This is a genomic window from Streptomyces sp. NPDC052040 (assembly GCF_044548405.1).
Lineage (GTDB): Bacteria > Actinomycetota > Actinomycetes > Streptomycetales > Streptomycetaceae > Streptomyces.
The window spans coordinates 230,687-346,029 of sequence record NZ_JBIUBV010000001.1; the positions used below are offsets into that span (position 1 = coordinate 230,687).

Sequence of the window (115,343 nt, forward strand, 5' to 3'; positions counted from 1 at the left end):
CGCGGCGGTGAACCGGGTGGCGTCCTGCACCATCACATGGGTGCGGAGCACGCCCATCTCCGCCGCCTCCTGCCGGTCGGTGAACCCGTCCTCGGCGTACGCGCTCGCCTCCGCCCGGCACACGGCGGCCACCAGCGCGGTGTCCGCCGCGGTGGTCAGCGGGGGAGTGATCCGGCCGTCGGCGTACGCGGCGAGCGAGACCGCGACCCGGCCGGTGGCTGCCGCGACGGCGATCACGATCAGGGCGGGCAGCGCCGCGTGGAGGCGCTCGGACACCGCGCCGGTGCCGAACAGCTGGCGCATGGCGTGGGCGGTGTGCGCCAGCAGGACGGCGGCCGACACACCGGTCAGCGCCTGGCAGCAAAGCAGCAGGAGTACGGCCCGGCGGTCGGCCTCCCATGCCATCCGCGCGGTGTGGCGCAGTACGGTCGGCAGTCGGCCGCACATGGAGGCGAAGGCCGCCCCGCCGAGCGGGTTTCTGCCGTGCAGTCCCTCGTAGCCGAACTCTGCCGGTGCCGGGTGCGGCGGCCGGGGCGCGGCCTCGGGCGGGGTCGGCTGGGGCGGTACCACGCCGGTGTGTGCACGCTCGGTGCGCTGTCCCCTCATGCGCCCCGCCTCGGTGCGGCGCTGTTCCCTCATGCGCCCCGCCTCGGCGCCGGGCGGGACGAGGCGGCGCGGCGGGCGGCCCGGGCAGGGACCCGGGCGTCAACTCCGTGCCGGGCGGCGGTGGGTCGCAGGGGCCGATTCTCGAACACCGGATGGTCGGCGGCAGGCGTGGGAACGGGGTTCATGATGCCTCCAGGGTGTGGTGCCGATACGGACAAGCGACCGAACAACCGCCCTGGCCATGAACGCGTAACGGGGAACCGGGGGCGAATTCTCGGACGAAAGTTCGAGAACTGCGCGCCCACTCAAGCCGCCGCGGGGGAATCGGTGCGTCTGGCTCTGTTCGATTCCCCCGTGGGGTGGGAGGTCCCCCGGACGGGGGGTTGTTCAGGCGGTGCTTGACGGGATGTCAGCCGTGGTCGGCTCCGTGAAGTCCTGCTCGGCCAGCAGGGTGTCGATCTTCGCCCGGTGGGCCTGCTCCCAGTCGTCGAGGGTTTCTCCCGCCTCCTTCGCCAGCTTCTGCCGGGCGGCGGCGAGGATTTCCTCGCGGCGGGCGGCCGGGACCACCACCACGCCCTCCTCGTCGGCCACCACGATGTCCCCGGGCCGTACCGCCACACCGCCGCACCGCACCTCCGTGTTCAGCGGCGCGACGGCGGCCTTGGTGCCCGGGATCGGGATGACTCCCCGGGCGAAGACGGGGAAGCGCAGCTCCCGCACCTCCGAGAGATCCCGGATGACCCCGTCGGCCACGAAGGCGGCAACGCCCCGGCGGTGGGCGACGGCGCAGACATTGCCGCCGGCCAGGGCGTAGTCCACGTCCCCGGACTCGACGACGATGACGGAGCCGGGCTCGGCGCGGTAGATGGCCGCGTGCAGCATCAGATTGTCGCCGGGAGGGCAGCGGACCGTGAACGCCGGACCGGCCACGCGCGGGGCCCCGGACCAGAGCGGGCGGATGCCGAAGTCCATGACCTGCTGACGGCCGAGCAGATCGGCGAGGGTGGTCGTCGGGACGTCCCGGAACGCGGCGCCGGATCCGAGGGTGTCACTCAGGGTGTCGCTCATGGGATTCCTCCGTTCGAGTGGATCACCGAATCTACCCCCGCCCGCTACGTGCCTTCCGGACGCGCGTGCACACCTCCGCCCAGGAGGTCGCGCAGGGCCTGTTCCTCCTCGGGGGCCAGTCCGGTCACGAACTGCTGGAGCGTGGCGATCCGGTCCGGGCCGCGGTCGAGGGCCTCGTGCATGGCCTCGGCCGTGAGCTGGGCGGCGTTCTTGGCGGGCCGGTACGCGCCGCGTCGGCCGTCCACATCGCGCAGCACCAGCCCCTTGTCGAACAGGCGCTTGAGAATGGTGTGCACGGTGTTGTAGGCGAGGCCGCCGCCGATCCCGGCCTGGATCTCGGCGGGCGTCAGCGCCTTCTCAGTGGCCCACAGCGTGGCGAGCACCTCGCTCTCCAGCTCGCCGGCGCTGCGCCGTTCCGCCCTGCCCTGGGGGCTCCTGCCAGCCATGCCCGCAACCTTACAGCGCGTAGGGAATCGGCCCCCGGTGGCGAGAAGGCGGTGAAAAGGCCGCGAGAAGGCGGCGAGAAGACGGCGCGGAGACTGCGAGGAGGCGGCGCGGAGACGGTGCGGACGGGGGCCGGGGGCGGGGCCCGGTTCCCCCGTTCGGCGGGGTGCGATCCGCGAGTGGCCGGTGTGGCGCGCCGTGTCCGCCCCGCAATACACCCCTGTTCCGGGTAACTTGTCCGTGTTGTGTGCTACAGCCCGTAGGGAAATGAGGGGTGGGCCGTGGCCGACAGCCCGAACATCACGCTCACGGCGGTCCGCAGGTTCTCCGGTCCGTCGGTCGCCGGTACGTCCTGGCGCGAGCGCGGCCAGGGCCTGATCGCCGCCGTGGCGGCCGCCTTCACCCTGGCGCAGATCTTCCTCGTACACCCCGGAATGGGCCTCGGCTGGGACGAGACGGTCTACGTCAGCCAGGTCAGCGCCCACGCACCCGCCGCCTACTTCAGCGCGCCGCGCGCCCGGGGCGTGTCCTTGCTGGTCGCGCCGGTCACCCTGTGGTCCTCGTCCACCACGCTGCTCCGGGTCACTCTGGCGGTCCTGTCCGGGCTCGCCCTGTTCCTCGCCCTGCGCGCCTGGCGGGGCGTCTTCCCGGTCCGGGTGCGGGCACTCGGCGGCGCGCTGTTCGCGAGCCTGTGGATCACCCTCTTCTACGGCCCGCAGGCCATGCCCAACTACTGGGTCGCGGTCGGCGCCCTGGCCGCCACCGGCTGCTTCCTGCGCGCCCGCGCCGACCGCACCGACCACTCTGCCCTGTGGGGGCTCGCCGCGAGCGCCGCGCTCATGGCCTGGATGCGCCCCACGGACGCCCTGTGGGCCACCGCGCCCCTGCTCGTCCTCGTGGTGTTCGTACGGCGGTGGCGGCGCCCCGCGGTGCTGATCGCACTCGTGGCCGGGCTGGCCGCCGGGGCCGCCGAGTGGATCACCGAGGCCTATGTCGCCGACTACGGAGGGCTCCTGGGGCGCCTGGCCGAGGGCTCCCGGATCCAGGGCGGCCTGGGCTGGGACCTCGCCGTCGCCGACCAGCTGCGCAGCCTCGCCGGGCGCGCCCTGTGCCGCCCGTGCACCGGCCCGCTGCCCAACCCCGCGGTGACCGCCTGGTGGTTCGCGCTGCCGCTGTTCGCCGTGCTCGCGGCGTTCGTCGCGGTCTGGCACGGCCGCCCGGCCCGCACCCTGGTGCCGCTGGTCTGCGCCGCGACCGCGGCCTTCCCCTACCTCTTCCTCATCGGCTACGCCGCGCCGCGCTTCCTGCTCCCCGCCTACGCTCTGCTCGCGATCCCGGTCGCCGACGCCCTCCTCCAACTGGTGACCGCGTCCGACGGCCGGTGGCGGCCGGTCGCCGCGATGCTGGTGGCGCTCGGGCTGGCCGGTCATCTGGCGGTGCAGTACACGGTCCTGCACCGCACGGTGGCCCGTACCGTCGCCGACCGCCGGGGCTGGTCCCGCACCGCGGCCGAGCTGCACCGGCTGGGTGTCCGGCCGCCCTGTGTGCTCACCGGGAACGAGTCCGTCCCCATCGCCTTCTACACCGGCTGCTCCTCGGCGGCCATCAGCGGCAGCAACGCCAACACCACCGCCGCCGCCCTCACCCGCACAGCTGTGCGGCAGCCCGTCGCGTATCTGGGCACCCCGTCGGGCCGCCCGCCGTCGTACGCCCATGGCTGGGCCGCCCACTCCTTCGGCGGGATCCGCCTCTATCTGTCGCCCCGGACCGTCCCCACGAAGGCCCCGGGCGGGCGCCGATGACACCGCGTACGACACCGACCGCCCCTACGACCCCGGCCAGTCCCACGAGGTCGGCCACTCCCACGACCCCGACCGCTCCTACGGCGCCGGGGCCGCCGACCACCGCGCAGGCGGCCCCCGTGGCCCCCGCGCCCACCGCCACCCCGAAGCCGACACCCGCCCCAAGGCCGACACCCGCCCCCACAGGGACGCGCCCCCCGTGGACACGCGCCCCCTGGGGAGCCGCGGTCACCCTGGTGGTGCTGTCGGGCACCGCGCTCCTCGTCGGGCGCCACTGGACCGCGGTCGAGGCGGGTGCCGCCCGGCTCGCGGGCGCCGACCCCGGCTGGCTGCTGTTCGGGGCGGCGGCCGCCATGTCCACCTGGGGCTGCTCGGCGATCGCCCAGCAGGGCGCGGTGGCCGATCCACTGCCCGGCGGACGGCTGGTGGCCGCGCAGTTCGCCGCCTCCGCCGCCAACCATGTGCTGCCCGCGGGTCTCGGCGCGGGCGCCGTCAATCTGCGCTTTCTGACCCGCTGCGGACTGTCCGTGCCCCGCTCGGCGACCGCGCTCGCGGTCAAGGCCACCGCCGGGGCCGTGACCCGCGGTGTGCTGATCGCCCTCCTCGCCCTCACCGGGCCCGGACTGCTGCGTCTGCCGCCGCTGTCCGGCGCCGTCGTGGTGGCGGCGCTGCTGGTGACCGCCGCGCTCCCGCTGCTCCTGCTGTCCGGGCGGTTGCGACGGGCCGTGCGGGCTGTGGCGGCGGACGTCGGTGCCGTGCACCGGCTGCCCGGCCGGGCAGCCGCCCTCTGGGGCGGATCCCTGGCCTTCGCCTCGCTGCACGCCCTGGTGGTCGTCGCGGTCAGCCGCTCCCTGGGGCTGCCCGTGCCCCCGGGGCGGGTGGCGCTGGCCTATCTCGTGGCGAGCAGCGCGGCCGTCCTGCTGCCCACGCCCGGCGGCATCGGTTCCCTGGACGCCGCGCTCGCCTTCGCGCTCACCCTCGCCGGGGTCCCGGGCAGCGCGGCGGCCTCCGTGGTCATCGGCTACCGGCTGCTGGCGGTGTGGCTGCCGCTGCTGCCCGGTCTGCTCGTACTCGCCGTGCTGCTGCGCCGCAAGGCCCTGTGAGCCGTGGCCCGTTCCCTCGTGCACGTCCCGGCGCCGTACGTCGTCGTCATCCCCGGACCCCCGCCTTCGCCGCCCGCCGCGACCGCAGCAGTTCCAGGGCGAGGGGGAGCACCGAGACCGCCACGACCAGCGCGATCACCGGCAGCAGATACCGGTCCACATTCGGCACCGACGAGCCGAGGGCGTATCCGGCGAGTGTCAGACCGAGGCTCCACAGCAGGCCGCCCGCCACCTGCCACACGGTGAAGGTCCGTACGGGCACGCGCAGCGCCCCGGCCATCGGATTCAGCACCGTGCGGACCACGGGGACGAAGCGGGCCAGGACGATCGCCTTCGCGTGTCCGTACCGCTCCAGCAGCTCTTCGGCGCGCTGTGCGCCCTCGTGCAGCCGGGCCGAGCGGCTGCGGGCGAGCAGCGCGCCGCCCGCCCTGCGCCCCAGCAGATAACCGCACTGGGACCCGGCGAGCGCCCCCGCGGCCGCCGCGACGAGCAGGGCGGGCAGCGACAGTTTCACCCCGTGCTGCCCGGACCCCGTGCACAGCAGGCCCGCCGTGAAGAGCAGGGAGTCGCCGGGCAGGAAGAAGCCGATCAGCAGGCCCGTCTCGGCGAACATCACCACACCCACCCCGAGGACGCCGAAGGCCGCCAGCAGGGACTGGGCGTCCAGCACATTCACCGCGAGCGTGCCCGGGGAGAGGGGAGTGGCCATCGTCGGGAGCCTTTCCGTGCGGGGAGCGGGCGGCGCGACGGGCGCCGCCCGGCAGTTGACGACAAGCGGGAGGGGGAGGGAGAGGCGGTCACAGGTGCCCAGGAGGCCGTGACCGCGAGGGAGACCATGACCGGGACGGAGACCGAGGCCGCCCCGGAGACCGTGGCCGCAACGGAGGCGGCGGGCCGCTCAGCGGGCGGCGGACGCACCCGAGATGACAGCCGCTCAGGCGACGGCGAGGGAGACCTCCGTCGACTTGATCAGGGCGACGACCGCGGAGCCGGGCAGCAGGCCGAGGTCCTCCGCGGCGTCCCGGGTGATCGCGGCCGTCAGGGTGCCGCCGGTGATCGCGACCTTCACCGCCGCCATCGCCGCACCCGGGGTGACGCCCTCGACGGTGCCCGGCAGCTGGTTGCGGATGGACACACCCGTCACCGCGGCCGTCGCGAGCGCCACTTCGGTGGACTTCACCAGGGCGTACACCGCGGCTCCCGGTACGAGCTCCAGCTCGTCGACGGCCTCCGCGGTGACCGCCGCCGTGATCTCCTGGCCTCCCGTCAGCCTCACCTTGACGGCCGCCATCACCTCGCCGGGGATCACGGACGTGACGGTGCCGGGAATCCGGTTGCGGATGCTCAGGTTCATGGGCGCGCCTCGCGGAACGTGGGGGGCACAGGGAACAGGGCGGTACGGGGCCCTGGGCTTCCCTTCCGACGGACCCACGGTAGCCGCAGTCGCGGGCGGTGCCCGTGCGGCGCGTCAGGCCGGATAGGCGTGCGTCTGCGCGGCCTTGACGGCCGCCCACACCGCGGCGCCCGGCCGGAGGCCGAGTTCGGCCGCGGCGGCGGTGGTCAGGTCGGCGGTCAGGGACAGTTCGCCGGTGAGGCCGACGCGGATCAGGGCGCCGTGCGTTTCGAGGCCCGCCACCTCGCAGCGCCACCGGTTCCGCGCACTGCTGCCGCCGGGCCGCTCCCCGTGCAGGGTGACGGCGTTCGGGGGGAACGCCACGAAGACGGGACCGGAGAGCACCTCCGTGACGGTGACCGCGGGGCCGGTGTCGAGCCGTACGGTGTGGCCCTCGGCCCGCCCCCGGTAGAGGTTCAGGCCCACCAGCTGCGCGATGTAGTCGGTGCGGGGGCGGCGGGCGATGTCGGCGGGGGTGCCCTCCTGCACGACCCGGCCCCGCTCGATCACCACCAGCCGGTCGGCGAGCACCATCGCGTCCAGTGGATCGTGGGTGACCAGTACCGCGACCGCCTCGAACTCGTCGAGATGGCGGCGGAGCTGGGCGCGTACATCGAGCCGGGTCCGGGCGTCGAGCGCGGCGAGCGGCTCGTCGAGGAGCAGCAGCCGGGGGCGGATGGCCAGGGCGCGGGCCAGGGCGACGCGCTGGGCCTGGCCGCCGGAGAGCGCCCGGGGCTTGGCAGCCGTGTGTTCGGCGAGGTCCAGTCGCTCCAGCCAGGCGGCGGCCTGACGGCGTGCCTCCGCGCGGGAGGCGCCCCGGCAGCGCGGGCCGAAGGCCACGTTGTCCAGCGCCGACAGATGCGGGAAGAGCAGATAGTCCTGGAAGACCACGCCGACCGGGCGGGACTCGGGCGGGGTGCGGTCCAGGGCCCTGCCGTCCAGCCGGAGATGGCCATCGGAGAGGGGGACCAGCCCGGCGAGCGCGCGCAGCGCGGTGGTCTTGCCCGCGCCGTTCGGGCCGAGCAGGGCGACGACGTCTCCGGGCGCGGCGGCCAGCGCGAGGTCCAGGCGGAAGGCACCGCGGTCGACCACGAGACGGGCGTCCAGGCCGTCCTCGCGTACGCCGTCCTCCCGGGCGGCCGTGCTGCCGTGGATGTCGGTCATCGGGGGCCCGTCCGCGTTCTGGGATGCGTGCTCGGATGCGTGCTCGGATGTGTTCCCGGGTCTCCTGGAAGGGGCTCCGCGGGTGTCGCCCCGGGCCCGCTCCAGGTCGTCGTACGGCCGCTCATGCCGCCGTCATCCAACGGTCCCGCAGCCCCGCCAGGACCGCGATCGACACGGCCAGCAGCACCAGGCTCAGGGCGATGGCGGCCGCCGGGTCGCTCTGGAGCGCCAGATAGACGGCCAGCGGCATGGTCTGGGTGCGGCCGGGGAAGTTGCCCGCGAAGGTGATGGTGGCGCCGAACTCGCCGAGCGCCCGCGCCCACGCCAGCACGGATCCGGCCGCGACACCCGGCGCGACCAGCGGCAGGGTGACCCGGCGGAAGGCGGTGAAACGGGAGGCGCCGAGCGTCGCGGCCGCCTCCTCGTAGCGCGGGTCGGCGGCCCGCAGCGTGCCCTCCACGCTGATGACCAGGAAGGGCATCGCCACAAACGCCTCCGCCACCACCACCCCGGCCGTGGTGAAGGGCAGCGTGATCCCGAACGACGCGTCCAGCCACTGGCCCACCACCCCGTTGCGTCCGAGCGCCAGCAGCAGCGCCACACCGCCCACCACCGGGGGCAGGACGAGCGGAAGGGCCACCAGGGCCCGCACCAGCCGCCGCCCCGGAAAGTCCGTACGGGCCAGCAGCCAGGCCAGCGGCACCCCGAGGACCAGGCTCACCGCGGTGGCCGCGGTCGCGCTCACCAGGGACAGCTGAAGGGCCTGCCACACCGCCGTACTGGTCAGCTGCGTCGGCAGGGAGCGCCAGGGGGCCCGTATCAGCAGCGCCGCCAGCGGCAGCAGCAGAAACGCCAGACCGGCCAGGGCGGGCAGCAGCAGCGGCAGCGGCACCCGTGTCCCGGGGACACGCCCGCGCCGCGGACGGCCCGCACGGGGGCCGTCCGCGGCGGCGGAGGTGCCGGTGCGGGTCACGGCTGGAGGAACCCGGCCTCGGTCAGCACGCTCCGGCCCGCGGGGGACTCCACCAGGGCGATGAACGCCTTGGCGGCCTCGGCGTTGGGCGCGTTCTTCAGCTGGACGATCGGGTAGTCGTTGACGGCCTTGGCCGACTCGGGGAACTCCACGCCCTGCACCTTGTCACCCGCGGCCTTCACATCGGTCTTGTAGACGACCGCCGCGTCGGCCTCCTTCAGCTCCACCTTCGTCAGGGCGCTCTTGACGTCCTGCTCGTACGACACCGGCGTGAGCTTCAGCTTGCTGGCGTCCAGCGCCTTCTGCGCGGCGGCACCGCACGGCACGGTCTTGTCGCACAGCACCACCTTCAGCTTCGAACCGGTGAGGTCCTTCAGCGAGGAGACCTTGCCCGGGTTGCCCGGCAGGGTGGCGATCTCCAACTGGTTGCGGACAAAGGTGACGGGCGTGCCGACCGCGTCCTTCTTGTCCGTCACGATGGCCATGGTCTTGGGGCTGGCCGCCGCGAAGACATCGGCGGGGGCTCCGCCGGTGATGCTCGCGGCGAGGGTGTCGCTGCCGCCGAAGTTGAAGGTGACGTGCGTGCCGGGGTGGTCCTTCTCGAACTCCTTGCCCAGGGCCGTGAAGCTCTCCTTCAGGGAGGCGGCGGCGAAGACGGTGACCGTGCCGGACAGCTTCGGCGACGAGGACGCCGAGGAGTCCCCCTTGGTGGCCGAACCGGAGCCGGAGTCCGAGTCGGACGAGGAGGAGCAGGCGCTGAGGGCCACCAGCGCGGCGACCGCCGTACCGGCCACCTGCACCATCCGGCGACTGCTGCGTGCGGAACGGGTCATCTCGGGTCCACTCCCTCTGGTCGTCGCGGAAGAGATCCCCCCGGGACCCTTCCAGTACGCCGATCATACTGACGCGGATACCAGCCCGAAGTCTGCTGTGGCATCGCATGAGCCGGGTGATCGCGGGCCGGGGTGCCGCATGTGCGTTGCTACGGAAACCGCCCCGGCCGGGCTCCCGGCCCGGACGGGGCGTCAGGCGCGGTCGATGTGCACATTGGTCGACTTCACCCGGGCCGTGGCCTCCATCCCGACCTCCAGGCCGAGTTCCTCCACCGCCTCCCGGGTCAGCAGCGAGACCATCCTGTGCGGGCCCGCCTGGATCTCCACCTGGGCGGCCACATCGCCCAGTTTCACGGCGGTGACGATCCCGGAGAAGGCGTTGCGGACGGAGGTGTACGAGGGGGCGCCCTCCTCGCCGGTGCCGCCGCGCGCCAGCTCCACCGAGAACGCGGCCAGGTCCCTGCCGTCGACGACCCGGCGGCCGTTCTCGTCCCGGTGGGTCGCCACCCGGCCCGCGTCCGCCCACCGGCGCGCGGTGTCCGGGCTCACCCCCAGCAGACGTGCGGCCTGCCCGATTGTGTAGAGCTGCATGGCCGCAACCCTAGGGCCTCTCGTTGGGATCAGGCCGGGCTCGCGGGCCCTGGCCCCGCGCCTGGCGGCGTTGTCGTCGGTTGCCATGGCTCCGCCATGTCGCCCTCCTCCGCCTTGCGATGCACGGCACCAGACCCCGCTCCCTGATTCGGCCCGATCCCAACGAAAGACCCTAGGCGCCCCGGTAGCCCGACCGGACCACGGCCCGTGAGGCCAGGCCGGTCGGATCCGCGGAAACCGGAGTGACCCTCTCCGCCCGCATGGCAGGATCCCACCCCATGGAGGCGTCCTGGGCGGTGCGGAGCGTGCGCGCGGCGGTGTTCGCCGTCGTGTGCGTGCTGCTCGCCGCCGGGGGCCACACCCTGGCCACCGGCGCGATGCCCGCGCCGCGGACGGACACCGCCGCCGTCCTGGCCGTGTTCGCGGGCAGCGCCCTGCTCGCGGGACGGGAGCGCTCGCTGCCCGGCATCGGCCTCGCCATGCTCCTCGTCCAGGGCGGACTGCACCTCGCCTTCGACGCCGGCCGACCGCCGGGCACCGGCACCAGCACCGGGCTGCCCATGTCGATGAACATGCCCGCGTCCGTGAACGTGCCCGCGCCCATGACCATGCCGGGGATGCCGCACGCCCTCCACCTGACCGCCGCCCCGCATGTGCCCGTCCCCTCGGCGGCCATGGCCTCCCACGCGGTCGCCGCGCATCTGGCCACCGCTCTGCTCGCCGCCTGGTATCTGCGGTGCGGCGAGGCCGCCCTGTGGTCGCTGCTGCGCAGGGCCGCGGCCCGTCTCCCGCGTCTCATCGCCCCGTGCCGCCCGGCCCCGTTGCCCGCTCGCGGCACCCCCCGGCGGCCGTACGCCCACCAGCGCCGCCCCCTCCGGCAGGCGCTGTTCCGCCATGCGCTGCCCCGGCGCGCACCGCCCAGATGGCCCCGTACCCGACCCGAACCCGCGAACCGCATCCCGCACGAGTACGGAGCACCACCACCCATGCCCACCCCGCGTACCATCCTGCGCCGCACCGGCACCGTCACCGCGCTGACCGCGGCCGGACTCCTCGCCGCGGCCGGTGCCGCCTCCGCGCATGTCACCGTCCACCCCGGCAGCTACGCCAAGGGCGCCACCGACGGCGTCCTGACCTTCCGCGTCCCCAACGAGGAGGACACCGCCGCCACCACCAAGGTGCAGGTCTTCCTGCCCGCCGACCACCCCGTCCTCGGTGTGCTGGTCACCCCCGAGCAGGGCTGGACCTCGCAGGTCACCACCACCAAGCTGAAGAAGCCGATCAAGACCGACGACGGCACCATCACGGACGCCGTCTCCGAGATCACCTGGACCGGCGGCCGTATCCGCCACGGCCAGTACCAGGACTTCCATGTCGCCTTCGGCCAACTGCCCGACGACACCGGCCAGCTGGCCTTCAAGACGCTCCAGACCTACTCCGACGGCAATGTCGTCCGCTGGATCGAGGAGACCCCCAAGGGCGGGGCGGAACCGGAGAACCCCGCGCCGGTCCTCGCGCTGACGGCCAAGGGGACGGCGGAGGGCACGGCGGACGGCGGTGCCCCCGCGGTGTCCGCCGGTGGCGGCGGCAGCACCGGAGAGCAGGCCGAGAGTGCCCCCAAGGCGGCCTCCGAGAAGGACTCCACCGCCCGTGGCCTCGCCGTCACGGGTCTGGTCGCCGCCGTTCTCGGACTGGCCGCCGCGGGCTTCGCACTCGCCCGGAACCGCGGGCGTGGCAACGAGAGCGCCGCAGCCGCCGAGTGACCCGGCCCCCGCCCCGCCGCCGACACTGGTCCTCGTCGGCGGCGGAACGGGGAACCCGCGCTCACCGAAGGCTCCTTGGCGGCGCCCCCCGTGCCGCCCCTCAGTGGCCCGGCACCGGCTCCCGGTCCAGGCGGATGTCCTGGCTCGACAGGGTCATCGGGGACGAGGAGAAGGCGCGCAGCCGGATGCGGACACCCGGCTTCGGGAGTACGAAGCTGCCGTCCGGCGCCTGGATCCGGTAGCTGGCCGTCGTATGCCCCGGGATGGTCGCGGGGCCTTCGAGCACCTTCCACCAGCGGCTCACGCCCTGCCCGGTGGTGAGGATGAAATGCGGATCGAGGGTAGCGTCACCGCCGTTGCGGACCTGCACCCTCAGCGTCCTGATCGTCAGGGGTGTACGGGAGTCGGCCGCCGCCCGCATGTGCAGGGGTGGCCGCCCGGTGGCCGCCACGGCCACGGCCACCAGTGACGGAGCCACCACGGCGGCTGCCAGCACCGCCCGGGCCGTCCGCCGCCCGTGCAGCAGCCGGGGCTGCCAGGCGGTGGTGAAGGCCGTGGGCGGCACGGTCACCGCGGCCGCCAGCCACAGCGGTGTCATCAGCAGGTAGTAGCCGTCCTGCGAGCGGGTCGAGAGGAAGAAGGCGCACCACGGCAGCACGGTCGCCGCCGGACCCAGCCGCCGCACGAACAGCACGAACAGCACCAGCAGGCCCGCCGCCAGCAGCATTCCGGCATGCGCGTACCAGCTCAGACGGTCGCTGCCGTCGGTGTAGTACAGCGAGATCCCGACCAGGCCCTGTCCGTGCAGCACCGCGCCCTGGGTGAGCGGCAGCACGATGCCCGAGATCCAGTTCCGCGGTTCGCTCACGATGAAGTAGGCGTTGATCAGCAGCCAGGTGCCGGCCGCGATGGCGACGATGCGTCCCACCGCCGCGGCCGCCCCCCGCGCCCCCAACTCCCCGCGGCGCAGCGCGTAGACACCGGCGAGCAGGAACGGCGCCAGGAACCAGGGGAGTTGCTGGGCGGCACAGGCCGCGCCCAGACATGCGGCCCGTGCCCAGTCCGCCGGACCGCCCGCCCCCATCCGCGTCCAGCGCACCACGACCGGGATCAGGAACGCGAGCGCCACCACGGCCGGATAGCCGAGCCGGGCGTACGCCGGGACCAGACCCAGGCCCAGACAGACCAGGGTGGCCGCGGAACGCCACGGCGTCGGCAGCATCTTCCACATGACGACCGCGCCGAGCACGATCGCGGTCGTGGTGACCAGGTTCTCCGGCAACGCGGCATGGCCGATCCACAGCAGGGGAGCGGTCAGCAGCGCCGTCAGCGGCGGATAGCCGTAGGTGAAGTCGTAACCGCCCGTCACCGTCGGGGTGTAGGCGATTCCGGGCCCCCACAGCCAGGGCCACGACTGCCCGTAGACCGGGTGGCCGTGCAGCAGTGCGCGGGCGGCCTGGGTGGTGAGGATCGACTCGTCGCTGAAGTCGTGCTTCACGGCCAGGGTGCAGTAGGCCAGTGTGACCGCCGTCACCAGGACGACGAGATCCAGCCGCGCCAGTGACCTGCTGCGCCGCACCACCAGGGTGAGGACACCGCTGACCAGGATCGACGCGTAGCACAGGGTGATGACCGCGGCGATGGCCAGCTGATGGCTGGCGGCCGATGTCCAGGTGTCACGGGTCCCGATGAACAGGCTGATGGTCGCAAGCAGCGTCAGGATGCGATGCCACTGCGCGGGATTCTGTTCCGGTTCGTCCGGCGCCACGAAGGGACGCAGACGCATCCATCGCCCGCTTGTCGTGGGCCTCACTTCTGCCAACTGCACGAGACGGAACATAGGCGGACCGGATGAACGCCGACCTCCCGGACGTGAAGAGTCCGGTGTGAGGGCAGTAAGAACTACCTGTACGGAGGTGTGCCGACTGGTGGCATACGCGCCATCGCGCCGACATCACTCGGGCCGTGATCCGTGTCGCTGTTGGGCCGAACGGGTGACCATGCGTAAGAATTGCCCGGTGCAGACGATGAGTGCGAGCCAGCGGGGAGGGCCGGTGAACAGCCACGATGTCACCGACGAACAGTGGGAAGGGCTCGCTCAGGTCGTTCCGTTGCGTGGCCGGGACGCCTGGCCGTCAGCCGTCGACCACCGGTCCATAGCGCCCGAGGCGCCGACCGAGACGCGCCGCCGCTTCGTCGTGCTGCGGGTCAATGTGTTCGCGGACGCCCGCGATGTCGCCGAGACCCTGATGGCGGGGATCCCCGTACTGCTCGACCTCACGGGCGCCGAGACCGAGGTCGCCAAGCGGGTGCTCGACTTCAGTACCGGTGTGGTCTTCGGCCTCGCCAGCGGGATGCACCGGGTCGACCGCAATGTCTTCCTGCTGACCCCGGCCGGAACCGAGGTGCGGGGTCTGATCGAGGGCGCGGAGGTCCCGGGCGTCTGAGGGCGGGGGCCGCTTACGGCCCCGGCCCGACGGCGTACGCCAGGTGGACGGAACCGTTGACGCACCCCGTTGACGTGCCGTGTCGACGTGCCGCGTCGATGTGCCGCCGCCCTCGTCGCCCGATCGTAGGAAGAGCCGGAGGGCGGAACGGTTCGCCCGGGGTGCGGGACCCTACGGTCCCGGTCATGACCGCCTCGCCAGTGCTGTTCGTGCCGGACCTGACCGGGGGCACCGATCCGCTCCCGGACCGGGTCGGCAGCGCAGAACCCAGCCCGAACCGCCCCCGCCTCACCGAACTGCGGCTGTCCGCGTTCGCCGGGCACCGGGGGGCCGCTTTCGGGCTCGGTCCGCTCACGCTCTTCACCGGGCCCAGCGGCTCCGGGAAATCCCGGGCGCTCCAGGCCTACGAGGCGCTGGCCCGGCTCGGCGGCGGCGCCGGTCTTGAGGAGGCGTTCCCGCACCCGTCGGCCTGTGTGCCCGAGCAGGCGCGGCCCGACGCCCAGCGGCGCCGCGGTTTCCGTATCGGCTGCACGGCCGACGGACCCGAAGGGCCCGTCCGGCTGGACCTCGCCGTACAGGCCGAGCCCGAACTGCGCATCGTCGGCGAGCGGTTGACCTCCGGTGGACTGGTCCTGCTGGAGACGGCCCTGCGTGATCCGGGCCGGACGGTGGTCCAGGCGGCCTGGCACACGGCCGGTTCGGCACCGGTCACCCGGGGGCCGCTCCCGGACGACCGGCTCGGCACCGCCCTGCTGCCGCTGCGCGTCGCGGGCACGACGGACGGCCAGCGCAGGGTGCTGGCCGCGGCCGAGCAGATGGTCGTGGCCCTGCGCTCGGTCTTCGTCTGCGACCCGCGCCCCGACCGGATGCGCACCCCCGTCGCTACGGCCGCCGGGCGGCTGCTCCCGGGCTGCGACAACCTCGCCGACGTCCTGTGGCGCACCCGGGCCGAGTGCGCCCGGCGGCACGCCCTGCTGGCGGCGGCGGTCGGGGCCGGTTGCGCGGGACGGGTCGTGGACCTGCTCGCCGAGCCGCTCGGCGACGGCCGGGTCAGGGCCCTGCTCGACCGGGGCGACGGCAGCCGGACGCCCCTGGAACTCCTGGGCGACGGCGAACTGCGCTACACGGCCCTGGCCCTGGTGCTCCTCACCGGTCCGGGTGTGCTCGACGTCGACCCGGCGGGCGAGGTGCCCGCGGCGATGCAGAACCTCACGGTGCTGGCGGACGGACTGGACCGGTGCCTGGACCCCCGGCAGGCACGGGAACTCCTGCGGCTGGCGGCGCGGATGTGCGCACGCGGCCATATCCGGCTGGTGGGTGCGGTGAGCGGGGCGCCGGGGGCGGCGGAGAGGGACGGGGTGACGGTGGTAGACCTGAGCCCGTGACACCAGAACCCGGTCCCGTACCAGAGAATCCCGATCCTGAAGCTCTCGATGTGCCGCGATTGCAGCGCCGCCTGGCCGACTTCGCCGCCGCGCGGGACTGGGAGCCCTACCACACCCCCAAGAACCTGGCGGCCGCCCTCAGCGTCGAGGCGTCCGAACTGCTGGAGATCTTCCAGTGGCTGACGCCGGAGCAGTCCGCCCGGGTGATGGACGATCCCGGGACGGCCCACCGGGTGACGGACGAGGTCGCCGATGTGCTCGCGTATCTGCTCCAACTGTGCGAGGTGCTCGGCGTCGACGCACTGGCGGCACTCGACGCGAAGATCGACCGCAACGAGAAGAGGTTCCCGGCACCGGGCTCCGACTGACCGGCTCCGGGCCTCCCTGTGTCTCCGTCCCGACCCTCGGCGATCACCTCGTTGTCACTCTCCGGAGTTATGAAGTTGTCCCGATCCCGCAGGTTGTCCACAGATTTCGGTCCAGCTCTGGCTTTTCGGCCCGTCAGCATTCACTCTGGGTAGTGGCAACGGAGTGCGGGCCAGACGCGTGGAAGCGCGTCGAGACAGAGCGGGGGCAGCGCATGGATGCAGTGCGGCTCATCGTGGCGAGCAGGCGCGCCCTGTCGGGGAGCGAAGAGGGACCGAGGATCATGGCGGAGGCGTGGCAGGCCTACGCCCTGGCGCAGGCGATCGGCAGTCGGCTCGCGGTGTCGGGGCCGCCCGAACTGCGCGGCGAGGCACTGGGGTTGACGGAGCTGGCGGGCCGGGGCTGCGGTGTCCTGGACACACCCTCCATCGACGTGACGGAACTGCGGGCGGCTCAGCTCACCGAACTCGGCGATGCGCGCAGGGCCCTCCTGGACCTCGGCACCCTCCTCGCGGAACTCGGCATGGCCCTGGTCGCGGTCGCGAGCGCGGCGGGCGACGAGGGCACCTACTGGCAGTGCATGGAGGCGATAGACGCGGCGGACGAATCCAGGGACCGGGTCAGAGAGATGCTGCGCAGACTGGCCGCCCGGGACGGCGAGATACGCGAGCGGTACCGGACGGCGGGCTGAACGCGCCCTCCGCCCGCTTCGGCCCGGCGCCCGGGCCCACGGCCGCGTCGGCGGCCGCGCGGATTTTCACCCGACCGGGTCCGCGGGGGACCGGCGGGAGCACCGGGGCCGCCCGGCGTCCGAGCGTGCAGGATGGAGGCATGGATCTCCGCATTTTCACCGAGCCCCAGCAGGGGGCGACCTACGACACCCTCCTCACCGTGGCCAAGGCCACCGAGGACCTTGGCTTCGACGCGTTCTTCCGTTCCGACCACTATCTCAAGATGGGCTCCGTGGACGGCCTGCCCGGCCCCACCGACGCCTGGATCACGCTCGCGGGACTGGCCCGTGAGACCAAGCGCATCCGCCTGGGCACGCTGATGACCGCCGCCACCTTCCGCCTCCCGGGCGTCCTCGCCATCCAGGTCGCCCAGATCGACCAGATGTCCGGCGGCCGGGTGGAACTGGGCCTGGGCGCGGGCTGGTTCGAGGAGGAGCACAAGGCGTACGGCATTCCGTTCCCGAAGGAGAAGTTCGCCCGCCTGGAGGAGCAGCTGGCGATCGTCACCGGACTGTGGGCGACGGAGGTGGGCAAGAGCTTCAGCTTCCACGGGACGTACTACGACCTGACCGAATCACCCGCGCTGCCGAAGCCCGCCCAGCCCAAGGTCCCGGTGCTCATCGGCGGTCACGGCGCGATCCGCACCCCGCGGCTGGCCGCGCAGTTCGCCGACGAGTTCAACATCCCGTTCGCGTCGATCGAGGACAGCGAGCGCCAGTTCGGACGGGTCCGGGCGGCCGCCGAGGAGGCCGGACGCGGCGCGGACGCGCTGACGTACTCGAACGCGCTGGTGGCTTGTGTCGGCAAGGACGACCAGGAGGTGGCCCGCCGTGCCGCCGCCATCGGCCGTGAGGTCGACGAGCTGAAGGCCAACGGCCTGGCGGGCACCCCCGCCGAGGTCGTCGAGAAGATCGGCCGGTACCAGGAGATCGGCTCCCGCCGTATCTACCTCCAGATCCTCGACCTCGACGACCTGGACCACCTGGAACTGATCTCCTCCCAGGTCCAGACCCAGCTGAGGTAGCCCGGCCGGTGCCGCGGTTCCGGGCCGGGGGAAACCCGGCCCGGAACGGTCGGCGCATCTGCGGGACAGGGCGGAGCGGGACGGAGAGACAGGCGCTCGCGCCCCCGAAAACTGGTGGTCAAGAGGCTTGGGTGCCGGAAGACTCGGTGCATGTTCCTGACGATCAGTACCACCGGCACGTCCGAGCGGCCGGCGACCGATCTGGGCTTCCTGCTGCACAAGCATCCCGGAAAGGCGCAGGCGTTCTCGACCTCCTACGGCACCGCGCACGTCCTCTACCCCGAGGCCGATGCCCAACGCTGCACCGCGGCGCTGCTGCTGGAGGTCGACCCGGTGGCACTGGTCCGGCGCGGCAAGGGCAAGGGCCGGGGCGGAGCACCCGATGCAGCCCTGTCCCAGTACGTCAACGACCGCCCGTACGCCGCCTCCTCCCTGCTCGCGGTGGCGCTGAGCGCCGTGTTCTCCAGCGCGATACGGGGCGTGTGCACGACCCTGCCCGAGCGCGTCGGGCAGCCGCTGCCGCTGCGCATCGAGATACCCGCGCTGCCCGCCCGGGGCGGCCCCGGACTCGTACGGCGCCTGTTCGCGCCGCTCGGCTGGGCGGTCACCGTCGAACCGGTGGCGCTGGACACCGAGTTCCCGGAGTGGGGCGACTCCCGCTGTGTACGCCTGACGGTGGAGTCGGAGACGCTGACGCTCGCCGAGGCCCTGCGTCATCTGTATGTCCTGCTTCCCGTCCTCGACGACGCCAAGCACTACTGGGTCTCGGACGACGAGGTGGACAAGCTGCTGCGGGCTGGCGAGGGCTGGCTGTCCGGCCATCCCGAGCAGAAGCTCATCACCAGCCGCTATCTCTCGCGCCGCTGGTCGCTGACCCGCCAGGCGCTGGAGAAGCTGGAGCTGGTGCGGCTCGCGGAGAGCGACGACAGCGCGGTCGAGGACATCGACAACGCGGTCGGGGCCGAGACCGAGACGGAGGAGCGGCCGACCCCGCTCGCGGCGCAGCGCCGGGACGCGATCGTCGCCGCGCTGCACGGGGCGGGGGCGGCCCGGGTCCTCGACCTGGGCTGCGGGCAGGGCCAGTTGGTGCAGGCGCTGCTGAAGGACGTGCGGTTCACGGAGATCGTGGGCATGGATGTGTCGGTGCGGGCGCTCGCCATCGCCGCCCGGCGGCTGAAGCTGGACCGCATGGGGGAGCGGCAGGCCTCGCGGGTGCGGCTCGTCCAGGGTTCGCTCGCGTACACCGACCGGCGGCTGAAGGGCTACGACGCCGCCGTACTGAGCGAGGTCGTCGAACATGTCGACCCGCCGCGGCTGCCCGCCGTGGAGTACGCCGTGTTCGGCGCCGCCCGTCCGCGGACGGTGCTGGTGACGACCCCGAACGCCGAGTACAACGTCCGCTGGGAGAGCCTGCCCGCCGGGTATGTCCGCCACAGCGACCACCGCTTCGAGTGGACCCGCGAGGAGTTCCGGGCCTGGGCGGAGAAGGTGGCCGGACGGCACGGCTACGGCGTCCGGTTCCTGCCCGTGGGTCCCGAGGACCCCGAGGTGGGCCCGCCCACCCAGATGGCCGAGTTCACGCTCACCCCGAAGGAACCGGCCCCGAAGGAACCCGCCGCGAAGGAACCCACCAAGAAGGAGGAGAAGGCCGCATGACCGGCACCCACGCCACCCCGACGGGTGACCGCCCCGAGGGGCGCGCCCTGCCCGTGACCGACCTCTCCCTGGTGGTCCTGGTCGGTGCCTCCGGTTCGGGCAAGTCCACGTTCGCCCGGCGGCACTTCAAGCCGACCGAGGTGATCTCCTCGGACTTCTGCCGCGGGCTGGTGGCCGACGACGAGAACGACCAGAGCGCGAGCCGTGACGCCTTCGACGTCCTGCACTACATCGCGGGCAAGCGCCTCGCGGCAGGCCGCCGCACGGTGGTCGACGCCACCAATGTGCAGGAGGACGGCCGCCGCCAGCTGATCGCACTGGCCCGGGAGCACGACGTACTGCCCGTCGCGATCGTGCTCGACATTCCGGAGGAGGTGTGCGCCGAGCGCAACGCGGCCCGCACCGACCGGGCGGACATGCCCCGCCGGGTCATCCGACGCCACATCCGCGAACTGCGCCGTTCCCTGCGCCAGTTGGAGCGCGAGGGCTTCCGTAAGGTGCATGTCCTGCGGGGCGTGGCGGAGGTGGAGGGCGCCACGGTCGTCACCGAGAAGCGCTTCAACGACCTGGCCCATCTCACCGGTCCCTTCGACATCATCGGTGACATCCACGGCTGCTCCGCCGAACTGGAGGCCCTGCTCGTGGCGTTGGGGTACGCCGACGGTGTGCACCCGGAGGGCCGGACCGCGGTCTTCGTCGGCGACCTGGTCGACCGGGGCCCGGACAGCCCGGGTGTGCTGCGCCGGGTGATGTCGATGGTGGCGTCCGGCAACGCGCTGTGCGTTCCGGGCAACCACGAGAACAAGCTCGGCCGCCATCTGCGCGGCCGCAATGTCCAGCACACCCACGGCCTGGCCGAGACCGTCGCACAGCTTCAGGGCGAGAGCGAGGAGTTCCGCCGGGCGGTGGGGGAGTTCATCGAGGGTCTGGTCAGCCACTACGTCCTCGATGGCGGACGGCTGGTGGTGTGCCACGCGGGGCTGCCGGAGAAGTACCACGGCCGCACCTCGGGCCGGGTCCGCTCGCATGCGCTGTACGGCGACACCACGGGGGAGACCGACGAGTTCGGCCTGCCCGTGCGCTACCCCTGGGCGGAGGACTACCGGGGCCGGGCGGCCGTGGTCTACGGGCACACCCCGGTCCCCGAGGCCACCTGGCTGAACAGCACGATCTGCCTGGACACCGGTGTGGTCTTCGGCGGCAAGCTCACCGCGCTGCGCTGGCCGGAACGGCAGCTGGTCGACGTACCGGCGGAGCAGGTCTGGTACGAGCCGGTCCGGCCGCTGCGCAGCGAGGCGCCCGGCGGCCAGGACGGACGGCCGCTGGACCTCTGCGATGTGCAGGGCCGCCGGGCCGTGGAGACGCAGTACGCGGGCCGGGTCGCGGTCCGCGAGGAGAACGCTGCGGCGGCGCTGGAGGTCATGACCCGCTTCGCGGTGGACCCGCGGCTGCTGCCGTATCTGCCGCCCACCATGGCGCCGACCGCGACCAGCCGCGTCGAGGGCTATCTCGAACACCCGGCCGAGGCGTTCGCGCAGTACCGGGAGGACGGGGTGGCGCGCGTCGTGTGCGAGGAGAAGCACATGGGCTCGCGGGCGGTGGCGCTGGTCTGCCGGGACGCCGCAACGGCACGGAAGCGCTTCGGGACCGGCGACGCGTCCGGCGGCGCGTCCGACGGTGGTGAGGGACCCACCGGAGCGCTGTACACCCGCACCGGACGCCCCTTCTTCGACGACGGCGCGGTCACCGAGGAGATCCTCGGCCGGCTGCGCGCGGCGGCCGGTGCGGCGGGTCTGTGGGAGGAGCTGGAGACGGACTGGCTGCTGCTGGACGCCGAGTTGATGCCGTGGTCGCTCAAGGCCTCCGGGCTGCTGCGTTCGCAGTACGCGGCGGTGGGCGCGGTGTCCGGGGCGGTGTTCCCGGGCGCGCTGGCCGCACTGGAGGCCGCGGCGGGACGGGGCGTGGAGGTGGGGGATCTGCTGGCGCGCCAGCAGGCCCGGGCGGCGGACGCGTCGGCGTTCACGGCGGCCTACCGCCGCTACTGCTGGCCCACCGAGGGCCTGCGGGGCGTCCGGCTGGCCCCCTTCCAGCTGCTGGCGGTCCAGGGCCGCAGCCTCGCGGCGCTGCCGCACGACGAACAACTGGCGCTGATCGACCGGCTGGTCGAGCACGACGGAAGCGGTCTGCTCGCCACGACCCGTCGGCTCCACGTCGACACCGGCGACCCCGAGTCGGTCCGGGCGGGCATCGACTGGTGGCTGGAGATGACCGGGCGCGGCGGTGAGGGCATGGTCGTCAAGCCGGTCCAGGCGGTGGTGCGCAGCGCGGAGGGCCGTCTGGTGCAGCCGGGCATCAAGTGCCGCGGCCGGGAGTACCTGCGGATCATCTACGGCCCCGAGTACACGCGCCCGGAGAACCTGGCCCGGCTGCGCGGCCGCTTCCTGAACCACAAGCGCTCCCTCGCGCTGCGCGAGTACGCCCTCGGCCTGGAGGCCCTGGACCGGCTCGCGGAGGGCGAGCCACTGTGGCGGGTCCACGAGGCGGTGTTCGGGGTCCTGGCACTGGAGTCGGAGCCGGTGGACCCTCGCCTCTGACGACCACCGCGGCGGCCCTCCAGTCCCGGAGGGCCGCCGCGGCCGTGCGTCCTGGGCGGCCGTGCCCCGGCCGTCACGGCCCCGTGCCGCGGGCGCCCCCGCTCCGGCCGTCATGGCCTTGTGTCGCGGGTGCTCCCGCACCGCCCGTCGCGGCTCTGTGCCCCCGGCGTCCCCGCCCCGCCCGTCATGGCCTTGTGCCCCGGACGCCCCCGCTCCGGCCGTCATGGCCCTGCGTCCCGGACGCTTCCGCCCCACCCATCACGCCCCCGCGCCCCGGACACCCCCGCCCCCGTTCCACCGGCCCCGTGCGGCCCCCGTCCCCCTGGCCGGAGGCCCGCCCCTCACCCCACCAGCCGCAGCCGCTCCCCGCACACCCCCACCCGTACCGTCTGTCCCCAGGTCAGTTCCAGGGCGTCGCTCTCCATGCCGTCCCCGAAGGCGGTCAGCCGGTCGGATTCCACGGTGATGCGGAGCCTGGCGGAGGCCGGGAGTTCGCCCGACACCAGGGAGGTGCCGGTGGTGGGGGACGGCCAGGCCTCGCGGACGAACCACAGCAGACGCGGTTCCGCGGGACCCGGCAGCACGAGGGTGCTGCCGCGTTCCTGCCACACCGAGCGCAGCCAGCCGGTGGCGCCGGTGCCCGTGCCCACCAGTACTCCGGAGGAGGCCTGGGCCTCGACGGCACCCCTGTCGTCGTCGAGACCCAGGCGGTAGCGGGCGGTCTGGTGGCCGGAGGCGCCCAGATAGATCTCGTTGAGCGCGACGAGCCGCTGGGTGTCGTCGGCGACGGCCTCGACCATGGTGAGTTCGTCGATGCCGCCGTCGCGGGTGAGGGCGGCCGCCAGCAGGGTGGCCGCGTCCCGCGCCCGGTGCCGTACCAGCACCCCCGGATTGCGCCCGGGTTCGGTGTCGATGCCCACCACGGGCTGGCCCGCCAGGTATTTGGCGGTGTTCGCCACCAGCCCGTCCTGTCCGACCACCACGACCACGTCCTCGGGCGCGAACAGGAAGCGGTCCAGATCGCCCCGCTCCACCCGGGCCTGACGCCAGGTCAGCGGTACCGCGGCCGCCACCTCGGCCAGCGCCTGCTGCGCCCGCCGGTGCCGGGCCGCCACCTCGTCGAGGGACCGCCCCCGGGACTCCAGGAAGAACGCGGCCTGCCCATGGGTGCCGTGCCGCGCCACCAACTCCTCGTACTCGGTGGCGCGATGCACCAGCACCGCCCGGGGCGCGAGGCTCACGCCCGCTCTCCCGAGGGTCCGCCCAGCCGGGACAGCAGCCCGGTGAGCACGTCCGGCGACACGGTCACACTGTCGATGCGCGGCAGGTTCTCGGCCAGCCGGGTGCCCGTCAGCGCGTGCAGTGTGGCGATGTCCACGTCCGCGTGCACCCGCAGCCAGGCCGCCTGCGCCTGGGCCCGCGCCTCACCGACCGCGCGGGCGCCCTCGGCCTCCGCGCGGGCGAGCCGTACGGACCGGGCGGCCTCCGCCTCGGCGAGCCGCTCGGTGCGCCGGGCCTCGGCGTCGGCCAGTTGCACCGTCCGCGCGGCCTCCGCCTGGGCGCGGACCGCGTCCGCCGCTGCCTGCTCCTCCGCCTCGCGCCGCGCGTTCGTACCGTGCTGTTCGACCAACTGCTCCTCGCGCCGGGCCAGTTCGATCTTGCTGGCCAGTTCGTTCTCGGCGATGGCGCGTTCCCGTTCGACGGCCACGGCGCGGCGCTCGTAGGTCGCCCGGTCGGCGTCCTGCTGGATGCGCTCCCGCGCCGGGGTGCGCAGCGCCCGCTCCACCTCGGGTTCCGGGCGCAGCGCCATCACCCGGACCGCGACGACCTCGATACCGGTCGCGGGCAGCCGGGGTTCGGCGGCGAGTCCGGCCGCGACCCTCTCCCGTACCGCGGCGACACCGTCGACGAGGGCCTCCGAGAGCGGTGTGCGGGCCAGCACGTCCAGCGCGTGCTGCTGGGCCGTCTCCGTCAGGAGTGTGGAGAGCTGCTCCAGCGGCGCGCCCCGCCAGACACCGGTGTCCGGGTCGATGGAGAAGTCCAGGCGCTCCGCGGCGACGGCCGGGTCGCTGATCCGGAAGGTGACCGTCGCCTGCACCGCGATGTCCTGGAAGTCGGCGGTGCGGGCGCGGAAGGTCATCGCCAGCTCGCGGTCCTCCACCGGTATCTCGGACAGCGCCGCGGTCAGTGAGCGGTACCAGAAGCTGAGCCCGGGTCCGTCGTGGACCAGTCGGCCCGCCCGGTGGTGCCGGATGTGGACGTTCGGCGCCCCGCGGAGATGACGCCAGCCGAAGCGGCGGGTGATGTCGGCCATGTGTGAGCCCCCTCGTTCAGGGCTCCTGGTGCCCCGAGTCGTCCACGGGCCGGGGCCCGCGGTCAGCCGTGTGATCCGTGTGATCCGTAGGCCCGTCGTCGGACGGACCTCGTTTCTCGTCATGCAGACGATAAGCGTGGACGCGTCTTATCGTCAAGGGGACGAAATCGGCTCGTGGTCTTCGGTGAAGGGGCTCGGGAGCCCCCGGCGCAGGGAAACGGCGCGGTTCTGGGGGAACGAAGGGTGAACACGCGCCCGAATGGTCAGGATGGAGGCATGGGATTCCATGTCGACTCCGAGGCCGGGAAGCTGCGCCGGGTGATACTCCACCGGCCGGATCTCGAACTGAAACGGCTCACGCCCAGCAACAAGGACGCGCTCCTCTTCGACGATGTGCTCTGGGTGCGCCGGGCCCGCGCCGAGCACGACGGTTTCGCCGATGTGCTGCGCGACCGCGGGGTCGAGGTCCATCTCTTCGGCGACCTGCTCACCGAGGTCCTGGAGTTCCCGGCGGCCAGGACCCTCGTCCTGGACCGGGTCTTCGACGAGAAGGAGTACGGGCCGCTCGCCACCGACCATCTGCGCGCCGCCTTCGAGGCCCTGCCCGCCGCGGAACTGGCCGAGGCCCTCGTCGGCGGCATGACCAAGCGGGAGTTCCTGGAGGTCCACCCGGAGCCGACCTCCGTGCGGTTCCATGTCATGGATCTCGACGACTTCCTGCTCCGCCCCCTCCCCAACCACCTCTTCACCCGCGACACCTCCGCCTGGATCTACGACGGTGTGTCCATCAACGCCATGCGCTGGCCCGCCCGGCAGCGCGAGACCATCCACTTCGAGGCGATCTACCGGCACCATCCGCTCTTCCGCGACGAGGACTTCCATGTCTGGTCGCGGGGGCAGGCGGACTACCCCTCCACCATCGAGGGCGGTGACGTCCTGGTCATCGGCAACGGCGCGGTGCTGATCGGGATGAGCGAGCGGACCACGCCCCAGGCCGTGGAGATGCTCGCCACCAAGCTCTTCGCCGCGGGCTCGGCACGCTCCATCGTCGCGCTCGACCTCCCCAAGCGGCGCGCCCTGATGCACCTCGACACCGTGATGAGCATGGTGGACGCGGATACCTTCACCCAGTACGCGGGCCTCGGCATGCTCCGCTCGTACACCATCGAGCCGGGCGCAGGCGACAAGGAGCTGAAGGTCACCGACCACCCGCCGGAGCACATGCACCGGGCGATCGCCGCCTCGCTGGGGCTGAGCGAGATCCGGGTGCTCACCGCCACCCAGGACGTGCACGCGGCCGAGCGGGAGCAGTGGGACGACGGATGCAATGTCCTCGCCGTCGAGCCGGGTGTCGTCATCGCCTATGAGCGCAACTCCACCACCAACACCCATCTGCGCAAACAGGGCATCGAGGTGATCGAGATCCCGGGCAGCGAGCTGGGCCGGGGCCGCGGTGGCCCCCGCTGTATGAGCTGCCCGGTGGAGAGGGACCGCATCTGAGGGAAGCTGTCCGGTGGAGGGGCGTGGCGTCCCGGGACCGGGGCGGAAGGGCGGGCCCGTATATAAATGTGGGGTATCGTATACACTTCCATTCGTCCCTCTGTTCGCCCTGCCCCTCGCACGTACCCCTGGAGCGCCCCCATGGCGACTGTCCCGACCGCCCTCGCCGGACGCCACTTCCTCAAGGAGCTGGACTTCACCCCCGAGGAGTTCCGCTTCCTGGTCGAGCTGGCGGCCGAGCTGAAGGCCGCCAAGCGGGCCGGGACCGAGACACGCCATCTGACCGGCCGGAACATCGCCCTGATCTTCGAGAAGACCTCGACCCGCACCCGCTGCGCCTTCGAGGTCGCCGCCGCCGACCAGGGCGCCCACACCACGTATCTCGACCCGGCCGGATCCCAGATCGGGCACAAGGAGTCCGTCAAGGACAGCGCCCGGGTGCTCGGCCGGATGTTCGACGCCATCGAGTATCGCGGGCACGGGCAGCAGGTGGTGGAGGAGCTGGCCGCGCACGCCGGGGTCCCGGTCTACAACGGCCTCACCGACGAGTGGCACCCCACCCAGATGCTCGCCGATGTGCTCACCATGACCGAGCACTGCGCCCGGCCGCTGACGGACATCGCCTACGCCTACCTCGGCGACGCCCGCTCCAACATGGGCAACTCCTATCTCGTCACCGGCGCCCTGCTCGGCATGGACGTCCGTATCGTCGCCCCCCGCCCGCTGTGGCCCGAGGAGGAGGTCGTCGCGGCGGCCCGGCGGCTGGCCGCCGCCTCCGGCGCCCGGATCACGCTGACCGAGGACGTGCAGGACGGCGTGCGCGGCGCCGACTTCGTCGCCACCGACGTCTGGGTGTCGATGGGCGAGCCCAAGGAGGTCTGGGACGAGCGCATCACGCTGCTCCGTCCCTACGCCGTCACCATGGACGTCCTGCGCGCCGCCGGCAACGACCAGGTGCGCTTCCTGCACTGCCTGCCCGCCTACCACGACCTCGGCACCGAGGTGGCCCGCGAGATCCACCGGCTCCACGGTCTGACCGAGCTGGAGGTCACCGACGAGGTCTTCGAGTCGGCGCACTCCCTGGTCTTCGACGAGGCGGAGAACCGGATGCACACGATCAAGGCCATTCTGGTCGCCACCCTCGCCTGACCGGCGTGCCGGCCGCCACAGCGGAACCCGGCGCCTTCCCGTACGATCCTCGACGGCCTCGGAACCACCCATTCCGCGGCCTCTCGCGCGACCCTCCCCGCACGTCCGGCACGCCTCGGCCCGCCGGGCGGGGGGAACATCCCCGGGTCGTCCCGCACCACGGAAAAGAGCACCGCCCTCATGCCCGGCAGCCCTGCCAACCGCTTCCGTATCAAATCGCCCCAGCAGCTCGTCGCCGAGGCCGGCGCCGATCTCGCGGGCCATGGCCTCAAGCGCCATATGGGACTGTTCCAGCTCGTCTGCTTCGGCGTCGGAGCGATCGTCGGCACCGGCATCTTCGTCGGACTGTCCGACTCGGTCGCCCAGGCCGGTCCCGCGGTGGTGGTCTCCTTTGTGCTCGCCGCCCTCACCTGCGTCTTCACCGCCTTCGCCTTCGCCGAGCTGGGCGGCGCCATCCCGGTCTCCGGGTCCTCGTACTCCTTCGCCTACGCGGGCCTCGGTGAGGGCACGGCCTTCCTCGTCGGCTGGTGCCTGCTCCTCGAGTACGGCGTCTCCGTGTCGGCCGTGGCGGTCGGCTGGAGCCAGTATGTGAACGAGCTGCTCTCCAGCCTCACCGGCTGGCAGCTGCCCGCGGTGCTCTCCGCCGGGCCCGGCGACGGCGGGGTGATCAACCTGCCCGCCGTGATCGTCATCGCCCTGGCCTCCGTACTCCTGGTGCGCGGTGTCCGCGAGAGCGCCCGGGCCACCGCCGCCATGGCCGTCCTCAAGCTGGCCATCCTCGTCGCCTTCTGCGCCATCGGCTTCACCGCCTTCAAGGACGGCAACCTCACCCCGTTCTCGCCCGCCGGACTCGGCGGCATCGGCGCGGGCACCACGGCCGCGTTCTTCTCGTACATCGGCTTCGACGCGATCACCACCGCCGGCGAGGAGGCCAAGAACCCCCGCCGGAACATCCCCGTCGCGATCCTGGTCTGCATCGGCCTGGTCACGGTGCTGTACTGCGCGGTCGCGCTCGCCGCGATCGGCGCCATCGGCGGCCCCGCGGTGGGCGGCCGCCCCGCCGCGCTGTCCTACGTCGTCAACCAGGTCACCGGCTCCACCATCGGCGGGGGTGTGATCGCCTTCGGCGCGGTCGTCGCCATCGCGTCCGTCGTGCTCGCCGTGATGTACGGCCAGACCCGCATCCTGATGTCGATGTCCCGCGACGGCCTCGTCCCGCGCGTCTTCGAACGGGTCTCGCCCAAGACCTCGACCCCGGTCACCGGCACCCTGATCGTGGCGGTCGTCTTCGCCGTCCCGGCCGCCTTCTCCTCGCTGGACGCGGTGGTCAACCTCTGCACCATCGGCACCCTCGCCACCATGGCCGTGGTCAATGTCGCGGTGATCACCCTGCGCCGCCGCGAGCCCGGCCTCGACCGCTCCTTCCGGGTGCCGCTCTACCCCGTGATGCCGGTGCTCGGCGTCGTCTTCTGCCTCTATCTGATGTACGAGACGGGCGCGAAGACCTGGGTGCAGTTCGCGGTCTTCCTGGTCGTCGGCGCCCTGGTCTACGCGCTCTACGGGCGTCGCCGCTCCCGGCTCGTGACCGCCTCCGTCAGCGAGGAGGACGCTGCCGCGGAACGGCAGACAGTCTGAACCACACCGCCTTGCCGGACGCGGTGGGGCGGTGACCGCAGGACGAGCTGAGGGTGCGGATCAGCAGCAGACCGCGCCCGTGCTCCTGCCAGGGATCCGTGTGCCCCGCGGCGGGCCGGGTCAGATCGCCGGGCGGCGCCGGGTCGGGGTCGTGCACCTCCACCGTGCAGCCGCCCGGCATCAGCTCCACGACCAGCTCGATCGGCCCCTCGCCCGCCGCGTGCTCCACCGCGTTCGCGACCAGCTCCGCGGTCAGCAGCTCCGCGGTGTCGCTGTCCGCCGTGTGCTCCAGCTCCGCCAGCGCCGTACGGACGAGTGCGCGGGCGACCGGCACGGCCGCGGCGGTGTGCGGCAGCGCGACGCGCCAGGAGGCGGGGGCGGGGTGTTCGTACACGGCGGATCCTTCAGGGCGCAGGCGGTCCTGCTGTCGACACGAGCATGCATGGTACGGCGCGCCCCGCGACGGACGGCCGCGGGGCATCGCCCGGGGTCTCGGCCCCCGGCGGGGGCACGACTACCCCGGATGACGGGCCGCCGCGCCCGCGGGTGCCCCTCGTTACCGGGCTGTCGACGAGGTGTGACGAGCCCGGTGACTGCCACGGCCGAGCCCCCGGCGCGGGGTCGCCCATGATGACCTATCGCGCACTCGTGACGACAGTCACGGATCAGTGATAACTTCATCACAGAGCAGCACTCTCCCCCGGAGAGCCAGTAGTGCAGACAGCCGCCCCCCCCCGACCGAGGAGGCCGCACGTCATGAGCCCCTTCACCGGCTCCGCCGCCCGCACCGCCGAGTGGCGCCACATCGGGTACACCGAGGCCGACGGCGTCGCCACGGTCACCCTGGCCCGCCCCGAGAAGCTCAACGCGCTCACCTTCGGCGCCTACGCCGACCTGCGCGATCTCCTCGCCCAGCTGTCCAGGGAGCGGTCCGTGCGCGCCCTCGTCCTGGCCGGCGAGGGACGCGGCTTCTGCTCGGGCGGCGACGTCGACGAGATCATCGGCGCCACCCTCGCCATGGACACCGCCCAGCTCCTCGACTTCAACCGCATGACCGGCCAGGTCGTCCGGGCCGTACGGGAATGCCCGTTCCCGGTGATCGCCGCCGTGCACGGGGTGGCCGCGGGCGCGGGCGCGGTCCTCGCCCTGGCCGCGGACTTCCGGGTGGCGGACCCCTCCGCCCGCTTCGCGTTCCTCTTCACCCGGGTCGGGCTGTCCGGCGGCGACATGGGCGCCGCCTATCTGCTGCCCAGGGTCGTCGGACTCGGCCATGCCACCCGGCTCCTCATGCTGGGCGAGCCGGTCCGCGCCCCCGAGGCCGAACGGATCGGACTGATCAGCGAGCTGACCGAGGAGGGCCACGCCGACGAGGCCGCCCAGGCGCTCGCCCGCCGCCTCGCCGACGGCCCCGCACTGGCGCACGCCCAGACCAAGGCGCTCCTCACCGCCGAGCTGGACATGCCGCTCGCCGCCTCCGTCGAACTCGACGCCTCCACCCAGGCCCTGCTGATGAACGGCGAGGACTACGCCGAGTTCCACGCCGCCTTCACCGAGAAGCGGCCCCCCAAATGGCAGGGGAGGTAGCCATGGAAGCGGCATCCCGGCCCCTGCGCGTCGCCGTCGTCGGCGGCGGACCCGGCGGGCTGTACGCCGCCGCCCTGCTCAAGCGCCTCGACCCGGCCCGGGAGGTCACCGTCTGGGAGCGCAACGCCCCCGACGACACCTTCGGCTTCGGGGTCGTCCTCTCCGACGAGACCCTCGGCGGCATCGAGCACGCCGACCCCGTGGTGCACGCGGCCCTGAAGGACGAGTTCGTCCGCTGGGACGACATCGACATCGTGCACCGGGGAGTGCGCCACACCTCCGGCGGCCACGGCTTCGCCGCACTCGGCCGACGGCGGCTGCTCCAGATCCTGCACGAGCGCTGCCGCTCCCTCGGCGTGGAGCTGCGCTTCCGGACAACGGCCCCGCACCCGGCCCGGCTCACCGAGGCCTACGACCTGGTGGTCGCGGCCGACGGCGTGCACAGCACCACCCGGGAGGCCTGCGCCGACGTCTTCGGGCCGTCCGTCGAGGAGCACCGCTGCCGCTACATCTGGCTCGCCGCCGACTTCGCCTTCGACGCCTTCCGCTTCGAGATCGCCGAGACCGAGCACGGCGTGATGCAACTGCACGGCTACCCCTACTCCCGCCCCGCGACCGGATCGTCCCAGGCGTCCGACGCGGGAGCCTCCACCGTCATCGTGGAGATGCGCGACGAGGTGTGGCGGGCGGCCGGATTCGCCGAACTGGACCCGGCCGAGTCGGTCGAGCGCTGCGCCAAGATCTTCGCGGACGCCCTCGGCGGCCGCCCCCTGCGCTCCAACAACTCCACCTGGACCACCTTCCGTACCGTGGTCAACGAGCGCTGGTCGCACGGCAATCTGGTGCTCCTCGGCGACGCCGCGCACACCGCCCACTTCTCGATCGGCTCCGGCACCAAACTCGCCGTGGAGGACGCGCTCGCGCTGGCCGCCTGTCTGGAGGAGCACCCCGCGCTGGGGGACGCCCTCGTCGCCTACGAGGAGGAGCGGCGCCCGGTCGTCGCCTCCACCCAGCGCGCGGCCCGGGCCAGCCTGGAGTGGTTCGAGAACCTGCGGCTCTATCTCGACCAGCCCGCCCGGCAGTTCGCGTTCAACCTGCTCACCCGCAGCCGCCGGGTCACCCATGACAATCTGCGGCTGCGCGACGCCGCCTTCACCGAGCAGGTGGAGCGCGAGTTCGGCTGCCCGCCGGGCACCCCGCCCATGTTCACCCCCTTCCGGATGCGCGGACTGACCCTGCGCAACCGGGTGGTGGTCTCGCCGATGGACATGTACTCGGCCGTGGACGGCGTCCCGGGCGACTTCCACCTCGTCCATCTGGGCGCCCGGGCGCTCGGCGGGGCCGGGCTGGTCATGACGGAGATGGTGTGCGTGAGCGCCGAGGGGCGCATCACCCCCGGCTGCACCGGGCTCTACACAGGCCGCCAGGCCGAGGCATGGCGCCGGATCACCGACTTCGTGCACACCCGGGCCCCGGGCACCGCCATCGGAGTGCAGCTCGGACACAGCGGCCGCAAGGGCTCCACCCGGCTGATGTGGGAGGGCATGGACGAGCCGCTGCCGGAGGGCAACTGGCGCCCGGTGGCCGCCTCCCCGATCCCCTACAAGCCCCGGAACCAGACCCCCCGCGAGCTGACCCGCGCCCAACTCACCGACATCCGCGAACAGTTCGCCTCCTCCGCCTGGCGCGCCGCCCGCAGCGGCTTCGACCTGCTCGAACTGCACTGCGCCCACGGCTATCTGCTCTCGGGCTTCCTCTCGCCCCTGACCAACCGGCGCACCGACGCCTACGGCGGCACCCTCGCCCGGCGGCTCCGCTTCCCGCTGGAGGTCTTCGACGCCGTCCGGGCGGTGTGGCCAGAGGAACGGCCCATGACGGTACGGATCTCCGCGACCGACTGGGCCGAGGGCGGCACCACGGCCGAGGAGGCGGTGGAGATCGCCCGCGCCTTCGCCGCGCACGGCGCCGACGCGATCGATGTGTCGACCGGACAGGTGGTGGCCGAGGAGCAGCCGGAGTTCGGCCGCTCCTACCAGACGCCCTACGCCGACCGGATCCGGAACGACACGGGCATCCCGGTGATCGCGGTGGGCGCGATCTCCTCCTGGGACGACGTCAACTCACTGATCCTGGCCGGGCGCACCGATCTGTGCGCCCTGGCCCGGCCGCATCTGTACGACCCGCACTGGACGCTGCACGCGGCGGCCGAGCAGGGCTACGAGGGGCCGGGCGTCGAGTGGCCCGCGCCCTACCGGGCCGGCAGCCGCCGTCCGCGCACCGGCCGCACGGACGGGCCCAAACCCCGCCTCACCTTCAGCAGTTGAGGAAGTCGTCGTCGCAAGGGCCGTCCCCGGGGCGCAGTCCCGCGAAGCGGGCCCCCGTGTCCCGCAGCCGTTCGTGCAGGGCGCGGAAGACCGCGGCGGAACGGGTGCCCGGCCAGTCGCCGGGGAGCAGTTCGGCGGGCAGCCCCGGGTCGACGTAGGGCAGATGGCGCCAGGAGTCCAGGGCGAGCAGATAGTCCCGGTAGGCGTCCTCGGGCGGGGTGTCCCCGCGCGCCTCCCAGGAGCGCAGCACCTCCGCGTGGCGGTCGAGGAACGCCCGGTGCTGCCCGGCGATCGCGGCCAGGTCCCACCAGCGTCCCACCGCCCGCCGGGTCGGCGCGAAACCGAGGTGCTCCCCGCGGAAGAGGTCCACATAGCCGTCGAGGTGCAGCCGCTGGAGGGTGTGCCGGGTCTCCTCGTACAGCCGGGCCGGGGCGATCCACACCCCGGGGGCGGCGCTGCCGAAGCCCAGTCCGGCCAGCCGGGAGCGCAGCAGATGCCGCTTCTGCCGTTCCGACTCGGGCACCGAGAACACCGCGAGCACCCAGCCCTCGTCCCGCGGCGGCGCCGTCGCGTACACCCGCCGGTCGCCGTCGCCGAGCAGTTGCAGGGCGTCCGGGGACAGCGAGTACCCGGCGGCGCCGGTGGCCGTGCGCGCCGGGACCAGCAGTCCGCGCCGCTTCAGCCGGGACACCGCCGAGCGCACCGAGGGCGCGTCCACACCGACCGCGGCGAGCAGTCTGATCAGCTCGGCCACCGGCACCGGACCGGGGGCGAAACGGCCGTAGGCGCCGTAGAACGTGACGATGAGGGACCGGGGAGCGTGCTGATCGGACACGCCGTTCACTCTAGAACGTCGCCGTCACCCATGATCACCACGTGGGGGTGCCGGGCGCGGGTCCGACCGCAGCCGGAAGCGCTGGAGCTTGCCCGTCGCCGTGCGGGGGAGCGCGTCCGCGAAGACGAACTCGCGCGGGCACTTGTACGGCGCCAGCTCCGAGGTGAGGAAGGCGCGCAGCGCCTCCGGGTCGCGGGCCGCGCCCGGTCTGAGGACCGTGTACGCCACCACCACCTGCCCGCGCGCCTCGTCCGGACGGCCGACCACCGCCGTCTCGACCACGTCGGGGTGGCGCAGCAGCGCGTCCTCGACCTCCGGTCCGGCGATGTTGTACCCCGCCGAGATGATCATGTCGTCGGCGCGGGCCACATAGCGGAAGTAGCCGTCGGGGTCCCGGACATAGGTGTCGCCGGTGATGTTCCAGCCGTCCCGTACGTACTCCCGCTGCCGGGGGTCGGAGAGATAGCGGCAGCCGACCGGACCCCGCACCGCGAGCAGCCCGGGTTCCCCGTCGGGCACGGGAGCGCCGCTCGCGTCCTGTATCCGCGCCTGCCAGCCGGGCACCGGAACTCCCGTGGTGCCCGGGCGTATCGCGTCGTCGGCGGCGGAGATGAAGATGTGCAGCAGCTCGGTCGCGCCGATGCCGTTGATGATCCGCAGCCCGGTCCGCTCCCGCCAGGCCCGCCAGGTCGCGGCGGGCAGGTTCTCCCCGGCCGACACGCACCGCCGCAGCGAGCCGATGGCCGGGCCGCCGCCCGTCCCGTCCGCGCCCAGCTCCTCCAGCATCGTCCGGTACGCGGTCGGCGCCGTGAACAGCACGGACACCCGGTGCTCGGCGATCGCGGGCAACAGCTGCCGGGGGCCCGCCTGTTCGAGCAGCAGGGCGCTCGCGCCCGCCCGCAGCGGGAAGACGACCAGCCCGCCGAGCCCGAAGGTGAAGCCGAGCGGCGGGCTGCCCGCGAAGACGTCGTCGGGGCGGGGCCGCAGCACCTGCCGGGAGAAGGTGTCCGCGACGGCGAGCAGATCGCGGTGGAAGTGCATGCATCCCTTGGGACGGCCGGTGGTGCCCGAGGTGAAGGCGATCAGCGCCACGTCGTCGGCCGCGGTGTCCACCGCCGGGTACGGCTCCTCGGGCGCGGGCAGGCGCAGCAGGTCCTCGGGGGAGTCGCCGCCGTAGGGCGTGACGCGCAGTCCGGGCACCCCGGCCTTCACCAGGTCCCCGACGGAGCGGGCGTCGCACAGGGCGTGCCCGACCCGGGCGATCGAACAGAGGGTGCGCAGCTCGTGCGGCCGCTGCTGGGCGAGCACGGTCACGGCGATCGCGCCCGCCTTGAGCACCGCGAGCCAGCAGGCGACGAGCCAGGGGGTGGTGGGCCCGCGCAGCAGGACGCGGTTGCCCGGGACGACGCCGAGGCGGCCGGTCAGGCTGTGCGCGATGCGGTCGACCCTGGCCCGCAGCTCACCGTACGTCCACACCTCGCCGGTCCCCGTGCGGAAGGCCGGGCGCTCGGGGGCGGTGCCGGACAGCAGCTCGACGGCCGCGTTGAGCCGTCCGGGGTACCGCAGCTCGGGCAGGTCGAAGAGGAGTTTGGGCCACTGCTCCGGGGGCGGGAGGTGGTCCCGGGCGAAGGTGTCCCGATGGGCGGTGGGGGCGTGCGGCGGGGCGGTTGCGGGGGTGCCGGTGCGGGGCGGCGCCGGGGCGTCGTCGAGCGGTGCGGTGCCGTCGGCGCGGTCCGTGGCGCCGGTGGCGGCTCTCGGGTCCATGGCTTCCATGGCGTCTCGCCCCCTCGTCGTGGTGGGCTCGCGCATCGAGCGTATCGTGTTGGTGACGACAGTCAACGGTCCGCGATACGCTCGGGTGGGCAGCCCACCCGCCCCGGTTCGCCAGCAGGGAGCCAGCAGGGAGAGGACCGGCAATGACCGCATTCTCGCTCGATCCGGCACAGACCGCCCGGCGCGCGGAGCTGCGCACCCTGGCCGGGCAGCGGCTGCGCCCGCTCGCCGAGAAGGGCGAGCCGGGCCGCGTCAACCGCGAACTCGTCGCGGAACTCGGCCGACTGGGCCTGCTGGACCGGCTGTTCGCCGCGGGCGCGCTGGAGCTGTGCCTGATGCGGGAGTCGCTCGCCCAGATCTGCACCGAGGCGGAGACGGCCCTCGCCCTGCAAGGCCTCGGCGGCCATCCGGTGCACGCGCACGGCACCGAGGCCCAGCGCGCCCGCTGGCTCCCCGGCGTACGCGCCGGTACCGCGGTGGCCGCCTTCGCGCTGACCGAGCCGGACGCGGGCTCGGACGCCGCGGCACTGGCCCTGCGCGCCGACCCGTCGCCGCTCGCGGGGGAGGGGGACGGCGGGGGCCCGGTGCGCGCCGAACGCGACGGCGCCCGCGGCTGGCGGCTCTCGGGCGAGAAGTGCTGGATCTCCAACGCCCCCGAGGCCGACTTCTACACCGTCTTCGCCCGCACCACCCCCGGCGCGGGCGCCCGCGGGGTGACCGCCTTCCTCGTCCCCGCCGACCGCCCCGGCCTGACCGGCTCCCCGCTCGACATGCTCTCCCCGCATCCCATCGGCGCCCTCGCCTTCGACGCCGTCCCGGTGACCACCGACGACGTCCTCGGAGAACCGGACCGCGGCTTCCGCGTCGCCATGGGCACCCTCAACCTCTTCCGGCCCAGCGTCGGCGCCTTCGCGGTCGGTATGGCACAGGCGGCCCTGGACGCGGCCCTCGCCCATACGGCCGGGCGGGACGCCTTCGGCGGCAAGCTGAAGGACCTCCAGGCCGTCGCGCACCAGGTCGCCGAGATGGCCCTGCGCACCGAGGCCGCCCGCCTCATGGTCTACGCGGCGGCGACGGCCTACGACGAAGGCGCCCCGGACGTCCCCCGGCGGGCCGCGATGGCCAAGCTGCTGGCCACCGAGACCGCGCAGTACGTCGTCGACGCGGCCGTCCAGCTGCACGGCGCCCGCGCCCTGCGCCGCGGCCATCTGCTGGAACACCTCTACCGCGAGGTGCGCGCGCCCCGGATCTACGAGGGTGCCAGCGAGGTGCAACGCGGCATCATCGCCAAGGAGTTGTACGCCACCGTGGAGGCACCGTGACCGCAGAGCGCCCCGATCCGCCCGTGCTCACCCGGGTGAACCCGCCCGAGCTGTCCCCCCCGAAGGGCTTCGCCCACGCGGTGGTCGCCGCGGGCTCCCGGGTGGTGTTCCTGGCCGGTCAGACCGCCCTCGACACGGACGGCAAGGTCGTCGGCAGCACCCTCCCCGAGCAGTTCGAGCGGGCGCTCGCCAATCTGCTCGGGGCCCTGGACGCGGCCGGGGGCACCCCCGCCGACCTGGCCCGGGTCACGGTCTACGCCACCGATGTCGCCGACTACCGCACCCATGCCCCCGAACTGGGCCGGATCTGGCAGAAGCTGGCGGGCCGCACCTATCCCGCGATGGCCGTCGTGGGCGCCGTGCGCCTCTGGGACGAGGAGGCCCTCGTGGAACTCGACGGCTTCGCGGTCCTCCCCTGACGTCCGCTCACCGGAGGCCGTCTCCCGCCTCCCGGGAGGTCCACTCGTCGGCGAGGAGACCGAGGACGACCTCGTCGTGGAAGGCACCGCACACCCAGGCCGCGCGCCGCAGCGTGCCCTCGACGGTGAAACCCGCGCTCCTCGCCGCCGCGATCATCGGGGCGTTGTCGGCCAGCGTCTCCACCTGGAGCCGCTGCATCCCGCGCACCGAGAACCCGTAGGTGCACAGCACCTGGACGATCTCCGACCCGAACCCGCGGCCGCGGAACGACGGCAGTACGGAAACCCCCAGGTGCGCCGCCCTGTTGTGCGCGTCGATGCCCCACAGGACCGCCGCCCCGGCCAGCGTCTGCGACTCCAGCTCCACCACCGAAAAGACCGCCACCCGCTCCGAGGGCTCGCCCACCGCGTAGGGGGAGTCGCCGCCCTCGGCGGGAATCGGCTGCCAGGGTCGGGGGTCGGTGCGCGACCGGGACACCACGTCCTCGTGCAACTCCCGGTGCAGCACCGGGACATCCGTCTCGTGCCGGGCCCGCAGCCCGATCCTCCTACCGCGTATCACCAGCCAGGAGTACCGCACGGCACGGAAGGGACTCAAGCGGTTTACGGACCGCGGCCCGGCACGGACTCCCCCGTGCCGGGCCGCGGACCGCGAACACCAGGCCGGCCGGGGAGGGCCGGGCCGGCCTGGAGTCGGGGCGGGGAGTGGCACCGGGGACTACGGCCCGGACGCCACCCGCTTCGCGTGCGGGATCAGCCGACGCCGACCGCGGTCCAGGCCGCGGCGACCGCCTTGTACTCGTCGCTGGAGGCCCCGTACAGGTCGGAGGCCGCCGAGAGCGTCGCCGTGCGGGCCGCCTTGTAGTCGGTCGTCGAGGTGAAGTACGTGGTCAGCGCCTTGTACCAGACCTGGAGCGCCTTGTCCCGGCCGATGCCGGTGACCTTGGAGCCGTCCTTGGTGGGGGAGTCGTAGCTGACTCCGTCGATGGTCTTCGCGCCGCTGCCCTCCGACAGCAGATAGAAGAAGTGGTTGGCGACACCGGACGAGTAGTGCACGTCCAGCCCGCCCACGCTGGAGGACCAGTAGTCGGCGGAGCCGCCGTCCTTGCTGGGCTTGTCCATGTAGCGCAGCGGCTTGCCGTCGCCGTTGAGGTTGATCTTCTCGCCGATGAGGTAGTCACCGGGGTCGGCGGCGTTCTTGGCGTAGAACTCCACGCCGGTGCCGAAGATGTCGCTGGTGGCCTCGTTCAGGCCGCCCGACTCGCCGGTGTACTCCAGGCCCGCGGTGTTGGAGGTGACACCGTGGCTCATCTCGTGGCCCGCCACGTCCAGCGAGGTCAGCGGGTCCTTGTCGCCGGTTCCGTCGCCGTAGGTCATGCAGAAGCAGCTGTCGTCCCAGAACGCGTTCTGGTACGCCTTGCCGTAGTGGACGCGGGAGTAGGCGCCGACACCGTCGTTCTTGATGCCGCTGCGGCCGAAGGTGTTCTTGTAGAAGTCCCAGGTCTCCTGGGCGCCGTAGGCGGCGTCGGCGGCGGCCGTCCCCGCGCTGGCGGGGGTGCCGTCGCCCCAGGTGTCGCTGGACTGGGAGAACAGGGTGCCGGTCCCGGTGGTGCCGTGGTCCAGGTTGTAGGTCTTGTGGCCGCCGCGGGAGGCGTCGGTCAGGTTGTAGTCCGAGCCGGACTTGGTGCTCGTCAGGTCGACCTTGCCGCTGTACTGGGAGTTGCCGACGCCGGTCTCGATGCCCTGGTACTGGAAGATCTTCTTGCCGGTGGCGGCGTCGGTGATCACATGCAGCTGGTTCGGGGTGCCGTCGTCCTGGAGACCGCCGACGACCGTCTCGTAGGCGAGGACGGGCTTGCCGTTCGCCGCCCAGATGACCTTGCGCGGAGCGCGGTCCGCGGTGGTCTTCGCCGAACCGGCCGCCTTGGCCAGGCCCAGCGCCTGCTTCTGCGCCGTGGCCGCGGCGATCTGCGGCTTGAGCGAGGCGAGGTTCAGCTTCGCCGACGTCGCTCTGGTCACGCCCACGGTCTTGCCCGCGCCCGAGGTGTGGACGACCAGGTCGCCGCCGAGCACCGGCAGGCCCGCGTAGGTGCGCTCGTAGCGGGTGTGGACGGTGCCGTTCGCGTCCTTGACGACGTCCTTGACGACCAGCTTCTCCTCGGCGCCGAGGCCTATGTGCCGCGCGGTCTCGGCGACCTGGGCCTGCGCGGTCCGGAGCAGACCCGTGCGGGCCCCGGCGGACAGCGCGGCCGGGGCGGCGGCCGGACGGACACCGGCGGCGGGCTGGGCCGTGGCCGTGCTGGCGAGCGAGGTGCTCAGCAGTGCTGCGGCCGCGGCGACAGCGGTGGCGGCGGCCAGGGTGGTGCGCTGGTGACGTGTGTAGCGGGAGGTCACACGAGCTCCTTTTGTGGGGGGAGCGCCCGGTCGGTGTGGGGCCGAACCGGACGGCTTGTTAAGGGTTCTTGCTCCTGCGGCGGTGGAGAGAGAGTGGCACAGATGACGCGCGCATGTCAGTAGGGGAAAGGCCGGGTTTTTAAAAACTTGCCATTCCGCAAACAGTGCAGAGGGCGCACAGACAGAACCCCACGGCCAGGAGGAACTTCCCTTTGCCGGGAGGGCATTGCGCACGCCAATCCGAGGGCGCGCCGCCGTCAGCTCACTGCCGCATACAGCTCGTCAACAAGCCCATGGGACAAGGGTCGTGGAAAGCGCAGCACATGAAGTCTCCAAGAACTGTGGGGGGTTGGAGATACATGCATGAGAAAACCTCAGGCGTGGCGGCACCCGCTATGCATGTGACCCAGATCTGACAACTCCCCCACATCCCCTTCACAGGCGACTCACTGGTTCACGGCCCCGCGGAAACCCCGCGGCCGCGCACACGGAGAACGGGCCCCGCGCCAGTGTCCGATCACTGGCGCAGAGCCCGTTCACCAAACGAAATCACCTGCTCACGGAGGGTCTACGACCCCGGAGTCAGTCTCCTCCGCTCCCGTACGGCCGGGTCAGGATCTCCAGCCTGTGGCCGTTCGGATCGTCGAAATACGCCCCGCGCCCACCGTCCCTGCGGTTGATCTCGTCCGGGTGCTCGTGATGCGGATCCGCCCAGTACCGCAGGCCCGCCTCCTGGATACGCCCGAAGATCGTGTCGAAGTCGTCCTCCGAGACGAGGAACGCATAGTGCTGCGGATCGATCGATTCGGCACTGTCCATGAAGTCCAGCGTCACACCGTTCGGAATCTGCACCGGCACGAACGGCCCGTACTCCGGCGCCACCTCCAAACCCAGCAGATCCGCGAGAAACCGCGCGGACGCCTTCTTGTCATGCGCTGCGACGATCGTGTGATTGAGTTCGACTGCCATGGGTCGGCCTCCTTCCCCCTGAGTCCCTGAACCGCTTCCCACGCTAGCGACGCCCCGGAACGACGCCATCGGCCCCCGGTTCCATCCTCCTCCGCCCCTGGACCGAGGACCAAGGGAGGAGGATTGGTTCCGCCCCGCCGGGGGGGCACGACAGCCCGAGGCCCCCATGCCGCGCCATGCGCGTGTGGGGGCCTCGGGGTGCGGTGGTGCGTGAGGGGGCTAGATGTTGCGGAACGTCTCGATCTGCGCGCCCACCGAGTTGAGGCGTTCGGCCAGGTCCTCGTAGCCGCGGTTGATGACGTAGACGTTGCGCAGGACCGAGGTGCCCTCGGCCGCCATCATCGCCAGGAGGACCACCACGGCGGGGCGCAGGGCCGGCGGGCACATCATCTCGGCGGCGCGCCAGCGGGTCGGGCCCTCCACCAGGACGCGGTGCGGGTCGAGCAGTTGCAGGCGGCCGCCGAGGCGGTTGAGGTCGGTCAGATAGATGGCCCGGTTGTCGTACACCCAGTCATGGATCAGCGTCTTGCCCTGTGCGGAGGCCGCGATGGCCGCGAAGAAGGGGACGTTGTCGATGTTCAGGCCCGGGAACGGCATCGGGTGGATCTTGTCGATGGGCGCCTCCAGCTTGGAGGGCCGCACGGTGAGGTCGACCAGCCGGGTGCGGCCGTTGTCGGCCACGTACTCCGGGCTGCGGTCGTGGTCGAGCCCCATCTCCTCCAGGACCGCCAGCTCGATCTCCAGGAACTCGATCGGTACCCGGCGCACCGTCAGCTCCGACTCGGTGACGACCGCGGCGGCCAGCAGGCTCATCGCCTCGACCGGGTCCTCGGAGGGGGAGTAGTCGACGTCGACGTCGATGGTGGGCACACCGTGCACGGTGAGCGTGGTGGTGCCGATGCCCTCGACCGCGACGCCGAGCGCCTCCAGGAAGAAGCACAGGTCCTGGACCATGTAGTTGGAGGACGCGTTGCGGATGACCGTGACCCCGTCGTGGCGGGCGGCGGCCAGCAGCGCGTTCTCGGTCACGGTGTCGCCGCGTTCGGTCAGCACGATGGGGCGGCCGGGGGTGACGGACCGGTCCACGACGGCGTGGTAGTGCCCCTCGGTGGCGGTGACGTCCAGACCGAAGCGGCGCAGGGCGATCATGTGCGGTTCGACGGTACGGGTGCCGAGGTCGCAACCGCCCGCGTACGGAAGCCGGAAGCGGTCCATACGGTGCAGCAGCGGGCCCAGGAACATGATGATGGACCGCGTGCGGCGGGCGGCCGCGGCGTCGATGGCCTCCAGGTCGACGTCGGCGGGCGGCACGATCTCCAGATCGACACCGTCGTTGATCCACCGGGTGCGTACCCCGATCGAGGCCAGCACCTCCAGAAGGCGGTACACCTCCTCGATGCGCGCGACCCGGCGCAGTACGGTGCGCCCCTTGTTGAGGAGCGAGGCGCACAGCAGGGCCACACAGGCGTTCTTGCTCGTCTTGACGTCGATGGCACCGGAGAGCCGACGGCCGCCCACCACGCGGAGATGCATGGGACCCGCATAGCCGAGGGACACGATTTCGCTGTCCAGGGCCTCGCCGATCCTGGCGATCATCTCAAGGCTGAGGTTCTGGTTGCCGCGCTCGATCCGGTTGACGGCGCTCTGGCTGGTGCCCAGCGCCTCGGCGAGCTGCGCCTGAGTCCAGCCGCGGTGCTGCCGGGCGTCACGGATGAGCCTGCCGATACGTACGAGGTAGTCGTCTGACATGAGACTGAGGTTATCTCAGATATGAGATGGCGCCTGTTGGCGGGGTCCGTTCGGGTGACGTGCGGAAGTCGGCCGCGGGCGGTTTTGGGCGTGCGTCGGGCAGCCTCCGGCGGCTCGGTGGGTGGATCCGGCATGACCAGCCCGCACCCATGTACTAGAGTTATCTCGACATCGAGATATCTGCCGAGGCGCACCGCAGCCCCCGCCCCGGTAAGGCGTACCTAACTTAGCCTTACCTTAGCGGATCGGCGAGCCGTCATGGCGGCAGGATTGCGGTGGAACGCGCACATCAATGAAGGAGACTGTCGTGTCGGCGAACAGCTTCGACGCCCGCAGCACGCTGCAGGTGGGCGACGAGTCGTACGAGATCTTCCGGCTGGACAAGGTGGAGGGCTCGGCCCGCCTGCCGTACAGCCTCAAGGTTCTGCTGGAGAACCTGCTCCGTACCGAGGACGGCGCGAACATCACCGCCGACCACATCCGCGCCCTCGGCAGCTGGGACTCCCAGGCCCAGCCGTCGCAGGAGATCCAGTTCACGCCGGCCCGCGTGATCATGCAGGACTTCACCGGCGTGCCCTGTGTCGTGGACCTCGCCACCATGCGTGAGGCCGTGAAGGAGCTGGGCGGCGACCCGGCGAAGATCAACCCGCTGGCCCCGGCCGAGCTGGTCATCGACCACTCCGTCATCGCCGACAAGTTCGGTTCGAACGACGCCTTCAAGCAGAACGTCGACCTGGAGTACGGCCGCAACAAGGAGCGCTACCAGTTCCTGCGCTGGGGCCAGACCGCCTTCGACGAGTTCAAGGTCGTCCCGCCGGGCACCGGCATCGTCCACCAGGTCAACATCGAGCACCTGGCCCGTGTCGTGATGATCCGCGACGGCAAGGCCTACCCCGACACCCTGGTCGGCACCGACTCGCACACCACCATGGTCAACGGCCTCGGCGTCCTCGGCTGGGGCGTCGGCGGCATCGAGGCCGAGGCCGCGATGCTCGGCCAGCCGGTCTCCATGCTCATCCCGCGCGTCGTCGGCTTCAAGCTCACCGGTGAGCTCCAGCCCGGCACCACCGCCACCGACCTCGTGCTGACCATCACCGAGATGCTCCGCAAGCACGGTGTCGTCGGCAAGTTCGTCGAGTTCTACGGTGAGGGCGTGGCCGCCACCTCCCTCGCCAACCGCGCCACCATCGGCAACATGTCGCCGGAGTTCGGCTCCACCGCCGCGATCTTCCCGATCGACGACGAGACCCTGAACTACCTGCGCCTGACCGGCCGCTCCGACCAGCAGGTCGCGCTCGTCGAGGCCTACGCCAAGCAGCAGGGCCTCTGGCTGGACCCGAAGGCCGAGCCGGACTTCTCCGAGAAGCTCGAGCTGGACCTCTCCACGGTCGTCCCGTCGATCGCCGGTCCGAAGCGCCCGCAGGACCGCATCGTCCTCGCGAACGCCGCCGAGCAGTTCAAGACGGACGTCCGCAACTACGTGGACACCGCCGACGAGGCGGGCAAGGAGTCCTTCCCGGCCTCCGACGCCCCGGCCTCCGCCAACGGTGTGCCGTCCAACCCGGTCCAGGTCACCGCCCCCGACGGCACGACCTACACCATCGACCACGGCGCGGTGACGGTCGCGGCCATCACCTCCTGCACCAACACCTCCAACCCGTACGTCATGGTCGCCGCCGCCCTGGTGGCCAAGAAGGCGGTGGAGAAGGGCCTGACCCGCAAGCCGTGGGTCAAGACCACCCTCGCCCCGGGTTCGAAGGTCGTCACCGACTACTTCGACAAGGCGGGCCTGACGCCGTACCTGGACAAGGTCGGCTTCAACCTGGTCGGCTACGGCTGCACCACCTGCATCGGCAACTCCGGCCCGCTGCCGGAGGAGGTCTCCAAGGCCGTCAACGACCACGACCTCGCGGTCACCTCGGTCCTCTCCGGCAACCGGAACTTCGAGGGCCGGATCAACCCCGACGTCAAGATGAACTACCTCGCCTCCCCGCCGCTGGTCGTCGCGTACGCCCTCGCCGGTTCGATGAAGGTGGACATCACCCGTGACGCCCTGGGCACCGACCAGGACGGCAACCCGGTCTTCCTGAAGGACATCTGGCCCTCCGAGGCCGAGGTGAACGACGTCGTCGCCAACGCCATCGGCGAGGACATGTTCAACAAGTCCTACCAGGACGTCTTCGCGGGCGACGCCCAGTGGCAGTCCCTGCCGATCCCGACCGGCAACACCTTCGACTGGGACGCCGAGTCGACCTACGTCCGCAAGCCCCCGTACTTCGAGGGCATGCAGATGGAGCCGTCCGCCGTCACCGACATCGCCGGCGCCCGGGTGCTGGCCAAGCTGGGCGACTCGGTCACCACCGACCACATCTCCCCGGCCGGTGCGATCAAGGCCGACACCCCGGCCGGTACGTACCTCACCGAGCACGGTGTGGAGCGTCGTGACTTCAACAGCTACGGCTCCCGCCGCGGCAACCACGAGGTCATGATCCGCGGCACGTTCGCCAACATCCGCCTGCGCAACCAGATCGCGCCGGGCACCGAGGGCGGCTACACCCGCGACTTCACCCAGGACGGCGGCCCGGTCTCCTTCATCTACGACGCCTCGCGCAACTACATCGAGCAGGGCACCCCCCTGGTCGTCCTGGCGGGCAAGGAGTACGGCTCCGGCTCGTCCCGCGACTGGGCCGCCAAGGGCACCGCGCTGCTCGGTGTGAAGGCCGTCATCGCCGAGTCGTACGAGCGCATCCACCGCTCGAACCTCATCGGTATGGGCGTCCTGCCGCTCCAGTTCCCGGAGGGCCAGTCCGCCGACTCCCTCGGCCTGACCGGTGAGGAGACCTTCTCCTTCTCCGGTGTCACCGAGCTGAACGAGGGCACCACCCCCCGCACGGTCAAGGTCACCACCGACTCCGGTGTGGAGTTCGACGCGGTCGTCCGCATCGACACCCCCGGTGAGGCCGACTACTACCGCAACGGCGGCATCATGCAGTACGTGCTGCGCAGCCTGATCCGCAAGTAAGCGGTCCGGCACGGCAGCCGAGGGCCGCATCCCCGCCCGGGGGTGCGGCCCTCGCCGCGTCCCGGGACCGTACGAGTCCCCAGAGAGCGGCCCCAGGGCGTCCCGGACGAAAGACCCTAGTGCTGTGAAGCTTCCCCTTGATTGTGGACACCTGGAGACTGGGATCTGGAAGTTCCAGAGGAAGTAGCACCAGGTGGGAAGCAACTACATGGCGGTACACCGAGGAGTTCAAGCGGGACGCGATCGCGCTCGTTGATTCTTCGGGCAGGACAGTCACCGCCGTCGCCCGGGAACTCGGCATCAGCCCCGAGTCCCTGCACGGCTGGTACCCCCAGGCGAAGGCGGACCGGGGCGAGGGCGAGTCCGGTGAGCTGACCAGCGCCGAGCGCGAGGAACTCAAGCGCCTGCGCAAGGAGGTCCGTGAACAGCAGCAGACGATCGAGATCCTGAAAAAAGCGACGGCCTTCTTCGTGAAGGAGAACGACCGGTGAGCGAGCTGTACCGGTCGATCCATGCGGAGAAGGCGACGTACCCGATCGTCCTGCTGTGCCGGGTGCTGAAGGTCGCCCGCTCCTCCTACTACGCCTGGTGCGAGGGCGAGGCCGCCCGTCGTGCCCGGCAGGCCGCCGACGACGCGCTCGCCCATGAGATCACTGTGGTGCACATCGCTTCCCGGCACACCTACGGTGTCCCGCGCATCCACGCCGAACTGCGCCGCCTGGGCCGGCGAGTGAACCGCAAGCGCGTCGCCCGCGTGATGCGTGAGCGCGACATCCGCGGCGTCACCCGGCGCAGGCGACGTTCGCTGGCCCGGCCTGATGCGAAGGCGAGGCCGGCCCCGGACCTGATCGGCCGCGACTTTCATGCCGAGCGCCCCGGGACCAGGCTGGCCGGCGACATCACTTACCTGCCCACCGCCGAGGGCTGGCTCTACCTCGCCTGCTGGCTCGACCTGGCCACCCGCGAGGTCGTCGGCTACGCCATGGCCGACCACCACCGCGCCGAGTTCGTCGTCGACGCGCTCGACATGGCCCACGGCCGGGGCGGACTCGAGCCCGGCTGCGTGATTCACAGCGATCGCGGCAGTGCATACACATCGGCCCAGTTCCGGCAACAGATAGGGAAGTTGAGGCTGCGGCAGAGCTGCGGACGCACCGGATCATGCTTCGACAACGCCGCCGCGGAAAGCTTCTGGGCTCTACTCAAGGAGGAGATCGGCACCCGTACCCGGCCCGACCGGGCCACCGCCCGCGCCGAGGTCTTCTCCTTCATCGAGACCTTTTACAACCGCCGTCGCCTGCGCAAGCACAAGACATTCGGCTACCTCACCCCGGCCGAGACCAGGCGGCGGCATCAGCACGCCCTCGCGGCATGACGATCACGTGTCCGAGATCACGGAGAAACTTCACTGGCGCGGGCGGCCCTCGTTTCGGCCCCTCCGGGGTTCGTCGTCCAGGTGGGACATGACGAAGCCGCTTTCCTCAGAGTGCCGGGCCAGGCGTGCCATTTCGGTAGTGCCGTCTGCTGGCCTGTCCTACCGGGTTCCGAACCCGGTAGGACAGGCGCTATGTCATTCGAACGTCACGGTGAAGCGATCGGAAGATCCGAAGGGCTGATCCTGTGACTGAACGCGGAGGAGGAGATCGCGAATCCTCTCGAATTTGCTTTCACCCAGCGCCGTTCTGCTGAGCTCCGACTCCTTCCAGACGATCTCGATCGGTCGTTCTACGTCCGTCGACAGTCGATCCCACAGAGCGCTCAGATTGGCTCCGTAGTAGGGGCCGAAATCCAGAGCTCGCGACAAGAACTCATGAAGATCGCTTTCGGAGCGAATTTCCGCGCCGTCGATTTCAATCCTCACGAGTTCTCACTTCCAGTTGGGCAGCTTATAGAAACTCTTGTAGTGGTCGCTGGTCACCTAGGCGAGCCCGTCATTCGAATAGACCAGTCGAGTTCCTGGCTGCTTTGATCGCTTCATCATGTTGTCGATCCCTACGTCCGCCTCATACCAGGTCCGCCCTGGAGCGGGGGGCAGCAGCCCGTCAAGATTTTCGAACACGTCTCCGCCCATCTGGGCGCCGGGAATTTTGTTTCCCAACGCCTTTCCGGGCTCCCAGCCGGCAGCTTCGGCTTGCGTCTTGGTCACGTAGTTACCGGGCAGCTTCCCCGTCGTACGGAGACTGTCGATCAGCGGATTCGCCGCCTCCGCAGTTGCAAGATCAACGTCGAGCGGCGTGCACAAGGAGTTGTGCACGAGTACCGGCGTGGCCCCTGCCATCACATAGTACGTGTGCTACGCGACCCCTCTCCACCTGCTTTTTTGCAGGTCAGCGATGGTTTGACGGTCCATCGGTGTTCGTGGATGTGCGCCGAAGTCCGTGGTTGTTGCCGTCGGGCGTGCCGGCTGTTGCCGGATGTCCGGTGTCGGCACCGAGGTCAGCCAGCGGGAAGAGCGCCAGGGCCAGTCCCTTGCCGATCTGGTAGAAGACGATCTCGTCCAGATCGGGCAGCGGTGTCGAGCCCAGGCCATGGCTGTAGAACTGGCGGCTGGCTTTCAAGTTCTCGACCCCCAGTGTCACCAGGTTCAACTGCTGGTTCATGAATTGCGCCCATGCGCCGTAGGAGATCACCACCCGCAGCAACGCTATCGTCACAACAGGGCGAAAGTTGCCTGATGCGGCACTAGATCCAGCCCGCGGCCTGGGCGATTGCGAAGGGGGCCGGGACCAGGGCCGTCATGCCGAGCCACAGCTGCAACGGTCTGCCCTCCTGCCACGGAATGAGGACGTCCACCACCAGCACCATGCCGAGGACGAACCCGCCGCCCAGCACGGCGCCGAGCGTCATGCCGAGGGTGTTGTCCGGCGCCCTGCCGCCGCAGCCGAAGCCGTCGACGCAGTCGATCACCGCGTACCGGGCCAGCAGCCACCGCACACACAGACCGGGGACGATCGCGATCAGTCCGATCAGCAGATTCGCCACGGCGGGCGCCCACCAGGAGGCGATGGTGACCTTCTCGTGCCCACCGCCCGCGCCGGAACCGTGCACAGCCCGCCCTCTCCCCGTTCATTGCGTTCGTACAGCTAGATGACCACGAGAGCACTGCGGTTGCCCTGTTCGCGCCCGGGTGCGGCCAACACCGCCCCCACGAGTGACCCCGGGGGCGCGCGGGGGTACGACGACGGGGCGGGCACGGAGGAGACCCCGCGCCCGCCCCGCTTCCCGGAGGCGGTGTTCAGGCGAGCAGTTCCACCTCCGCCAGCGTCGACTCGTTCTTCAGGGCCAGCCGGTAGCGGGCGTAGGAGCCCGGGTGGGGGATCGAGAACACCCGGGTCTGCCGGTCCCAGGCGAAGGACTCGCCCGAGCGTTCGTCCAGGGTGGTCCAGTGGGTGCCGTCCCGGGAGCCCTGGAGGGTCCAGTCCGTGGGCGCCCGTGTGTGGTCCGCCGGTGAGGTCAGGGTGTACTGGACGGCCTTGGCGGGAGCCGCCACCGGCAGGTCCACCCCGGTCACGGACGCCTCCGTCATCGAGGTGTTGTCGAAGAGCGGCCCGTCGCCCCTGAGGACGTCCGCGCGCGGCGCGGGCACCTTGTCGTCCTGGGTGATCGACACCGGTGCCGCGTCCTTGCCGCTGCCCCAGGCCGACGGCCGGGGTCCCATGTCGAAGTCCAGCACCCCGCCCCGGGAGAGCAGGGCGTGCGGCAGCGCCGTCGAGATCCAGGGGCGGCCGTTGACCTTCAGCCCCTGGACATACACGTTCCGGGTGCTGTTCCGGGGAGCGTTGACGACCAGATCCCGGCCGTTCTCCAGGTGCACGGTGGCCTTCTTGAACAGCGGCGACCCCACGGCGTACTCGCCGCTGCCCATCACCAGCGGATAGAAGCCCAGCGCCGAGAACACGTACCAGGCCGACTGCTCCCCGTTGTCCTCGTCGCCGTGGTAGCCCTGGCCGATCTCGCTGCCGTTGTAGAGCCGGGAGAGCACCTCGCGGACCTTCGCCTGGGCCTCCCAGGGGCGGCCCGCCGCGTCGTACATGTAGATCACATGGTGGGCGACCTGGTTGGAGTGGCCGTACATGCCCATCCGGACGTCACGCGCCTCGGTCATCTCATGGATGATCCCGCCGTACGAGCCCACGAACTCCGGGGAGGCCGTCTCCGGCGTGGCGAAGTACGCGTCCAGCTTGTCGCCGAGCCCCGCGCGGCCGCCGTAGAGGTTCGCCAGGCCCCGGCTGTCCTGCGGGGCGGTGAAGGCATAGCCCCAGCCGTTGGTCTCGGTGTAGTCGTAGCCCCACACCCGCGGGTCGTACCGCGCGGAGTCCACGCGCCAGGTGCCCTGGGCGTCCCGGCCCTGGAAGAAACCGGCCTTGGGGTCGAAGAGGTCGACATAGTCCCGGGCGCGGTTCAGGAAGTACTCCGACTCCTCCCGGTAGCGCTTGGTGCCGGTCTTCTCGTAGAGCGCCTGGCCCATCCGGGCGATGCCGTAGTCGTTGACATAGCCCTCCATCGCCCAGGACAGGCCCTCGCCGGTACTGGTGCTGGTGTAGCCGAGGAAGGGGGAGGTGGCCATGCCCTTGCGGCCGACGCCGGAGGCGGGCGGGGCGACCGTCGCGTTCTTCACCGCCGCGTCGTAGGCGGCGGCCGCGTCGAACCTCACGCCCTTCACATAGGCGTCTGCGAAGGCCACGTCCGAGGAGGTGCCGGTCATCAGGTCCGCATAGCCGGGCGAGGACCACCGGGAGGTCCAGCCGCCGTCCTTGTACTGCTGCACAAAGCCGTCGACCAGCTCACCGGCCTGCTTCGGGGTGAAGAAGGAGTACGCGGGCCAGGTCGTCCGGTAGGTGTCCCAGAAGCCGTTGTTGACGTAGACCTTGCCGTCGACCAGCTTCGCCCCGGTGTGCGTCGGCGTGTCCTGCCCGGTCATCGGGGAGAACGGGGACGCGTACCGGTATCCCGAACCGACCTTCTCGAAGCCCGAGTTGGGGTAGAGGTACAGCCGGTACATCGACGAGTAGAGGGTGGTCAGCTGGTCGGTGCTCGCGCCCTCCACCTCGACGGTGCCGAGCAGCTTGTCCCAGGCCCGCTGGGCGCGTGCCTTCACCTGGTCGAACGAGGTCCCGTCCGGGGCCTCCTGGCGCAGGTTGTCCTTCGCCTGGTCGATGCCGATGAGCGAGGTGGCCAGGCGCAGGGTCACCGTGTGGTCGGCGCCGGGCCGCAGCCGCAGATAGCCCTTCACTCCCGAGGCCGCGCCGTCCGTCACGGGCGCGTCGAAGACCCCGTAGACGAACAGGCGGGTGGCCCCCGTCGACAGCCCGGACTTCACATCGGAGTAGCCGGTCACGACCCCCTTGTCCTTGTCGAGGGTCAGCCCGGCCTGCTCGGTCACATTGTCGAAGATGACACTCGCGTCCTCCCCGGGGTAGGTGAAGCGGAGCACCGCCGCGTGGTCCGTCGGCGTCATCTCCGCCTTGACGCCGTTCTCGAAGGTCACCCCGTAGTAGTAGGGGCGCGCCGTCTCGTTCTCGTGCCGGAAGGCCAGCGCCCGCGCGCTCCGCCCGGTGTCGGGGGTGCCCGCGGCGGCCGACGGCATCACCTGGAAGGTCTGCCGGTCGCCCATCCAGGGGCTCGGCTCATGGCTGGCGCTGAACGCCTCGATCGTGGGCAGATTGTCCGCGTTGTTGGCCCGCGCGTAGTCGTAGAGCCAGCTCAGCGAGCCCGCGTTGGTCACCGGCGTCCAGAAGTTGAAGCCGTGCGGCAGGGCGGTCGCCGGGAAGGTGTTGCCGCGGGAGAAGGAGCCGCTGGAGTTGGTGCCGCGGGTGGTCAGCGCGTAGTCCGACAGATGCGCCTTCGGCTTGTCCGGCGGCACCGGCCCCAGGGCGATGTCGTCCAGCCAGCCGCGGAAGGACGCCGGTCCCTTCGGTGAGTCGTACGCCACCAGGATCCGGTCCACGGTCCTGCCCGCCGCGACCGAGCCGATGCGCGAGGCGACGTCGTTCCACTGGTTGACGTACAGCGCCTTGGACGCGCCCTGGCCCTCGGGGGTCAGCGGGAAGCCGTGCTCGTCGAGCGCTCCGAGGCCGCTGAGCGAGGTGCCGTCGGTGAAGTCGAGGTCGACGGAGACATTGGTGGCGTCGTAGTCGCGGTCCTTGTCGGCCATCGAGGGGAAGATCCGGTACGACAGCCGGGTGTCCGGCTCGACCCGCACGTTCACGTCGAAGACCTTGTTGTACGAGTACGCCCGCCCGTCGGCGGTATGGGTCCCCGCGTATCTGAGCGCCCGGCGGCCGGTGAAACCGGCGCCCGCCTTGGCGGTGGGGGAGCCGATCGGGCCGCGGTCCACCAGGGTGCGCATGTCCCTGGGCGCGGGTTCGGTGTCCTTGCCGGTGGAGAACTGCACATCGGCGAGCTGGAGCAGGTCCGCGCCGCGGTTCCTGGTGATGTCCAGCCGGAAGTGGGCGTACTCGGCGGGCTCCGCGAGGTCGTAGGACTTCGTCTGGAAGCGCTGGTCGAAGGATGCGCCGGTGCGGGTGTCGAGGGTCTTCCAGTCCTTGCCGTCCGTGGAGCCCTGGAGGGTCCAGTCGGCGGGGTCCCGCTCCGCGAAGTCGTTGGCCGACGTCAGCGCGTAGGTGACCACCTTCACGGGCGCGTCGAGGTCGAACTCCACCCAGCCGGTGGGCGCGAAGGTGAGCCACTTGGTGCCGGGCTCGCCGTCGACGAGGTTCTCCTTGACCTCGCCCGCCCCCGCGTTCTCCGCGCTGGCCCGGACATCGGTGACCTCGTCGGTCACATTGCCGGGGATGCCCGTGGTGAATCCGCCGTCCACCCCCGAGGCGCGCTTGCCGCCGTCCGCGTCGGTGTCCACGGTGTTCAGCCAGGTCGGCGCCGGATCGCCGGTCTCGAAGGAGGTGGCGAACTCCCGCTGCGCGGGCGGTTCCTGGCGGGGGAGTGCCACCGCCGCGCCTTGAAGTCCCGCCAGTAAGGCGAAGGCGGCCGTTGCCACGACCGCCGACCGAGCCCGTCTGTGCCGAGATCTGCGCTGCATGCGCGAGCACCCTCCCTGCGCTGTGAACATACGGACAACGTTGTCAGAACTATCAGCTCTGCTGCGCAAGGCACCAGTAGGTTCCAAGTGCCGTGTGATGTCAAGGGCGTTGAGTGTGGCATTCGGGGCCATTGCGGCGGATATCCGGTCCGAGTGACATACAGGCATCCCGTATTTCCGCGAGGTCTCAACTCGGAAAAGCACACCGTCAACCTTGCATTCGATCTTGCTCAGCTGGCGGGAAGTGGACTATACCTGTCGGCGTTCGGACTGCTGCCACCGTGGGGTACGGCCGTTCCGGGCGGGCACGACCGGGGGAATCGGGAGGCGGTGGACCGCTTCCGGTACGACGGGACGCCGTCCCGTTCCGCCGAATCCCTCATGCACGACCCCAGCTTCACCATCACCGCGGTGCCGGGGAGGATCCGGTTCACCGCCTGAGTCCTGGAGAAGGCGAGGACTTGAGCATGGGATCCACTTCCGGCGAGAACACGGGCCCCGGCGGCGTCGGCCGCCGCGACCTCATCAAGCGGTCCGCCGCGCTCGGCCTGATCACCCTTCCCGCGACGGGCCTGCTCTCCGCGTGTGCCAGCAGCGGGGGAGGCGGCGGGGACAAGGCCAAGACGGGCAAGAAGACCAAGCAGAATCCGCTCGGCGTCAACGAGACGGCCCAGCTGGAGTTCGTCCTCTTCGACGGCGGCTTCGGCAAGGAATACGCCCAGGACGCGGTGAAGATCTACGAGAAGGACTTCCCCAAGGCCAAGGTGAAGTTCTCCGCCACCCAGAAGATCCAGACCACCCTTCAGCCCCGTTTCAACCAGGGCAATCCGCCGGACCTCATCGACAACTCCGGCGCCGAGCAGATGGACATGGGCGTCCTCGTCGGCAAGAACCAGCTCGCCGACCTCACCCCGCTCCTGGACGCCCCCTCCTACGACGACCCCGCGAAGAAGGTCCGTGACACCCTGCGCCCGGGCATCGTCGAGATGGGCCAGTTCGACGGCAACCCCGTCTGGATCATGTACTACGCCTACACGGTGTACGGCGTCTGGTACTCGCAGAAGGCCCTGGACTCGCTCGGCGAGGCCTATCCGCAGACCTGGGACGAGATGCTCAAGGTCTGCGAGAAGGCCAAGAAGCAGGGGATGGCGGGCTGGACCTACGCGGGCAAGTACCCGTACTACATCCCCTTCTCCCTCTACCCGATGATCGGCAAGGTCGGCGGCCGCGAGGTCCTCGACGCCATCGACAACCTGGAGCCGAACGCCTGGAAGCACCCGGCCGTCAAGGCCTGCTTCGAGGCGTACTACGAGCTGTACAAGAAGGGCTACATCCTCAAGGGCACGCCCGGCCTCGACCACATCCAGTCGCAGACCGCCTGGGCCAAGGGCAAGGCGCTGTTCATCCCCAACGGCTCCTGGGTGGAGAACGAGTCCGCGAACGTCATCCCGGCCGACTTCGGCCTGGCCGTCTCGGCCCCCACCGGCCTGGACTCCTCGGACAAGCTGCCCTTCGGCACCATCTGGGCCTCCGGCGGCGAACCGTTCATCGTCCCGGCCAAGGCGCACAACGCCGAGGGCGGCATGGAGCAGCTGCGCATCATGCTCGGCGAGGCCTCCTCGAAGAACTTCACTTCCAAGGTCAAGTCGCTCACCGCGTTCAACGGCGGCACCACCGGCATCAGCCTCACCCCGGGCCTGAAGTCCGGTGTGGCGGCGCTGGAGAAGGCCGGAAGCAATGTCCTGAACCCGCGCATCCAGGACTGGTACGTGCAGCTCCAGAAGGAGAAGATCGGTGTGGGCGGGCTCGGGGAGATGATGGCCGGGCGCCTCACCCCGGCCGAGGCCGTCAAGCGGATCCAGGGCTTCGCGGACGAGGCCGCGAAGGACCCGACGATCAAGCACTACAAGCACAACTGAGGATCCGTCACCAGCGGCGGCCGCCCGCATGCCCGTGGGTCATGCCTCGTGGGTCATGCAGTGAGATCGGGGTCGGTAGCAATGCAGCACGGCAAGTACCGGTTCATCGCGGGGTTCCTGGCGGTTCCCCTCGGGCTGTACGCGCTCTTCGTCGTATGGCCGTTCATCCAGTCCATCTACTACTCGTTCACGGACTGGACCGGGCTGAGTCCGGAGTTCAGGATGGTGGGCTTCGACAACTACACGAGGATGTTCCACGACGACATCTTCTGGAAGTCGCTGTGGCACAGCCTCCTGTTCGCGCTGCTGCTGCCGCTGGTGACGATCGGTCTGGCGCTCTTCTTCGCCTTCATGATCAATGTGGGCGGGCGGCGCCGGAAGGGCGGCCCGGTGATCACCGGTGTGCGCGGCTCGTCCTTCTACAAGATCGTCTACTTCTTCCCGCAGGTGCTCTCGATCGCCATCGTCGCTCTGCTGTTCGCGTTCGCGTACAACCCGGACAGCGGCGCGATCAACTCGCTGCTGCGCGGCATCGGGCTCGGCGGCGTCCAGCCGCTGTGGCTGGGCGATCCGAGCCTCGCCCTGTGGTGTGTGATGGCCGTGCTGGTCTGGTCCTCGGTCGGCTTCTTCGTGGTGCTGTTCTCCGCCGGGATGGCGTCCATCCCGGCGGATCTGTACGAGGCCGCGCTGCTCGACGGGGCGGCCCGGGCCACCACGTTCTTCCGGATCACCCTGCCGCTGCTGTGGGACACCGTGCAGTCCGGCTGGGTGTACATGGGCATCCTCGCCCTGGGTGCCGAGTCGTTCGCGGTCGTACAGATCATGACGACCGGACCGGGCGGCCCCGACTACTCGACCACCGTCCTGGTGCTCTACGTCTACCAGAAGGCCTTCCGTGACGGTCAGGCCGCCTACGCAACCACGATCGGTGTCGCCCTGCTCGTCGTCACACTGCTCTTCGCGGCGATCGTGATGCGGCTGGGCCGGCGCGAGCGGCTGGAGTTCTGATCATGAAGACGACCGAGACCCCCGCCCCGGTGCCCGCCGAGTCCGGCGCCCCCGCCACCGAGGTCCCCGCCCCGGCCGGGAGGCCGCCCCGCGAGAAGCGGGAGGGCACGGTCCTCAACGCCTTCTCGCACGGCATGCTCGTGCTGTGGGCGTTCATGGTGGTGCTGCCCCTGCTGTGGGCGGTGATGACGTCCTTCAAGGACGACAGCTCGATCTTCAGCTCGCCCTGGGCGCTCCCGGACCGGCTGCACTTCGACAACTGGGCGCGGGCCTGGACCGACGCCAACATGAGCGACTACTTCCTCAACACCGTGCTGGTGGTGGGCGGTTCGCTCATCGGGACCCTGGTCCTCGGGTCGATGGCCGCGTATGTGCTGGCCCGCTTCGACTTCCCGGGCAACCGGTTCATCTACTACCTGTTCGTCGGCGGCATGAGCTTCCCGATCATGCTCGCCCTGGTCCCGCTGTTCTACGTCGTGAACAACATGGGGCTGCTGAACACGATCCACGGGCTGATCCTCGTCTACATCGCCTACTCGCTGCCCTTCACGGTCTTCTTCCTGACCGCGTTCTTCCGCACCCTGCCGACCTCGGTGGCCGAGGCGGCCTTCGTGGACGGTGCCTCGCACAGCCGGACCTTCTTCCAGATCATGCTGCCGATGGCGAAGCCGGGCCTGATCAGCGTGGGGATCTTCAACTTCCTGGGCCAGTGGAACCAGTACATGCTGCCCACGGTCCTGAACACCGACCCCGACAAGCACGTCCTCACCCAGGGGCTGGTCCAGCTGGCCGCCAGCCAGGGTTACAAGGGCGACTGGTCGGGACTCTTCGCGGGCCTGGTGATGGCGATGCTGCCGGTGCTGGCGGCCTACATCGTCTTCCAGCGCCAGGTGGTGCAGGGGCTCACCGCGGGGGCCCTGAAGTAGGGCGCGGCCGCCCGGCGCGGCCCCCGGAGGCCCCCGGGAGCCGCCGAGCGGCACGGCGTGCCACCCGGCACCCCTACGCTTCGCTCGCGCCCCCTACCTGCGTGATCCGGCCAGCAGGCGTCCTTCCCGTGAACCGGGGGCGGCGCCGGTGTGACCGTCCGCACTCCTCGCGATCTTCCTCGATTTCCGTCAAGGACTTGACTGCGGTAACCCGTTCAGCGGAGCTTGGAGTTCACAACTTGTAAGTGGCCCGGATCCCGCTGCCGTGATCTGGGCCACACTGGCGGCGTCGTGGCCGCCGGGCTGAGGGCAGGAGTGGATGAGTCGATGGAGACTCCGGGGTCGCAGTCGTCGCTGCACCGAGCAAATCTGGAACGCGTCGTCCGTGCGGTGCGCCTCGCCGGGTCGCTCACGCAGGCGGAGATCGCGAGGACGACGGGCCTGTCCGCGGCAACGGTCTCCAATATCGTGCGGGAGCTGAAGGACGGGGGGACCGTCGAGGTCACGCCCACCTCCTCGGGCGGCCGCAGGGCCCGGAGCGTGTCCCTGAGCGGGGACGCCGGCATTGTCATCGGCATCGACTTCGGGCACACCCATTTGCGCGTCGCGGTCGGAAACCTCGCCCACCAGGTGCTGGCCGAGGAGTCGGAGCCGCTGGATGTGGACGCCTCTGCCGCACAGGGCTTCGACCGGGCGGAAGAGCTGGTCAGCAGGCTGATCGAGGTGACCGGGGTGGACCGGTCCAAGATCGCGGGCGTGGGCCTCGGCGTGCCGGGTCCGATCGACGTCGAGTCGGGCACCCTCGGCTCCACCGCGATCCTCCCGGGCTGGACCGGCGCCCGGCCCGCCGAGGAGCTGCGGGGGCGGCTCGGCGTGCCGGTGCACGTGGACAACGACGCCAATCTGGGCGCCCTCGGCGAGCTGGTCTGGGGCAGCGGCCGGGGGGTCAGGGACCTCGCGTACATCAAGGTCGCCAGCGGTGTCGGCGCCGGTCTGGTGATCAACGGGACGATCTACCGGGGGCCCGGCGGCACGGCCGGGGAGATCGGGCACATCACCCTCGACGAGTCCGGCCCGGTCTGCCGCTGCGGCAACCGGGGGTGCCTGGAGACCTTCACCGCGGCGCGCTATGTGCTGCCCCTGCTCCAGCCGAGCCACGGCTCCGAGCTGACCATGGAGGGCGTGGTCAGGCTGGCGCGGGACGGCGATCCGGGCTGCCGCCGGGTGATCGCCGACGTCGGCCGCCACATCGGCAGCGGGGTGGCCAATCTCTGCAATCTGCTGAACCCGAGCCGGGTGGTGCTCGGCGGCGATCTCGCCGAGGCCGGGGAGCTGGTCCTCGCGCCCATCCGGGAGTCCGTCGGCCGGTATGCGATCCCCAGCGCCGCGCGCCAGCTCTCGGTGCTGCCGGGGGCGCTCGGCGGCCGTGCCGAGGTGCTCGGCGCGCTCGCTCTGGCACTCAGCGAGATGGGTGATTCGACCCTTTTGGACGGCACGCTTACCGTCGTGGCCCCCGCCTTCACTTAGAAAACGGATGGCACCGTTGCCATCTCGTTAAGGATTTACTTCTTGACGCCGAACCTGCGGCCGAGTTGACTTCCAGCCACCTCGGCCGCAACGACGCGGCCTCGTCAGGGAGGTTTCTGAAGTGAACACGCGTATGCGTCGTGCCGCCGTTGCCGTTGCCGCGAGTGCCATGGCCGTCTCGCTCGCCGCCTGTGGCAGCGCCAAGGAGTCGGGCGGCAGCTCTTCCTCGTCGGGCCCCAAGAAGGGCGACGCCATCAAGGTGGGTCTGCTCCTTCCGGAGAACAAGACCGCGCGGTACGAGAAGTTCGACAAGCCCCTGATCGAGAAGAAGATCAAGGAGCTGACGGGCAACAAGGCCACGCTGGAGTACAACAACGCCCGCCAGGACGCGAACCTCCAGGCCCAGCAGGTCGACACCATGATCACGGACAAGGTGGACGTCCTGATCGTCGACGCCGTCGACTCCAAGGCCATCGCCAACTCGGTCAAGAAGGCCAACGACGCGGGCATCCCGGTCGTCGCATACGACCGCCTGGCCGAGGGTCCGATCAAGGCGTACACCTCGTTCGACAACACCGAGGTCGGCAAGACGCAGGGCGAGGCCCTCCTGAAGGCCCTGGGCGGCAACGCCAAGAAGGGCAAGATCGTCATGATGAACGGCGCGGTGACCGACCCCAACGCCGCCCAGTTCAAGGCGGGTGCTCACTCCGTCCTCGACGGCAAGGTCAACATCGGCCGCGAGTTCGACACCAAGGAGTGGTCGCCGGACAACGCCAACGCCAACATGGAGGCGGCGATCACGGCGCTCGGCAAGCAGAACATCACCGGCGTCTACTCCGCCAACGACGGCATGGCCGGCGGCATCATCACCGCCCTCAAGGCCGCGGGCATCACCAACATCCCGGTCACCGGCCAGGACGCCGAACTGGCGGGTGTGCAGCGCATCGTCACCGGTGAGCAGTACATGAGCGTCTACAAGTCCTACCCGCAGGAAGCCGACATCGCCGCGGAGATGGCCGTCGCGCTCGCGCAGGGCAAGTCGCTCGACTCGATAGCGAAGGACAAGGTCGACAGCCCGACCGTCAAGCAGGTTCCCTCCGTCCTCGTCCCGGTCGTCGCGCTGACCAAGGACAACATCAAGGACACGGTCATCAAGGACGGCATCTACACCGTCGCGGACATCTGCACCCCGCAGTACAAGTCGGCCTGTGACAAGGCCGGTCTGAAGTAAGCGGACCCGAGCCCTTTCCCCGTACGGCGATTCGTCCTTGAATTCCCGTACGGGGACCGGCCCACGCACACTCCTCCGGCGCCCCGCGCTCACCAGCCCCGCAAGCTCGTCGCGGGGTGCCGGACGGAACATTCCCCCCAAACTTCTGCACAACCTCCCGCCGGGTCAGGCGGCGAAGGAGTTGGTTCACGTGTCCGCTACGCCCGTGCTGGCGTTGCGCGGGGTCTCCAAGCGGTTCGGTGCCGTCCAGGCGCTCACCGACGTAGAGCTTGAGGTCCACGCCGGTGAGGTGGTCGCCCTGGTCGGCGACAACGGTGCCGGAAAGTCCACGCTGGTCAAGACGATTGCCGGCGTGCACCCCATCGATGAGGGCGCCATCGAATGGGAGGGCAGGCAGGTCCAGATCGGCAAGCCGAACGACGCCCAGACCCTCGGCATCGCGACCGTCTACCAGGACCTCGCGCTGTGCGACAACATCGACGTCGTCGGCAACCTCTTCCTGGGCCGCGAGCTGAAGAAGCGCGGCATCCTCGACGAGGTCGAGATGGAGCGGCGCGCCCGCGAACTGCTGACCACCCTGTCGATCCGGATCCCCAGCGTCCGTATCCCGATCGCCTCGCTCTCCGGCGGTCAGCGCCAGACCGTGGCCATCGCCCGCTCCATGCTCGGCGAGCCCAAGCTGGTCATCCTGGACGAGCCCACCGCGGCACTCGGCGTCGAGCAGACCGCCCAGGTCCTCGACCTGGTCGAGCGGCTGCGCGAGCGCGGCCACGCGGTGATCCTCATCAGCCACAACATGGCCGACGTGAAGGCCGTGGCGGACAAGGTCGCGGTGCTCCGCCTCGGCCGCAACAACGGCGTCTTCGAGGTGAAGACCACCTCGCAGGAGGAGATCATCTCCGCCATCACCGGCGCCACCGACAATGCCGTGACCCGCCGTGCGGCGCGCACGACCGGGGAGGTTTCCCAGTGAGCATCGAAAAGACCTCCGAGGCGCCCGAGAACGTGCCCGCCGTGGAGAACCCCGAGGCCGCAGCGGCCGCGGTGACCGCGGTCGACCCCCGTCTCCTGGTGCGCGAGCAGGGCCTCGCCGGATACCTCGGCGAGTTCAAGCGCAAGATGCGCGCCGGTGAGCTGGGCTCGATGCCCGTCATCGTCGGCCTGGTCATCATCTGCGCCATCTTCCAGAGCCTCAACTCGGCCTTCCTGTCCGCGCAGAACCTGAGCGACATCACCGTCACGATGGTCGGCACGGGCATGATCTCGGTCGGCATCGTCTTCGTGCTGCTGCTCGGCGAGATCGACCTGTCGGTCGGCTCGGTCAGCGGCGCGGCCAGCGCGCTCGCGGCCGTGTTCGCCGTCAACCAGGGCTGGCCCGAGTGGGTTGCCGTGCTGGTGGCCGTCGCCATCGGCGCGGGCATCGGCGCGCTGCACGGCTTCTTCTTCGCGGTGCTGGGCGCGCCCGCCTTCGCCGTGACCCTGGCCGGTCTGCTCTTCTGGCTGGGCTTCATGCTCCAGGTCCTCGGCGCCAACGGCACCATCAACCTGGACAGCGACGGCCTCATCGGCCAGCTCACCACGTACTTCTTCTCCGATGTGGCGGCCGCCTACGGCCTGGCCGCGGTCGTGGTTGCCGTGTTCTTCGCCACCTCCTACCTGGGCAACCGTCGCCGCGAGGCCGCGGGCATTCCGTCCCGGCCGCTCAGCGAGACGGTCCTGCGCACGGTCCTGCTCGCCGTGGTCTCCTTCGCCGCGGCCTACATGTACAACCAGTACAAGGGCCTGCCGCTGGCCACCGTGATCTTCCTCGCCTTCCTGGTGCTCACGGACTTCCTGCTCCGCCGCACCGCGTACGGCCGCAAGATCTTCGCGCTCGGCGGCAGCGTCGAGGCCTCCCGCCGTGCCGGTATCAACGTCACGGCCGTGCGGATCTCGGTCTTCGCGATCTCCGGGTTCTTCGCCGCCGTCGGCGGCCTGTTCCTGGCCTCCAAGATCGCCTCGGCCAACCAGAGCGCCGGTACCGGCGACCTGCTGATGAACGCCATCGCGGCGGCCGTCATCGGCGGCACCAGCCTCTTCGGCGGCCGGGGCCGCACCTGGAACGCCCTGCTCGGTGTGCTGGTGATCGTCTCCATCCAGTACGGCCTCCAGCTGGAGTCCATCGCCGAGCCGGTGAAGTACATGATCACCGCGGGTGTGCTGCTCACCACCGTGGTGATCGACTCCGTCACCCGCAAGACCCAGAAGACGGCCGGCCGCGCCTAGCCCCCGGCCGCGGGGGCTTTGGGCCCCCGCGGACGGGCGCGGCAGCCCTCTTCACCCCTGTGCCCGGCACCCGTGCGGTGCCGGGCACAGTCCTGTGCCGGGGGCCGCACGGACCGCCCCGCGGCCCGCCCGGCGCGGGGCGGCCGAAAACCGATACCCCGAATACGAGGGCCGCCCATGATCCGCACAGGCGGAACATTAGACTCGACGGGCCCGGCAATAGCTTGACTCAGCTCTACTGCAAGGAGGCACGGGTGCCGCTGCTGACCCGCATCAGGGGACCGCGCGATCTGGACCGGCTCAGCCTGGAGGAGCTGGACCAGCTGGCAGAGGAAATCAGGACCTTCCTCGTCGACGCCGTCTCCAAGACCGGCGGCCACCTCGGCCCCAACCTCGGTGTGGTCGAGCTCACCATCGCCCTGCACCGCGTCTTCGAGTCGCCGAAGGACAAGGTCCTCTTCGACACCGGCCACCAGGCCTATGTGCACAAGCTGCTCACCGGCCGTCAGGACTTCTCCGGGCTGCGCAGCAGGGGCGGCCTGTCCGGGTACCCCTCGCGCGCCGAGTCCGAGCACGACATCATCGAGAACTCGCACGCCTCCACCGTCCTCGGCTGGGCCGACGGCCTCGCCAAGGCCAACGAGCTGCTGGAGCGGGACAGCCATGTCGTCGCCGTCATCGGCGACGGGGCCCTGACCGGCGGCATGGCCTGGGAGGCCCTCAACAACATCGCGGACGCCAAGGACCGGCCCCTGGTCATCGTCGTCAACGACAACGAGCGCTCCTACGCCCCCACCATCGGCGGCCTCGCCAACCACCTGGCCACCCTGCGCACCACCGACGGCTACGAGAAGTTCCTCGCCCGCACCCGGGAGGTGCTGGAGCGCACCCCCGTCGTCGGCAGGCCCCTCTACGAGACGCTGCACGGCGCCAAGAAGGGTCTGAAGGACTTCATCGCCCCGCAGGGCATGTTCGAGGACCTGGGCCTGAAGTACGTCGGCCCGATCGACGGGCACGACATCGAGGCCCTGGAATCCGCGCTGGCCCGCGCCAAGCGCTTCGGCGGCCCGGTCATCGTGCACTGCCTCACCGAGAAGGGCCGCGGCTACAAGCCCGCCGAGCAGGACGAGGCCGACCGCTTCCACGGCATCGGCCCCATCCACCCGGACACCGGCCTGCCCATCAAGGCGGGCGCCGCGAGCTGGACCTCCGTCTTCGGTGACGAGATGGTCCGCCTCGGCCGCGAGCGCAAGGACATCGTCGCCATCACCGCGGCGATGCTCCAGCCGGTGGGCCTGAAGAAGTTCGCGGACGCCTTCCCCAACCGGATCTACGACGTCGGCATCGCCGAGCAGCACGGCGCGGTCTCCGCGGCCGGCCTCGCCACCGGCGGCCTGCACCCGGTCTTCGCGGTCTACGCGACCTTCCTCAACCGCGCCTTCGACCAGGTCCTCATGGACGTCGCCCTGCACAAGTGCGGAGTGACCTTCGTGCTCGACCGGGCCGGTGTCACCGGCGACGACGGCGCCTCCCACAACGGCATGTGGGACATGTCGATGCTCCAGGTGGTCCCGAGCCTCAGGATCGCCGCCCCGCGCGACGCCGAACAGCTGCGCGCCCAGCTCCGCGAGGCCGTGGAGGTCGACGACGCGCCGACCGTGCTGCGCTACTCCAAGGGCATCGTCGGCCCGGCGGTGCCCGCGGTGGGCACGGTCGGCGGGATGGACGTGCTGCGCAAGGCCGAGGCCCCGGTGCCGGACGTGCTGCTGGTGTCGGTCGGCGCCCTCGCGCCCATGTGCCTGGAGATCGCAGACCTGCTCAAGAAGCAGGGCATCTCCACCACCGTCGTCGACCCCCGCTGGGTCAAGCCCGTCGACGAGGCCCTCGCCCCGCTCGCCGAGCAGCACCGGGTGGTCGTCACCGTCGAGGACAACTCGCGGGCCGGTGGTGTCGGCTCCGCGATCGCCCAGGCCCTGCGCGACGCCGGGGTGGATGTGCCGCTGCGCGACTTCGGCATCCCGTCGCGCTTCCTGGACCACGCCTCCCGCAAGGAGGTCATGGCGGAGATCGGCCTGACCGCCACGGACATCGCCCGCCAGGTCACCGGGCTGGTCTCCCGACTCGACGGGCGGTACGACCGTACGGCCGCCTCGCGCACCGGGGACCCGGTGGAGTCCGCCCGGGACTGACGCCGTCCCACCGATCGGCCGGGCCGGTCCCGCCTCTTTTACGGTGGCGGGACCAGCCCATTTGCGTGGATCCCACCCTTTTGGGGCATAGGCCCTACGCCCCCCTCTCCATCATGTCGGGGACGATGATGCGTGGGAGGTACGCCGTGAGCAGGACTCTCTTCCGGACCAAGGACGTCGAGCAGTCGATCCGGGACACCGAGGAGCCGGAGCACGCACTCAAGAAGACACTCTCCGCCCTGGACCTGACCGTCTTCGGCGTCGGGGTCATCATCGGCACCGGCATCTTCGTGCTGACCGGCAAGGTCGCCAAGGAGAACGCGGGACCGGCCGTCTCGCTGTCCTTCGTCGTGGCCGGTGTCGTCTGCGCCCTGGCCGCGCTCTGCTACGCCGAATTCGCCTCGACCGTCCCGGTCGCGGGCTCCGCCTACACCTTCTCGTACGCCACCCTGGGCGAGCTGCCCGCCTGGATCATCGGCTGGGACCTGGTCCTGGAGTTCGCGCTGGGCACGGCGGTGGTCGCGGTCGGCTGGTCCGGCTACATCCACTCGCTGCTCGACAACGCGGGCTGGCAGCTGCCCGCCGCCCTCGGCGGCCGGGAGGGGGCGACCGGCTTCGGCTTCGACATCCTGGCCGCCGCGCTCGTCCTGGCGCTGACCGCCATCCTGGTCGTCGGCATGCGGCTGTCGGCCCGGGTCACCCAGCTCGTCGTCGCGATCAAGGTCGTCGTGGTGCTGATCGTGATCATCGCGGGCGCCTTCTTCATCAACACCGCCAACTACAAGCCCTTCGTCCCGAAGTCCGAGGCCGTGCCCGCGGCCGGCAGCCTCAAGGCACCCCTCATCCAGCTCATCGCGGGCTGGGCACCCTCCAACTTCGGGGTGCTGGGCGTCTTCACCGCCGCCTCCGTCGTCTTCTTCGCCTTCATCGGCTTCGACATCGTGGCGACCACGGCCGAGGAGACCCGCAACCCCCAGCGCGACGTGCCCCGCGGCATCCTCGGCTCCCTGCTGATCTGCACCACGCTCTATGTCGCCGTGTCGATCGTGGTCACCGGAATGGAGCACTACACCGACCTGTCGGTGGACGCGCCGCTCGCCGACGCCTTCAAGGCCATCGGACACCCCTGGTACGCGGGAGTGATCAGCTTCGGCGCCGCCATCGGCCTGACCACGGTCTGCCTGATCCTGCTGCTCGGCCAGAGCCGGGTCTTCTTCGCGATGAGCCGGGACGGGCTGCTGCCCCGCTTCTTCTCCCGGGTCCACCCGCGCTTCAAGACCCCGCACCGGCCGACCATCCTGCTCGGCGTGGTCATCGCCGTCGTCGCGGGCTTCACCAGCCTCAGCGAACTCGCCGAACTCGTCAACATCGGTACGCTCTTCGCCTTCATCGTGGTGGCGATCGGCGTGGTCGTGCTGCGCCGGAGCCGGCCCGACCTCCACCGCGCCTTCCGCACCCCGTTCGTCCCGGTGGTGCCGATCCTCTCGGTGTGCGCCTCGCTGTGGCTGATGCTGAACCTGCCCGCCGAGACCTGGCTGCGGTTCGCCCTCTGGCTGCTGGTCGGCTTCGTGATCTATTTCCTCTACGGCCGCACCCACAGCCGGGTGGGGGAGCAGCAGCGCGCGGCGGCCGGGCGGTCCGGCGACAGCGCCCCCTGACCGCCCCTCAGCCCCGCTCCGCCGGGGGCTCCTGCGTGCGCACCGACCGCGGGCCCAGCACCTGGGCGCCCCGCTCCCGCACCCGTCGGCGCAACTCCCGGTCCGCCGTGACGACCAGCACGGAACGCTCCCCGGCCGCCTCGGCCAGCTCCACGATGCGGTCGTCACCGCTGCCGGGCGCCGACTCCACCCGTACGCCGGGCACGGACTCCACCCCGCGCGCCGCGCCCTCGACCACGAGCACCAGTTCCACCGGGCCGGGAAGGCCGGGCAGTCCCTCCTCCGCGTACCGCACCAGCCGGTCCCGCAGCCGCTCCGCGGCACCGCGGCGGTCCCGCCACCAGCCGTCGGGCACGGATCCGACGACGTTCGCGGCATCGACGACGACCAGGGGCACGGCATTCATGCCCCCAGCCTCGCACGAGCCCGTCACCCCCGGTCCCGCGGCGTCCGTCCCGGGGGTGACGGGGCGCCGAGCGCCCCGCGGGCGGGGACGGACGCCCCTACAGTGGGGGCGTGTCGACGGTGCCCACTGTGAACGGCTCCTGGCTGCTGCGCGGCCGGGACGGGAGCCTGAGCGCCTACGCCCCGCGGGACGCGGCGGTGTGGTGCCGGGCCGAGCACCATCCGGAGCTCTCCTGGGGACCCCCGCGCAGGGTCGGCGGCGACCAGCGCCTGCACGCCCCGCTGGCCCTCGGGCAGGGCGCCGACGGATACGCCCACCTGGCCGCCTGGCGCCCCACGGTCCCGGGCGAGTCAGGACTCGTCCACTCCACCCACTTCCGGCCCCGGCTCTCCGCGCTCGACTGGACCCCCATCGGCCACCCGGACAAGAAGGGCGACCGCACCGGACCCCCGGCGGTGGCCGTGGACGCCGAGGGCCGCGCCCATGTCTTCGTACGCAACCAGGGCGGCGGCGTCAGCATGCTCGCCCAGAAGGAACGCGGCGGCTGGAGCCCCTGGCAGGACATCGGCGGTCCGGGCGCGCACGAGGAACTCGCCGCCGTGACCGCCGGTTCGGGACGCGTCGAGCTGTACGCCACCACCGCGGACGGCATTCTGAGCTGGCGCCAGGAGGAGCCGGGCGGGCCCCTGGCCCCCGACGAGGCACTGGAGACGGACGTACGGCCGGGCACCCTGACCGCCCTGTGCACGTCCAAGGAGCACACCACGCTGCTCTTCGCGGACCCCGGGGGTGTCCTGCACGCCTGGCGCCCGGGCGGCGCCCCCCTCCCGCTGCTGCTCGCCGCGGGACCGGGCCCGGTGGCGGCCCTGCGCTGTGCCGTCGACGGCTACGACTGCATGCTGCTGGCCCAGCGGTCGTCCTCCGGGCGGGCCGTCCTCGCCGCCTGCCCCACCGAGCAGGAGTCGGCGGGCCTGTGGTGGAGCGAGTCCGGCCCGCAGCTGCCGGTCGGCACCCGGGTCGCGCTGGCCGAGGACGCGGCCGGGCGGGTGGTGGCCGCGAGCCACACCCCGGACGGTGAACTCCGCCTCGCCCGGCAGAAGGACGAACCCGGACTCGCGCTGGCGGCCTGGCAGCCGGTGTGACACCCGGGGGCCTTGCCGCCCCCGGGGACGGCGAAGGACCTCCCCCGGGCCTTCGGTTCCTCTTCGGTTCCTCTTCGATTCCGACGAAGGGCCTCCGCCGAGTGCGGAGGCCCTTGTCGGGGGCGGCGGCTGCCGCCGGGTGCGCTTACGGGGTCACGCCGGGACCGACGCCACGCCCTGCTCCAGGAACCGCTTGCCGTTCACCCGCTCGGAGACACCCTCGCGGTCCAGGTACGGCGTGACGCCGCCCAGGTGGAAGGGCCAGCCGGCGCCCGTGATCAGGCACAGGTCGATGTCCTGGGCCTCGGCCACGACGCCCTCGTCGAGCATCAGGCCGATCTCCCGCGCCACCGTGTCCAGGACGCGGGCGCGGACCTGCTCCTCGGTCAGCACCGTGTCGCCCTGCTTCAGCAGCGCGGCCACCTCGGGGTCCAGCTCCGGCTTGCCGCTGTCGTAGACGTAGAAGCCGCGCTTGCCGGCCTCGACGACCGCCTTGAGGTTCGGGGAGACCTTGTAGCGGTCCGGGAAGGCCTTGTTGAGGGTCTCCGAGACATGCAGACCGATCGCCGGGCCGACCAGCTCCACCAGCACCAGCGGGGACATCGGCAGACCGAGCGGCTCGACCGCGCGCTCCGCGACCTCGACCGGGGTGCCCTCGTCGATGACGTTCTGGATCTCGCCCATGAAGCTGGTGAGGATGCGGTTGACGACGAACGCCGGGGCGTCCTTGACCAGGACCGCGGTCTTCTTCAGCTTCTTGGCGACACCGAACGCCGTGGCCAGCGAGGCGTCGTCGGTCTGCTCGCCGCGGACGATCTCCAGCAGCGGCAGCACGGCGACCGGGTTGAAGAAGTGGAAGCCCACGACCCGCTCGGGGTGCTGGAGCTTCGACGCCATTTCCGACACCGAGAGCGAGGAGGTGTTGGTGGCGAGGATGGCGTGCGCGGGGGCGACCGCCTCGACCTCGGCGAACACCTTCTGCTTGACCGACATCTCCTCGAACACGGCTTCGATGATGAAGTCCGCGTCCGCGAAGCCCTCGGCCTTGTCCAGGACACCGGAGACCAGGGCCTTCAGGCGGTTGGCCTTGTCCTGGTTGACCCGGCCCTTGGCGAGCAGCTTGTCGATCTCGGCGCGGACATAGCCCACGCCCTTGTCGACACGCTCCTGGTCGATGTCCGTGAGGACGACCGGGACCTCCAGGCGGCGCAGGAAGAGCAGGGCGAGCTGCGAGGCCATCAGGCCCGCGCCGACCACACCCACCTTGGTCACCGGGCGCGCCAGGCTCTTGTCGGGGGCACCCGCCGGGCGCTTGCCGCGCTTCTGGACGAGATTGAAGGCGTAGATGCCGGAGCGCAGTTCGCCGCCCATGATCAGGTCCGCGAGGGCCTGGTCCTCGGCGTCGTAGCCCTGCTGGAGGTCGCCGTTCTTGGCCGCGGCGATGATGTCGAGCGCACGGTAGGCGGCCGGGGCCGCGCCGTGCACCTTGCCGTCGGCGATGAAGCGGCCCCGGGCGACGGCCTGGTCCCAGGCCTCGCCGCGGTCGATCTCCGGGCGCTCCACCACGATCTCGCCCTTGAGGACCGCCGCCGTCCAGATCAGCGACTGCTCCAGGAAGTCGGCGCCCTCGAAGAGGGCGTCCGCGATACCCAGCTCGAAGACCTGCTTGCCCTTGAGCTGCCGGTTCTGGTTGAGCGAGTTCTCGATGACGACCGTGACGGCCTTGTCGGCGCCGATCAGGTTCGGCAGCAGGGTGCAGCCGCCCCATCCGGGCACCAGGCCGAGGAAGACCTCGGGCAGGGAGAAGGCCGGGAGGGCCGCGGACACGGTGCGGTAGGTGCAGTGCAGACCGACCTCGACACCGCCGCCCATCGCCGCGCCGTTGTAGTACGCGAACGTCGGCACGGCCAGCTTCGCGAGGCGCTTGAAGACCTCGTGACCGCCCTGGCCAATGGCGAGCGCGTCCTCGTGCCGCTTCAGCAGCTCGACACCCTTGAGGTCGGCGCCGACCGCGAAGATGAACGGCTTGCCGGTGATGCCGGCACCGACGATGTCGCCGGCCGCGGCCTCCTTCTCGACCCGGTCGATCGCGGCGTCGAGGTTCGCCAGCGACTGCGGGCCGAAGGTGGTCGGCTTGGTGTGGTCCAGGCCGTTGTCCAGGGTGATCAGGGCGAACCGGCCCGCACCCAGCGGCAGATCGAAGTGGCGTACGTGCGCCTGGGTGACGACCTCGCCGGGGAACAGCTCGGCCGCACCCTTCAGCAGCTCAGCGGTGGTGCTCACTTGTCCCCCTCGAAGTGCGGGTTCTCCCAGATGACCGTCGCGCCCATGCCGAAGCCGACGCACATGGTGGTGAGGCCGTAACGGACCTGCGGCTGCTCCTCGAACTGGCGTGCCAGCTGCGTCATCAGACGGACGCCGGAGGAGGCGAGCGGGTGACCGAAGGCGATGGCGCCGCCGTACTGGTTGACGCGCGCGTCGTCGTCCGCGATGCCGTAGTGCTCCAGGAAGGCCAGCACCTGGACGGCGAAGGCCTCGTTGATCTCGAACAGATCGATGTCGGAGATGGACAGGCCCGCCTTGGCGAGCGCCTTCTCCGTGGCCGGGATCGGGCCGTAGCCCATGACCTCAGGCTCGACGCCCGCGAAGGCGTACGAGACCAGGCGCATCTTCACCGGCAGGTCGTGCTCGCGGGCGAAGTCCTCGCTGGCGATGATCGAGGCGGTGGCGCCGTCGTTCAGGCCGGCCGCGTTGCCCGCGGTGACCCGGCCGTGGACGCGGAACGGCGTCTTCAGACCCGAGAGGTTCTCCAGGGTGGTGCCCGGGCGCATCGGCTCGTCGGCCGTGACCAGGCCCCAGCCGGTCTCGCCGCCCTCGGGGCTGGTGCGGCGCACCGAGATCGGCACCAGGTCCTGCTGGATCTTGCCGTTGGCGTAGGCCTTGGCGGCCTTCTCCTGCGAACGCACCGCGTACTCGTCGGCACGCTGCTTGGTGATGCCCGGGTAGCGGTCGTGCAGGTTCTCCGCCGTCATGCCCATGAACAGGGCGGACTCGTCGACCAGCTTCTCGCTGACGAAGCGCGGGTTCGGGTCGACGCCCTCGCCCATCGGGTGGCGGCCCATGTGCTCGACGCCACCGGCGATGACGGCATCGTAGGCGCCGAACGCGATCGAGCCGGCGGTGGCCGTCACGGCCGTCATCGCGCCCGCACACATGCGGTCGATGGAGTAGCCGGGCACCGAGGTCGGCAGGCCCGCGAGGATGCCCGCGGTGCGGCCGAGGGTCAGGCCCTGGTCGCCGATCTGGGTGGTCGCGGCGATGGCGACCTCGTCGATCTTCTTCGGGTCGAGACCCGGGTTGCGGCGCAGCAGCTCCCGGATCGCCTTCACGACGAGATCGTCGGCACGGGTCTCGTGGTAGATGCCCTTCGGGCCCGCCTTGCCGAACGGGGTACGGACGCCGTCGACGAAGACGACGTCCCTGACGGTACGAGGCACGATGGCTCTCCTCCAGGGTGCGGGGTAGCGCTGCGGCGACGCGCTGAGCGCGTGCTCAGCACCATGCTACTTACGAGTAACCAAGCTGCCCAGTCCCGCCGGGCCAAGCGGCGAAGGTCACACCGCCGGGGGAGGAGAGGAGAAGAGGCGGGGAGGGCGCGGTGGGGGAGGAGTGACGCAGGAGGGCGGGGCCGGGGGAGCGGGGATCGGGGGAGTGGGGAGCCGTCCGGGGCCGGGCGACGGGTTGGCGGGATTTCGACTCTGTGGGGACCTGGGCGGGGCCTGGCTTCGGGTGCGCCGGAGGGCGGGGCGGCCGGGGGCCGCGCCCGCTGAGGCGTGTACGACGTTGCGACGCGTACGACGTGTACGACGTTGGCGAATGGGTCAGCCGGTGGTGGACAGCGCGGCCACCAGGACCGGGGTGACCTGCTCGACCTGCCAGGGCCTGGCGCCGTGCCCGGCCAGCGCGGCCGCCACGGACGCCTCATCGGCGGGCTTCGGCGGCTCCCAGCACAGGCGCCGCACGGTGTCCGGGGAGACCAGGTTCTCCTGGGGCATGGCGAGCTGCTCGGCGAGTTCCGAGACGGCGGTGCGCGCGGCGGAGAGCCGGGCCGCGGCCGCCGGGTCCCGGTCGGCCCAGGCCCGCGGCGGCGGAGGACCGGCCACCGGCTGCCCGGGCTGCGGCAGCTCGGACTCGGTCAGCGCCCTCGACCGGTCGATCGCGGCCTGCCACTGCTCCAGCTGGCGCCGTCCCATGCGATGGCCGAAACCGCTCAGCCCGGCCAGGGCGTGCACGTTCGGCGGCAGGGCGAGCGCCGCCTCGATGATCGCGGCGTCCCCCAGCACCTTGCCCGGCGAGACGTCGCGGCGCTGGGCAACCCGGTCCCGGGTCTGCCACAGCTCGCGGACGACGGCCATCTGCCGACGGCGGCGCACCTTGTGCATCCCGGACGTACGACGCCAGGGGTCCTTGCGCGGCTCGGCCGGCGGCGCGGAGGCGATCGCGTCGAACTCCTGCCGGGCCCAGTCCAGCTTGCCCTGCCGGTCCAGCTCCTTCTCCAGGGCGTCCCGCAGATCGACGAGCAGTTCGACGTCGAGGGCGGCATAGCGCAGCCACGGCTCGGGCAGCGGCCGGGTCGACCAGTCGACGGCCGAGTGGCCCTTCTCCAGTACGAAGCCCAGAACGCTCTCGACCATGGCGCCGAGGCCCACCCGGGGATACCCGGCAAGGCGCCCCGCCAGTTCGGTGTCGAACAGACGGGTGGGAACCATGCCTATCTCGCGCAGGCACGGCAGGTCCTGGGTGGCGGCGTGCAGCACCCATTCCACCCCGGAGAGGGCCTCGCCCAGGCCCGACAGGTCGGGGCAGGCCACCGGGTCGATCAGGGCGGAGCCCGCGCCCTCGCGGCGCAGCTGGACCAGATAGGCGCGCTGGCCGTATCGGTAGCCGGACGCGCGTTCGGCATCGACGGCCACGGGGCCCCGGCCGGCGGCGAAGGCGGCGATCACCTCGGCGAGCGAGGCCTCGTCGGCGATCACCGGCGGAATGCCGTCGCGCGGCTCCAGCAAGGGGATCGGCGCCGCTTCGACATCGTCCGAAGGGGCGCCTCCGGTGGTTCGCAGTGGGCTGTCTGCTGCGGTCTCTTGGGCGTCGGTCACCTGTCAAGGGTATCCGTGTGTGGACGGCGCCCGCCGACGGAACGTTCCGTCGACGGGCGCCGGAGGGGCGCAAACCAGTCACGCGGGGCACTTGGCGGCAGCGGAATTACTGTGCCCGCGGGCGACGGGGGCGGGGCGGACGCGGGGGAGAGGTGGGGAAGGCGGCGGAAGGGGGTGACGGAAAGCGGCGAAGGCGGGCGGGGAAGCGGCTGAGGGGAAGGCTGAGGGAAGCGGAGCAGGGAGCGGCGGAAGGAAGCGGAGGGAAGCGGGAGGAGTCGGGTCGGCGGCCCGAGTGAGGCTCGGTGGGACTGGGTGGATCAGTGGATGATGCCGGTCCTGAGGGCCACCGCCACCATTCCGGCGCGGTCGCCGGTGCCCAGCTTGCGGGCGATGCGGGCGAGATGGCTCTTGACGGTCAGTGCGGACAGGCCCATGGAGACGCCGATCGCCTTGTTGGACTGTCCCTCGGCGACCAGGCGCAGCACCTCGACCTCGCGGCCGGACAGCTCGCGGTAGCCGCCCGGGTGGCTCGGGGCGCCCGGGGGGCGGCGGTGCAGACGCGCGGCGGCGGCGCCGATCGGCGCGGCGCCGGGCCGGGTGGGGAGCCCGACGTTGGTACGCGTACCGGTGACGACATAGCCCTTGACTCCGCCCGCGAGGGCGTTGCGGACGGCACCGATGTCGTCGGCGGCGGACAGGGCGAGCCCGTTGGGCCAGCCCGCGGCGCGGGTCTCGGACAGCAGGGTGAGGCCGGAGCCGTCGGGGAGGTGGACGTCGGCGACGCAGATGTCACGCGGGTTGCCGACACGGGGGCGGGCCTCCGCGATCGACGACGCCTCGATGACGTCGCGCACTCCTAGCGCCCAGAGATGGCGGGTGACGGTGGAACGGACCCGGGGGTCGGCCACGACCACCATGGCGGTCGGCTTGTTCGGGCGGTAGGCGACCAGGCTTGCGGGCTGCTCGAGGAGAACGGACACCAGGCCTCCTGGGGGTGCGGGACGGGGCCGGCTCTGGGGATGAAGCCGGAACGAACCGTGCTTTCAAGGTCACAGTCGTCTTCGGCACCAAACCCGTGCTCCTTTAGAGAATGATCACGATTTGGTGAGTAACAATCCGGGCAATTCGGATGCACGAGCGATCAGGCGAAGATCGATTTGGTTCGGTCCTTTATGGATCAGGGTCCGAAAGTGGCCGTATCGACAAAGAGACGGCAAGAAGTGTCAAGTCGGGATTGACAGGCCGTGAGGTATGCACAGGTGACCGCCGCGGCGCCGGTGGCAGCGTCCGCCGCGGCGGTTGTGGATGTGCCTGTGAGAGTGACCGCCGCGGCGGTTGTCGAGGTGGTTGTCGAGGCGGCTGTCGCGATGTGCGTCGCCGCCGGGGTCAGCGGGGCTGCGGTCCCCGCCGCTGCGGCAGCGTCACCACCGACCCGTCCCCCGGCCCCGCGGGGGGCAGACCCGCCACCTGGGCCAGCAGATCGCACCAGGACGCGAGGTGGGCGGCCGTGTCCGGGACGCCGCCGAGCCCCTCCCGCGGTGTCCAGGACGCGCGGATCTCGATCTGGGAGGCGGCCGGGCGCGCGGAGAGCCCCCCGAAGTAGTGAGAACTCGCGCGGGTGACGGTGCCGCTCGGCTCGCCGTACGACAGCCCGCGGGCCTGGAGCGCACCGGTCAGCCAGGACCAGCACACCTCGGGCAACAGGGGATCCGCGGCCATCTCCGGTTCGAGTTCCGCGCGCACCAGGGTCACCAGGCGGAAGGAGCCCTGCCAGGCCTCGTGCCCGGCCGGGTCGTGGAGCAGCACCAGGCGCCCGTCGGCCAGGTCCTCGTCCTCCTGGACGACCGCCGCCTCCAGGGCGTAGGTGAAGGGAGCCAGCCGCTGCGGCGCGCGGGTCGGCTCGACCTCCATCTCGGGCCGCAGCCGCGCGGTCTTCAGCGCGTCGACCGCGGCACGGAACGGCGGCGGAGCCGTATCCCTCGCATCCTGTTCCCCCTCCTCCGCGTCGTCCATTCCGTCCGCGCCGTCCAGTCGTTCCTGAGCCGCAGCCATGCGGGGAAGAGTAAGGGGAAGAAAGCACGTTCGCAGGGAGAGACACCCGATGCCCGGGGCGGTTTGACGGGGAACGGCGCGGTGTGGTCGCTGCCTTGGGCGCCCGGCTCCGACCGTGCGCCGGTGCGCTGCGGACACGCGGTTCGCGCGGGGCGGGCGCGACATCTCACGCCCCCGGCGCTCCCCCGTCCTCCTCGGTACCAGGGGCCCGGCCGCGGCGTCCGCCACCCCGGAGGGGGCCGTCCCCGGCGCGTGGGAGACTTTGGTCGTGAGTGCCGAGAACCGCCCCGCGACGGGCCAGCCGACAGCGACGTACGACTCCGCCTTCCTGAAGGCGTGCAGGCGCGAACCCGTACCGCACACCCCGGTGTGGTTCATGCGGCAGGCCGGGCGGTCCCTGCCCGAGTACCGCAAGGTCCGCGAGGGCATCCCGATGCTGGAGTCCTGCATGCGGCCCGAGCTGGTCACCGAGATCACGCTCCAGCCGGTCCGCCGGCACGGCGTGGACGCGGCGATCTACTTCAGCGACATCGTCGTCCCGCTCAAGGCCATCGGTGTCGACCTCGACATCAAGCCGGGCGTCGGCCCCGTCGTCGAGAACCCCATCCGCGGCCGCGCCGACCTGGCGCAGCTGCGCGATCTGACCCCCGAGGACGTCTCCTACGTCACCGAGGCGATCAGGCTGCTCACCGCCGAGCTGGGCCCGACCCCGCTGATCGGCTTCGCGGGCGCCCCCTTCACCCTCGCCAGCTACCTCATCGAGGGCGGCCCCTCCCGTACGTACGAGCACACCAAGGCGCTCATGCACGGCGACCCCGCCCTGTGGGCCGAGCTGCTCGACCGGCTCGCGGACATCACCGCCGCCTTCCTGAAGGTCCAGATCGAGGCGGGCGCCTCGGCCGTCCAGCTCTTCGACTCCTGGGCCGGGGCCCTCGCCCCCGTCGACTACCGCCGCTCCGTGCTGCCCGCCTCGGCGAAGGTCTTCCGGGCCGTCGCGGACTACGGCGTGCCGCGCATCCACTTCGGTGTCGGCACCGGCGAACTGCTCGGCCTGATGGGCGAGGCCGGTGCGGACGTCGTGGGCGTCGACTGGCGTGTCCCGCTCGACGAGGCCGTCCGCCGGGTCGGCCCGGGCAAGGCCCTTCAGGGCAACCTCGACCCCGCCGTCCTCTTCGCCCCGCAGGAGGCCGTCGAGGCGAAGACCCGCGAGGTGCTGGACGCCGCCGCGGGCCTTGAGGGCCATGTCTTCAACCTCGGCCACGGTGTCATGCCGAACACCGACCCGGACGCGCTCACCCGGCTCACGGAGTACGTCCACACGCAGACGGCCCGCTGACCGCGCTGCCGCCGGGACCCCGCCCGCCGGATCACCACCCGTGCCGCGCCTGCCTGCCCCACAGCAGGCCCCGCGGCTCGGGCGGCGGCGGGGTGCCCCGGCGCAGCGGCCAGGCCAGGACCATGCCCACCAGGAAGCCGACCACATGGGCCGCGTACGCGACCGTTCCGGCCTCGGAGACGCCGCCCCCGTACGAGTAGACCGCCTGGAGTCCGAACCAGAAGCCCAGCACGATCCACGCGGGCAGGCGCAGCGGCAGGAAGATCAGGAACGGCACCAGCACCCACACCCGCGCCCGGGGATACAGGACCAGATAGGCGCCGAGCACGCCCGCGATCGCGCCGGACGCGCCGATCAGCGGGTCGCCCGAGGCGTTGTTGAGGAGCGCGAAGCCGTACCCGGCCGCATAGCCGCACGCCACGTAGAACAGCGCGAACCGCACATGTCCGAGCCGGTCCTCGATGTTGTTGCCGAAGATCAGCAGGAACAGCATGTTGCCCAGCAGATGCAGCCAGCTCCCGTGCAGGAACATCGCCGTGAAGACCGACGCCGACGGCGACTTCCGGTAGCCGGGCGGCCCCACCACGCAGCCCGGGCCGTGCGGCCCGACGCCCACCGCGCCGGTGGGCACCAGACGCGGCAGCTGATCGTGGATCAGCTCCTTGGGCACCGCCGCGTAGTGGTCCAGGAAGGCCTGGAGGTGGCACAGCTGGGCGAGGTCGCTCTGTCCCGCCACCGATCCGGCCATGCCGGGGGTCAGCAGGAAGACGACGAGGTTGGCCGCGATCAGCGCGTAGGTCACATAGGGCGTGCGCCGTACCGGGTTGACGTCATGAACGGGAATGACCACAGGACAGTACTGCCCGGCACGCGCCCGGCGAATCGGTGAACACGCCGGTGGGCCCGTGCGTATGTCTCCTCAACCGCCCGCGGTGCGGGCAAGGCGTGCCGCGGGGACGACGTGAGGAACAGGCGATGAACGACCGGGACACCCCTGCGATACACGCTCTGCCCGATGGCGAGGCCGAACTTGCGCTGGTGATCCGCCTGCCCTGGGAGGACATCGCCCGGCTGGGCCAGGAGGCGGGACGGCTGGCCGCGCAGATGCAGCGTCCGGTGACCCTCGACGAGGCCGTCGGCCACCGGCTGCGTTCCGTCCGCCCCGGCGCCGCGCACGCCAGGCCCCCGGCGGCGGGGCCCCAGCCGTCCGCCGCCGTGCCCGCCAGCGCCTCGGTGTCCTCACTGCCGCCGCGGCCGCCCGCCGAGCAGGCCCGGCAGGCGATCGAGCGGATCACGGAACCCGGCCGACACGAATCGGCCTGAGGGAGCGGCCGGGTGGGGGCCCGAAGGCACAGCCCACCGGTAGTGCTGGCCTCACTGGTAGCGCTGCCTTGCCGGTGGAGCCGCCTTTCGGCCCCGCAGGGCGGTCGCTAGCGGTGGGCTCCCGTCACCGCCACCGCCGCCTTGCGCGCGGCCACCAGGACCGGGTCCCACACCGGGGAGAACGGGGGCGCGTAGCCCAGATCGAGGGCCGTCATCTCCTCCACCGTCATCCGTGCCGTCAGCGCCACCGCGGCGATGTCGACCCGTTTCGCCGCGCCCTCCCGGCCGACGATCTGCACGCCGAGCAGCCGCCCGGTGCGGTGCTCGGCGAGCATCTTGACGGTCATGGGCGCGGCGTCCGGGTAGTAGCCCGCGCGGCTGGTCGACTCGACGACCACCGACTCGTACCGCAGCCCGGCCCGCCGGGCGTCCTTCTCGCGCAGTCCGGTGCGCGCGATCTCCAGGTCGCAGACCTTGCTCACGGCCGTGCCGACCACTCCGGGGAAGGTGGCGTAGCCGCCGCCCGCATTGGTGCCGATGATCTGCCCGTGCTTGTTGGCGTGCGTGCCCAGCGCGATGTGCCGCATCCCGCCCGAGACCAGGTCGAGCACCTCGACGCAGTCGCCGCCCGCCCAGAGGTTCTCGTGGCCGCGCACCCGCATCGCCAGGTCGGTGAGCAGCCCGCCGTGCGCGCCGAGCGGCAGACCGGCGGCGTGCGCGAGCGTCGTCTCCGGGCGTACCCCGATCCCGAGGATCACCACATCCGCCGGGTACTCGGCGGTGTCCGTGGCGACCGCCCGGACCCGGTCGCCGTCCGTGAGGACCGCGGTCACCTCGGCGTCGTTCACCATGGTGATCCCGAGGCCCTCCATGGCCCGGTTCACCAGCCGTCCCATGTCGGGGTCCAGGGTCGCCATGGGCTGGCTGCCGCGGTTGACGACGGTGACCTCGTACCCCCGTTTGATCATCGCCTCGGCCATCTCCACGCCGATGTACCCGGCGCCCACCACCACCGCGCGGCGGCCCCGGTCGGCGGCGAGTGAGTCCAGCAGGGCCTGCCCGTCGTCGAGCGTCTGCACCCCGTGCACCCCGGGCGCGTCGATGCCGGGCAGCCGGGGACGGATCGGCCGGGCACCGGTCGCGATCACGAGTTTGTCGTACGAGGTCCAGGACTCGGACCCGGATCCGGTGTCCCGGGCGCGGACCCGGCCGCCCGCGAGGTCGATCTCCGTGACCTCCGTCCGCAGCCGCAGATCGATGTCCCGGGCCCGGTGCTCCTCGGGCGTACGGGCGATCAGCCGGTCCCGGGAGTCGACCTCGCCGCCCACCCAGTACGGGATGCCGCACGCCGAGTAGGAGGCGAAGCGACCGCGTTCGAAGGCCACGATCTCCAGTTCGCCTGGCTTCTTCAGGCGGCGGGCGGCCGATGCGGCGGACATGCCGGCCGCGTCGCCGCCGATGACGACGAGACGCTCTCCCGTACGGCTCATGTTCATGCGAACACGCTACGGGGGCAGGGCACTTCGGTCGCGGCCGCCCCGCCCGCCGGGCGGCCCGCGCCCACTGCCGGTCGCGCGCCCGACCGGTGGAGAGCCCGGCCCCCGCGGGACCGTCGGCGCTGTCTGAGAGGCTGGGGACATGAGCACACCTCACGCCCGCCCGGCCGCGGAGCACGCCGGTCACGTCGAGCACGCCGGTCACGTCGAGCATGTCGGGCACGACCGTCACGCCGGGCATGTCGTCGTCATCGGAGGCGGGATCGCCGGACTGGCCGCCGCCCACCGGCTGCTGGACCGGGGCGCGCGGGTGACGGTCCTGGAGGCCTCGGACCGGGTCGGCGGCAAGCTGCTGCCCGGTGAGATCGCGGGCGTGCGGGTCGACCTCGGGGCCGAGTCGATGCTCGCCCGGCGGCCCGAGGCGGTCGAGCTGGCCCACGCGGTGGGACTCGGCGACCGGCTCCAGCCGCCCGCCACGGCGACCGCCTCGATCTGGACCCGGGGCGCCCTGCGGCCGATGCCCAAGGGCCATGTGATGGGCGTCCCCGGCACCGCGTCGGCGCTCCTCGGCCTGCTCTCCGACGAGGGCCTGCGCCGGATCGAGGAGGACGCACGGCTGCCCCGCACGGAGATCGGCGACGATGTCGCGGTCGGCGGATATGTGGCGGAGCGGCTCGGCCGAGAGGTCGTGGACCGCCTGGTGGAGCCCCTGCTCGGCGGGGTGTACGCGGGCGACGCGTACCGCATCTCGATGCGCTCGGCGGTGCCGCAGCTCTTCCAGGCCGCCCGGCAGCACGACTCGCTGACCGAGGCGGTCCGCGGGATCCAGGCGAAGGCGGCCGCGGCCGCGCAGCCGGGCCCGGTGTTCATGGGCATCGAGGGCGGTGTCGGACGGCTTCCCCTCGCGGTCGCGGAGTCGGTCCGGGCCAGGGGCGGCGAGATCCTCCTGAACGCCGCGGCCGACCGCCTGCACCGCACCGGCGAGGGCTGGCAGATCCGGTCGGGGGAGCGCCTGTTCGAGGCGGACGCGGTGGTCGTCGCCACCCCCGCCCCGGCCGCCGCCCGGCTGCTGAGCACCGCGGCCCCCGGTGCCGCCGCCGAACTGGACGCCGTGGAGTACGCCTCCATGGCCCTGATCACCCTCGCCTACCGCCGCGCCGACGCCGACCTCCCCGAGGGCAGCGGCTTCCTGGTGCCGCCCGTCGACGGGCGCACGATCAAGGCGTCCACCTTCGCCTCCCGCAAGTGGGGCTGGATCGCCGACGAGGACCCCGGCCTCCTGGTCCTGAGGACCTCCGTCGGACGCCACGGGGAGACCGAGATCCTCGGCCGCGAGGACGCCGACCTCGTGGCCGTCTCGCGCCACGACCTGCGGGAGGCCACCGGCCTGGCCGCCGCACCGGTGGAGACCCGCGTCACCCGCTGGACCGACGGCCTGCCCCAGTACCCCGTCGGCCACCACGCCCGCGTCGCCCGCGTCCGCGCGCAGGTGGCGGAGGTCCCCGGACTCGCCGTGTGCGGTGCGGCCTACGACGGCGTCGGCATCCCCGCCTGCATCGCGAGCGCGTATGCGGCCGTCGACCAGCTCGGCGGCGACCTGCGGGGTGTGCAGCGGCTCACCGCCGACCCGGTGCAGAGCCTCCATGGCGGAGCGGGAGAATAGGCGCATGAGCGACGACGCCCCTACCACCGAGTCCGGCAGGATCCCGAACAAGGGCAAGCTGGCCAAGGACCTCAACGAGGTCATCCGCTACACCCTGTGGTCCGTCTTCAAGCTGAAGGACGTGCTGCCCGAGGACCGCGCCGGTTACGCCGACGAGGTCCAGGAGCTGTTCGACCAGCTCGCCGCGAAGGACGTGAAGATCCGCGGCACGTACGACGTGTCGGGGCTGCGCGCCGACGCCGACCTCATGATCTGGTGGCACGCGGAGACCGCCGACCAGCTCCAGGAGGCGTACAACCTCTTCCGCCGTACGAAGCTCGGCCGCGCGCTCGTCCCGGTCTGGTCGAACATGGCGCTGCACCGCCCCGCCGAGTTCAACCGCTCGCACATCCCGGCGTTCCTCGCCGACGAGACGCCGCGCAACTATGTGAGTGTCTACCCGTTCGTGCGCTCCTACGACTGGTACCTGCTGCCGGACGAGGACCGCCGCCGGATGCTCGCCGACCACGGCAAGATGGCCCGGGGCTACCCGGACGTGCGGGCCAACACGGTCGCCTCCTTCTCCCTCGGCGACTACGAGTGGCTCCTCGCCTTCGAGGCCGACGAGCTGTACCGCATCGTCGACCTCATGCGTCATCTGCGCGCCTCCGAGGCGCGGATGCACGTCCGCGAGGAGGTCCCCTTCTACACCGGCCGCCGCAAGTCGGTTGCCGAGCTGGTCGCCGGTCTCGCCTGACCGTGACGGATGCGCCGGGTGCCAGGGGGTGTCCGGCGCGTCGAAGTCGACCTGCCCGGTGGCCTCCAGGACCTTGATCCGGTCCGGCACCGTGGCCCGGCGGTTCAGTGCCGCAGCAGTGCCCGGCGGGTGGCCCGGGCGAGCCGCGCCGCGGGGTGGCGGGACGGCGGTGTCGGGCCCGACCGCTCCTGCCACCAGTCGTGCAGGCGCCGCCGGGCCCGTGCGTCCTCGGGGAGCCCGGCGCGCAGCAGATGCTCGGCGAAGCCGAGGGCGTCGCGCCGGTAGCCGCCGGTCATCGGACGGCCCTGGGCGTAGTCGAGGAAGGCGGCCCGGTAGGTCTCCCCGAGGAATCCGGGCAGTTCGGGCGCGACCTTCGCGACGACATCGGCGCGTTTGGCGGTGAGGGACCGGGTCTGCACGCCGAGCCGCACCCGGTCGAAACCCTCGGGCGCGGGCGTCCCGGCGACCAGGGCGGACAGCAGCGCGGTCTGCCCGAGCGCGAGCCGCTCCCGCGCGCAACCACCCTCCGTGCCGCCGCTCTTCGCGTCCGCGCTCTGCGTGCCGCCGCCCTCCGCGCTGCCGCTCGCCGCGTATGCGCTCCTCGCGTCTGCGCTCTTCGCGTCCGCTCCGGCCGCCCCCGTGCCGCCCGCCGTCGTCCTGGATGTGGTGCCGCGGCCCGGCTCCGTGGGTCGCGCCGCCTTCTCCACCGTCCGTCGAATGGTGTTCAACTCCCGCTCCAGCTCGGCCGGTTCGGGGAAGTTCTCGTCGCGCTCCAGCAGGACCCCGGGCGGGGCGCAGCGCGAGGCGAGGCCGGCCAGGATGTCCAGTACCGGCTGCGGCACCGGGTGGGCGTGGCTGTCGTGCCAGACGCCGTCACGTTCGAAGCCGCCCGCGACATGGACGTACGCGATGGCCTCGACGGGCAGTTCGTCCAGTGCCCGGACCGGGTCCTCGCCCCGGTTGACCTGGTTGGTGTGCAGATTGGCGACGTCGATCAGCAGCCGTACGCCGGTGCGGTCGGCCAGGTCGTAGAGGAACTGACCCTCGGTCATCTCCTCGCCCGGCCAGGAGATCAGCGCCGCGATGTTCTCCACGGCGAGCGGCACGGGCAGCGCGTCCTGCGCGATGCGGATGTTCTCGCACAGGACGTCCAGCGCGTCACGGGTGCGGGGGACGGGGAGCAGATGGCCCGCCTCCAGTGTGGGTGAGGCGGTCAGCGGGCCGCCCGCCCTGACGAACGCGATGTGCTCCGTGACCAGGGGCGAGCCCAGCGCCCGGGCGCACTCGGCGAGCGCGGCCAGCCGCGCCCGGTCGGGACGGTCCGCGCCGCCCAGGCCGAGGGAGACGCCGTGCGGGACGACGGTGACACCGCGCTCGCGCAGACGCACCAGGGAGTCGGGCAGATGGCCGGGGCACACGTTCTCGGCGACGGTCTCCACCCAGTCGACGCCCGGCATCCGCTCCACCGCGTCGGCGATCTCCGGCCGCCAGCCGATGCCCGTACCCAGTCGCTCCATCGTCCCGTCCTCCGCCCCGCCCCGCCCCGTCGACGACCGCCACTGCTGCCGGTGTGCCGGAGTGATGGCCCGGTGCTCCGGCGCCGAACCCCTCCCCGGGGACGTTCAGAGGAACATTTGAGGTTCCGCCCGCCGGTTCCACTCCAACGGAGGGCACTACGACGCGAGCCCTCCAGGAAGAGCTGCTGGTGACCCCGCCCCGCCGCCCACGGCCGAGGCCCACCCGGAGGAACCGTGCCCACCCGTCCCCGCAGCCACCGCCCGCGCGCCGCCACCGCCCTCGCCGCGGCCGTCCTCGCCACCGCCCCCGCCGTCGTCCCGGCACAGGCGGCCACGCCGTCGCAGGACGCCTGCCACACCGTCGGCGACACCATGCCGCATGGCGACTGCGGGCCCTTCCGCCAGATCTTCGCGGACGACTTCAACGGCCAGTACGCGCCGCTCGGATCCTTCAGCGGCTGCGCGGGGGACGGCGACTTCCACTGCGCCGGACTCCGGGCGTACGGCGATGTCTACCAGCAGCTCGGCGCCTATCCGCGCGGCTGGTACGACACGGCCAACCCCAAGAACCACTCCAACGGCAACACCCGTACCTTCGGCGGCGAGTACCGTGCCGACGACACCACCTGGATCGGCCCCTCCGCCACCGGCGACGGCCGCCTCCACGTACGCATGTACCGGCCCCCGGCCGGCGACAACCACGTGGCCGCGCTGGTGCCACTGGCCTGCATGAACCTCCGCTACGGCAAGTTCAGCGAGCGCTGGCGCGTGCAGGGCGCGCTCTCCGGCTACAAGATGGCCCATCTGCGCTACGCGCGCAGTGAGATCGACTTCCCGGAGGCCGGGGAGAACTTCGCCACCGACCCGATCAGCGCCTACGTCCATGGCTTCCGCGAGTACAACGCCGACGCCCCCGGCCGCTGGACCGACTGGCACACCAGCACCTACGAGATCACCCCCGCGGGCGTCACCTTCTACCTGGACGGCAGAAGAATCGGAGGCGTCTCGGGCAGCAACCCCGACACCGCCCCCTGGGTGCTCCAGAACGAGTCCAGCCTCGGCGGCGGCTACGCCGCCAAGGGCTCCTCGGTCCAGCTCGACACCACCTGGCTCACCTGCTACGCGTACCGGGGGACAAGCCGCTGATCAAGCCGCTGATCCACCCGGCGCGATGCAACGGAAGTTCACCGCTCCGACGGTCCAGGCCAGTCGCCGGTCAGGGCGGCCGCGGTCAGGGTGAGGTGCTCGGTCAGGACCGCGGCAGCGGTGTCGGCGTCGCGGGCCAGCGCCGCCTCCTCCAGCCTGCGGTGCTCCGCCGCGCCGTCCCGGTCGGGGTTGCGGTGCGCCGACCAGCGGCGGCCCAACTCGCTCGCGGTCCACAAGCGGTCGAAGGTCTCCAGCAGGACAGGGTTGCCGCATCCCTCCAACAGCGTGCGGTGGAAGACCCGGTGGGCCTCGGACCAGGCGCCGCTGTAGTACTCGCCCTCCTCCGCCACATACGCCGGGGTGCGCACCAGCCGGTGGTGGGCGGCTCGCACCCGGGCCTCCCAGTCGAGGTCGCCGCACTCGACGGACATACGCAGGACGACCGGTTCGATGGTCCGGCGGGCCTCCGCGATCTCCTTCCGTCCGATCCCCTGGTCGCGCTGTGGCAGCAGATCACGGTGGCACGCGAATGGCGCGGCGACGCGCATCTCGTCGTCCTCGCCGACAACGGTCTCGGACCGTGCGATCGTCTCGTTCTGCACACCGCGACGGGCGGTCTCCCGGCCACGCTGGCACGGACGACCCGTCAGTGGGACGACGAGGAGTGGGCCGCGGCGACGGCACGTCTCGTCGCACGCGGCTGGCTCCGCCCCGACGGCACGCTCACCGACGCGGGCAGCACGGCACGCGAGCGGATCGAGGTGGAAACGGACGAGCACTGCGGCGCGCTGTGGTCGCCGATCGGCACCGCGGGCGCCCTCCGCTTCGCCTCGCTCATCGCCCCCATCGCCGACGCCTTCACCGCGGCGGGGACGTATCAGGTCCTGCGTTCGGCTCAGTGACGGCCGGACATCAGTTCCCGTTCCGGGGCAGGGCCGGGTGGTCCGCGACCACCGTGCTGCTGCCGGGGGCGATCTCCGTGAAGCCCGCGTCGCGGACCAACGGGAGCCCCGACGCGGTCAGTTCGTGCCAGTGGGACGGGCGTGCCGTGCGGACCTGGAGCGGGAAGCCCGCCTCGCGCCAGGCGAGGCGTTCCTCGTCCGGCAGGGCCCACCATGCGAGCTGGGCGCCGTGTCCCGCCTGGGCCATCGCCTTGCCCGCGGACATCTCCAGGTCCGGGTTCAGCCACAGCACCGGTGTCGACCGGTCCGGTCCGGCGGGCGGTTCCGGGTCGTCGAGTTCCGTGCCCGACACCTGGAGCCTGGCCAGGTCCTTGGGCCAGCCGTCCAGCGGGACGGGCGGGAAGACCCGTACCTCCGCGGACTTGCCGGTGACCGTGATGCCGGGCAGGGCCTCGGCCCGCCGCCACTCCGCGCCGCGTGCCCGGCGCACCACCTTGCGGATCCGCGCGTCCTGCCAGTCCCGCATCAGCCGGGCCCACTCGCCCTCGCCCCGGGAGCGCTCGTCGCCGAGGATCACCAGTACGGCGCGTGCCGCGGTCTCCAGCGCGTCCGTGCGCGCCGGGGGAGCGGCCCGTTCGATGCGCGCCACCAGGGGCATCACATACTGCGGGGCCTCGTCGCGGGCGGTGCGCTCGGAGCGGAAGGGGCTGTCCTGGCCGTCGTACGGGGGGTCCGAGGGCGCTGCGGGGGTCTGGTCACTGCTCACGGCCCCCAGTGTGCCAGGGGACGGATCGGGCCCTTCGGGCAGTTGTCCGGGAGCCGCCGCGGCTACCGCGGGCCGCCCGCGGCCTTGATCAGTTCGGAGATCTTCACCAGCCGGTAGCCCCGCTTGCGCAGTTCGGGCACCAGGGTCCGCACCGCCGGTTCGGTCACCGGGGCCCCGCTCTGGGTGCAGTGCAGCACGACCACGGAACCGGGCCGCACCCCCCGCAGCACCTGCCGCGACACCGCGCCCGCGTCCGTCGCGCCCGCGTCCCCGCTGACCACGTCCCACTCGACCGCGGTCACCCCGAGCGGACTCAGCTCCCGCAGCGCCCGGTTGTCGTAGCAGCCGCCGGGGAAGCGGAAGTACGGCATCGGGTGGGCGACCCCCGCCTTGCGGAGCGCCGTGAAGGCGCGCTGCACATCCGTCCGCATCCTCGACTGGGGCAGGACCGGCAGTCCGAAGCAGCCGTCGGTGAAGGAGTAGTGGCTGTAGGAGTGGTTGGCGATCTCGAAGAGCGGATCCCGGCCGATGTCCCGGGCCTCCTCGGGATACTGGTCGGCCCAGCGGCCCGTCATGAACAGTGTGGCGGGCACCTTCAGCTCGCGCAGCGCGTCGATCAGCTGGGGGTTGTCGAAGTGCTCCCCGTCCTCCGCGCGCGGCCCGTCGTCGGCGGTCATGTCCGCATCGAAGGTGAGGGCGACGAGCTTCGCCTGCGTCGGGGCGCTCCGGAAGACGGGCGCCAGCGCGCCGGACCCGGCCGCGAGCGCCGCCGCCCGGGAAGCGGCCACCGAGGACGGCACCACCAAGGGCACCGCGGACGGCGCCGAGGAGCGGACCGGGGTGTGCGGGGCCGCGGGGGCTCCGCAGGCGGCGAGGAGGGCACCGAACGCGCAGACGGCGGCGACACGTCGTACCAGAGGGATCACCGCACCAACGTACGGGCGCGGCCCCGGCGGCGGGGCCGCCCGGCCCGGTGCGCCGGGCCGGTGCGACGGCGAAGTCACCCACCCGGCGGGACCCGCCTCGACGGGGGCGGTGCGGGTCAGTCGTCGTGGGTGAGCGGGGAGGGCGTGGCGCTTCTGGAGGAGGGCGGCAGGTCCTCGGGGGTGACGTCGGCCCACAGCTCCGGCGGGGCCTCGCCGGACGGGGTCGCGGCGCCCTCGCCGACGGGGACCTGGGCGAGCCCGTGCAGGGGGGCGTCCTCCTGGGGGTCCGCCTCCACCTTCAGCGGCGGGAATGCCGGTTCCGCCTCCGCGGGGCCCTCGGGCGGCTGCTGCTCGGTGCCGGACGCCGGGGCGGGCGCGGCCGTGAGCGCCTCGGAGGCGTCCTGTCCCGGCGCGCTCCCGGGCTGCCCCGAACGCTCCAGGAACCGCAGCAACTCAACCGGGAACGGCAGGACCAGCGTGGAGTTCTTCTCCGCCGCCACCGCCACCACGGTCTGGAGCAGCCGCAGCTGGAGGGCGGCCGGCTGTTCGGACATCACCCCGGCGGCCTGCGCCAGCTTCCTGGACGCCTGAAGCTCCGCGTCCGCGTTGATGACCCGGGCCCGGCGCTCACGGTCCGCCTCGGCCTGGCGGGCCATCGACCGCTTCATCGTGTCGGGCAGCGACACATCCTTGATCTCGACCCGGTCGATCTGCACGCCCCAGCCCACGGCCGGGCTGTCGATCATCAGTTCCAGGCCCTGGTTGAGCTGCTCCCGGTTGGAGAGCAGATCGTCCAGATCGCTCTTGCCGATGATCGAGCGCAGCGAGGTCTGCGCCATCTGCGAGACGGCGAACCGGTAGTCCTCGACCTGGATGAGCGCGTTGGCCGGGTCGATCACCTTGAAGTAGACGACGGCGTCGACGCGCACCGTCACATTGTCGCGTGTGATGCCCTCCTGCGCCGGGATCGGCAGCGTCACGATCTGCATATTGACCTTCTGGAGCCGGTCGACGAAGGGAACGATCACGGTGAAGCCGGGCGGCCGGGGCGAGCCCGAGAGCCGCCCGAAGCGGAACACGACCCCGCGTTCGTACTGCTTGACCACCCGGGCCGCCGCGGACACGTACACGAGTCCCACGCCTCCGAGCCCGACCAGCGCACCCACCAGTTCCGCGAGCATGACGACCTCCTCAACCCAGAGGTCCGGTATATCCGGTGCATCCGAATACGTCGGCACTTGCCACGATAATTCCGCAAGGGGTGGCGATGCGAGGCCCGGCCGGACCTCGCATCGCCGGGGGGTGAGCCCCTCGGGGTCAGCGGCCGGTCGGCAGGCCCCCGGTGGTCAGGCGGACGGGCTCCGTTCCGGCCGCGCTGTGCCGTTCCGCCCAGTTCTCCAGGGCCGTGCGGCAGGCGTGGTCCAGATGGTGCAGGCCGCTCAGATCCAGCTCCACCGGCCGGTCCTGCGGCAGTGCCTCCAGGCTCTCCATGATCCTGGGCAGCCGCAGGAAGGTCGCATTGCCCGTCAGATACGCCTGCACCGGGCCCGCGCCCTTGTCGACGGTCTCCAGCCGGACGTGTGAGGCCTCCCAGGCGGTCTTCACCACCGCCAGCGCCAGCCCGATGAGCACACCCTCGAACATGCTGACGACCACGATGGACACCGCGGTGACCAGCAGGATCAGCGCCTCGCCCCGCTGCTCGCGCCACAGCGCCACCAGCGCCCGGACCGGCACCAGCTTGGCCCCGGAGTACACCAGCACCCCGGCCAGCGCCGGGATCGGGATGTACGCCAGCGCGGACGGCAGCAGGGCCGCGAACAGCAGCAGCCAGGCGCCGTGCAGCACCCGGGACGCCTTGGTGCGGGCCCCCGCCTGGACATTGGCGGCGCTGCGCACGATCACCGCGGTCATCGGCAGCGCCCCGAGCAGCCCGCATACGGCGTTGCCGACGCCCTGCGCCATCAACTCCCTGTTGTACTGCGTGCGCGGACCGTGATGGAGCCGGTCCACGGCGGCCGCGCTGAACAGGGACTCGGCGGAGGCGATCAGGGTGAACGCGGCGACCGTGCCGAGCAGCCCCGGGTCCGCCAGCTCACCGAAGGCGCTCGGCGAGGGCGGCTGGACCGAGCCGAGCAGCCCCTGCACCTCGACCGTGGCCACCGGCAGCCCGAGGACCACGGCGGCCAGGGTGGCGAGACCGACCGCGGCGAGCGGGCCGGGCACCGCGCGCACCACCCGCGGCAGCTGCTTCCAGAGCACCAGGACGGCGATGGTGCCCGCGCCCAGCGCCAGCGAGGACAGCGTCCTGGTGCTGGACGCGGCGTCCAGGAGCGCTCCGGGCAGCCCGGCTATCTTGCCCGGGCCCGAGGCCGGGGCCTTGGCCCCGACCAGCGAGTACAGCTGCCCGGCGATCAGCACCAGGCCGATACCCGCCAGCATGCCCTCCACCACGGAGATCGAGATGGCGCGGAACCAGCGCCCCAGCCCCAGCGCGCCCATGAGGAGCTGGAGCACACCGGTGGCGAGCACGATCACACCGAGCAGCGGCAGCCCGAACTCCCGCACCGCTTCGAAGACCAGCACGGTCAGACCGGCCGCCGGTCCGGAGACCTGGAGGCTGCTGCCGCGCATCGCGCCGGTGACCAGACCGCCCACGATGCCGGTGACCAGGCCGAGTTCGGCGGGCACGCCGGAGGCGACGGCCACGCCCACGCACAGCGGCAGTGCGACCAGGAACACGACGAGGGAGGCTGCGAAGTCCTGCCTCAGATGAGGGAAGGTGCGCATCGGGCCGCTCACAGGGCTTCGAAGGCGTCGGTGGCGGAGCTGTGCTGGCGTACGGCCCCGGTGTGCACCTCGTAGTACCAGCCGTGCAGACGCAGATGACCCGCCGTCAGGCGTCGTTCCACGCAGGGGTAGGACCGCAGGCGCAGCAGCTGGGCGAGCACATGGTTCTGCACGGCCTCGGCGACCGCGGGATCGCCCGGGTCGGACGCCCGGGGCTCGGGGGCGGCGTGCGCCAGCCAGTCGCGCACGGCGGGGACGGCGGTCAGGTCGTCGCCGCGCACCAGCGCTCCTACGGCACCGCAGTGGGAGTGGCCGCAGACGACGACGTCGGTGACGCCGAGCACCTCCACGGCGTACTCGATGGTGGCCGCCTCGCCGGTGGGCCGGGCGGAGGTGTGCGGGGGCACGATGTTGCCCGCGGTGCGCAGTTCGAACAGCTCACCGGGTTGGGCTCCGGTGATCAGGACGGGCACCACCCGGGAGTCGGAGCAGGTGATGAACAGGACCTGCGGCCACTGGCCGTCGGCCAGCCGGGCGAACTCCTGGGGACGCTGCCCGTGCGCACGGGCGTGATCGATGAGGGGCTGCATTGTCAGTTCCTCCTGGCGCGCTCTGTCGCGCGTCGGTGTACGAGAACGTGGCAGATGCGGGTACGGCGACATGGCCCCGCGCCGACGCGCTCGGCCGACGCGGCGTGGTGAGGGGAGAGGGCCCTGTCAGCCCGTACCGGGCGGGCGGCTCAGCAGCGGAAGACCTGGAGTGCCCCCGGGGTGTGAGCGCTCGACGGTCTGGACGGGTGCGGCGCGGCGGACCGGGCGGCCGGGGTGCCGGGTGCCGACGGTGTCGGCGCGAGGGACCCCGGGGCCGGTGCCGCGGCCGTCCGATGGCGGTCCCGGACGCGCTGCGGGCCGGTCGGGCTCGCCAGGGATCCGGTCCCGCCCCGGACGGCGGTCTCCTCCGTGTCGTCCGCGCGCTTGCCGGTGACCGGCGCCGTGAAGCCGGCGGCGGCCGCCTGGGTCCGGTGCGCGGAGGCGGCGGAGGACGAGTGCGGTGCGACGAGTTGCAGGGCGAGCAGGACGGCGGACAGCGCCGTCAGCAGCCACCGGACCGTGATGCCGTGAACCATGCGCCCCCCTCCCCGCGGTGTGCGTCCGTCATGGATGACGTGCCCAACACGGTAGCGGGGTTGGCCTGTTTGCAGGGTTAACTTCACGTTTCAGGTAAAGGAGAGACCAAAAAACGAGGTGAGGGTGGTGGAAACGCGCCGGTGGCGCACAACCGTTTCGGACTGTTACGCCTTCACGAGACCCTTCGCGTCCCGGGCGAGCGCGGTGAGCCGGGAGATCGCGCGGAAGTACTTCTTCCGGTAGCCGCCCTTCAGCATGTCCTCGCTGAACAACTGGTCGAAGGGCAGCCCGGAGGCGAGCACCGGCACCTCCCGGTCGTAGAGCCGGTCGGCCAGCACGACCAGCCGCAGCGCCGTCGACTGGTCCGGCACCGGCTGGACATCGGTCAGGCAGACCGCCTTCAGCCCGTCCGTCAGCGCGCCGTAGCGGCTCGGGTGGACGCGGGCGAGATGGTCCAGCAGCTCCGGGAAGGAGTCGAGCGAGGCGCCCCCGGTGGCATACGCCGTCTTCGCGACCTGTTCGTCGGTGAAGGGGGCCGGGGCCTCGGGCAGTCCCCGGTGCCGGTAGTCCTCGCCGTCGATCCGCAGGGTGCGGAAGCGCGCGGACAGCCCCTGGATCTCGCGCAGGAAGTCGGCGGCCGCGAACCGGCCCTCGCCGAGCTTGCCCGGCAGGGTGTTGGAGGTGGCGGCGAGCGCCACACCCGCCTCGACCAGCTTGCCGAGCAGCGTGGAGACCAGCACGGTGTCCCCGGGGTCGTCGAGCTCGAACTCGTCGATGCACAGCAGCCGGTGCCCGGAGAGCGTACGGACCGTCTGCTGGAAACCGAGGGCGCCGACCAGGTTGGTCAGCTCCACAAAGGTGCCGAAGGCCTTCAGCGCGGGCTCCGCGGGGGTGGCGTGCCACAGGGAGGCGAGGAGGTGGGTCTTTCCGACGCCGTAGCCGCCGTCCAGGTAGACACCGCGGGGGCCCGCCGGGGTCTTCGCCGCCTTCGCCTTCCCGAAGCCGAAGAGGGAGCGCCTGGCGGGGGCGGCGGAGGCGCCGCCGAGGCCCGCGGCGAAGCCGTCGAGGATCTGTACGGCCTCGCTCTGGCTGGGCTGGTTCGGGTCCGGGATGTAGGTCGCGAAGCGGACCGAGTCGAAGCGCGGCGGCGGCACCATCTCGGCGACGAGCCGGTCGGCGGGGACATGCGGCTCGCGGGCGCACAGGGACAGCGGGGCCGCGTCGGCTATCGGCTCGATCCCGGAGGCGGCGGAGGAGGAGGACACGGTTCCCCATGGTAAGCGCCGTGCCACACTGCACGTCATGCGACGCCTGTTCCCTGTGACCGACGAGACAGCGCCCCGGCCGGGCGGTACCCGGGCCGTGGAGCCCGGCCCCGGGGGCGAAGGGCCCGCCGGGGACCCCGCGGACCGGGAGTGGACCCTTCCGGAGCTGGCCGAGGCGTACGCCTACCCCGCCCTCGGCCCCGACGGTCCGGAGACCTGGCTGCGCGCCAACATGGTCTCCACCCTCGACGGCGCCGCCCAGCACGAGGGCCGCTCCCAGCCCATCTCCGGCACCGCCGACATGCGGATCTTCGGCACCCTGAGGGGGCTCGCGGACGCCGTGCTGGTGGGCGCCGAGACGGTACGGCAGGAGGTCTACCGCCCGGCCCGCGCCCGCGCGGCCTTCGCGGAGCTCCGACGGGCGGCCGGGCAGGGGCCCGCGCCCGCGATCGCGGTGGTCAGCGCGAGCCTCGATCTGGACTTCTCCTGGCCGCTGTTCACCTCGCCCGAGGTGCCCACCCTGGTGCTGACCGGTGCCGCCGCCGCACCGGACCGGGTGGCCGCCGCCGAGAAGTCCGGCGCCCGGGTGCTGATCGCCGGGGACGGCGCGGGTGTGGACCCGGTCCGCGCCGTCCGCGCCCTGGCCGGTCTCGGGCTGACCCGGCTGCTGACCGAGGGCGGCCCGCGCCTGCTGGGGCAGCTGATCACCGCGGACGTCCTGGACGAGCTGTGCCTGACGGTCTCCCCGACGCTCACGGCGGGCGACGCGCAGCGGATCGCCGGGGGTCCCCCGGTGGCGGTGCCCCGGCGCTTCGGGCTGGTGTCGCTGCTGGAGGAGGAAGGTTTCCTCTTCGGCCGCTACCGCCGGAGCCGAGACAGCCGCTACCCGCGGAGCTGAGGCCACCGCGGCCCGCGGGCCTCAGCTCCGGGCCGCCGCTGCCCGCGGCCCGGGCGGCGCTCCGCGAGGGGGATCCCCCCCCGGCTTCGTCCGCGAAACGGCGGGCACACTGGTGGAGATCTTGTCGGCCCCGGGTGATCACGGGGCAGGATGGTTTCCGCAGGGCCCTGACGGCCCTCGGACGACCGAGGCCCCCGGCGGGGCTCGGAATGAGGAAGGGGCGCCTGCCGTGTTCACGAGCGTATTGATGATCGAGAAGGCTTTGACGTCGGCGGACGTGGAGTTCGTAACGACCCTGCACGGTGAGGAGCCGGTCGCCTTCCGCGTGCTGCTCCAGCCGCGCGGCGACCAGGCCGACCGCCTGCTGCGCGCCATCGACGACATCGCCCTGGGCGAGCTGGACGAGGCCGCGCACGAGAGAGAGACACCGGAGGGCAAGGATGCCGCGGCCCTCGGGCAGCAGGCCCTGGAGGTGTCCCTGAGCGCGCTGCGGGCGGCGGGCAGCGAGGCGGAGGGACGGCTCATCGAGGACCATCCGCTGGACGCCCTGAAGACGCTGGTCGACGAGGTCCACGCGGACGAGGTGATCGTGCTGACCGACCCGCACTACGTGGAGGAGTTCTTCCACCGCGACTGGGCGTCCCGGGCGCGGCACAAGGTCGGGGTGCCGGTGCTGAAGCTCTTCTCGCACAGCAAGGCGTAGCGGGCGGGGGCCCGGGGCCTGGGGCGAGGGCGCGTGCCGGGCCCCAGGGCCCCGCGCCACCCGGCCCGGGCTGTGCCGGGCCCGCGCAGCCGGGCTGCGCCGAGCGTGGGCTGCACGGACGCGGTGTGGGGTGCGCTCGGGCTGTGCCGCGCCGGGCCACCCGGGCTGCACCGTGCCACGCAGCCGGGCTGCGCCGAGCCCGGGACACCCGGACCGGGCGGCCTGGATCGCGGCGTGCCGCGCGCTCTGGCTGCGCCGAGCCCGGGTAGCCCGGGCTGCACCGTGCCACCCGGCCCGGATCGTGCCGTCGCGCCGCGCGCCCGGGCTGTGCCGCGCCGCTTACGCGGGCTGCGCCCGGCCCGCCGACCTGCCCCGCCTGCGCCGCACCCCGCCGCAGGCGGGGCCTCCCGCGTCCGGTGGTCCGGTGCGGCCTCCCCCGGCGTCCTCCGACGGTCGCCGCGTCCCGTGCGGCCTTCCGCGCTCCACGCGGCTCGCCGCGTCCCGTGCGGCCTTCCGCGTCCCACGCGGGTCGCCGCGCCCTGTGCGGCCCCTCCGCGTCCGGTGCGGCCTCCCCCCCGGCGTCCTCCGACGGTCGCCGCGTCCCGTGCGGCCTTCCGCGCTCCACGCGGCTCGCCGCGCCCCGTGCGGCCCCCGCGTCCCGTGCGGCCTTCCGCGTCCCACGCGGGTCGCCGCGCCCGGTGCGGCCGCCGCGGCCGGTGCTGCCGCCGCGTCCCACGCGGCTCGCCGCGCCCTGTGCGGCCCCCGCGTCCCGTGCGGCCTTCCGCGTCCCACGCGGGTCGCCGCGCCCTGTGCGGCCGCCGCAGCCGGTGCTGCCGCCGCGTCCACTGCGCCCCCGCGCCCCATGCAGGTCGCCAGCCCGGTACGGAATAGGCTGGGGGCGCGTCCTCGTGCGAGGGCGCCGCCCGTCGTACCGGATCTTGGGGAGAAACACGCATGGCACCCGGCCTTCCTACCGCCATGGACCGACCGCACTTCATCGGCATCGGCGGCGCCGGGATGTCGGGCATCGCCAAGATCCTCGCCCAGCGCGGCGCGAAGGTGGCGGGCAGCGACGCCAAGGACTCTGCGACCGCCGAGGCCCTGCGGGCGCTGGGCGTGACCGTGCACCTCGGGCACGCCGCCGAGCACCTCGCCGACGACGCCAGCTGTGTCGTCGTCTCCTCCGCGATCCGGGCCGACAACCCGGAGCTGGCGCGCGCGGCGGAGCTGGGCATCCCCGTGGTGCACCGCTCGGACGCGCTGGCCCGCCTGATGGACGGCCTGCGCCCGATCGCGGTCGCCGGTACGCACGGCAAGACGACCACCACGTCCATGCTGGCGGTCTCCCTGAGCGAGCTGGGCCTCGCCCCGTCGTACGCCATCGGCGGCGACCTGGACGCCCCCGGCTCCAACGCCCTGCACGGCGAGGGCGACATCTTCGTCGCCGAGGCCGACGAGAGCGACCGCAGCTTCCACAAGTACGCGCCCGAGGTCGCGATCGTCCTCAATGTCGAACTGGACCACCACGCCAACTACGCGTCCCTGGAGGAGATCTACGACTCCTTCCGGACCTTCGCGGGCCGGATCGTGCCCGGCGGCACCCTGGTGATCACGGCCGACCACGAGGGCGCGCGCGAGCTGACGCGGCGGCTGGACGGCTCGGTGCGGACGGTGACGTACGGCGAGTCCGAGGACGCCGACGTGCGCATCCTCTCGGTGGTCCCGCAGGGGCTGAAGAGCCTGGTCACGGTGGACCTGGAGGGCACGGAGCTGACCTTCACGGTCTCCGTCCCCGGCCGCCACTACGCGCACAACGCGGTCGCGGCCCTGGCGGCGGCCGCCGCGCTGGGCGTCCCCGCGGCCGACATGGCCCCGGCCCTGGCCGCGTACACCGGCGTCAAGCGCCGCCTCCAGCTCAAGGGCGAGGAGGCGGGCGTCCAGGTCATCGACTCCTACGCGCACCACCCCACCGAGATGACCGCCGACCTGGAGGCGATGCGGGCCGCCGCCGACGACTCCCGGATCCTGGTGGTCTTCCAGCCCCACCTCTTCTCCCGCACCCAGGAGCTGGGCAAGGAGATGGGCGCGGCACTGGCCCTCGCCGACGCCTCGGTGGTCCTCGACATCTACCCCGCCCGCGAGGACCCGATCCCGGGCGTGACCAGCGAGCTGATCATCGCGGCGGCCCGGGCGGCGGGCGCCGAGGTGCGGGCCGTGCACGACAAGGCGGAGGTCCCCGCCACCGTGGCGGGAATGGCGCGGCCGGGCGATCTGGTTCTCACCATGGGGGCGGGCGACGTCACGGACCTCGGCCCGCACATCCTGGACCGTCTCTCGAAGTAAGGGGCTGACTCAGCATGGCGTACGACGTGGACAAGCCGGACGAGCAGTGGCGCGCGGAACTGAACCCGTCCGAGTACGCGGTCCTGCGCCAGGCGGCGACCGAGCCCGCCTTCACCGGTGAGTACACCGACACCAAGACCAAGGGCGTCTACTCCTGCCGCGCCTGCGGGGCCGAACTCTTCACCTCCGACACCAAGTTCGCCTCGCACTGCGGCTGGCCGTCCTTCTACGACCCGAAGGACACCGACGCCGTCGAGCTGATCGACGACCGTTCGCACGGGATGGTCCGCACCGAGGTCCGCTGCGCCCGCTGCGGCTCGCACCTCGGTCATGTCTTCGAGGGCGAGGGCTACCCGACCCCGACGGACCAGCGGTACTGCATCAACTCGATCTCCCTGCGACTGGCTCCCGACGAGGGCTGACACCAGGAGCACTCCGGAAGGGCCCGTCCGCGGCGGCAACGCCACGGGCGGGCCCCTGCGTATCCAGGAGTGCAACAGCGGCGAGGGCCCTGTCCGCCCAGGCCGTATCTGCGAGCAGTAGGCCGTCCCTCCTGCCGCAGGAGCCAGGGTGGGGGCGGTGCCGGGTGGACTTCTGCGTTTGTGGCGGGGTGGCGCGCGGGTACCTTGCCAGCGGAGGTGGTGGCCCGTGAGCCAGTCACTGACCGGGTCGGCCGTCGGCAGCGGACCGGCGGCGCTGCTCGCGCTGACCGGAGACCTCGCGCATCCCGTCCGGCTCACCGTGCCCGACCTCTCCGCCTGGCCGCAGCACCGGGTGCGGGTCGCCTTCGAGTGCGCCACCAGCGGCGTACGGCGCCACCGGTTCACCGGACCGCTGCTCCACGACGTGCTGTCGGCCGCGGGCCCCGGCTTCGACCCGGCGCGGCGCAAGGACCGGCTCCGCTTCGTGATCGCCGTGACCGGCGCGGACGGCCACCGTGTCCTGCTCTCCTGGGCCGAGATCGACCCCGACTTCGGGCGCGCGCCGGTGCTGCTCGCGGGCAGCATCGACGACATCCCGCTCGACGGGACGGGGCCCCAGCTGGTGCTGCCCCATGACCGCTGCGGAGCGCGCTATGTCAGCGGGGTCAACGCGATCCGGGTGGACGGCGGCTTCGAGTCCTGGGCCTGAGGCGGCCGCCGACCGGGGCGGACGGCGGGCACCGGTCGAGGCGGACGGCGGGCGTCGGCGGAGGCAGGCGGCGGGCACCGGTCGAGGCGGACGGCGGGCGTCGGCGGAGGCAGGCGGCCGGGCCGTTCCCAGGTCACCCGCAGGTCACCCGCCACAGCGCTGTCACATGCGCCGTCTAGACTCTCCCGGCAGCGGTCCGTGCGACATCGGCCGGGGATCGGGCCGCTCCTGCCACACCCGAAGGGCATTCGGCGCTTTGATACGGATAGATTCAGTCACCAAGCGGTATCCGGACGGCACGGTGGCGGTCGACCGGCTGTCCCTGGAGATCCCGGACCGCTCCATCACGGTCCTCGTCGGGCCGTCCGGCTGCGGCAAGACCACGACCCTCCGCATGATCAACCGGATGGTCGAGCCGACCGAGGGCACCATCTCCCTCGACGGCGTCGACATCGGACAGCAGCCGGTCACCACGCTGCGCCGGTCCATGGGATACGTCATCCAGAACGCGGGCCTCTTCCAGCACCGCACCATCGTCGACAACATCGCGACCGTGCCCCGGCTGCTCGGCTGGAAGAAGGACCGGGCCCGCGACCGCGCCCGCGAGCTGATGGAGCGGGTCGGACTCGACGCCTCGCTCGCCAAGCGGTACCCCTACCAGCTCTCCGGCGGCCAGCAGCAGCGCGTCGGCGTGGCCCGGGCACTGGCCGCGGACCCGCCCGTCCTGCTGATGGACGAGCCGTTCTCCGCCGTGGACCCGATCGTCCGCAAGGGCCTTCAGGAGGAACTCCTCAGGATCCAGGAGGAGTTGGGCAAGACCATCGTCTTCGTCACCCATGACATCGACGAGGCGATCCGGCTCGGCACGATGGTCGCCGTGCTGCGCACCGGTGGACGGCTGGCGCAGTACGCCCCGCCCGCCGAACTGCTCTCCTCGCCGGCCGACTCCTTCGTGGAGGACTTCCTCGGTACGGACCGGGGCATCCGGCGGCTGTCCTTCTTCGGCTCCGGGGCGCTGGAGCTGACCGCGGCCCCGGTCGTCGCCGTCGGCTCCACCGCCGAGCAGATCGCCTCCCGGGCGACCGCCGAGACGCCGTACCTCCTCGTCACCGACGCCGACGGCAGGCCGCTGGGCTGGGGCGAGCCGAAGGACCTGGACGCGGGGGAGGCCGTGCCCGCGCGGCTGCTGCCGTACGGGAGGCCGTTCGAGCACGGCAAGGACTCGCTGCGTGCCGCGCTCGACGGCGCCGTGCTCTCGCCCACCGGCTGGGCCGTCGGCGTCGACGGCACCGGCCGGGTCGTCGGCGTCGTCTCCCAGCAGACCATCGGCGAGGCCATCCGCAGCGCCCACGCCGAGGGCCGCGCGGACGCCGGGGTCGCCGGATGAACCGGTTCTTCGACATCCCGAGCGACCTCCAGCACAGCTGGTGGGGGCTGATCGGGCTGCATCTGCGCGAGGCCCTGCTGCCGGTCCTCGCGGGACTGCTGGTGAGTCTGCCCGTCGCCCAGTTCTGTGTGCGGTTCCGCTGGCTGTACGCGCCGGTGCTGGGCGTGACGACCGTGCTCTACGCCATCCCGTCGCTGGCCTTCTTCGTCGTCCTCATCGACTACACCGGCCAGACCGAGCTGACCGTGATGATCCCGCTCGCCGTCTACAGCCTGGTCGTACTGGTCCCGGCCATCGTCGACGGGGTCCGCTCGGTGCCGCAGGAGACCCTCGCCGCGGCCACCGCCATGGGCTTCGGACCCGTACGGCGCTATCTCCAGGTGCAGTTGCCGATCGCGGTGCCCGCCATCATCGCGGGGCTGCGCGTGGCCACGGTGTCCAGCATCAGCCTGGTCAGCGTCGGCATGCTGATCGGCAACCAGGGCGCCCTGGGCAATCTGCTCAACGACGCCAACATCTACCACCGGCCCGAACTGGCGGTGAACTCGGTGCTCACCACGGCGGTCCTGGCCGTCCTCGCCGACGCCGCCCTGGTCCTGGTGCGGCTGCTGCTCACTCCCTGGATGCCGCGCGGCACCCGAAGCCGGGCGCCGAAGGCCGCCGAGGCCCGCCCGGACACCGCGGTACCCGCACTCGAGGAGGCCGCCCGGTGAACGTACTCCACTTCGCCCAGACGTTCTTCGGTGACAGCGCCCACTGGCACGGCTACGACGGCATCCCCACCCGGCTCCTCGAGCACCTGCGCTACTCGCTGATCGCGCTGGCCTGCGCGGCCGCCATCGGGCTGCCCGTCGGGCTGGTCACCGGGCACTACGGGCGCGGCGGCACCCTGCTCGCCCTGATCGCCACGGCCGGACGGGCGCTGCCCAGCTTCGGCCTGCTGGTCCTGATGTTCATCCTGCTCGGCTTCGGCCTGATGCCCGTGATGATCCCGCTCGTGGTCCTCGCCGTCCCGCCGATCCTGGTGACGACCTACGAGGCCGTGCGCTCCGTCGACCCGTCGCCGGTGGACGCGGCCCGGGGCATGGGCATGCAGGAGTCGCGGATCCTGTTCCGGGTGGAGGTCCCCGTCGCGCTGCCGCTGATCCTGAGCGGTCTGCGCTCGGCGGCCATCCAGATCGTCTCCACGGCCACCATCGCCGCCTACGTCAGCCTCGGCGGACTCGGCCGCTACATCATCGACGGCCTCTACCAGCGCAACTACGAGAAGGTCGTGGGCGGTGCCTCCCTGGTGGCGGTTCTGGCGCTGGCGACGCTCACCCTGTTCTGGGCGGTGGGCCGGGCCGCCGTGTCCCCGGGGGTGCGCCGCAGCGCCTGAGGACACACAGGAGGCGCCGAGAGCCCGAACCGTCCCTGCCCCTTTGCTCCTTCACCTCGGGGATCCGCAAAGGGCCGGGGATCGAGGCCAATCGGTGACCGGAAGAGACTTGACTCATTCAGAACCGGCTGGATTGGATCGTTGAGTGCGGTGCCCGCACCGTGCACAGCTGTGTCCGACCTGCCCCCAGAGCCCGGAACGGGAATCGTGACTTCTACCGCGAACACCAGCACATCCAGCAGGAGAATCTCCGGCGCGGCCGCCGTGGCCCTCGCCGCCACAGCACTGCTCGCGGGGTGTTCCTCGTCCTCCGGCGGCACGTCCGACCCCCTGGCGGGCGGCGGCTCCGGCGACGGCGTCGTCGTGGGCTCCAACAACTTCGCGGAGAGCATCCTGCTCGCCGACATCTACGGCGAGGCCCTCAAGGCCAAGGGTGTCAAGGTCACCTACAAGCCCAACATCGGCAGCCGCGAGACGACCTACGGCCTGCTCAAGAACGGCTCCATCACGGTCCTGCCGGAGTTCAACGGCGCCCTCCTCGCCTACCTGGACAAGAGCGCGGCCCCGAAGACCGTCGCGGCCACCACGGCCGCGATCACCGCCAAGCTCGACCCCAAGCTGACGCTGCTCGACCCGGCGCCCGCGCAGGACAAGGACTCCGTCACCGTCAACGCGGCCACCGCGAAGAAGTACCACCTCACGGAGAAGTCCAGCATCGCGGACCTCAAGGGCGCCGCGAAGGACCTGGTCATGGGCGGCTCGCCGGAGTTCCAGACCCGGAGCCAGGGTCTCGTCGGACTGAAGAGCGTCTACGGGCTGGACTTCAAGTCCTTCAAGGCGCTGGACGCGGGCGGCCCGCTGACCCAGGCCGCGCTCCAGAAGAACACGGTGCAGGCCGCCGATCTCTTCACCACGGACCCGACCATCTCCAAGGAGAAGTTCGTCGTCCTCCAGGACACGAAGAACCTCTTCGGCTTCGAGAACGTGCAGCCGCTGGTCCACAAGTCGGGGCTGTCCCAGAAGGGTGTCGAGGCCCTCAACGCCGTCTCGGCCAAGCTCGACACCGCGGCCCTGCTCGACCTGGACAGCCAGGTGCAGCTCGACCACAAGGACCCGCTGGACGTCGCCAAGGCCTGGCTGAAGTCGGCCGGACTGGGCTGACCCGCCCGCCGCGGACGGAACCGACGCCCCCCGGGCCCGCCGGTTCCGTCCCCCGGGTCCGCCGTTCCGTCCGCCGGGTCCGCCGGTTCCGTCCCCCGGTCGGCCGAGCGGGGCGGGGTCACCGCGGCCGATTTCACCCCGCGTGGTCACCCTCCGTAGCCGCCGCCCCGCCCGGTCCTTCTCCGGATGACGTCCGGCCTCCGGTGACGCATCCTTGCAGGGGCGCGATCGGGGTACCCGGGTGCTCCGGGCGAGCGGCCGGAGCGGTGCCGGCGCCCACCCCTCGACTGCGGGCGGTGTAGTGGTCATGGCCAAGAACGACACAAGCGGCAAGCGGGGAGCCGTCGGCGACGCGGCCTTCGGCGCGCCGTGCTGGGTCAGCCTGACCACCCGCGACGTCGAGACCACCGAGGAGTTCTACCGGGCCGTGTTCGGCTGGGAGTGGCGGCCGAACAGCCTCGGCGACCGGTTCCGGGTGGCCGTCGTCGACGGGGTCCCCGTCGCCGGGATCGCGGCCGTCGCATCGATGTGGCAGATGGCCGTGGCCTGGACCGTGTACTTCGCGGTCCCCAGCGCCGACGACGTCGCCGCCCGCTGCCGTGAGCGCGGCGGCACCACGGCCGTGGGCCCGCTCTCCCTGCCGCCCGGCCGGGCCGCCCTCCTCGCGGACCGCGACGGAGCCGTCTTCGGCATCTGGGAGGGGCGGCTCGTGACCGACTGGGAGCAGTGGCGCGAGGCCGCCCCCACCTTCATCCGGCTGCACACCCGCAACGCCTTCGACGCCGCCATCTTCTACGGGGAGGTCCTGGACTGGGCCTCCGCCCGCCAGAGCTGCTGCGAGGTGCAGTACGACGGCGACGAGGTCGTGCTGCGCAGCGGGGGAGTGGTGGTGGCGCGGATCCATTCGGGGGCCGTGGAGTCGGCGCCCGACCCCACGATCCGCCCGCACTGGCAGGTGAACTTCGCCGTCGCCGACGTCGACGCCTGTGTCCATGTCGCCCGCACCCACGGCGGCGAGGTGCTCCAGTGGACCCAGGGCTCCGAGGAGGCGGTCCTTGCCGACCCGGACGGCGCCCGCTTCACGGTGACCTCCAAGACGGAGCACTGACAGGCCCGGAGCACCGGGATCCGGAGCACTGACAGGTCCGGAGCACCGGCAGGTCCGGAGCACCGGCAGGTCCGGAGCACCAGCAGGTCTGGCGCACCGACAGGTCCGGTGCACCGACAGGTCCGGAGCACCGGCACGTCCGGTGCACCGATTCCCCGGGCTTCCGGACGACGGACGGCTGATCCGCTGCCGGGCGGTCCGGGCCGCTAGCGTAGGGCCATGGCAACGCAGAGCGCCCACGGGGCGGCCGAGGTGAGGTGTCCGGGCTGCGGCCCTGGCGGGGCGCGCGCGGTGCCGGAGGTCTGCGCCGACCCCGCGGCCCGGCGCGAGGGCCTGGCCGACCGGCTGGCACGGTCGCCGGAGGCGCCGTCCCGGTTCGACAGCGGGCTGCACTTCGCCGAGGGCATGCTGATGGCCGCCGTCGGCATCGCCCTGGCCTGCGGCGGCATCCGCGGCGGGAAGCCCCTTTTCACCGCGGGGGGCTCGCTGCTCGCCGTAGTGCTGTTCGTCGGCACCCTCGTGGTGGTCCGGGGCGAGACCCGGGAGCGGGTCCTCGTGGCGGCGGGCGCACCCCGCGCCGAGGCGCTGTGGCGCCCGGCGTACCACTGCACCGGATGCGGGTCGGTGTTCTGCCCCGGCGGCACCCCCTGGCCGGGGCGGCTGACCCCGGAGCAGTTCAGAAAGCTGGTGTGGACCGAGGCCGGACACGGGCCCCAGCTGGAGGAACGGGCCGCGGAGGCCGAGCTGCCGCCCGGGCTCCAGGCCGGGCCCACGGGAAGCCCCGGCCATGCCTGAGGCCCCGGTGATCACCGCAGAGGAGCCGGACTCCTTCGCGCACGGGGTCCTCGCCGGACGCCATCCCGCCCTCATCCGCGCCGTGCGCGACGCCTTCCCCTACGGCCCCGGGCAGCGGCGGGCGCTGGACGCGCTGCTCACCTCCGTCACCGAGGGCGTCATCGAACCGCTCGGTACCGAGGACGACGAGCGCTGGGCGGCCTGGGGCGCCGCCGACCACCTCGGCCGCTCCTGGTTCGCGGCCCCCTTCCTGTGGTCCGAGAGCTATTTCTACCGCTGCCTCCTCGAAGCCGTCGGCTACTTCGGCCCCGGGCCCTGGCAGGGCGTCGACCCCTTCCGCCCCTTCAAGCTCGCCGAACTCGACGCCCCGGAGACGGACGGGGAACTGGCGGCCCTGGACCGGCTGGCGGAGCGGCCCGAGGAGGAGCGGGAGCGCGCCCTGCTGCACGGCTCCCTCTGGGGCAACCGCGCGGACCTCGGCTTCCGGCTCTCCGCGCCCGGCGCCCCCACCGCCCGCTCCCGGCTGGTCGCCGACGACGGCGAGACGCTCCGCCCGCTGCTGCCCGTCGGGACCGTCTGCCTGGTCGCCGACAACGCGGGCCGGGAGCTGATCCCCGACCTGCTGCTCCTCGACCATCTGCTGGGCCATGGACGGGCCCGGCGCGCCCTGCTCCAGGTGAAGCCGTACCCCTACTACGTCTCCGACGCCATCACGGCCGACGTCGTGGACGCGGTACGTCGGCTGACGGCTGCGGAGGGGGCTGCCGGTGAGGCCGGGGAGCGTCTGTGGGCGGCGCTCGCCGACGGCCGTATCGAGGTCGCGGCGCACCCCTTCTTCTGCGCCCCGCTGCCGTACGCGGACATGCCCGCGGACCTGCGCGACCGGTTCGCCGCGGCGGACCTCACGATCTTCAAGGGGGATCTCAACTACCGGCGCCTGGTGGGCGACCGGCTCCATCCGCCGACCACCCCCTTCGCGGACGCCGTCGTCCGGTTTCCCGGCCCGGTGGCCGCGCTGCGCACGCTGAAATCCGATGTGGTCGTCGGCCTGGACTCGGCCACCGAGACCGCCCTGACCGCCGCCGAGGGACAGCACTGGCGCACCAGCGGCACCCATGCGCTGATCCAGGTCCGGCCGTGATCCGGGCCGCGCGCACGGGGACCCGTCGGTGACCGTCAAGTGAGGTGCAGGGACAGCGACTTGACGCCGTTGATGAAGTTGGAGACCAGCCGCTCCGGCGGTGCGGCGAGGCGCAGCGCGGGCAGGGCCCGCAGCACCTCCCCGTGGAGCACCCGCAGTTGGAGCCGGGCGAAGTGCGCGCCCAGACAGACGTGCGGGCCGTCCCCGAAGGAGACATGCGGGTTCGGCGTGCGGAACGGATCGAGCCGGTCCGGCGCGGTGAAGACCCGCTCGTCCCGGTTGGCGGAGGCATGGAAGACGACCACCTTGTCGCCCGCCCGGATGCGCCGCCCGGCCAGCACGGTGTTCCGTACGGCGGTCCGCCGGAAGCTGAGCACGGGCGGGTGCCAGCGCAGCAACTCCTCGACGGCGAGCGGCAGCCGGTCCGGGTGCTCCCGCACCGCCCGGTACGCCGCCGGGTGCCGGGCGAGGGCCAGCAGCCCGCCGGGCGCGGCCGCGCGGACCGTGTCGTTCCCGGCGATCGTCAGCAGGAAGAAGAACATCTCCAGTTCGGGGCCGGTGAGTTCGGGGTCCGTGGCCAGGGTGGTCATGATGTCGTCGGCGGGCCGGGCCCGCTTGTGGGCGGCCAGATCCTGCGCGTAGCCGAACATGTCCCGCAGGGCGGCCGGTGACCTGGGATCCACCGGCGGGCCCGCGGCATCCGCCCGCCGCGGGGACGCCTCGTCCGGGTCCTGGTAGCCGATGACCCGCCGGGTCCAGTCCAGCAGCAGACCGCGGTCCGGCCCGGGGACCCCGAGCAGATCGCCGAGATTGAGGACGGCGTAGTCGTCGGTGACGGCGGCCACGACATCGCAGGTGCCGTCCCCGGCCCTGGCCCGGTCCAGCGCACCGGCCAGCAGGGCACGGGCGCGGTCCCGGGCGAGGCCGGTGAAGCGCTCGATGCGCCGCGGGGTGAAGGCCCGGCTGACCAGGCGCCGCAGCCGCCCCTGGGCGGGCGGATCCTGATTGAGCATCATCCGCCGGACGAACGGAAGGTCCGCGGGGTCCGGATCACGGATCTGGGTGGCGCCGAGGCACGAGGAGTACGTCGCCGGGTCCTTGAGCACGCGCACCACGTCCGCATGCCGGGTCACCGCCCAGAAGCCGGGCCCGGCCGGCCAGCCGAGCACCTCGGGCTCCTCCTGCCAGGCCACGGGGTGGTGGTCGCGCAGGACGCGGTACGCCTCATGGGGCACCCCCTCCGCGTAGCGGCGCGGGTCGAAGACATCGGGCACGGGTGGCGCCGTACGGGCGTTCACGCCGTGACGTCCTCGGCCCGCAGGAAGTCCTCCACCGCGCGGATCAGATCGAGGGGCGCCTCGTCCATCGCGTAGTGACCCGCCGACGCCAGCTCGACCAGCGCCCCGCCGGGGTACCAGCGCAGCCAGGTCTCGCGCAGCAGCTGCGTCGTCAGCGCCGGGTCGAGCGCGCCCGTGACCGCCAGCGCGGGCACCGCCGCGCCCTCGACCTCGGTGTGGAAGTCCTCCCTGGCCCAGGAGTCCAGCCAGGCCCGGAACGCCGTCGCGTCGCTGTGCGCCAGCGACCGCGCCACCATCCGGTCCAGCCACGCGGCCGGGGCCCGGCCCCCGGTGGTGACATCGAGGATCACGCGTCGGCTGGCAGGCCGGTGGGCGGCTCCCGCGAACAGCTCCCACTGGTCGGCGGGCAGGGCGAGGCCCGAGGCAGGGACGGGCGAGACACCGACGATCCGGCGCAGCCGGCCGGGGGCGAGGGCCAGCAGCCGCTGTGCGACCGCGCCGCCCATCGAGTGCCCGATCACCGAGAACCGGTCCCAGCCCAGCCGGTCCGCGAGGGCCACCAGGTCGGCGGCGGCCTCTGCAGTGCCGAAGGTGCCGGTCGCGCCGCGCGCCGCCCCGTAGCCGCGCAGGTCCACCAGGGCGTAGGTGAAGGCACCGCGGTCGAGGTCCGGCAGCACCGTGGCGTACGCGGCCCGGTCGGCGAGCCAGCCGTGCACCGCGAACACCTTGTGGGGGCCGTCGCCGTGCACTTCATGAGGCAGCACGAAGGAGGTCATGGGACCACCGTGGCCGCGGGGAGCGGGCGCGGCAAGGGGGCGTGACACCACGGGCGGCGCGCGAGCGGCCACGCTCCGGGCGCTGGACGGCGTACATGCACCGAATTCACGCGATGGTGTGATCACCTCCCGTCACACGGATGGCCCGCAGGGCCCCCGGGTAGGGCCCGGCCATGACGCAGCCCTTCCAACTCCCGCACTTCTACATGCCGTATCCCGCGCGGCTGAACCCGCACCTCGACGAGGCGCGGTCCCACTCCACGGAATGGGCCCGTGCCATGGGCATGCTGGAGGGCTCCGGCATCTGGGAGCAGTCCGATCTCGATGCGCACGACTACGGCCTGCTCTGCGCGTACACCCACCCGGACTGCGACGGACCGGCCCTGTCCCTGATCACCGACTGGTATGTGTGGGTGTTCTTCTTCGACGACCACTTCCTGGAGGCCTTCAAGCGCACCCAGGACCGCGAGGGCGGCAAGTCCCATCTGGACCGGCTGCCGCTGTTCATGCCCCTGGACCCCGCGACCCCCGTGCCCGAGCCGGAGAACCCGGTCGAGGCGGGCCTCGCCGACCTGTGGGCGCGGACCGTGCCGTCCATGTCCCCCGACTGGCGGCGCCGGTTCGCGGTCGCGACCGAGCATCTGCTCAACGAGTCGCTGTGGGAGCTGTCCAACATCAACGAGGGACGGATCTCCAACCCCGTCGAGTACATCGAGATGCGCCGCAAGGTCGGCGGCGCCCCCTGGTCCGCGGGCCTGGTCGAGTTCGCGACCGCCGAAGTGCCCGCCGCCGTCGCCGAGTCCCGCCCGCTCAGGGTGCTCATGGAGACCTTCTCCGACGCCGTCCATCTGCGCAACGACCTGTTCTCGTACCAGCGCGAGGTCGAGGAGGAGGGCGAACTCAGCAACGGCGTCCTGGTCCTGGAGACCTTCTTCGGCTGCACCACGCAGGAGGCCGCCGAGACCGTCAACGACGTCCTCACCTCACGGCTGCACCAGTTCGAGCACACGGCGCTCACCGAGGTGCCCGCGCTCGCCCTGGACAAGGGCCTCACCCCGGCCGAGGTCACCGCGATCGGCGCGTACGCGCAGGGACTCCAGGACTGGCAGTCCGGCGGCCACGAATGGCACATGAAGTCCAGCCGCTATATGAACAAGGAGGCAGCCCCCGTGAACCGGGGCCCCTTCCCGAGCGGCCTCGGCACCTCCGCCGCCGATGTGCGCGTCCTGCTCGCCGACGCGGGGGCCGAGCGGCTGCGCGCCCACACCCATGTCCCCTTCCAGCAGGTGGGCCCCTCCCTCCTGCCCGACTTCCACATGCCCTACGAACTGGAACTCAGCCCCCATCTGGACGGCGCCCGCGACCGACTCACCCCCTGGGCGCACCGGACGGGCATCCTCCGGGAGGGCGTCTGGGACGAGGACAAACTCCTCGCCTACGACCTTCCGCTGTGCGCGGCCGGTCTGGACCCGGAGGCCACCCCCGAGGCCCTGGACCTCAGCTCCCAGTGGCTCGCCTGGGGCACCTACGGCGACGACTACTACCCCCTGGTCTTCGGCCTGCGGCGCGACCTCGCGGGGGCCAGGGAGTGCACCGGGCGGCTGTCCTCGTGCATGCCGCTGGACGGCGGGGACTTCCCGGTGCCCGTCAACGCCATGGAGCGCGGTCTGATCGACCTGTGGGCGCGCTCCACCGCCGGGATGACCCCCGACGACCGGCAGACGCTGCGCGCGGCCGTGGACGCGATGACCGAGAGCTGGCTGTGGGAGCTGTCCAACCAGCTCCAGAACCGCATCCCGGACCCGGTGGACTATCTGGAGATGCGCCGCGCGACCTTCGGCGCCGACCTCACCAAGAACCTGTGCCGCAGGGGACACGGCCCCGCGGTCCCGCCGGAGGTCTACCGCAGCGGACCCGTCCGCGCCCTGGAGAACGCGGCCATCGACTACGCGATGCTGATCAACGACGTGTTCTCGTACCAGAAGGAGATCCAGTACGAGGGCGAGATCCACAACGCCGTCCTCGTGGTGCAGAACTTCTTCGGCTGCGACTATCCGACGGCCGTACGGATCGTGGGCGACCTGATGACACAGCGGATGCGCCAGTTCCAGCATGTCTCCGCACATGAACTGCCCGTGCTCTACGAGGACTTCGACCTCTCCAAGGAGGCCAGGGACGCCCTGGACGGCTATGTCGGAGAACTTCAGAACTACATGTCCGGCATCCTCAACTGGCACCGCGGCTGCCGTCGTTACGGCGCCGCCGACCTGGCCCGGCGTGCCCACGGCTTCGTCCCGGACCTGGCCTCCGCCGTGATCCGCCGGCCGCTGCCGGTCGCCGGCTGACGACGGGACGCCCGGCGAACGGGAGGCGGACCATGGACCGGCCCGGACCCGGAAGGGGCCCCGGCGGGCGGCCGTCCGGCCACGCACGGCGCCGGGCGCTGCCCCCGCGCCGGGGCGGACGGGGGGCGAACCTGCTGTCCGCCCTGGTCGCCGGGGTGTTCCTGGTGCTGTCCGGGGTGGGGCTCGGCACGGTGGGGGCCACCCTCACCGGCATGGGCAGGCTGGCGCAGGCGCAGCGGTTCACCGACAAGGCCGGGCCGTTGGCCACCCCGGCCTCGGAGAGTTCGCGGCGCGTCCCGGCGCACCTGCCCGGGCACCGACGGCACTCCGGTCCCTGGTCCGCCCGCGCGGCCCCGCGGGCCGTGCTCGGCGTCGAGGCCGTCGACGCCGAGCACGGGGGCGCGCTGCTGGTCGGTGTCCGCGTCCCGGGCGCGGGCCACACCGCGGGTCTGGTCAGCGGCGAGGTCCTGCTCGCCGTCGGCGACCGGCGCCTGTGCTCGGCCGCCGACCTCGCCCGGGCGGTCGCGGCCGTCCGCCCCGGCACACCCGTCACCCTGACCGTCCGCCGCGCCGACGGCTCCGTCACCCACCTGACCGCGACACCGGGCGTCCTCACCTGATCCGGGTCCGCGGGTCGGGAGCCCCGGGTCGGGAGCCCCGGGTCGGCGGGCGGTGGGACGGCGGGCGGTGGGCGGTGGGACGGTGTGATGGTGTGCCGCGAACCCCGGGCCGTGAACCCCGAGCCGCGAGCCGCGAGGCCTGTGCCGTGTCGTCGTCGGCCGCCACCGTCGCGATGGGCTCGCGTCCGCCCCTGCGGAGGGGCAGGATGCTGCCCGTAGATCCTGGGAGAACCCGGACCCGCGGAGGACATGGATGACCGGCACGCCCGCCCCGCCCGCCCCTGGCGGTCCCGCCCCTTTCACGGCCGACGACTACACGGCCCGGATGCGGCGGGCCGCGGAGGCCGCCGACGCGGCCGGGCTCGCCGGGCTGCTGATCGCGCCCGGACCCGACCTGGTGTGGCTGACGGGATACCGGCCGGTGGAGACCGAACGCCTCACCCTGCTGGTGCTGCGGGCCGGACAGGACCCCGTCCTCGTCGTGCCGGCCCTGGAGGCGCCCGACGCGGCCGGGGCGGCCGGGGCGCCCGCGCTGACCCTGCGCGACTGGACCGACGGCCAGGACCCCTACGGGGCGGCCGCCGCCCTGCTGCGGCCCGCCGGCCGCTACGGCATCAGCGACAACGCCTGGGCGCTGCATCTGCTCGCACTGCGCGAGCGCCTCCCGGACACCGGGCACCTCGCCCTCACCCGCGCCCTGCCGATGCTGCGGGCCGTCAAGGACAGCGCGGAACTCGACCGGCTGGCCGCCGCGGGAGCAGCCGCGGACACCGCCTACGAGGAGATCCGGAAGGTCCGCTTCGAGGGACGCCGGGAGCGGGAGGTCGCCGCCGATCTCGACGGTCTGCTCCGGCGGTTCGGGCACAGCCAGGTCGACTTCACCATCGTCGCCTCCGGCCCCAACGGCGCCAACCCGCACCACGAGGCCGGTGAACGCGTCATCGGGCGCGGCGACATGGTCGTCCTCGACTTCGGCGGCCTCAAGCACGGCTACGGCTCGGACACCTCCCGCACCGTCCATGTCGGCGAGCCCACCGACGAGGAGCGCACGGTGCACGAACTGGTGCGCGCCGCCCAGGAGGAGGGTTTCCGCGCGGTCCGTCCGGGTGCCGCCTGCCAGGACGTGGACCGTGCCGCCCGCGCGGTCATCGCGGAGGCCGGGTACGGCGAGTACTTCATCCACCGCACCGGGCACGGCATCGGCGTCACCACCCATGAACCGCCGTACATGATCGAGGGGGAGGAGCAGCCCCTCGTGCCCGGGATGTGCTTCTCCGTGGAGCCCGGGGTGTATCTGCCCGGCCGGTTCGGGGTGCGGATCGAGGACATCGTGACGGTGACCGAGGACGGCGGACGGCGCCTGAACAACACCTCCCGCGAGCTCGCCGTGGTCGGCTGACGGCCGGGGCGGCCGCCCGGCGAGGACGGCCGCCCCGGTACCCGGGAAGTCCCCCGTCCACCCCCGAGACGACAACGGCGCGATCATGACTCAGGCACCGACACCGACGGCGGAGACCGTCCGTGAACTGGTCCGCTCCCTGCTCCCCGGCGAGGGCCCGGTGGAGGTGGCACCCGCCGCCGAGAGCCCGGGGCACCGTACCTGGTGGGTCGGCACCCGGCATGTGCTGCGGCTGGCCACCGACCGCGACGCCTCCGCGCGCCAGCGCCGCGAACTGCGGCTGCGCGCCCTGGTGCGGCAGCACACCCAGATCGCGATCCCGTCCGGCGTCGCCCATGGCGAGTGGGCCGCCGGGCTCGCCTACACCCTGGACGCCCGGCTGCCCGGCACCGCGGCCGAGGGACCGGCCGTCTCCGCGCTCGGCGAGGCGGATCTCGCCACCCTGCTCACCGGGTTGCGGGAGGTGCCCGTGCGCCAGGCCGAGTCGGCCGGTGTCCCCCGGGTACCGCCCCGCTCCCTTCCGGCGCTCCGGGCCGCCGCCGCGAGCCGGGCCGGGGCCCTCGCCGGGGACGAGGAGTTCGACCCCGGGCGGCTCGCCCAGCTCACCGCGACCGTCGCGGCCCAGCTGGCCGCCCAGCCCGGCGCCGCCGTCCTGGTCCACCACGGCCTGGGCGGCGACCATCTGGTGATGAGCGGCGACGGGCGGGTGCGGGGGATCCTCGGCTGGAGCGAGGCGGTCGTCGGCGACCCGGCGGAGGACATCGCCTGCCTCGCGGCCTCCGTCGGCGCCCCCGCGGCGGTGCGGGCCGCGACCCTCGCGGGCTACGGCGCCCGCCCCTGCCTGCGCGGTCTGTGGCTCGCCCGGTGCGACACACTCGCCCGCCTCGCCGACGCGCTGGAGGGCCGCGACCCCACCCCGCAGCCCGTCCTGCGCGCCCGGCTGCACCGCGCCTGGGAGGCAATCCTGCTGGAGCGCATCACGGAACTGCCGGACGACGAGGCGCCGTAGCGAAACCCCACGGCGACCACGGGGGCCTCAGGCCACGGCCGCCTCAGGCCGCGACGGTCCCGGCCGCGGCGACGTCCGGCCGCGTAGTACTCGGCCGCGGCGGCTCTGGCCGCGACGGCCTCAGGCCATGGCGGCCCCCGGCCACAGCGGCCCCCGGCCACAGCGGCCCCCGGCCACGGTGGCCTCAATCCCGCGGCGACATCCGGCCGCGGTAGTCCTCGGCCTCGGCGGCTCTGGCCGCGACGGCCTCAGGCCACAGCGGCCCGGCCCCCGGCCACGGTGGCCCCCGGCCACAGCGGCCCCCGGCCACGGTGGCCTCAGGCCGCGGCGACATCCGGCCGCGGCAGTCCCCGGCCGCGGCGGCTCTGGCCACGGCGGCCTCAGGCCACAGCAGTCCCCGGCCACGGCGGCCCCCGCCGCAGTGCGGGCTGCCGTGGCCGGGCCGCGTTCACGCCTGGGTCAGCACCACGCACGACTCGCCGGGCAGCCGCAGCGCACCCTCCGCGTCCGGGGGCTCCACGGGGTCCCACGCGGCCAGTACGCGTGCGCCGGGAAGGCCGAGGGGGATCCGTGCGGGCTCCGCGCCGAGATTCACGGCGACCCGGACGTCCCCGCGGCGGAAGGCGAGCCAGCGGCCGTCCTCGTCGTGGGCGACCTTCACGCCCGCCAGGTCGGGGTCGGTGAGGTCGGGCTGGGCGCGGCGCAGGGCGATCAGCTCGCGGTACCAGGCCAGCAGGCGCGCATGGGTCCCCCCGGCCGGCTCGGACCAGTCGAGGCAGGAGCGGTCGCGGGTCGTCGGGTCCTGGGGATCCGGCACCTCCTCCGCCGCCCAGCCGTGCGCCGCGAACTCCCGCCGCCTGCCGTTGCGTACGGCCTCGGCCAGCCCGGGATCGGTGTGATCGGTGAAGAACTGCCAGGGCGTCCCCGCGCCCCACTCCTCGCCCATGAACAGCATCGGTGTGAACGGCGCGGTGAGCACCAGCGTCGCCGCGCACGCCAGCAGCCCGGGGGAGAGGGACGCGGACAGCCGGTCCCCGAGGGCGCGGTTGCCGATCTGGTCGTGGGTCTGGGCGTAGCCGAGCAGCCGGTGGGCGGAGATCCGGGTACGGTCCAGCGGCCGCCCGTGCGTCCGGCCGCGGAAGGTCGAGTAGGTGCCGTCGTGGAAGAAGCCGTTCGTCAGCGTCTTGGCGAGGGCGGCGAGCGGGGCCCGGGCGAAGTCCCCGTAGTAGCCCTGCGACTCGCCGGTCAGCGCGGTGTGCAGGGCGTGATGGAAGTCGTCGTTCCACTGGGCGTGCAGCCCCAGCCCGTGGTCCGCGCGCGGGGTGACGACCCGGGGGTCGCCGAGGTCGGACTCGGCGATCAGGAACAGCGGCCGCCCGGTCTCGTCGGCCAGCGCGTCCACCGCCGCGGACAGCTCCTCCAGGAAGTGCAGCGCCCGGCTGTCGTGCAGCGCGTGCACCGCGTCCAGGCGCAGCCCGTCGAGCCGGTAGTCGCGCAGCCAGGCCAGCGCACTGCCGGTCAGATACGCGCGCACCTCGTCCGAGCCCGGCGCGTCCAGGTTCACCGCGGCACCCCAGGGGGTGTGATAGCTGTCCGTGAAGTACGGCCCGAACGCGGGCAGATGGTTCCCGGAGGGGCCGAGGTGGTTGTGGACCACGTCCAGCACCACCCCGAGGCCGAGCTCATGGGCTCGGTCGACGAACCGTTTCAGCGCCTCGGGCCCGCCGTAGGGCTCGTGCACCGCCCAGAGCGAGACCCCCTCGTACCCCCAGCCGTGCCGCCCCGGGAAGGGGCACAGCGGCATCAACTCCACGTGGGTGATGCCCAGTTCCACCAGATGGCCGAGCCGCTCCGCCGCCGCGTCCAGCGTGCCCTCGCGGGTGTACGTGCCCACATGCAGCTCGTACAGCACCGCACCGGGCAGCCCCCGCCCCGCCCACGGGGCGCGCCACCCGTACCGCCCCTGGTCGACCACCGCGCTCGGCCCGTCCGGGCCGTCCGGCTGGCGGCGCGACCGGGGGTCGGGCAGCACCGGACCCTCGTCCACGGCGAACCCGTACCGGGCGCCGTCCCCGGCCTCCGCCTCACCGGTCCACCACCCCGCGCGCTCCGGATCGCGGGCCAACGCGCGCTCTGCGCCTTCGCAATGAAGCGTCACCCGGGCTGCCCCGGGTGCCCACACCTCGAACTGCACGGACGGTTCCCCCTCGTCTGCTCATCGTGATGTAGCGCGTCCATGGTGCGTCATCCGCGATCAATCGGCCGCGGGATCCGCCCTTTTGACACGCCCGAAGGACTCCGACGGCCCCGTTGGTCGTTTTGTCGTTTCCTGGACAGGGGGGTTCTACTGACCGACAATCACCTCCGTGACGTCGTCCTTCGAGTTCCAGACCTACCCCGCGCACCCCGCACGGCTCTCCGACGCCGAGCGCGACCGGGCGCTGAAGGTACTGAGCGACGGCGTCGCCGTGGGGCGGCTGTCGCACGACACCTTCCTGCGGCGCATGGAACTGGCCCTGGCGGCCCGGCAACCGGCCGAACTGGCCGCGCTCACCGCCGACCTGACCCCCGAGAACCGCTGGTCGCGGCTGGTCTTCGAGACCGTCGGGGCGGTCTCCGGATTCACCGTGCGGCTGCGCCGGGCCTGGCAGGCCGAACGGCTGCCGAAGCTGCTGCTGCCCCGGCCCGGCAGCCCCTACCCGCTGCGGATCGGCCGGGACCCCGCGAGCGGCCTCCGGCTCAGCCAGGACACGGTCTCCCGGGTGCACGCCGAACTCCGGCACCAGGGCGGCCTGTGGGTGCTGCGCGACCTCGGCTCCACCAACGGCACCACGGTCAACGGCCGCCGGGTGATCGGCGCCGCCGTCGTCCGCGACGGCGACCAGGTGAGCTTCGGCACGATGGCCTTCCGGCTGGCGGCGCAGTAACCGCCCTACGGCACCCAAGGCGCCTGGTGCGCGCCGCCCCGATCCGCCGAAGCGGTACCGTCCGCCCCGCTTCGCCCCCGTTTCCGCCGCGGTGTTGACGTACCTCCCGTGACGTGACTGACTGTCCGTACACCGGGACACCGGGACACCGGGTGAACCGACGCACCCCACCGTGGAGGTGTGCCATGCCGCCCCTCCTCCGCTATCTCACCGTGGACGAACTCGGCGCGCGGGCGGCCGCGTTCGCCGCCCGCCACCCCCGTGACGCCCGGCTGCGCCGGGTGGGTACCTCCCGTGGGGGCACGCCCCTGTGGCTGCTCTCCGTCGGACACGGCGAACGCCACGCCCTGGTGGTCGCCGGACCCCACGCCAATGAACCGGTCGGCGGGGCCACCGTCCTGCGCCTGGCCGAGCGGGTCCTCGCCGGGCCCCCGCCGGGCGACGGCCTCACCTGGGATCTGCTGCTCTGCCTGGACCCCGACGGCGCGCGCCGCAACGAGGGCTGGCTGTCCGGCCCGTACCGCCTCGGCGGCTATGTGCGGCACTTCTTCCGGCCGGGCTTCCTGGAACAGCCCGAATGGCTGCCGGACGGCGCGGAGCGCGCCGCGCTGCCCGAGACCCGCACCCTGCTCGACCTTCAGGACGAACTGCGGCCCTTCGTCCAGTGCTCCCTGCACGGCGTCGACATCGGCGGCGGATTCGTCGAGCTGACCCGCGACCTGCCGGGCCTGGACCGGCACCTCGCCCGCACCGCGGCCCGCCTCGGCATCCCGCGCGAACTCGCCCCCTACGACACCCTGTACTGGCCCGCGCTCGGCCCCGCCGTGTACCGCATACCGCCGCCCCGGCGCGGCGACCTGGCCGCGGCCATCACCGAGGCCGCGGTCGAGTCGACCTGGTACCACCCGCACCGCCACGGCACCGTCACCGCGGTGGTGGAGGCACCCATGTGGGGCGTGGCAGCGGTGGAGGACGCCTCCCCGCTCCCGGACCCCGACGCGGCACTCCGCGCCGTCGGCGCCCGCCTCCGCCACGACCTGCGGCTGCTGGCGGGCCTCCTGGAACGCATACGCCCCCTGGCGGGCGCAGTCCCCGACGCCGCCCGGCTGCTCGCCCCGGTCGACGACTATCTGCTGGTCGGACCCGAACTCGCCGACTCCTGGGACCCGGGCGCGCACGGCACCCGGCAGCGGCCCCTGCCCCCGCTGGACGCCGCCCGGCTGGCCTCGCTGGGGATCTCCGGCCGCCGGGTCGCCCTGCGCACCGCGGGGCTGCTGCACCGGCTGGCCCGCGCCGCCGGTGCGGAGGCGGCCCGGACCCTGCCGGAACTCGACGCGCTCATCGACGGCTGGTGCGCCGACTACCGCGACGGCTACGGGGCACGCTGGATCCCGGTCGAACGGCAGGCCGAGTACCAGGCACGCGTGGTGCTCGCGACCGTCGAACTGGCCGGTCGGTACACGCCCGTGCGCTCCCATTCGGGTGAGTCGGGCTGGGGCGCCCGGGCCGCGGTGCCGATGCATACGGAATGACCACGAAGACCACGCTGGTGCGCGCGGCCCTGCTCGCCGCGGCCGCCCTGCTTCCCCTGACCCCGGCCCAGGCCGCGCCCCGCCCGCACACCGTGGGCCACTGGCTCTATCTGACCGTCACCCATGGCGACGACCGCTCCCGGGACGGCAGCGGCACCCTGCTGCTGTGCGACCCGCCGCACGGCCCCGCGGAGGCGGCCCGGGCCTGCGCGCAACTCGACGCGGCACGGGGGGACATCGGACGCATCCCGCCCGCACACTCGTTCTGCCCGATGCTCTACGCGCCCGTGACGGTGGCCGCGCGCGGCGAGTGGGGCGGCCGCCCGGTCCAGTACAGCCACACCTTCGCCAACTCCTGCGAGATGAAGGCGCGCACCGGCATGGTGTTCGCGATCGCGGACATCCCGGCCCCGGGACCGCAGCACTGACCGAGCGGCCCGGGCCCGGGCCCGCAGCACTGACCCAGCGGCCCGGGCGAGCCGTGACGCCCGGGTCGCCGGCCTCCGTCCGGGGCGGGCTCCCTCACTCCCCGGTGGCCCGCTCCAGCAGCGCCACCGGCAGCCGGGAGAAGAGGTCCGCCACCGGTACGGTCCCCGCGAACCGGCGTTCGGGGGCGAGGACGTCCGTCCAGGCGCCGGGCGGCAGGGTGAGGGACGTGTCGCGCCAGCCGCCCGCCTCGGCGAGGCGCAGCGACAGCCGGGTGACCGCGGTGAGCACCTCCCCGGAGCGGGCGAAGGCCACGCAGTGCCCGGCGGCCGGACCCTCGGCGCGCAGTGGCGCGTAGCCGCCCGTCGCGCCGAAGACCTCCGGGCGCCGCCCGCGCAGCCGCAGCGCGGCCCGGGTGAGGTCCCGCTTCTCCGAGGACTCCTCGCGCGGTGCGAACGGCCGCCGGTTGTCGGGGTCGACCAGGGCCAGGTACTCGTCCTCCGTGCCCTGGTAGAGGTCCGGC

The 115,343-nt window shown here is 72.3% G+C and carries 99 protein-coding genes and 1 pseudogene (2 of these 100 running past the window's edge); 55 read left to right on the forward strand and 45 right to left on the reverse strand.

Annotated features, from left to right (window positions below; genetic code table 11):
* From ACIHAA_RS00970 to ACIHAA_RS00980, 3 genes are all read right to left on the reverse strand, one after another.
* A protein-coding gene (locus tag ACIHAA_RS00970; protein ID WP_399813666.1) for an ATP-binding cassette domain-containing protein crosses the window boundary here: on the reverse strand, positions 1-606 show its beginning. Its footprint begins 1,323 nt before the window's first position; only the first 606 of its 1,929 coding nucleotides appear in the window; its start codon is at positions 604-606; the stop codon falls past the left edge of the window.
* 387 nt (positions 607-993) lie between these two features.
* Positions 994-1,674 carry an RraA family protein gene (locus ACIHAA_RS00975; RefSeq protein WP_399811280.1) on the reverse strand — a complete coding sequence of 227 codons (681 nt, stop codon included), beginning with the start codon at positions 1,672-1,674 and terminating at the stop codon, positions 994-996.
* Positions 1,675-1,718: 44 nt separating this feature from the next.
* Positions 1,719-2,120 carry a BlaI/MecI/CopY family transcriptional regulator gene (locus tag ACIHAA_RS00980; protein ID WP_399811283.1) on the reverse strand — a complete coding sequence of 134 codons (402 nt, stop codon included), beginning with the start codon at positions 2,118-2,120 and terminating at the stop codon, positions 1,719-1,721.
* A gap of 279 nt (positions 2,121-2,399) precedes the next feature.
* Here ACIHAA_RS00980 and ACIHAA_RS00985 point away from each other — a divergent pair, with 279 nt between their 5' ends.
* Both ACIHAA_RS00985 and ACIHAA_RS00990 read left to right on the forward strand, forming a co-directional pair.
* Positions 2,400-3,920 (forward strand): hypothetical protein, encoded by a 1,521-nt coding sequence (locus ACIHAA_RS00985; protein WP_399811286.1) that lies wholly within the window; start codon positions 2,400-2,402, stop codon positions 3,918-3,920.
* Between the two features lie 233 nt (positions 3,921-4,153).
* Positions 4,154-5,023: a YbhN family protein gene (locus tag ACIHAA_RS00990; RefSeq protein WP_399813667.1), complete on the forward strand. Its 870-nt coding sequence runs from the start codon at positions 4,154-4,156 to the stop codon at positions 5,021-5,023.
* Positions 5,024-5,069: 46 nt separating this feature from the next.
* Here ACIHAA_RS00990 and ACIHAA_RS00995 read toward each other — a convergent pair whose 3' ends face one another.
* From ACIHAA_RS00995 to ACIHAA_RS01020, 6 genes are all read right to left on the reverse strand, one after another.
* Entirely contained in the window at positions 5,070-5,732 is a 663-nt protein-coding gene (locus tag ACIHAA_RS00995) for a DedA family protein (protein ID WP_399811288.1), read from the reverse strand.
* Between the two features lie 225 nt (positions 5,733-5,957).
* On the reverse strand, positions 5,958-6,377 hold the full coding sequence (locus ACIHAA_RS01000) for a molybdopterin-binding protein (RefSeq protein WP_399811291.1): 420 nt from the start codon (positions 6,375-6,377) through the stop codon (positions 5,958-5,960).
* A 114-nt stretch (positions 6,378-6,491) separates the two neighbouring features.
* The gene (locus ACIHAA_RS01005) at positions 6,492-7,580 is read right to left on the reverse strand and encodes an ABC transporter ATP-binding protein (RefSeq protein WP_399811294.1); all 1,089 of its coding nucleotides are present in this window, start codon (positions 7,578-7,580) and stop codon (positions 6,492-6,494) included.
* Between the two features lie 121 nt (positions 7,581-7,701).
* Complete coding sequence (locus tag ACIHAA_RS01010) at positions 7,702-8,553, reverse strand: ABC transporter permease (RefSeq protein WP_399811296.1); 852 nt, start codon at positions 8,551-8,553, stop codon at positions 7,702-7,704.
* A complete protein-coding gene (gene modA / locus ACIHAA_RS01015; RefSeq protein ID WP_399811298.1) occupies positions 8,550-9,386 on the reverse strand; it encodes a molybdate ABC transporter substrate-binding protein in 837 nt (278 codons plus the stop codon). The genes ACIHAA_RS01010 and modA overlap by 4 nt, the downstream gene beginning before the upstream one ends.
* A gap of 192 nt (positions 9,387-9,578) precedes the next feature.
* Positions 9,579-9,977, reverse strand: coding sequence for a molybdopterin-binding protein (locus ACIHAA_RS01020; protein WP_399811301.1), 399 nt, complete (start codon positions 9,975-9,977; stop codon positions 9,579-9,581).
* 986 nt (positions 9,978-10,963) lie between these two features.
* Here ACIHAA_RS01020 and ACIHAA_RS01025 point away from each other — a divergent pair.
* Positions 10,964-11,740 (forward strand): YcnI family protein, encoded by a 777-nt coding sequence (locus ACIHAA_RS01025; protein ID WP_399813668.1) that lies wholly within the window; start codon positions 10,964-10,966, stop codon positions 11,738-11,740.
* 100 nt (positions 11,741-11,840) lie between these two features.
* Here ACIHAA_RS01025 and ACIHAA_RS01030 read toward each other — a convergent pair whose 3' ends face one another.
* Positions 11,841-13,526: a hypothetical protein gene (locus tag ACIHAA_RS01030; protein WP_399811303.1), complete on the reverse strand. Its 1,686-nt coding sequence runs from the start codon at positions 13,524-13,526 to the stop codon at positions 11,841-11,843.
* A 241-nt stretch (positions 13,527-13,767) separates the two neighbouring features.
* Between ACIHAA_RS01030 and ACIHAA_RS01035 the strand changes: the two genes are divergently transcribed.
* The 7 genes from ACIHAA_RS01035 to ACIHAA_RS01065 all read left to right on the forward strand — a co-directional run bounded on the left by ACIHAA_RS01035 (position 13,768) and on the right by ACIHAA_RS01065 (position 21,943).
* The gene (locus ACIHAA_RS01035) at positions 13,768-14,187 is read left to right on the forward strand and encodes a cell division protein SepF (RefSeq protein ID WP_399813670.1); all 420 of its coding nucleotides are present in this window, start codon (positions 13,768-13,770) and stop codon (positions 14,185-14,187) included.
* A gap of 185 nt (positions 14,188-14,372) precedes the next feature.
* On the forward strand, positions 14,373-15,572 hold the full coding sequence (locus ACIHAA_RS01040; RefSeq protein WP_399811305.1) for an ATP-binding protein: 1,200 nt from the start codon (positions 14,373-14,375) through the stop codon (positions 15,570-15,572).
* Between the two features lie 50 nt (positions 15,573-15,622).
* Positions 15,623-15,940 carry a nucleotide pyrophosphohydrolase gene (locus ACIHAA_RS01045; protein WP_399811308.1) on the forward strand — a complete coding sequence of 106 codons (318 nt, stop codon included), beginning with the start codon at positions 15,623-15,625 and terminating at the stop codon, positions 15,938-15,940.
* Between the two features lie 212 nt (positions 15,941-16,152).
* On the forward strand, positions 16,153-16,629 hold the full coding sequence (locus tag ACIHAA_RS01050) for a DUF6099 family protein (protein ID WP_399811311.1): 477 nt from the start codon (positions 16,153-16,155) through the stop codon (positions 16,627-16,629).
* A 140-nt stretch (positions 16,630-16,769) separates the two neighbouring features.
* On the forward strand, positions 16,770-17,693 hold the full coding sequence (locus ACIHAA_RS01055) for an LLM class F420-dependent oxidoreductase (RefSeq protein WP_399811315.1): 924 nt from the start codon (positions 16,770-16,772) through the stop codon (positions 17,691-17,693).
* Between the two features lie 150 nt (positions 17,694-17,843).
* Positions 17,844-19,349 carry a 3' terminal RNA ribose 2'-O-methyltransferase Hen1 gene (locus tag ACIHAA_RS01060; protein WP_399811318.1) on the forward strand — a complete coding sequence of 502 codons (1,506 nt, stop codon included), beginning with the start codon at positions 17,844-17,846 and terminating at the stop codon, positions 19,347-19,349.
* Positions 19,346-21,943, forward strand: a complete 2,598-nt coding sequence (locus ACIHAA_RS01065) for a polynucleotide kinase-phosphatase (RefSeq protein WP_399811321.1) — start codon at positions 19,346-19,348, stop codon at positions 21,941-21,943. Before ACIHAA_RS01060 ends, ACIHAA_RS01065 begins: the two co-directional genes overlap by 4 nt.
* A 341-nt stretch (positions 21,944-22,284) precedes the next feature.
* On the opposite strand, the gene ACIHAA_RS01070 is transcribed toward ACIHAA_RS01065, so the two are convergent.
* Positions 22,285-23,184, reverse strand: a complete 900-nt coding sequence (locus ACIHAA_RS01070; protein ID WP_399811324.1) for a hypothetical protein — start codon at positions 23,182-23,184, stop codon at positions 22,285-22,287.
* Entirely contained in the window at positions 23,181-24,257 is a 1,077-nt protein-coding gene (locus ACIHAA_RS01075) for an SPFH domain-containing protein (protein ID WP_399811326.1), read from the reverse strand. Before ACIHAA_RS01075 ends, ACIHAA_RS01070 begins: the two co-directional genes overlap by 4 nt.
* A gap of 276 nt (positions 24,258-24,533) precedes the next feature.
* Here ACIHAA_RS01075 and ACIHAA_RS01080 point away from each other — a divergent pair, with 276 nt between their 5' ends.
* From ACIHAA_RS01080 to ACIHAA_RS01090, 3 genes are all read left to right on the forward strand, one after another.
* Positions 24,534-25,757 carry an arginine deiminase gene (locus ACIHAA_RS01080; RefSeq protein ID WP_399811329.1) on the forward strand — a complete coding sequence of 408 codons (1,224 nt, stop codon included), beginning with the start codon at positions 24,534-24,536 and terminating at the stop codon, positions 25,755-25,757.
* A 141-nt stretch (positions 25,758-25,898) separates the two neighbouring features.
* On the forward strand, positions 25,899-26,906 hold the full coding sequence (gene argF / locus ACIHAA_RS01085; protein WP_399811331.1) for an ornithine carbamoyltransferase: 1,008 nt from the start codon (positions 25,899-25,901) through the stop codon (positions 26,904-26,906).
* 180 nt (positions 26,907-27,086) lie between these two features.
* Entirely contained in the window at positions 27,087-28,541 is a 1,455-nt protein-coding gene (locus ACIHAA_RS01090) for an amino acid permease (RefSeq protein ID WP_399811334.1), read from the forward strand.
* Here ACIHAA_RS01090 and ACIHAA_RS01095 read toward each other — a convergent pair.
* Entirely contained in the window at positions 28,501-28,935 is a 435-nt protein-coding gene (locus ACIHAA_RS01095) for an ATP-binding protein (RefSeq protein ID WP_399811336.1), read from the reverse strand. The genes ACIHAA_RS01090 and ACIHAA_RS01095 overlap by 41 nt on opposite strands.
* Positions 28,936-29,297: 362 nt before the next feature.
* Here ACIHAA_RS01095 and ACIHAA_RS01100 point away from each other — a divergent pair, with 362 nt between their 5' ends.
* Both ACIHAA_RS01100 and ACIHAA_RS01105 read left to right on the forward strand, forming a co-directional pair.
* Entirely contained in the window at positions 29,298-30,125 is an 828-nt protein-coding gene (locus ACIHAA_RS01100; RefSeq protein ID WP_399811339.1) for an enoyl-CoA hydratase family protein, read from the forward strand.
* Between the two features lie 2 nt (positions 30,126-30,127).
* Positions 30,128-32,449, forward strand: coding sequence for a bifunctional salicylyl-CoA 5-hydroxylase/oxidoreductase (locus tag ACIHAA_RS01105; protein ID WP_399811342.1), 2,322 nt, complete (start codon positions 30,128-30,130; stop codon positions 32,447-32,449).
* Here ACIHAA_RS01105 and ACIHAA_RS01110 read toward each other — a convergent pair.
* Both ACIHAA_RS01110 and ACIHAA_RS01115 read right to left on the reverse strand, forming a co-directional pair.
* Positions 32,439-33,293 (reverse strand): PaaX family transcriptional regulator C-terminal domain-containing protein, encoded by an 855-nt coding sequence (locus tag ACIHAA_RS01110; protein WP_399811345.1) that lies wholly within the window; start codon positions 33,291-33,293, stop codon positions 32,439-32,441. The two genes, ACIHAA_RS01105 and ACIHAA_RS01110, sit on opposite strands and share 11 nt — an antisense overlap.
* 15 nt (positions 33,294-33,308) lie before the next feature.
* The gene (locus tag ACIHAA_RS01115) at positions 33,309-35,093 is read right to left on the reverse strand and encodes an AMP-binding protein (protein ID WP_399811348.1); all 1,785 of its coding nucleotides are present in this window, start codon (positions 35,091-35,093) and stop codon (positions 33,309-33,311) included.
* Positions 35,094-35,200: 107 nt separating this feature from the next.
* On the opposite strand from ACIHAA_RS01115, the gene ACIHAA_RS01120 reads away from it, so the two are divergent.
* A complete protein-coding gene (locus ACIHAA_RS01120) occupies positions 35,201-36,379 on the forward strand; it encodes an acyl-CoA dehydrogenase family protein (RefSeq protein ID WP_399811351.1) in 1,179 nt (392 codons plus the stop codon).
* The gene (locus ACIHAA_RS01125) at positions 36,376-36,798 is read left to right on the forward strand and encodes a RidA family protein (RefSeq protein WP_399811354.1); all 423 of its coding nucleotides are present in this window, start codon (positions 36,376-36,378) and stop codon (positions 36,796-36,798) included. The genes ACIHAA_RS01120 and ACIHAA_RS01125 overlap by 4 nt, the downstream gene beginning before the upstream one ends.
* Positions 36,799-36,805: 7 nt before the next feature.
* On the opposite strand, the gene ACIHAA_RS01130 is transcribed toward ACIHAA_RS01125, so the two are convergent.
* The 4 genes from ACIHAA_RS01130 to ACIHAA_RS01145 form a co-directional block, all read right to left on the reverse strand.
* Positions 36,806-37,396 carry a GNAT family N-acetyltransferase gene (locus tag ACIHAA_RS01130; protein ID WP_399811356.1) on the reverse strand — a complete coding sequence of 197 codons (591 nt, stop codon included), beginning with the start codon at positions 37,394-37,396 and terminating at the stop codon, positions 36,806-36,808.
* A 155-nt stretch (positions 37,397-37,551) separates the two neighbouring features.
* Positions 37,552-39,192, reverse strand: a complete 1,641-nt coding sequence (locus ACIHAA_RS01135; protein ID WP_399811358.1) for a M4 family metallopeptidase — start codon at positions 39,190-39,192, stop codon at positions 37,552-37,554.
* A gap of 582 nt (positions 39,193-39,774) precedes the next feature.
* Positions 39,775-40,161, reverse strand: coding sequence for a VOC family protein (locus ACIHAA_RS01140; RefSeq protein ID WP_399811361.1), 387 nt, complete (start codon positions 40,159-40,161; stop codon positions 39,775-39,777).
* Between the two features lie 219 nt (positions 40,162-40,380).
* Complete coding sequence (locus ACIHAA_RS01145; protein ID WP_399811364.1) at positions 40,381-41,910, reverse strand: helix-turn-helix domain-containing protein; 1,530 nt, start codon at positions 41,908-41,910, stop codon at positions 40,381-40,383.
* 307 nt (positions 41,911-42,217) lie between these two features.
* Here ACIHAA_RS01145 and acnA point away from each other — a divergent pair, with 307 nt between their 5' ends.
* From acnA to ACIHAA_RS01160, 3 genes are all read left to right on the forward strand, one after another.
* The gene (gene acnA / locus ACIHAA_RS01150; RefSeq protein ID WP_399811366.1) at positions 42,218-44,932 is read left to right on the forward strand and encodes an aconitate hydratase AcnA; all 2,715 of its coding nucleotides are present in this window, start codon (positions 42,218-42,220) and stop codon (positions 44,930-44,932) included.
* A gap of 143 nt (positions 44,933-45,075) precedes the next feature.
* Positions 45,076-45,423, forward strand: a complete 348-nt coding sequence (locus ACIHAA_RS01155; protein WP_399813671.1) for a transposase — start codon at positions 45,076-45,078, stop codon at positions 45,421-45,423.
* On the forward strand, positions 45,420-46,307 hold the full coding sequence (locus ACIHAA_RS01160; protein WP_399811369.1) for an IS3 family transposase: 888 nt from the start codon (positions 45,420-45,422) through the stop codon (positions 46,305-46,307). Before ACIHAA_RS01155 ends, ACIHAA_RS01160 begins: the two co-directional genes overlap by 4 nt.
* 195 nt (positions 46,308-46,502) lie before the next feature.
* Here the strand turns inward: ACIHAA_RS01160 and ACIHAA_RS01165 are convergent, their stop codons facing one another.
* From ACIHAA_RS01165 to ACIHAA_RS01185, 5 genes are all read right to left on the reverse strand, one after another.
* Entirely contained in the window at positions 46,503-46,793 is a 291-nt protein-coding gene (locus tag ACIHAA_RS01165; RefSeq protein ID WP_399811371.1) for a barstar family protein, read from the reverse strand.
* Positions 46,794-46,850: 57 nt separating this feature from the next.
* Entirely contained in the window at positions 46,851-47,210 is a 360-nt protein-coding gene (locus ACIHAA_RS01170; protein WP_399811373.1) for a ribonuclease domain-containing protein, read from the reverse strand.
* A gap of 49 nt (positions 47,211-47,259) precedes the next feature.
* Positions 47,260-47,565, reverse strand: coding sequence for a VOC family protein (locus ACIHAA_RS01175; protein WP_399811375.1), 306 nt, complete (start codon positions 47,563-47,565; stop codon positions 47,260-47,262).
* Between the two features lie 49 nt (positions 47,566-47,614).
* On the reverse strand, positions 47,615-47,980 hold the full coding sequence (locus tag ACIHAA_RS01180; protein WP_399811378.1) for a hypothetical protein: 366 nt from the start codon (positions 47,978-47,980) through the stop codon (positions 47,615-47,617).
* 187 nt (positions 47,981-48,167) lie between these two features.
* Positions 48,168-51,971, reverse strand: coding sequence for a GH92 family glycosyl hydrolase (locus ACIHAA_RS01185; RefSeq protein WP_399811381.1), 3,804 nt, complete (start codon positions 51,969-51,971; stop codon positions 48,168-48,170).
* Positions 51,972-52,438: 467 nt separating this feature from the next.
* On the opposite strand from ACIHAA_RS01185, the gene ngcE reads away from it, so the two are divergent.
* From ngcE to ACIHAA_RS01230, 9 genes are all read left to right on the forward strand, one after another.
* A complete protein-coding gene (gene ngcE, locus ACIHAA_RS01190; RefSeq protein WP_399811383.1) occupies positions 52,439-53,890 on the forward strand; it encodes an N-acetylglucosamine/diacetylchitobiose ABC transporter substrate-binding protein in 1,452 nt (483 codons plus the stop codon).
* A gap of 81 nt (positions 53,891-53,971) precedes the next feature.
* Positions 53,972-54,898 (forward strand): carbohydrate ABC transporter permease, encoded by a 927-nt coding sequence (locus ACIHAA_RS01195; protein ID WP_399811386.1) that lies wholly within the window; start codon positions 53,972-53,974, stop codon positions 54,896-54,898.
* A gap of 2 nt (positions 54,899-54,900) precedes the next feature.
* The gene (locus tag ACIHAA_RS01200) at positions 54,901-55,824 is read left to right on the forward strand and encodes a carbohydrate ABC transporter permease (RefSeq protein WP_399811389.1); all 924 of its coding nucleotides are present in this window, start codon (positions 54,901-54,903) and stop codon (positions 55,822-55,824) included.
* A 327-nt stretch (positions 55,825-56,151) separates the two neighbouring features.
* Entirely contained in the window at positions 56,152-57,351 is a 1,200-nt protein-coding gene (locus tag ACIHAA_RS01205) for an ROK family protein (RefSeq protein ID WP_399811393.1), read from the forward strand.
* A gap of 133 nt (positions 57,352-57,484) precedes the next feature.
* Entirely contained in the window at positions 57,485-58,582 is a 1,098-nt protein-coding gene (locus tag ACIHAA_RS01210; protein ID WP_399813672.1) for a sugar ABC transporter substrate-binding protein, read from the forward strand.
* A 181-nt stretch (positions 58,583-58,763) separates the two neighbouring features.
* Positions 58,764-59,555 carry an ATP-binding cassette domain-containing protein gene (locus tag ACIHAA_RS01215; protein ID WP_399811396.1) on the forward strand — a complete coding sequence of 264 codons (792 nt, stop codon included), beginning with the start codon at positions 58,764-58,766 and terminating at the stop codon, positions 59,553-59,555.
* A complete protein-coding gene (locus ACIHAA_RS01220; RefSeq protein WP_399811398.1) occupies positions 59,552-60,847 on the forward strand; it encodes a sugar ABC transporter permease in 1,296 nt (431 codons plus the stop codon). Before ACIHAA_RS01215 ends, ACIHAA_RS01220 begins: the two co-directional genes overlap by 4 nt.
* A gap of 254 nt (positions 60,848-61,101) precedes the next feature.
* Positions 61,102-63,036, forward strand: a complete 1,935-nt coding sequence (gene dxs, locus ACIHAA_RS01225; RefSeq protein ID WP_399811401.1) for a 1-deoxy-D-xylulose-5-phosphate synthase — start codon at positions 61,102-61,104, stop codon at positions 63,034-63,036.
* 146 nt (positions 63,037-63,182) lie between these two features.
* On the forward strand, positions 63,183-64,694 hold the full coding sequence (locus ACIHAA_RS01230; protein WP_399811403.1) for an amino acid permease: 1,512 nt from the start codon (positions 63,183-63,185) through the stop codon (positions 64,692-64,694).
* A gap of 7 nt (positions 64,695-64,701) precedes the next feature.
* Here the strand turns inward: ACIHAA_RS01230 and ACIHAA_RS01235 are convergent, their stop codons facing one another.
* Positions 64,702-65,100: an NTP pyrophosphohydrolase gene (locus ACIHAA_RS01235; RefSeq protein WP_399811406.1), complete on the reverse strand. Its 399-nt coding sequence runs from the start codon at positions 65,098-65,100 to the stop codon at positions 64,702-64,704.
* A gap of 128 nt (positions 65,101-65,228) precedes the next feature.
* Here ACIHAA_RS01235 and ACIHAA_RS01240 point away from each other — a divergent pair, with 128 nt between their 5' ends.
* Positions 65,229-66,242 carry a hypothetical protein gene (locus ACIHAA_RS01240; RefSeq protein WP_399813673.1) on the forward strand — a complete coding sequence of 338 codons (1,014 nt, stop codon included), beginning with the start codon at positions 65,229-65,231 and terminating at the stop codon, positions 66,240-66,242.
* Between the two features lie 153 nt (positions 66,243-66,395).
* Here the strand turns inward: ACIHAA_RS01240 and ACIHAA_RS01245 are convergent, their stop codons facing one another.
* The 5 genes from ACIHAA_RS01245 to ACIHAA_RS01265 form a co-directional block, all read right to left on the reverse strand.
* Complete coding sequence (locus tag ACIHAA_RS01245; RefSeq protein ID WP_399811409.1) at positions 66,396-68,525, reverse strand: 3-hydroxyacyl-CoA dehydrogenase NAD-binding domain-containing protein; 2,130 nt, start codon at positions 68,523-68,525, stop codon at positions 66,396-66,398.
* Entirely contained in the window at positions 68,522-69,739 is a 1,218-nt protein-coding gene (locus ACIHAA_RS01250; RefSeq protein WP_399811411.1) for a thiolase family protein, read from the reverse strand. The genes ACIHAA_RS01245 and ACIHAA_RS01250 overlap by 4 nt, the downstream gene beginning before the upstream one ends.
* Before the next feature lie 384 nt (positions 69,740-70,123).
* Positions 70,124-71,398, reverse strand: a complete 1,275-nt coding sequence (locus ACIHAA_RS01255; RefSeq protein WP_399811414.1) for an HRDC domain-containing protein — start codon at positions 71,396-71,398, stop codon at positions 70,124-70,126.
* Between the two features lie 317 nt (positions 71,399-71,715).
* The gene (locus ACIHAA_RS01260) at positions 71,716-72,378 is read right to left on the reverse strand and encodes a response regulator transcription factor (RefSeq protein ID WP_067229335.1); all 663 of its coding nucleotides are present in this window, start codon (positions 72,376-72,378) and stop codon (positions 71,716-71,718) included.
* A 406-nt stretch (positions 72,379-72,784) separates the two neighbouring features.
* Entirely contained in the window at positions 72,785-73,450 is a 666-nt protein-coding gene (locus ACIHAA_RS01265) for a DUF3000 domain-containing protein (protein ID WP_399811417.1), read from the reverse strand.
* A 268-nt stretch (positions 73,451-73,718) separates the two neighbouring features.
* Between ACIHAA_RS01265 and hemE the strand changes: the two genes are divergently transcribed.
* Positions 73,719-74,786, forward strand: a complete 1,068-nt coding sequence (gene hemE / locus ACIHAA_RS01270; protein WP_399811420.1) for a uroporphyrinogen decarboxylase — start codon at positions 73,719-73,721, stop codon at positions 74,784-74,786.
* Positions 74,787-74,817: 31 nt separating this feature from the next.
* On the opposite strand, the gene ACIHAA_RS01275 is transcribed toward hemE, so the two are convergent.
* On the reverse strand, positions 74,818-75,636 hold the full coding sequence (locus ACIHAA_RS01275; protein ID WP_399811422.1) for a rhomboid family intramembrane serine protease: 819 nt from the start codon (positions 75,634-75,636) through the stop codon (positions 74,818-74,820).
* A gap of 125 nt (positions 75,637-75,761) precedes the next feature.
* Between ACIHAA_RS01275 and ACIHAA_RS01280 the strand changes: the two genes are divergently transcribed.
* Positions 75,762-76,109 (forward strand): hypothetical protein, encoded by a 348-nt coding sequence (locus tag ACIHAA_RS01280; protein ID WP_399811424.1) that lies wholly within the window; start codon positions 75,762-75,764, stop codon positions 76,107-76,109.
* A 107-nt stretch (positions 76,110-76,216) separates the two neighbouring features.
* On the opposite strand, the gene ACIHAA_RS01285 is transcribed toward ACIHAA_RS01280, so the two are convergent.
* The gene (locus tag ACIHAA_RS01285) at positions 76,217-77,605 is read right to left on the reverse strand and encodes an FAD-dependent oxidoreductase (protein WP_399811427.1); all 1,389 of its coding nucleotides are present in this window, start codon (positions 77,603-77,605) and stop codon (positions 76,217-76,219) included.
* Between the two features lie 142 nt (positions 77,606-77,747).
* Between ACIHAA_RS01285 and hemG the strand changes: the two genes are divergently transcribed.
* Positions 77,748-79,268 carry a protoporphyrinogen oxidase gene (gene hemG / locus ACIHAA_RS01290; RefSeq protein ID WP_399811431.1) on the forward strand — a complete coding sequence of 507 codons (1,521 nt, stop codon included), beginning with the start codon at positions 77,748-77,750 and terminating at the stop codon, positions 79,266-79,268.
* Positions 79,269-79,272: 4 nt separating this feature from the next.
* Positions 79,273-80,004, forward strand: coding sequence for a hydrogen peroxide-dependent heme synthase (gene hemQ, locus ACIHAA_RS01295; protein WP_399811433.1), 732 nt, complete (start codon positions 79,273-79,275; stop codon positions 80,002-80,004).
* 104 nt (positions 80,005-80,108) lie between these two features.
* On the opposite strand, the gene ACIHAA_RS01300 is transcribed toward hemQ, so the two are convergent.
* Positions 80,109-81,521, reverse strand: a complete 1,413-nt coding sequence (locus tag ACIHAA_RS01300; RefSeq protein WP_399811434.1) for a DUF692 domain-containing protein — start codon at positions 81,519-81,521, stop codon at positions 80,109-80,111.
* 234 nt (positions 81,522-81,755) lie between these two features.
* Here ACIHAA_RS01300 and ACIHAA_RS01305 point away from each other — a divergent pair, with 234 nt between their 5' ends.
* Positions 81,756-82,667 (forward strand): glycosyl hydrolase family 16, encoded by a 912-nt coding sequence (locus ACIHAA_RS01305; protein WP_399811437.1) that lies wholly within the window; start codon positions 81,756-81,758, stop codon positions 82,665-82,667.
* Between the two features lie 38 nt (positions 82,668-82,705).
* Here the strand turns inward: ACIHAA_RS01305 and ACIHAA_RS01310 are convergent, their stop codons facing one another.
* Positions 82,706-83,317: a GntR family transcriptional regulator gene (locus ACIHAA_RS01310; RefSeq protein WP_399813675.1), complete on the reverse strand. Its 612-nt coding sequence runs from the start codon at positions 83,315-83,317 to the stop codon at positions 82,706-82,708.
* Here ACIHAA_RS01310 and ACIHAA_RS01315 point away from each other — a divergent pair.
* A pseudogene (locus ACIHAA_RS01315) lies at positions 83,204-83,569 on the forward strand (hypothetical protein); the annotation flags it as partial. The gene ACIHAA_RS01310 and the pseudogene ACIHAA_RS01315 sit on opposite strands and share 114 nt — an antisense overlap.
* A gap of 10 nt (positions 83,570-83,579) precedes the next feature.
* Here ACIHAA_RS01315 and ACIHAA_RS01320 read toward each other — a convergent pair.
* The 7 genes from ACIHAA_RS01320 to zapE form a co-directional block, all read right to left on the reverse strand.
* The gene (locus ACIHAA_RS01320; protein WP_399811440.1) at positions 83,580-84,335 is read right to left on the reverse strand and encodes an aminoacyl-tRNA hydrolase; all 756 of its coding nucleotides are present in this window, start codon (positions 84,333-84,335) and stop codon (positions 83,580-83,582) included.
* Between the two features lie 62 nt (positions 84,336-84,397).
* Positions 84,398-85,261 carry a polysaccharide deacetylase family protein gene (locus ACIHAA_RS01325; RefSeq protein ID WP_399811442.1) on the reverse strand — a complete coding sequence of 288 codons (864 nt, stop codon included), beginning with the start codon at positions 85,259-85,261 and terminating at the stop codon, positions 84,398-84,400.
* 116 nt (positions 85,262-85,377) lie between these two features.
* The gene (locus tag ACIHAA_RS01330) at positions 85,378-86,442 is read right to left on the reverse strand and encodes an SPFH domain-containing protein (RefSeq protein WP_399811444.1); all 1,065 of its coding nucleotides are present in this window, start codon (positions 86,440-86,442) and stop codon (positions 85,378-85,380) included.
* Positions 86,443-86,578: 136 nt separating this feature from the next.
* Positions 86,579-88,051 carry a SulP family inorganic anion transporter gene (locus ACIHAA_RS01335; protein WP_399811446.1) on the reverse strand — a complete coding sequence of 491 codons (1,473 nt, stop codon included), beginning with the start codon at positions 88,049-88,051 and terminating at the stop codon, positions 86,579-86,581.
* Between the two features lie 8 nt (positions 88,052-88,059).
* The gene (locus ACIHAA_RS01340; RefSeq protein WP_399811448.1) at positions 88,060-88,641 is read right to left on the reverse strand and encodes a carbonic anhydrase; all 582 of its coding nucleotides are present in this window, start codon (positions 88,639-88,641) and stop codon (positions 88,060-88,062) included.
* Positions 88,642-88,790: 149 nt separating this feature from the next.
* The gene (locus ACIHAA_RS01345) at positions 88,791-89,177 is read right to left on the reverse strand and encodes a hypothetical protein (RefSeq protein WP_399811450.1); all 387 of its coding nucleotides are present in this window, start codon (positions 89,175-89,177) and stop codon (positions 88,791-88,793) included.
* A 165-nt stretch (positions 89,178-89,342) separates the two neighbouring features.
* Entirely contained in the window at positions 89,343-90,443 is a 1,101-nt protein-coding gene (zapE, locus tag ACIHAA_RS01350; RefSeq protein ID WP_399811453.1) for a cell division protein ZapE, read from the reverse strand.
* Positions 90,444-90,480: 37 nt separating this feature from the next.
* On the opposite strand from zapE, the gene ACIHAA_RS01355 reads away from it, so the two are divergent.
* From ACIHAA_RS01355 to ACIHAA_RS01410, 12 genes are all read left to right on the forward strand, one after another.
* Positions 90,481-91,341 carry a pyrimidine reductase family protein gene (locus ACIHAA_RS01355; protein WP_399811456.1) on the forward strand — a complete coding sequence of 287 codons (861 nt, stop codon included), beginning with the start codon at positions 90,481-90,483 and terminating at the stop codon, positions 91,339-91,341.
* 229 nt (positions 91,342-91,570) lie between these two features.
* On the forward strand, positions 91,571-92,044 hold the full coding sequence (locus tag ACIHAA_RS01360) for an indole-3-glycerol phosphate synthase (protein WP_399811459.1): 474 nt from the start codon (positions 91,571-91,573) through the stop codon (positions 92,042-92,044).
* A gap of 954 nt (positions 92,045-92,998) precedes the next feature.
* A complete protein-coding gene (murC, locus tag ACIHAA_RS01365) occupies positions 92,999-94,387 on the forward strand; it encodes a UDP-N-acetylmuramate--L-alanine ligase (RefSeq protein ID WP_399811462.1) in 1,389 nt (462 codons plus the stop codon).
* A gap of 14 nt (positions 94,388-94,401) precedes the next feature.
* On the forward strand, positions 94,402-94,809 hold the full coding sequence (gene msrB, locus ACIHAA_RS01370; protein WP_399811465.1) for a peptide-methionine (R)-S-oxide reductase MsrB: 408 nt from the start codon (positions 94,402-94,404) through the stop codon (positions 94,807-94,809).
* Positions 94,810-95,035: 226 nt separating this feature from the next.
* Positions 95,036-95,518 (forward strand): molybdopterin-dependent oxidoreductase, encoded by a 483-nt coding sequence (locus ACIHAA_RS01375; RefSeq protein ID WP_399811468.1) that lies wholly within the window; start codon positions 95,036-95,038, stop codon positions 95,516-95,518.
* 256 nt (positions 95,519-95,774) lie between these two features.
* Positions 95,775-96,905 carry an ABC transporter ATP-binding protein gene (locus ACIHAA_RS01380; protein ID WP_399811471.1) on the forward strand — a complete coding sequence of 377 codons (1,131 nt, stop codon included), beginning with the start codon at positions 95,775-95,777 and terminating at the stop codon, positions 96,903-96,905.
* Positions 96,902-97,618, forward strand: a complete 717-nt coding sequence (locus tag ACIHAA_RS01385; protein WP_399811474.1) for an ABC transporter permease — start codon at positions 96,902-96,904, stop codon at positions 97,616-97,618. The genes ACIHAA_RS01380 and ACIHAA_RS01385 overlap by 4 nt, the downstream gene beginning before the upstream one ends.
* The gene (locus tag ACIHAA_RS01390; RefSeq protein ID WP_399811477.1) at positions 97,615-98,283 is read left to right on the forward strand and encodes an ABC transporter permease; all 669 of its coding nucleotides are present in this window, start codon (positions 97,615-97,617) and stop codon (positions 98,281-98,283) included. Before ACIHAA_RS01385 ends, ACIHAA_RS01390 begins: the two co-directional genes overlap by 4 nt.
* A 207-nt stretch (positions 98,284-98,490) precedes the next feature.
* Complete coding sequence (locus ACIHAA_RS01395) at positions 98,491-99,444, forward strand: ABC transporter substrate-binding protein (RefSeq protein ID WP_399811480.1); 954 nt, start codon at positions 98,491-98,493, stop codon at positions 99,442-99,444.
* A gap of 307 nt (positions 99,445-99,751) precedes the next feature.
* Positions 99,752-100,552, forward strand: coding sequence for a VOC family protein (locus ACIHAA_RS01400; RefSeq protein WP_399811484.1), 801 nt, complete (start codon positions 99,752-99,754; stop codon positions 100,550-100,552).
* 219 nt (positions 100,553-100,771) lie between these two features.
* Positions 100,772-101,347, forward strand: coding sequence for a hypothetical protein (locus ACIHAA_RS01405; protein WP_399811487.1), 576 nt, complete (start codon positions 100,772-100,774; stop codon positions 101,345-101,347).
* A complete protein-coding gene (locus ACIHAA_RS01410; protein ID WP_399811489.1) occupies positions 101,340-102,488 on the forward strand; it encodes a damage-control phosphatase ARMT1 family protein in 1,149 nt (382 codons plus the stop codon). Before ACIHAA_RS01405 ends, ACIHAA_RS01410 begins: the two co-directional genes overlap by 8 nt.
* Positions 102,489-102,523: 35 nt before the next feature.
* On the opposite strand, the gene ACIHAA_RS01415 is transcribed toward ACIHAA_RS01410, so the two are convergent.
* Together ACIHAA_RS01415 and ACIHAA_RS01420 are read right to left on the reverse strand one after the other, a co-directional pair.
* Complete coding sequence (locus tag ACIHAA_RS01415) at positions 102,524-103,786, reverse strand: cytochrome P450 (protein WP_399811491.1); 1,263 nt, start codon at positions 103,784-103,786, stop codon at positions 102,524-102,526.
* Positions 103,783-104,562 (reverse strand): alpha/beta fold hydrolase, encoded by a 780-nt coding sequence (locus tag ACIHAA_RS01420; RefSeq protein WP_399811494.1) that lies wholly within the window; start codon positions 104,560-104,562, stop codon positions 103,783-103,785. The genes ACIHAA_RS01415 and ACIHAA_RS01420 overlap by 4 nt, the downstream gene beginning before the upstream one ends.
* Before the next feature lie 173 nt (positions 104,563-104,735).
* Between ACIHAA_RS01420 and cyc2 the strand changes: the two genes are divergently transcribed.
* From cyc2 to ACIHAA_RS01440, 4 genes are all read left to right on the forward strand, one after another.
* The gene (cyc2, locus tag ACIHAA_RS01425; RefSeq protein WP_399811497.1) at positions 104,736-106,907 is read left to right on the forward strand and encodes a germacradienol/geosmin synthase Cyc2; all 2,172 of its coding nucleotides are present in this window, start codon (positions 104,736-104,738) and stop codon (positions 106,905-106,907) included.
* A gap of 32 nt (positions 106,908-106,939) precedes the next feature.
* Positions 106,940-107,527, forward strand: a complete 588-nt coding sequence (locus ACIHAA_RS01430) for a PDZ domain-containing protein (RefSeq protein WP_399811501.1) — start codon at positions 106,940-106,942, stop codon at positions 107,525-107,527.
* A 253-nt stretch (positions 107,528-107,780) separates the two neighbouring features.
* Positions 107,781-108,926: a M24 family metallopeptidase gene (locus tag ACIHAA_RS01435; RefSeq protein ID WP_399811503.1), complete on the forward strand. Its 1,146-nt coding sequence runs from the start codon at positions 107,781-107,783 to the stop codon at positions 108,924-108,926.
* A gap of 85 nt (positions 108,927-109,011) precedes the next feature.
* Entirely contained in the window at positions 109,012-109,935 is a 924-nt protein-coding gene (locus ACIHAA_RS01440) for an aminoglycoside phosphotransferase family protein (protein ID WP_399811505.1), read from the forward strand.
* Positions 109,936-110,383: 448 nt separating this feature from the next.
* Here the strand turns inward: ACIHAA_RS01440 and treZ are convergent, their stop codons facing one another.
* Entirely contained in the window at positions 110,384-112,129 is a 1,746-nt protein-coding gene (gene treZ, locus ACIHAA_RS01445) for a malto-oligosyltrehalose trehalohydrolase (protein ID WP_399811508.1), read from the reverse strand.
* Between the two features lie 172 nt (positions 112,130-112,301).
* Between treZ and ACIHAA_RS01450 the strand changes: the two genes are divergently transcribed.
* The 3 genes from ACIHAA_RS01450 (at position 112,302) to ACIHAA_RS01460 (ending at position 114,822) form a co-directional block, all read left to right on the forward strand.
* Complete coding sequence (locus ACIHAA_RS01450; RefSeq protein ID WP_399811510.1) at positions 112,302-112,862, forward strand: FHA domain-containing protein; 561 nt, start codon at positions 112,302-112,304, stop codon at positions 112,860-112,862.
* 185 nt (positions 112,863-113,047) lie between these two features.
* Entirely contained in the window at positions 113,048-114,394 is a 1,347-nt protein-coding gene (locus tag ACIHAA_RS01455) for a M14 family zinc carboxypeptidase (protein WP_399811512.1), read from the forward strand.
* Positions 114,391-114,822: an SSI family serine proteinase inhibitor gene (locus ACIHAA_RS01460; protein ID WP_399811516.1), complete on the forward strand. Its 432-nt coding sequence runs from the start codon at positions 114,391-114,393 to the stop codon at positions 114,820-114,822. The genes ACIHAA_RS01455 and ACIHAA_RS01460 overlap by 4 nt, the downstream gene beginning before the upstream one ends.
* A gap of 94 nt (positions 114,823-114,916) precedes the next feature.
* On the opposite strand, the gene treY is transcribed toward ACIHAA_RS01460, so the two are convergent.
* A protein-coding gene (gene treY / locus ACIHAA_RS01465; RefSeq protein ID WP_399811519.1) for a malto-oligosyltrehalose synthase crosses the window boundary here: on the reverse strand, positions 114,917-115,343 show its 3' portion. It continues 1,925 nt past the right edge of the window; 427 of the gene's 2,352 nt are visible here — the last part of the coding sequence; its start codon lies off the right edge, out of view; its stop codon occupies positions 114,917-114,919.

What these genes read in the sequence shown, in the direction of transcription:
- ACIHAA_RS00975 (WP_399811280.1), bottom strand. Translation starts at nt 1,674, where the DNA reads ATGAGCGACACCCTGAGTGACACCCTCGGATCCGGCGCCGCGTTCCGG.
- ACIHAA_RS00980 (WP_399811283.1), bottom strand. Translation starts at nt 2,120, where the DNA reads ATGGCTGGCAGGAGCCCCCAGGGCAGGGCGGAACGGCGCAGCGCCGGC.
- ACIHAA_RS00995 (WP_399811288.1), bottom strand. Translation starts at nt 5,732, where the DNA reads ATGGCCACTCCCCTCTCCCCGGGCACGCTCGCGGTGAATGTGCTGGAC.
- ACIHAA_RS01000 (WP_399811291.1), bottom strand. Translation starts at nt 6,377, where the DNA reads ATGAACCTGAGCATCCGCAACCGGATTCCCGGCACCGTCACGTCCGTG.
- ACIHAA_RS01005 (WP_399811294.1), bottom strand. Translation starts at nt 7,580, where the DNA reads ATGACCGACATCCACGGCAGCACGGCCGCCCGGGAGGACGGCGTACGC.
- modA (WP_399811298.1), bottom strand. Translation starts at nt 9,386, where the DNA reads ATGACCCGTTCCGCACGCAGCAGTCGCCGGATGGTGCAGGTGGCCGGT.
- ACIHAA_RS01020 (WP_399811301.1), bottom strand. Translation starts at nt 9,977, where the DNA reads ATGCAGCTCTACACAATCGGGCAGGCCGCACGTCTGCTGGGGGTGAGC.
- ACIHAA_RS01025 (WP_399813668.1), top strand. Translation starts at nt 10,964, where the DNA reads ATGCCCACCCCGCGTACCATCCTGCGCCGCACCGGCACCGTCACCGCG.
- ACIHAA_RS01030 (WP_399811303.1), bottom strand. Translation starts at nt 13,526, where the DNA reads ATGCGTCTGCGTCCCTTCGTGGCGCCGGACGAACCGGAACAGAATCCC.
- ACIHAA_RS01035 (WP_399813670.1), top strand. Translation starts at nt 13,768, where the DNA reads ATGAGTGCGAGCCAGCGGGGAGGGCCGGTGAACAGCCACGATGTCACC.
- ACIHAA_RS01040 (WP_399811305.1), top strand. Translation starts at nt 14,373, where the DNA reads ATGACCGCCTCGCCAGTGCTGTTCGTGCCGGACCTGACCGGGGGCACC.
- ACIHAA_RS01050 (WP_399811311.1), top strand. Translation starts at nt 16,153, where the DNA reads ATGGATGCAGTGCGGCTCATCGTGGCGAGCAGGCGCGCCCTGTCGGGG.
- ACIHAA_RS01055 (WP_399811315.1), top strand. Translation starts at nt 16,770, where the DNA reads ATGGATCTCCGCATTTTCACCGAGCCCCAGCAGGGGGCGACCTACGAC.
- ACIHAA_RS01060 (WP_399811318.1), top strand. Translation starts at nt 17,844, where the DNA reads ATGTTCCTGACGATCAGTACCACCGGCACGTCCGAGCGGCCGGCGACC.
- ACIHAA_RS01065 (WP_399811321.1), top strand. Translation starts at nt 19,346, where the DNA reads ATGACCGGCACCCACGCCACCCCGACGGGTGACCGCCCCGAGGGGCGC.
- ACIHAA_RS01075 (WP_399811326.1), bottom strand. Translation starts at nt 24,257, where the DNA reads ATGGCCGACATCACCCGCCGCTTCGGCTGGCGTCATCTCCGCGGGGCG.
- ACIHAA_RS01080 (WP_399811329.1), top strand. Translation starts at nt 24,534, where the DNA reads ATGGGATTCCATGTCGACTCCGAGGCCGGGAAGCTGCGCCGGGTGATA.
- argF (WP_399811331.1), top strand. Translation starts at nt 25,899, where the DNA reads ATGGCGACTGTCCCGACCGCCCTCGCCGGACGCCACTTCCTCAAGGAG.
- ACIHAA_RS01090 (WP_399811334.1), top strand. Translation starts at nt 27,087, where the DNA reads ATGCCCGGCAGCCCTGCCAACCGCTTCCGTATCAAATCGCCCCAGCAG.
- ACIHAA_RS01100 (WP_399811339.1), top strand. Translation starts at nt 29,298, where the DNA reads ATGAGCCCCTTCACCGGCTCCGCCGCCCGCACCGCCGAGTGGCGCCAC.
- ACIHAA_RS01105 (WP_399811342.1), top strand. Translation starts at nt 30,128, where the DNA reads ATGGAAGCGGCATCCCGGCCCCTGCGCGTCGCCGTCGTCGGCGGCGGA.
- ACIHAA_RS01115 (WP_399811348.1), bottom strand. Translation starts at nt 35,093, where the DNA reads ATGCGCGAGCCCACCACGACGAGGGGGCGAGACGCCATGGAAGCCATG.
- ACIHAA_RS01120 (WP_399811351.1), top strand. Translation starts at nt 35,201, where the DNA reads ATGACCGCATTCTCGCTCGATCCGGCACAGACCGCCCGGCGCGCGGAG.
- ACIHAA_RS01140 (WP_399811361.1), bottom strand. Translation starts at nt 40,161, where the DNA reads ATGGCAGTCGAACTCAATCACACGATCGTCGCAGCGCATGACAAGAAG.
- ACIHAA_RS01145 (WP_399811364.1), bottom strand. Translation starts at nt 41,910, where the DNA reads ATGTCAGACGACTACCTCGTACGTATCGGCAGGCTCATCCGTGACGCC.
- ACIHAA_RS01170 (WP_399811373.1), bottom strand. Translation starts at nt 47,210, where the DNA reads ATGGCAGGGGCCACGCCGGTACTCGTGCACAACTCCTTGTGCACGCCG.
- ACIHAA_RS01185 (WP_399811381.1), bottom strand. Translation starts at nt 51,971, where the DNA reads ATGCAGCGCAGATCTCGGCACAGACGGGCTCGGTCGGCGGTCGTGGCA.
- ngcE (WP_399811383.1), top strand. Translation starts at nt 52,439, where the DNA reads ATGGGATCCACTTCCGGCGAGAACACGGGCCCCGGCGGCGTCGGCCGC.
- ACIHAA_RS01195 (WP_399811386.1), top strand. Translation starts at nt 53,972, where the DNA reads ATGCAGCACGGCAAGTACCGGTTCATCGCGGGGTTCCTGGCGGTTCCC.
- ACIHAA_RS01200 (WP_399811389.1), top strand. Translation starts at nt 54,901, where the DNA reads ATGAAGACGACCGAGACCCCCGCCCCGGTGCCCGCCGAGTCCGGCGCC.
- ACIHAA_RS01205 (WP_399811393.1), top strand. Translation starts at nt 56,152, where the DNA reads ATGGAGACTCCGGGGTCGCAGTCGTCGCTGCACCGAGCAAATCTGGAA.
- ACIHAA_RS01210 (WP_399813672.1), top strand. Translation starts at nt 57,485, where the DNA reads ATGCGTCGTGCCGCCGTTGCCGTTGCCGCGAGTGCCATGGCCGTCTCG.
- ACIHAA_RS01235 (WP_399811406.1), bottom strand. Translation starts at nt 65,100, where the DNA reads ATGAATGCCGTGCCCCTGGTCGTCGTCGATGCCGCGAACGTCGTCGGA.
- ACIHAA_RS01265 (WP_399811417.1), bottom strand. Translation starts at nt 73,450, where the DNA reads ATGGCTGCGGCTCAGGAACGACTGGACGGCGCGGACGGAATGGACGAC.
- ACIHAA_RS01280 (WP_399811424.1), top strand. Translation starts at nt 75,762, where the DNA reads ATGAACGACCGGGACACCCCTGCGATACACGCTCTGCCCGATGGCGAG.
- ACIHAA_RS01285 (WP_399811427.1), bottom strand. Translation starts at nt 77,605, where the DNA reads ATGAACATGAGCCGTACGGGAGAGCGTCTCGTCGTCATCGGCGGCGAC.
- hemG (WP_399811431.1), top strand. Translation starts at nt 77,748, where the DNA reads ATGAGCACACCTCACGCCCGCCCGGCCGCGGAGCACGCCGGTCACGTC.
- hemQ (WP_399811433.1), top strand. Translation starts at nt 79,273, where the DNA reads ATGAGCGACGACGCCCCTACCACCGAGTCCGGCAGGATCCCGAACAAG.
- ACIHAA_RS01300 (WP_399811434.1), bottom strand. Translation starts at nt 81,521, where the DNA reads ATGGAGCGACTGGGTACGGGCATCGGCTGGCGGCCGGAGATCGCCGAC.
- ACIHAA_RS01330 (WP_399811444.1), bottom strand. Translation starts at nt 86,442, where the DNA reads ATGCTCGCGGAACTGGTGGGTGCGCTGGTCGGGCTCGGAGGCGTGGGA.
- ACIHAA_RS01335 (WP_399811446.1), bottom strand. Translation starts at nt 88,051, where the DNA reads ATGCGCACCTTCCCTCATCTGAGGCAGGACTTCGCAGCCTCCCTCGTC.
- ACIHAA_RS01340 (WP_399811448.1), bottom strand. Translation starts at nt 88,641, where the DNA reads ATGCAGCCCCTCATCGATCACGCCCGTGCGCACGGGCAGCGTCCCCAG.
- ACIHAA_RS01345 (WP_399811450.1), bottom strand. Translation starts at nt 89,177, where the DNA reads ATGGTTCACGGCATCACGGTCCGGTGGCTGCTGACGGCGCTGTCCGCC.
- ACIHAA_RS01355 (WP_399811456.1), top strand. Translation starts at nt 90,481, where the DNA reads ATGCGACGCCTGTTCCCTGTGACCGACGAGACAGCGCCCCGGCCGGGC.
- murC (WP_399811462.1), top strand. Translation starts at nt 92,999, where the DNA reads ATGGCACCCGGCCTTCCTACCGCCATGGACCGACCGCACTTCATCGGC.
- msrB (WP_399811465.1), top strand. Translation starts at nt 94,402, where the DNA reads ATGGCGTACGACGTGGACAAGCCGGACGAGCAGTGGCGCGCGGAACTG.
- ACIHAA_RS01385 (WP_399811474.1), top strand. Translation starts at nt 96,902, where the DNA reads ATGAACCGGTTCTTCGACATCCCGAGCGACCTCCAGCACAGCTGGTGG.
- ACIHAA_RS01400 (WP_399811484.1), top strand. Translation starts at nt 99,752, where the DNA reads ATGGCCAAGAACGACACAAGCGGCAAGCGGGGAGCCGTCGGCGACGCG.
- ACIHAA_RS01405 (WP_399811487.1), top strand. Translation starts at nt 100,772, where the DNA reads ATGGCAACGCAGAGCGCCCACGGGGCGGCCGAGGTGAGGTGTCCGGGC.
- ACIHAA_RS01410 (WP_399811489.1), top strand. Translation starts at nt 101,340, where the DNA reads ATGCCTGAGGCCCCGGTGATCACCGCAGAGGAGCCGGACTCCTTCGCG.
- ACIHAA_RS01420 (WP_399811494.1), bottom strand. Translation starts at nt 104,562, where the DNA reads ATGACCTCCTTCGTGCTGCCTCATGAAGTGCACGGCGACGGCCCCCAC.
- cyc2 (WP_399811497.1), top strand. Translation starts at nt 104,736, where the DNA reads ATGACGCAGCCCTTCCAACTCCCGCACTTCTACATGCCGTATCCCGCG.
- ACIHAA_RS01430 (WP_399811501.1), top strand. Translation starts at nt 106,940, where the DNA reads ATGGACCGGCCCGGACCCGGAAGGGGCCCCGGCGGGCGGCCGTCCGGC.
- ACIHAA_RS01435 (WP_399811503.1), top strand. Translation starts at nt 107,781, where the DNA reads ATGACCGGCACGCCCGCCCCGCCCGCCCCTGGCGGTCCCGCCCCTTTC.
- ACIHAA_RS01440 (WP_399811505.1), top strand. Translation starts at nt 109,012, where the DNA reads ATGACTCAGGCACCGACACCGACGGCGGAGACCGTCCGTGAACTGGTC.
- ACIHAA_RS01455 (WP_399811512.1), top strand. Translation starts at nt 113,048, where the DNA reads ATGCCGCCCCTCCTCCGCTATCTCACCGTGGACGAACTCGGCGCGCGG.
- ACIHAA_RS01460 (WP_399811516.1), top strand. Translation starts at nt 114,391, where the DNA reads ATGACCACGAAGACCACGCTGGTGCGCGCGGCCCTGCTCGCCGCGGCC.